The sequence below is a fragment of the Aquibacillus kalidii genome (assembly GCF_014280935.1).
Lineage (GTDB): Bacteria > Bacillota > Bacilli > Bacillales > Amphibacillaceae > Aquibacillus_D > Aquibacillus_D kalidii.
The window spans coordinates 1-115,343 of the sequence record NZ_JACLZI010000011.1 but is presented as its reverse complement, the minus strand read 5'-3'; the positions used below and the strand labels follow the sequence as shown (position 1 = coordinate 115,343).

Sequence of the window (115,343 nt, the reverse complement as noted above, 5' to 3'; positions counted from 1 at the left end):
GTTAGGGCTGGGTGTTTTCAAAGTTAAGGATGGTAAAGAAGCATCTGAGTCTGTCAAGGCTGCAATCAAGAATGGCTATAAAAGTATTGATACTGCTGCTATTTACGAAAATGAAGAAGGCGTAGGACAAGGAATTAAGGAATCTGGCGTTTCTCGTGAGGAACTTTTTATCACTTCCAAGGTTTGGAATAGTGATCAAGGCTATGAATCTACCCTTGCTGCTTTTGAAACAAGTCTTAACAAATTAGGATTAGATTATCTAGATTTATATTTAATTCACTGGCCAACTCCTGCTCAAGGGAAATTTAAAGATACATGGAAAGCATTAGAGAAGTTATATAAAGATGGGAAAGTTCGTGCTATTGGTGTAAGTAACTTTAAGGAACACCATTTAGAGGAACTAATTAAGGATGCAGAGATAAAACCTATGGTAAATCAGGTTGAATTCCATCCTAATTTTGCACAAAAAGAATTAAGAACCTATTGTAAAGAACAAGGAATACAGGTAGAAGCATGGTCTCCATTGAAACAAGGGGAATTGTTAGATGATTCCACTTTAATTAAAATTGGAGAAAAATATGGTAAGTCTCCTGCTCAGGTTATCATTCGTTGGGATCTCCAAAGTGGGGTAATTACAATTCCTAAGTCTACAAAAGAACACCGCATTATCGATAATGCAGATGTATTCGATTTTGAATTAACACAAGAGGATATGGAAGAGATTGATAAATTAGATACTGGTAAGCGAGCTTTCGCTGATCCAGATGAAATGAATAAATACTAACCTTATAATAGGCGCAATAATGCGCCTATTATTTTTATTAAGGCTCTTTTCATAAACCCAGTTCCCTTTATAATACTCAGTTGAGATAAAATCTGCAGTAACTAACTTCTTTATGATTATTATGAGATAAATGTTGGACAGCCGTTCCGGAAATATTCTACGCTTTCCGCGGGCTCGCGCTGAGCCTCCTCGGTCGCAAAGAACGCTCCCTGTGGGGTCTCACCGTCTTCGCTGTTTCCGCAGGAGTCTCCGTATATTTCCTCCACTAGCATAACTTTCATAAAAAAAGAGATGTGTTTTAATTATTTGATTTTAGGTATTAACCAAAACTGACTAGATAACACAAATCTAGCGGAGTATTCTGCCGAAGCGAGTGACGCACCCATCAAATAAGTAAATAATAAAATTACTTATTGGTGATTCTATAGATTTTACGACAAAAGGGAACAATAGTTATGATAAGGGCCTTTGGTAATGAGTGGATTGGTTGAATCCTTTTAGTATTTATTATTTAATTAAATAGATAAGATACGTAAAACTGGGAGGGAGTAACATGGCTTTTGTAATAACGGGTCCTTGTGAGACAGAAAAAGCGGGAGAGTGTGCAACGGTCTGTCCAGTCGACTGTATCGTAGAAGGCGCAGACCAATTTTATATAGATCCGGATGTTTGCATTGATTGTGGCGCTTGTAAATCAGTGTGTCCTGTCGATGCAATTGAAGAAGAATATGATTTAACACCAGAGCAAGAAAAATATTTAGAAAAAGCAGAGGCTTTCTTTGCTAGCTAAAAAAAAACCACTAACTACTGAGGTTAGTGGTTTTTTATTGAATTAATATTGATACTGTTGGGATTGCTATTTAAGGCACCTGTAATAAATAGGTTGTTGGCTCTTTTGGCATATATTCAGATTGATTTTATCTGGTATTATAAACCATAATAACTAAATTCTAAAAGGGGAAAATGGTATGGACTATATTAGCTATTTACGATCAATGGTAGGACATGAACGGGTGATTATGGTAGTTGCTGGTGCGTTAGTACTTAATAACCGAAATGAATTATTGCTGCAATTGCGATCAGATAACAATACATGGGGATTACCCGGTGGATATATGGAAATGGGAGAGTCTATTACTGATACCGCGAAGCGTGAGGTAAGAGAGGAAACGGGACTGGAGCTGGGGGAAGTAGAATTGTTTAGTATCCACTCTGGACCAGGTAACGATAAGACCCTAGAAAGTGGAGATAAAGTAGCACTTGTACAAATTTGGTTTACATGCAGGGAGTTCCAAGGAGATTTAATAAAGCGGAACGAGGAAACATTTGATACAAGATTTTATCCATTAGATCAATTACCTGAAAACATGTTTGCTAGTCATGAACAGGTAATCAAGGACTTTTTGTCAGGTAAGAGCGCTCCTATTATTCGATAATCAACAAATTACATATGGTTCATAGTGAGCAAGAAATGACCGGAAATTACTTTTTGAGAATAGTAGAGTAATAGATGAAGGGAGATTTGGTATGAATGGCATTCAACATCTAAGTAACTGTATCGATTATATTGAAGCTAGATTAGATCAAGAAATTGATGTGGATACACTTGCGACTATTTTTTGTTCGTCGAAGTTTCATTTCTTACGAATGTTCCGAATGATCACTGGTTTTACGGTGGCGGAATACGTTCGTAATCGTAGACTGACGCTATCTGCCGGTGAGATTATTACCCACGATATGAAAATCATTGATGTAGCTTTGAAATACGGTTATGAAACACCAGAGTCATTTTCCAAAGCCTTTCGAAAACTTCACGGCATTAGCCCTACACAAGCCAAACGAAAAGCTACCAATCTAAAAGCCTTCCCACCACTCTCTTTTCAAATAAAAGTAAAGGGTGAAGAAAGTATGGACTACAATATTAAGGAAACGAATTCATTTCAAGTAATCGGTAAGGAGCTACGAGTTACAACTAGAAATGGAGAAAATTTTAGGAGGATCCCACAATTTTGGGATGAGTTTAACAATAGTGAAACAGCTAAAGTTCTAGAAAAGCAGATTGGACTTTTGGGGATGCTCGGTATCTGTATGGAATTTGCCCCAGACCAAGAGGAGTTTACCTATTTCATTGGTGTCGAGAAAGGGGGATATCATTACTCAGATGGCTTGGTTGTTAAAGAGATTCCTAAAACTACTTGGGCTGTGTTTCCTGTCGTTGGTGCTATGCCTGATGCGATTCAAGAAACGACGAAGAGGATTTATTCTGAATGGTTCCCCGCTACAGGTTACAAGCATGCTGGATCGCCGGAGATAGAGGTTTATCCTGATCAGAAGGAAAGCATTCACTCAAGTAATTATCGTACAGAAATATGGATCCCGATAGCAAATTAAAGATAATAGGCTTAAGAGGTACACCTCCTAAGCCTATTAATTAGTTCTTAAAGGATGGTACCAATTCAGTATGTCTTATTCTAGATAAAATCAATACCCCAATAATGGCCCCGGTACAACTACTTACTAAAAAACCTGGCACGAAAGCAACTGCTCCAACGGACTGCCCCATTAGAATATTAGCGTATGGTACAGAAATTAAAGATCCAATAACTCCTGTTCCTATTATTTCACCAGTGGCTGCCATATAATGTTTCTTTGTTAAACGGAAAAGGTAACCAGCTAGTACTGCCCCAATCATGCCTCCTGGAAAGGCTAATAACGTACCAAGTCCAAGCATATTACGTAATAATCCAATAACAAATGCAATAATCATTGCTGGAATTGGTCCGAGGGTAACAGCTGCCATCACATTAACGGCATGCTGTACAGGGTAAGCTTTGGCTATGCCTGTGGGAAACCATAACAGTGAAGCACCTACAGTTCCAATTGCAACAAAAATAGCCATCGTAGTTAATAATCTTGTTCTATTCATTGTACTCTCCCCTTTTTTAGAAATAAAAAAACCAGACCCCATTAAAAATAGGACCTGGTTAGCACCATAAGTATTATTTCTACTTCCCTACGCTGGTATCAACCAGATCAGGTCCTTAAGAGTTAAAAAGCTTATCGCGCTTTTCTCTCAGCCTATGCTAATAGGCACCCCTAGTAGTAAGTCATTAAATTGTATAAAATAAGCTTACCATAGTCTCTGGAACAGTCAACTACTTTTAGGTACGGTACTAATTAGCTAAAAGGAAAAGAAAATATAAATGCATTCATCTTGAATTCGAGATAAATTAAGTTTATTATTACTATAAATTGCATTTAATAAAAATTTAACTAACATTAATTCTGCTTAAGCAGGTTTTATCATTTCACTTGCTTTGGCAAGAACTTAGATATCTCAAAGAAATCAAATGAATTACATTGGAGTTATGAAAGCAACAAATTATAAATAACGAATTATTTATAGTAATTAATTGGAAACACGGAAAAATAGAAGGATGACAAATGAAAAGGAGTTGGATCGGATGGAACTAAAAGGCATTCATCATGTTTCAGCTATTACAGCAATAGCTAAAAATAATTATGATTTTTACACAAGGGTATTAGGAATGCGTCTTGTTAAGAAATCCGTAAACCAAGATGATACGAGTATGTACCATTTATTTTACGCAGATGAGATTGGTAATCCTGGAACGGACTTAACGTTTTTTGAAATTATAAGAGCTGGCCACACTTACGAGGGGAATAATAGTATATCATTAACATCTTTGAGGGTGGCGAATGATGCTGCGTTACAGTATTGGAAAGAACGTTTTGTAGAGCTTAATATTGACCATCAAGAGATTATGGAACAGTTTAACCGTAAAGTACTTTATTTTAGAGACCCAGAAGGTCAACGCTTAATGTTAGTTTCAGATGAAACGAATAATGGAGTAGAAGCAGGTACTCCATGGAATAAGAGTCCTATTCCTCAAGATAAGGGGATAACAGGACTTGGACCAGTTAAATTAACTGTCCCTGATCCAATACCAACAGTAAAAGTTCTAACAGAAACAATGGGATTTAGACATGTCGGTAATTATCCTTCGTTACTAACGGATCAACCTGCAATTGAAGTGTATGAAACAGGTGAAGGTGGAACTGGGGCAGAGATTCATATTGAACATCGAAAAGATCTGCCAAAAGAAAGGCCAGGACGAGGAAGTGTACACCATGTAGCATTTCGGGTTGAAAACCAAGAAGAATTAGTAAAGTGGAAGGAAAGAATTCAAAAGCTCAGAATGCCTAATTCTGGATTAGTAGATCGTTATTATTTTCAGTCCCTTTATTTTAGAGAGCCAAATGGTATTCTCTTTGAATTAGCTACTGATGGACCGGGTTTTGCTACTGATGAAGAAGTTAAGCATTTAGGTGAGACTGTTGCTTTACCGCCATTCTTCGAGGATAGAAGGGAAGAAATTGAGGCGAAACTTAAACCATTAAATACTAAGAGATGACCTAGAAGGTACCTATCTAGTATTAGGTAGTTCCGATACCGTTGAAAAAATCTAAAATAACAACGCTTGGATTTTAATTGTGTCCAAGCGTTGTTTTATATTATGTGAACCTGTGACGTTACGAAAAACATATGGGATACCGACTATTTTAACATTCTCAGTAGAATTATGTTGATTGAACAATGCTGACTAACCACCCCAGTGTAATAAAAGAAAACATACCCGCACTTCACAATACTATTAAGAAGTCTATGCTAATCTTTTTAGAAGTTTTACATATTCACCATATTCATCTTCACCAAGATATAATAAGGTAGTAAATCCCTTCTTTTCATATAGATGTCTGGCGTTTAGGTTATCTGTATCTACACCAAGTGTTATTTCTTCATATCCCAGTTGTTTAGCATAATCAATCAGATAATCAACAATAATGCCACCTATTCCTCGATTACGATACTCTTTTTTCACAATTATACGAGATAGATAAATTCGTTTATTCGGAATAGTATAATCTGGGTCATTGTGATGCAACACTAATGAACCTTCTCCTATAAACTCGCTATTCTCCATGTAAATAAATGTAATTCTATTACCACTTACTATTTCGTCATAAAACATTTTAGCCATTTTCGGTTTCTTTTCAAAATCCCAAATATTACTACACTTATTATAATCTTCGGCGTTTAATTTCTCTATTTGATACGAAGTCATACTATATCCCCTCTCATATTCTCGTCCTGTAAGAACTGTCTATTTAAATTAATAAGAAATGAGTTTAAACATTAGCACAAATTTGGGTTTCTAATTATTGTTATCTTTACCTGAAATTAAAACCTATAATTATTGATAGTAACAATACTAATAAAAATACAGATAATTTAATCATTATAAATTTCTTACTTAAGCCTACTAATTTCTCAAGGTAGTTCGTATATTTAGTAGATAACACCAAACCAAAAAATAGTAGGTAAAATTCAGCTATACTACTAGGTTCCCAAATTGCCTTTACAACACAAAGTAGAATAAGTGTATTACCAAATTCACCTAAAATCATATTTAGATAGAGCTTCTGATTATCTCGCACTTATTTTCCTCCTGATAGTATTAACTTAATTTTAAAAAAGAGGTTCACATAATTCGAGGTTCCATAGAGTATGAAACTGAATGAAAATCCTCTAACAAGGTTTGCCCCATTTTGCCCCAATTATTTATTAACTACAAGTGACCTCTACTCTTGTCTCACGTTACTGTAGATATGATTACTTGTAATTTGATTTTAACATAAAATTCCAATAGCTTTTTTACTGTGAAATTTGTAATCCCCCCATACTTTAGGATTACTCCAATATAATGTTTACAAAAGTTCTCAGACCTCTTAAAACCTTCTTCACCAAGGTGCGGAACTTATAAGGATGATACGTTAACAGTAAAAATTATTATCCGTTTACTTTTTTCCAAACCAAAATGTAGTTAGTTTCGTCTAAGATTATGGAAGAGGTGATACCTAGATGAATGAATTGGAGCAATTAACGATTGTAGATACATGTATGAACGATAAGGAACAAATAATTGATCAATTAATGCAGGCGTATAGCGAGGGCATCCTGTATCTTGTATTTACCTATGTAAAAAATCGAACGACTGCAGAGGATTTAACACAAGAGATATTTATAAAATGCTATGAAAAGTTAGATCAATTTAATCATCAAGCATCCATTAAAACCTGGGTTTACCGAATTGCTAGTAATCATTGTAAAGATTACTTGAGAAGCTGGCATTATCGCAAAATAAAACTCGACGAAAAGATGTGGGACCATATCCCTTCCAAATCAAAACAAGTGGAAGAGGAAATCATTGCAAAAAATCAAGAAACCAGTTTATCTCGTGCAATTATGGCATTACCTATCAAGTATAGAGAAGTCGTTTTTCTCCATTACTATGAAGATTTAACACTAGCAGAGATAAGCAAAGTTACTACGATAAATATCAATACAATAAAAACTAGATTGAAACGCGCCAAGGAATTATTAAAAGATAAGATGCTGAAGGAGGTTTAATTAATGAAAAATCCATTCGATGATTTGAAATGTGCAATGAAAGAAACGATCTTTAAAGACTTTTCCTTTTCAGACGAGCGAAAGGATGCAGTAAAAGAAACAATAAGGGAAAAACATTCTTCACAACAGCTACACTCTTGGAAGGAAAAAACCATTATAGCTGTACTAGAATCGGTTCAACATGAATCCAAACATGGTTATGACATTTCAACTCACCTCTTTCAAAAAAATGATTTTAGCTTTCAAAGCAATGAAGGGCAGCTTTATACACTTTTACATTTACTCGAAAACAAGGGAATTGTCACATCAAAATGGATCAATGAAAAGAAGTATTATTTATTAACGATGAAAGGTATAAAACATTTAGCTAATTCCAAACAAGAAAGCACTAAAAAACAAGTATCTTTAAAACATTTACTCGAGGAGGCGTCTTTATGAGTTCTTTCAAATTTGAAGAATTTTTAAGCAAAGTAACCTCTAAAGTGAAGTCTAAGGAAGCGCATGGTTTGATTAGAAAAGAACTGAGCAATCACTTACAAGAGTTGAGTCAGTCTTTTCAAAAACAATCTACTAAAGAGGTAGCAGAAGAAAAGGCTATAAAAGAAATGGGAAATCCATTCACACTAGGCGAGAACTTAAATAAACTTCATAAACCGAAAATAGATTGGGTTCTAATTGTGTTATTCGGAGTCATTGCCGTTATTAGCTTTCTTCCACTAATAAATGGAGTTTCAGAATTGCCAAACTCTGTAGCAAAACATGCAATATGGTACACACTGGCTATCCTAACGATTATTACCCTTCTGTTCTTTGATTATCGGAGACTAAAGAACTTGTGGATGTTTTTTTATGGGATTGGCTTAATTCTGCACGTATATACTTATTTTTTCGGAATAATAATCAATGGTGCAAAAAATTGGATTTTCATTCCGGGAGCAACCATGTATGTACCCATAATAACTTTATTTTTATTTATCTTCGCTTGGGCAGACATCTTTACTAGGATTAATGAGTTTGCTAGTGGGTTCAAGCAAGTCGAACTGGTGTTTCTTTTTTGGATTCCAATATTGATCTATTTAATGCTTCCAGATTTGATGGTAAGTTTCATTTATGTAATTTGTATAGTCACTATGTTTGCTTTTTCTCCTGTTCAAAAAAAGTTAGCTACAAAGTTAGTTACAGTAAATGTGATACTCGGAGTATGTGTTATTGGTGCAATTATAAATAGCATTCAGGGGACATATATCTATGATAGGTTATCCTTTTTTCTAAATCCAAATGCGTATCCTGATGGAGAAGGATATATATATCACAAAATTAGGGAAGCACTTACCCAAGCAGGCTGGTTTGGCAATGGGATTAATAGTGAGTTACAGTCGCTCCCAAATTCACATACTGATTTCGTTTTTCCTTATCTCGTCTATTCTCTTGGATGGGCGTTTGGAATTATCCTTTGCTTAATTCTTACCGCATTTATTTTGCGTATATCATTAAATGCCTTTAAAACAAAGGATCTGTATGGAAGATTGATAATAATTGGTGGTACAGGATTTTTAACAGTACCTATGATTTATAACATCCTCATGGGATTAGGGCTAGTGCCGGTTATTGGAGTCTCCATGCCGTTTATAAGCTATGGCGGAACTATGCTGATCGTTTCAGCTGCTATACTTGGACTTATTTTAAGTATATACCGTAGAAAAGATTTGGTAGAATCAACGGTAGTAACTAAATAAAACAGTCAATACAATTAAGTAGAGGAATTTACAATTACCTTTTTTAATTATATAGACCTGATATACAGGGTATTAAGAGACCAATTCATATGCGAATTTTGTCTGCTCATTGGTAAGCTATTTTTAAGATATTTCTCCACCGAAACGTCTTACTTAAATGGGTATGGATGGGGTTTCTTTATTTTTCTCCCCATCTTGGGAATGCTATACTTAAGGAAATTACAGTTGAGGGGGATAAATTTTGGTGGATGATGTTAAAGTAGTATTTCTAGATATGGATGGTACGGTATTAAATCACCATAACCGAATAACTGAAAAAACTATTAAAGCTATTGATGCACTTCGGTCCAAGGGAATTAAAGTATGTATTGCAACAGGAAGGTCTATGAAGGAAATAGAAGATGTTGCACCTAACCACCTTTCTGTTGACGGGATCGTAAGTGCTAACGGAATGGTTGCCTCAATTGGGGATCGGACCATTGTTGAAAATTCTTTACCGAATGAATTGATAAATGAGATAGTAGAAAAAGCTAGACAACTAGAAATTTATTACGAAATCCATCCAAATGTAGGATCACGAATTACTTTGAAACAAGATCAAGCATACATACAAGCTATTGTCCAGGATCCAAAGCCTAATAGTGTAGCGTTAAGTGAATGGCTGTCAAGGAAAGCTGCTATCGATAAGGATATAAAGTGGACTTCCTCCGTTGGAATAGAAAAATACTCAAAGATGTATTTCTTTAGCAGAGATAAAGAAAAGATGTTGCAATGGATAAAAGAGTTAGAAAAATTAAAAGAAAAGCAAAGTTTTACTACCTCGACATCATCCAACCATAATGTCGAAGTGATGGTAGCCAACATTAATAAAGCAACTGGAATTGAATATTTATTAAAAGAATTTACATTATCCAAATCAGAGGCTATGGCCATTGGTGATAGTAATAATGATATTCCAATGCTGAAAATGGTAGGATATCCTATTGCTATGAAAAATGGGTCCGATGAAGTTAGACAATTAGTGGATGAGGTAACAGCTTTTTCGTGTGATGAGGATGGTGTTTATCACTATTTAAAAGATAAATTTGAATTAAAGGGAATCGAGTGAGGCTTGCTCACTCGATTTTTTAATCTTATACAATAGTCCTGCTCTTAAATAAAGTAATCTTTATAATAGATAAATGTAAATATAGCGGCTAATAAAGTATAAAAAACAGCTGAAAAGAGGGCCAAATTTGGGTTGAAAGTGTTGTTGCTTTGCTCTTGTTTCATGCCTGTCTGACTTTGGAGTTGTAAATCTAGAGTTCTACTAGTATATCCACCTGATGAACTGAAAAAATAGATAACTACTGTGCCAGCAATACCAACGATGAAGGCAAAATCAATGAATTTTTGATCTAAAAAATATGTGATGCCAAAATTTACGGTGGCAAGGATTGCTAGTGTTAATGTGATGATCGTAACTTTTTTAATAAAGTTTCTTTGCATAAACATCCCTTTCCGGATGAAAATTAGATTTGCTTACTATCTTTGTAATACGTAGATGGGAGTGATTTTGTTTCAAAATTTTCTGTTTAATTGTATGTGAAAAATGATGCATATGATTTCCTATTTACTACGATGCTAGTATAATATAATTGAAAGCGCAAACAACGGATGGATGTAAGTAATAAGAAAAGTAGTTGATTGGCAAGAACACACTATACGTGGAGATGTAACTTCTTACAAAATTCTTCTTTGATTAGCTAATCCATCGCATTACATAATTAGAAAGTACAATCTAGTGGGTATTCTGTCGGAGCACATTATTACAGGCATCTAGAACAGGGAGATAGTCGATTGTCAAATCAGATTCTATGTGTTTATGAAAGGCAATAATAGAAATTAATATGCTCAATTAAGAGAGGAGAAAGATAGTAGATGAAATACAGACAGTTAGGTAAAACGGATATGAAAATAAGTGAACTCAGTTTTGGAACATGGGCGATTGGTGGTGCATGGGGGAAAACAAATGATGAGGAAGCATTAAGAGGTTTAGAAAGAGCAATGGATGCAGGTGTCAATTTTTTTGATACTGCAGATGTTTATGGAGATGGCCACAGTGAAGAATTACTAGCAAAGGCAACAAAGGGTAAGGAGTCTGAGATTTACATTGCAACAAAGTTTTGTCGGGCAGGTGATATTTTTAATCCCGAAACTTATTCCGAGAAGGCAGTAACAGATTATTGTGAGGCGAGTTTAAAACGACTACAACGTGACCAGCTTGATCTTTTGCAAATTCACTGTCCACCATTTGAGATTTTAAAAGACGGTAAAGTGTTCGAAGTATTAGATAAGTTAAAGCAACAAGGTAAAATTCGTCATTATGGTGTAAGTGTGGAAACGGTGGAAGAGGGACTGTTTTGTTTAGAGCAACCTAATGTAGATACACTTCAAGTAATTTTTAATATTTTCCGTCAGAAACCAATTGAGGAATTGTTCCCTAAAGCAAAAGAGAAGAATGTTGGTATTCTTGCACGTGTTCCATTAGCAAGTGGGTTATTAACTGGTAAATTTACAAATGATTATCAATTCGAAGCGGATGATCACCGAAACTTCAACAAAGATGGAGAGGCGTTTAATGTTGGCGAAACTTTCGGTGGACTTGAGTTCACGAAAGGTGTGGAGCTCAGCAACGAGTTGAAATGGATTGCAGATGGACGTGGGAACATGACAAGAGCTAGTCTTAAGTGGATTCTTGAGCATGATGCGATTTCCTCTGTTATTCCTGGGTTTAAAAATGTAAAACAAGTTGAAGATAACCTTGAAACAGTGAATGTAAAGTCATTTTCTGAACAGGAAATGGATAAGATCAAAACCTTCTATGAGGAAGAAGTACGTGACCATATTCGTGGGCCATATTAATAGACTTATTTAAAATAATAAAAGTGTGTGAATTGTATAAATCAGCACCCTTCGATTGTAATAAATCATCGGAGGGTGCTTACTTATTATGTTTAAAATACCTAAGAGCCTATAAGCGAAAGATCTGATCCTGTATTTCCTAGATTGTATGCTACTTGAAATCCTTCACGGGTCGCATCGGCAAGAGAAGCGTGCCCTGCTGCATCTCCTATTACAAACACATTTTCATAGCATTTCTTAAGGTCCGCTTCCAAAGGGTTATAGGGCCCAACTCCCATTGCAAATACAACGTGATCGGCTTCTTTTGTAGTTTGCTCTCCAGAATCCTTTTTCTCAATTCGTACGCAATTCGGTAATATTTCACATAGGTGGTGTTCGGTAAGGATTTCTACATTGTTGTCCTCTAATCGCTTTATTAATCTCAATCTTGTCTCTGGGCTTATTTCACGGCCAGACTTCTTGGGAGCTTCTATCCAAGTTACCTGATTTCCTTGTTCTGCAAGTCGACGAGCAGTACTATGACAAACCATCCCACTTCCTAAGACAATGATTCTACTACGTTGAAATAATTTGCGTTCTGTCTTAATATCTTCATACGTGTGGACGTGTGGAAGATTATTTCCTACTATCTCCGGAACATACGGTTGCCCGCCAGTTGCTAAGATTACAGCATAAGGATCAAGTGCTAGGATTTTTTCTACAGAGGCCACGGTCTGTAATTGTTTATCTATACGTAGACGTTCCATCTCATGAACTAGATAATCAATGTACCAATTCATTTTCCTTTTATAAACTGGATCCGAGACTAAATGCAACTGACCACCTAACCGTGCTTCCTTTTCAAACAAGGTAACCTGATAACCTCTCAAGGCTAGCACCCTTGCTGCTTCCATTCCTCCTGGACCGCCGCCTACTATAACAACATGTCGTTTTTTACCAATTGTTTCCCATTCAGTAAATTCCAACTCGTGTCCTGCTTGAACATTGATGGAGCATTCTACCGTAGTGCTTGAATAGACACAGTGTAAACAGGAAATACACATTCTAATCTCTTTTTCACGTCTCTCGAAAACCTTTTTACTCCACTCCGGATCAGCAATATGTCCACGGCCAATCGCAACAAAGTCAGCTTTATCTTCAGCAAGAATTGATTCCACGAACTTAGGCTCTCTAATATTTCCAACGGCAATCACAGGGATGTTAACTTCGTTTTTGATGGCTTCTGCCAGATAGACGCGCCAGCCTTGTTCAAATAATGGCGATTCTATTATTTTATCGAAAGAGTTATAGTTTCCAGCACTTGCATGAAGCCCATCTACACCGATCATTTCTAAATATTTACTAATTCTTTTACTTAACTGTATAGTTATTCCACCATCATCAAATTCATCGATACTTAAGCGTACAATAATCGGGAAGTCCGTTCCACAGTATAGCTTAATACCTTCTACAATTTCTTTTAAAAAGCGCATTCTATTTTCAAAGCTACCACCATACTGATCTGTTCTTAAATTTGTGCTTGGACTTAAAAATTGATTAATCAAATAGCCATGTGCACCATGAAGCTCTACACCATCTACACCGGCTTGTTTACAACGAAGTGCACCCAAAATAAACTTTTGTATGATTTCTTTTACCTCTGACGTAGTCAATTCCCTTGGTAGTTCACCAACAGCTTTACATACGACAGCACTTGGAGCAACAATTTGCTTCCCTTCAATAAGCGCCGAATTGGACTCTCTTCCAGCGTGGTGTAATTGTACGAATAGTTTTGCGCCGTGTATATGTATCGCTTTTGCTAAACGGCCGAACCCTGACACGAACCTATCTTCATCAATTCTAAGCTGATTTTTTGCTCCTTTTCCATAAGCAAAATCAATGGTCGTGAACTCTGTAATAATTAATCCAGTTCCCCCTTTTGCTCGTTCTTCATAATAACGGATGAGCGAATCCGTTATTGCTCCATCAGAACTAGCCAGATTTGTGCTCATTCCTGGCATGACAATTCTGTTTTTGATTGTTAAACCACCAATTTTGCTTTCTGTAAATATGTGACGAAAGGTCATTAGATTTCCTCCTTTAGATATTGTTCATCATTTCACAAATATGCCTAAAATATAGTACACTAAGATACGAAGGTGGATCACATAACGATAAGCAAAGATAAAATAAGTTTAACTATTACCCTGAAAATAAGAGGGTGGAAAGTTCCATCTACATACATCATAACAAATATTTAGAAAAAAGGTGAAACTGTGGATAGTAAAGGACATTTACATTCGTTAAACAAACAAGTAGATTTTAGTCAGAATCCATTTATTGCAATTTGGGAAGTCACTCGTGCGTGTGAATTGAAATGTGTACATTGCAGAGCAGATGCTCAAACAAAACCACATCCACTTGAACTAAGCCATAAAGAAGGCTTACAGCTGATAGATCAAATATATGAAATGAATAATCCAATGCTCGTGTTTTCTGGTGGTGATTGTATGTTACGGGAGGATCTATTTGAGCTAGCAGAGTATGCAGTTAAAAAAGGGATGCGAGTTTCCATTACTCCAAGTGCAACAAATAATGTGACAAAAGAAAAAATGGAGCTGGCAAAAAAGGTTGGGCTCTCGCGTTGGGCATTTAGTCTTGATGGACCAAGTCCTAAGATACACGACCAATTTAGAGGAACAACAGGTTCCTTCCACTTAACATTAGAAAAGATTAATGAACTGCATGAACTGAGTTTGCCATTACAAATTAATACCGTTATATCTAAGTATAATTATGACCATCTAGAGGAAATGGCGGAGCTTGTCAAGGATCTAAAAGCTGTAATGTGGTATATTTTTTTACTCGTTCCAACTGGTAGAGCACAACGTGATGCATGTATTAGTGCAGTGGAACATGAAAAGGTGTTTAGATGGCTATATGAATTAAATAAGGAAATGCCATATGATATTAAAACAACGGCTGGTCAACATTACAGGAGGGTTGTACTTCAACAAAAGGTACGAGAACATCAATTAGATAAAGACACGATTCGCTATGAGGATACCATTGCTACTGATTATGCATCCAAAGTTGATGGGTTAAAAAGAGCACCTAAAAGTGTTAATGATGGGAATGGATTTATTTTTATTTCTCACATTGGTGACGTGTTACCAAGTGGCCTATTACCGATCAAGGTTGGAAATGTACGTGAGAATGCTTTAAAAGACATATATCGTAACTCTAGTATCCTAAAAGAACTTAGAAACCCTGATTTGTATAAAGGAAAGTGTGGTGTTTGTGAATATCGGACTGTATGTGGTGGCTCAAGATCAAGAGCCTATGCAGTAACTGGTGATTATTTAGAAAGTGATCCATATTGTTTATATATACCCAAAATCATGCGAAATAGCTAGCTTATTCGTTTGTAAATTAAGTTAATTTACTACTGTGTTATAATGGATTAAAATATCCATCTTAAGAAGGAGTAAGTTTTATGCAAAGAGGTAGCTTTCAATGGATGAAATCTTTAAATAAATCCATTATTCTAAATGAAATTCGAAAAAATGGTCCTATTTCACGTGCGCAGCTTGCCAAAGATATTAAGTTAACACCACCAACTGTAGGAAGTATCGTAAAAGAATTAATAGAACAGGGGATAGTGAAGGAAAGCGAACAAGGCACTTCGCAAGGTGGACGAAAGCCAACTATGCTAGTTATTAATAATGAGGAATTTTATATCATTGGTATTGATGCAGGCCCAAGTGATTTGGAATTTATACTATCTGATTTAGCTGGTAATATTGTCACACATGTTATCACAGAGATTGAGTTGGGCATTACAAAAGAAAAATTTCTAAGCGATTTAAAACAAGGAATTACTGAAATATTAAATAAACACAGCACTATAGAAGAAAAAATAATCGGTATTGGTGTTGCTATGCATGGTGTCGTGGATGTCGATACAGGTACTTCTTTATTTGCACCTATCTTAAATCTAAGAGATATTCCGATAAAAGAAGAACTTGAGAAAGAATTCAATTTCACTATAAAAGTTGAAAATGACGCTAGGTCTCTTGCATTAGCAGAATTATGGTTTGGTTTGGATAGTGATGTGAGTAGTATGATTGCTGTCAATATTGGAAGAGGTATTGGAGCAGGGATAATTATTAATGGAAAGCTATACCGCGGTGAAAATAATATTGCCGGTGAAATTGGGCATATGACGATCGATATAAACGGGGAAAAGTGTCAATGTGGAAATAATGGATGCCTTCAGACCGTTGCTTCTGGCCCTGCGATTATCGATAAAGTTAAGTCGGAACTAGCAAAAGGAACGGAAAGTATGATTGGTAGTTTAATTGATAGTGATTTTCCTTTATCTGGTGAACTTGTCCATCGGGCTGCACTTCAAGGTGATGAGTTGGCAATTAAGGTATTACATGATACGGGTCGATTTTTAGGAGTCGGACTTACTAACCTTATTCATGTATTTAACCCTAGCAAGATCATTATCGGTGGTGGTGTCTCGAAGGCTGGTAACTTTATTCTTGACCCATTAAAACAGACGATTGCTGTATCTGCGTTAACATCTGAAACGAAGGGGACGGTAGTTGTTGAGTCAAAATTGGGTGAACACGCTACTGCAAAAGGCGCAGTTGCCTTATTATTAGTAGAACTATTTGATGTGTCAAATGAAGAAATCTAATAAATAAAAAAATCACCCTGGTTTGATTAGCCAGAGTGATTTTGTTGTCTATAAAATTATGAAATATGCTGAGAGTGGATGGTATGCAAGACCTACCTTATCCAATCATGCAACCATACTAGTGAAACTGCCACTACCTACGTACTATACATACTGACTACAGTCGAATTTACAAAATCACGTCGTTCACCGTGATTCTTTATCTGTTCTGTTAGCCCGCGCTCTGTGCTTTTGTTCTAGCCTTATTTAACACCGAAAGCAAAAGTTGTTTTAGTATAATATTTTTCATCTTTATCCAATAAGACAGATGGAAATCCTTGATGGTGTAGAGATGCAGGAGATGCTTGTGTCTCTAAACATACTCCAAGATAACGCTTAGAAGGTCCTTCCTGAAGTTGTAATTGTTCAGGTAGATTGTTAGAAGTGTACATAACCATTCCTGGTTGGTCTGTTTTCACTTTTAGTGTACGTCCACTATGCTCATCAACAACGACAACATTGTTTTCTTGCTGATTATCGAATAAGAAATAATGATCATAGCCATTAGAAGCGTTTAAATTTTGAACATAATCTGAATTAACGCCATCCTTTATTTTGCGCCCACTTTGGAAATCAAAAACGGTTCCTTCAACTGGTAGAATATTACCTGTAGGAATGAGTGCGCTGTCCAACTCGACAAATTTATTTGCATTAAGTGTAACGTTATGGTCAAGAATGTCTGATTTTAAATTCCCACTTAGATTGAAATAGGAATGATTTGTGACAGTTAGTGCTGTTTTTTGATCAGAAGTTCCCTCGTAGGTAATGGAAAATTCGTTGTTATTATTTAATGTATATGTAACGTTCATTTTCAAATTACCAGGATAACCATTTTCTCCATCAGGACTAGTATGAGTAAGTATTACACCTACTTCATCACTACCTTCAAATGGTTCCGCTTCCCATATTGCTTTATGAAAACCAGGGGTGCCACCATGCAAATGATTAGGGCCGTCATTCTCTGGTACTGTATAGCTTTTTCCATCTATTTCAAAACTGGATTCTTGGATTCTTCCGGCAATCCTACCAATTAATGCGCCAAAAAAGGCGGGATTAGATGTGTAGTCTTCATAGTCTTTAAAACCTAGGACAACGTTTTCAAAATTGTTATTTCGATCGGGTGCTAGTATTTTTGTAATAATACCCCCGTAATTTAAACAACTTACTTCCATACCATTATCATTAATTAAAGTGTAAAGTTTGCAATCTTGATCTTTAATGCGTGCTATTTCTGTTTTAATCTGCATAAAAAGTGCCTCCTTTTAGTTACTTGGGTGATAGGTTAGTACACGAGAGTGTCTCTTTGTTGCATGGGAAGATGCTGATTACTATGCTAGCACCTCGTTTCAAGATGCTAGCACAGTTTTTTATTCATTAATAGAGTCAATGAAAGCTTTAAAAGCGTGACGACCTTGATCATCTAATTTGAAAACACCTGCATCTTCAAGAACTTTTGTGAACTTTTTCCCAAGTTCATCCTTCACTATTTTATCAATATTTTCAGGATGAAGCGAGTCTTTATAGTCTGATTTTATTTGATTTACCCATTCTTGGTGGTAATCTGCCACTTTTGTTTTACCATCAAGTAAATAAGCGGCGATATCATCCAATTCTGTTTTTAGCCTTGGAGGCAATACGGCAAGCCCCATTACTTCTATTAGACCAATATTCTCTTTCTTTATATGGTGAACATCTTCATGCGGGTGAAAGATACCGAGTGGGTGTTGATCAGTAGTCCGGTTATTTCTTAGTACTAAATCCATTTCATATTTTCCGTCACGTATTCTTGCTATAGGTGTGATCGTATTATGTGGTGTTTCGTCAGAATATGCAATAATATCCACGCTCTTATCACTATAGTTTTTCCAATTATCTAAAATAAACGTAGCAGCATCTATAATAGATTGTCGGTTTTTGCTATTTAAACGAATCACAGACATTGGCCATTTTACAATAGAGGCATCCACATCTAAGAAGTTGTTTAGACTAAACTCAAAGGCATTATCTGCTTTAGCCATCGCAAATTCATATCTACCACCTTGATAGTGATCGTGGCTTAGGATACTTCCTCCAACGATAGGTAAATCTGCATTGGATCCAATAAAATAATGTGGAAATTGATCTGTGAATGCAGTTAGTCGTTCAAATGAACCTCGATCTACTTTCATATCGCGGTGTTCTTCTGCAAAGAGAATACTGTGTTCATTATAATAAACATAAGGCGAATATTGTAAAAACCACTTTTCTCCTTCCAGCGGTACCTCAATTACCCTGTGATTTGAGCGTGCTGGGTGTCCTACACGGCCAATGTAGCCTTCGTTCTCTAAACAAAGAAGGCATTTCGGGTAATTAATCGTTTGTTTCATTTCGCGCTCTCGTTTAATTTGTTCAGGGTCTTTTTCGGGTTTAGATAAGTTAATCGTTATATCTAAAGGACCAAATGGTGTTTCTGTTTTGTAGTGAATATTTTTTTTGATTTGTTTCATTTGAATATAATTACTATTTTTACTTAATTCATAAAAGTAATCGGTAGCATCTTCCGGTGATGCTTTGTATCTTCTATAAAATTCCCGGTTTATTTCAGATGGTTTGGAGATAAAGCAATTCATAATTTTGGAAGAAAGGATATCCTTTGCATCCATTGCATTTTCAATGACACAGTTTTGAACAGCATAGTCTACTAGTAACTCTAGTAAATCAGGCATCGTTTTCTCAGTAGGGGCTACTGGTTTATCATCGTAAGTGTTTAAACTTAGTAAACCTAATACCTGATTACGAACATAAATAGAATCATTGTCTTCAATGAGTTCTGCTTGAATTCCCTTATCCACTATTTGTGAAATATATGAATAGATTTCCATAGTCACTTACACGTCCTCTCCGTACCCTTCTGGATGTGCTTGATGCCAATTCCATGCATCTTCTATGATTTTATTAATGGAAGTTTTAGTCGGGTTCCATCCTAAGATATTTTTAGCTTTATCAGATGATGCGATGAGTGTACTCGGATCACCTGCGCGGCGTTCACCAACTTTAGCAGGAATCTCTTTTCCTGTTACTGCTCTTGCTGTATCAATGATTTGTTTGACAGAGAAACCTTGGCTACTTCCTAAATTAAACACGTTGCTTTCCCCACCATCTTTTAAGTAGGAGAGAGCAAGTAGGTGTGCACTTATTAAGTCCTCTACATGGATGTAATCTCGAATACAGGTTCCATCTTCTGTGTTATAGTCTTCCCCGAAGATCGTAATGTGTTCTCTCTGACCTAAAGCAACTTGAAGAACAATCGGAATTAAGTGTGTTTCAGGATGATGGTCTTCGCCAACTTCTCCAGTTTCTCTAGCCCCAGCAACATTAAAATAGCGTAACGATACATAATTTATGCCATAAGCTTTTTCGCACCACTTCATCATTTTCTCCATCGTTAATTTTGTTTCTCCATACGTATTTGTAGGAAGTGTCGGCATATCCTCGGTTATAGGTACAGCCTGTGGCTCACCGTAAGTTGCTGCAGTTGACGAAAATACGATATTTTTAATACCGAATTCTTTCATTGCTTGTAACAATACTTGAGTACCGTAGACGTTATTATCAAAGTATTTAATTGGATCGATCATAGATTCACCTACTAGTGAATTGGCAGCAAAGTGGATAACAGAGTCGATTTCTTCATGTTCGAAAACTTCTCTTAAAAAGTTAATATCTTTGATATCCCCTTGATAAAAACTTGCATCAGGATGAACAGCACCTCGATGACCCGTTTGCAAATTATCAATGACAACCACTTCTTGATTATTATCAATTAACTGGTAGACAGCATGCGACCCGATATATCCTGCTCCTCCTAAAACTAAAACGCTCATTTACAGCACTCCTTTATAGTTTAATTCTTTTGCTCCATCACCTATAGTGGCTACGTAGAAAGTAGCGTCATAGCCAACTTTATTACGGTAGGTGTTATTTACATCTTTTTTAAAATCCTCTACATGATTTTGATCAACAATGGCAATTGCGCACCCGCCGAATCCGGCACCTGTCATTCTAGCTCCAAGTACCCCTTCTTGATCCCAAGCTGCCTCTACAATTGTGTCTAGCTCTAGCCCAGTTACTTCATAATCGTGTTGAAGTGATAAGTGAGATTGATTCATTAGTTCACCAAAATGTTTTAAATTTCCTTGTTTTAAACTTTCCAATGCTTCTAATGTACGATGATTTTCATAAACAGCATGTTTTGCACGCTTTTGCTTTATAGGGTCCTTGATAAGCTGCTTGAATTGTTCGAATTGTTCAGGCTCTAAATCTCCTAAACTCGTAATATCTAATTCTGTCTGTAAATCCTTTAACGCACTTTCACATTCGCTTCTTCTTTCATTATACTTTGACCCAGCTAATTCACGTCGTTTATTCGTGTTAATTATTATAATAACATGAGATTGTAAATTTAAGGGAGCGTAGCTATAGTCTAATGTTTGGCAATCTAATAGAAGGGCGTGATCTTGCTTACCTTTTCCGATCGCAAACTGATCCATAATTCCGCTATTGACTCCAATATAATTATTTTCAACCATTTGCCCTAGTTGAACCATCCGGATGCGATCAATAGATAAGTCATAAAGGCCTTCCAACATAACCCCTGTCACTAGTTCAATCGATGCTGATGAGGATAACCCGGCACCATTAGGAATGTTGCCGTAGAACAGTACATCAAATCCTACCGGGAAAGAATATCCTTCTTTTTCAAAGTGGTTAACCATACCTTTAGGGTAATTGGCCCAGTCATGTTCCGTTTGGTAGTTTAAGTCGGCTAAATCACATTCGATTATTCCAACATCAGATAAGTTCTTGGAATAGAAGCGCACTTTTTGGTCATTACGTTTTACTGCTAATGCATACGTTCCGTAAGAGATTGCCGCCGGGAAAACGTGACCACCGTTATAGTCTGTATGTTCTCCTATTAAATTAATTCTTCCTGGTGCAAAGAAAAGTCTAGGTTGTTCAGATGTATGAAAAATGTGTTGAAAATCTTGTATCAATATAGATAATTCCACGATTTTTTCCTCCTTATTTGATACCGTTAATATACTTAATTAAATTAATTTACTAACTATATTTTAAGACAAAACCAATAAATATTCAATCAAATAAATGTAAATTTTTAATTTTATCAACAAGTTTTAAATTACCCCGCAATATTTTTTTCTAAAAAATAACACTTCCATCAGGTAAGAGAAGAACCCCTGATGGAAGTATTATGGTTAATCTTATTTGTGTAAAAGTAACTTTTCCCTAATTTCCTTAGCTGCTTCTACCATCACTCTAAGAGCAGCTATTGTTTCCTCTTCTTTTCTTGTTTTTAAACCACAGTCAGGGTTTATCCAAAATTGATTTGCAGAAATAATGTTTAATGCACTTTCTATATTTTCCTTAAGTTCGTGGATACTTGGAATTCTTGGACTATGAATATCATATACACCGAGACCAATTTCTTTATCGTAGGTATTGTCTTTAAACGTGTTTAGTAATTGACCATGGCTTCTAGAAGTTTCAATGGATATAACATCTGCATCAAGTTGATCAATTGCCTCGAAAATATCGTGGAAGTTCGAATAGCACATATGGGTGTGAATTTGTGTATCGGCTAAGGCAGACGAGTTTGTAAGTCTAAAGGCATAGATTGCGGAATCTAGGTATTCCTTCCATTGATTGCGATCCAACGGTAACCCTTCCCTTAATGCCGGCTCATCGACCTGGATAATTTTAATACCGCTCAACTCTAATGCCTCTATTTCATGTTTTAACGCCAAAGCGATTTGGTTTAAGACAGTGCTCCTTGTAACATTATCAGGAACAAACGACCAATTAAGAATGGTAGTCGGCCCTGTTAACATTCCTTTAACAGTTTTCTTGGTAAGAGATTGCGCATATAAAGTTTCTTTTACCGTCATGGGCTGATTAAAGGAAACATCTCCAACAATTAATGGGGGCTTCACACATCTTGAGCCATACGATTGCACCCATCCGTATTGTGTAACAGTAAATCCATTTAACTTTTCCCCAAAGTATTCGACCATGTCGGTCCGTTCAAATTCACCGTGTACGAGTACATCTAGTTCAAGCTCTTCTTGGATTTTAATCCATTTCTCAATCGATTCTTGAATATAATTTTCATACTCATGGGCTGAAATTTCGCCTTTACGATAACTTTTACGTATCTGCTTAAGTAACGATGTTTGTGGTAGGCTCCCTATAGTTGTGGTAGGAAGCAATGGCAGTTGTAAACGTTCTTTTTGGAATTCAATTCTTGCTTCGAATGGTAGGGACCGATCGGCATCGTCTGCAGTTAGTGTATTAACACGGTCTTGCACTTGTCTATTGGTTCGATATTTGGATTGATTTAAATGATGCAATGATTGTGTACTAGCATTTATATCTTCTCTAATCGTTTCTATCCCATCCTGAAGTCCTTTGGTTATAGTTGTAATTTCCTCTAACTTTTCGTCAGCAAAAGATAGTCCTGCCTTAATTACAGGATCTAATTCTGTTTCTGGTTTTTTCGTTACAGGAACATGCAGTAAAGATGTGGATGGCTGAATGATAATGGTGTTAACAGCAACCAGTTGATCAATGCTTTTCAACAGCTGCAAGCACTGATCTAAATCAGCACGCCAAATATTACGGCCATTAATGACGCCAGCTGCAAGCACTTTGTTACTTGGAAAACCATGAGTCTTGATTAAAGAAATCGCATCCCCGTGGACAAAGTCAAGGCCAATCCCATCTACAGGCAAATTCACTACGCGTTCATACTCTGGTAAACGTCCAAAATAGGTTTGCAATAGAATATTTAGAGTTGAAACAGATTCACTAATCTCTTGATAGGCTTGATCAGCAAAATCAAGGATTTCCTCTGATAAGTTTGTGCCAAAGATAGGTTCATCAATTTGAATCCATGACGCACCTTCCTTTTCTAATTCCTGCAAAACTTGGATGTAAAGTGGAAGGAACGATTGTAAAAGCTTACCAAAGTCCTTATCTTCATATCCTTTTGCCAACTTTAGATACGTGATAGGTCCCAAGATTACTGGCTTTCCATCAATGCCTAATTTCTCCTTCGCCTCTTTATAAAGTTCCAATGGACGGTTTGAGGTTAATACAGGTTTTACACCCTGTAATTCAGGGACAATATAATGATAATTAGTGTTAAACCACTTTGTGATTTCAGAAGCAACCGCATCTTTTGTTCCTCTTGCAATGGCAAAATAAGTATCCAAATCCACCTTGCCACCTTTGTAAGCAAACCTTTTTGGGACTACGCCGAACATTGCTGATGTATCAAGAACGTGATCGTATAATGAAAAATCTCCGATCGGAATTAACTCAATACCATGCTTCTTTTGCTTTTCTAGGTTGTTTAATCTAATGGACTCCGTTTGTTTTAATAGATCCTCCTTAGAAATTGTTTGATTCCAATACTGTTCTAGTGCTTGCTTCCATTCTCTGCTTTCACCTATTCTAGGGTATCCTAGATTCGAACTAATGTAATTTGGCAAACTGTTTCTCCTCCTTCGTTCATTTTGAAAATTTTCTCTTAACTAATTATTTGATCTGAATAACTTGCTAATTGTCTTGTGGTGTATGTACAGCGAAGTGGCAACGTTGGTGGGTTAATATTCTTGGTGGGATTAAGGTTGAAATCATCTTAGTTTAAAAAATATTACCATCCCCATTCTTTTTCGTGTTTTCATTTTTCGTTTATTTGCTAATAAAAATCACCTCTTTCAAAGCAAACAAAAAAGGTCTTCATCGTAAAGATGAAGACCCTTTATATATAAGGATTTTCCTCATCTTTCAAGCAGATATACTACTTGCTGGAATTAGCACCTTGTCTTTTTATAGACGGTTGCTGAGGTGTCATCGGGCCAGTCCCTCGACCTCTCTAGATAAGAGAATTTCATTTAGTATTTATTTTGTTATCATATTACATGTTAGTGTGAGAGGTTACAATAGGTATTTCATATTATTTTTAAAACATGCATAGTAATTAAGGGAATGATTTATGAGGAGATTGTCTTACTATCTATTTCCTTTCCTTGACAGTAGCAGAAAGATTGGTATGATTAATTTAAATGATAATCATTATCAATTAAGATGAGGAGCGAAGAAAATGAATTTATCCCAATTAATCAAAGAGAGAAGATCCGTTCAACTTTTTGAAGACCGTCCTGTTTCAGTGGAATTATTAAAAGAATTAATAGATACAGCAATTTGGGTCCCAAATCATAAAATGACACAGCCTTGGAGGTTTGTTATTGTTCAGGGTGAATCCAAAAAGAAAATTGCAGAAATCAATAGACAACTAGGTGAGAAAGGTAATAGTTTAGAAGAAAAACGAGCCAATGGAGAAAAGGCGTATAAAAAGATTAATGATGTCCCAGTGCATCTTATGGTGCTTATGGAAGAGAATCCAAACCAGAAGCTAAGAGAAGAAGATTATGCGGCAACAAGTTGTATTATCCAGAATTTAAGTTTACTTGCGTGGGAACAAGGGATTGGAATGATTTGGAAAACAGGTGCGATAACCTTTAATCCGGAATTTAGAGAGGTCATCGGAGCGAGACCAGGAGAAAAGGTCGTTGGAATGCTACAGATGGGCTATCCACAAAAAGTACCAAAGGAAAGGCCGAGGGCAGGAGCAAATGAAAAAGTAACGGAGCTAAACTAAAACAATTTATACAAAATGAAACTAGACTCAGGCGAGGAGAGTCTAGTTTTTTTAGCGAAAAAAAGAGTCTACCTTAAATAAAGTAGACACAAAAAAAAGGGGCTATCATTTGTGAGAAAAGCAATCTTTCATGCATTGCTCAACTTGGAACAACTTTAACTATATCACTAGAATGAAAAGCTAGTGTTAATAGATAGTAAAGTTCATGTAAATATTAGGTTATCTTTCTTAATATAGTGTACATTTAGTAATCTCAGTTACTTGAATCTTAGATAGATTCTCCAATAGATTTAACCAACTTAAATGTATAAATCGATTAAAATAGTGAAAAAATTGAAAGTAACTTATTTTAAGGAGGTAATCTTTTGGCTGATAACAAAAATAAAAATGTTACTAACGGACAAGATGATAGCCGTGAAACGCTGACAACGCGCCAGGGCCATCCTGTGACGGATAACCAAAACATCCGTACAATTGGTGATCGTGGTCCGGCAACACTTGAGAACTATCATTTTATTGAAAAGATTTCCCATTTTGATCGGGAAGAAGTACCCGAGCGTGTGGTACACGCACGTGGTTCAGGAGCATTTGGGTATTTTGAAACTTACGGAAAAGTGGGCAATGAACCAGTAGAGAAATACACGCGTGCAAAAGTATTTTCTGGTGCAGGGAAAAAGACTCCACTAATGGTTCGTTTCTCTACGGTAGCAGGTGCAAAGGATGCTCCAGAAACAGACCGTGACCCTCGTGGCTTTGCAGTGAAGATGTACACAGAGGATGGAAACTGGGATCTAGTAGGGAATAATCTAAAAATCTTCTTTATCCGTGATGCAATGAAGTTTCCTGATATGATTCACGCTTTTAAAGCAGATCCAGCTTCAAACGTTCCAAACCCAGAGCGGATGTTTGATTTTGTTTCCCGTACACCTGAGGCAACACATATGATCACATTCCTTTTTTCTCCATGGGGTATTCCAGCTACATACCGTCATATGCAAGGTTCTGGTGTAAATACTTATAAATGGGTGAATGCAGAAGGTAAGGCTGTATTGGTGAAATACCACTGGGAACCAAAGCAAGGAATTCGAAATTTAACACAAGAAGAGGCTAGCCAAATTCAAGCAAAGAATGTAAGTCATGCCACACAGGATCTATATGAGTCCATTGAACGAGGAGAATATCCAGAATGGGAGCTTTTTGTTCAAATTATGGAGGATGGGTACCATGAAGAGTTAGACTTTGATCCTCTTGATGATACAAAACTATGGCCAGAGGATAAGTTTCCATGGTTACCTGTAGGTAAAATGGTACTGGATCGAAACCCTGTAGATTTCCATGCTGAGATTGAGCAAGCTGCCTTTGGTACCGGGGTTCTTGTTGATGGAATGGATTTTTCAGATGATAAGATGTTACAAGGCCGTACCTTCTCATACTCCGATACGCAACGTTACCGCGTAGGAGCAAACTATTTAAAAGTACCTGTTAACGCGCCAAAAGCACCTGTTCGTTCCAATCAAGAACGTGGACAAATGGATGTTCGTGATCCTAAAGAATCTGGTGAAAATCCGCATATTAACTATGAACCATCGATGCTAGGTGGCTTTAAAGAAGCTAGTACAGAAGGGCGTACGCCACACCAACCAACGTATAACGCTGCTGCAATGAGTGCTCCAATTGATCGACCGAATAACTACGGTCAAGCTGGCGACACCTACAGAAGCTTTGAAGATTGGGAGCGGGATGAATTAATTAATAACCTATCCGATGCACTCTCTATATGTGATAAAAAAATTCAAGATGCTATGATTGAACACTTTACACAAGCAGATAAGGACTATGGTCGCCGTGTGAAGGAAGGCATCGAAATGAAAATGAAAGAAATGAAGGAAATGAAAGACATGGAACTAGGTAAAGTTCCTGGTCGTAAGTCAGGCGAATCAAGATACGGCCAAGGCTCCCTAGCTGCGAATGAAGCAGCAGAAGGTGCTGCTAATAAGGGGCACGAAGCAGATCCTTATTAATAAACAAACAAAGCCTACGGATCATGAGACCAGTTTCTGATTAGGCCAACAGACTACTCTAAAGAGCATTCTCGTTTGAGAATGCTCTATTTATTATTGTTAGATGATGTGCTCTTTGACGTCGTGAAAAAGTTTAGTTTCTCTGAATTCGCTTTGTAAGAGGTGCTCTAACGTCGTGAAAAAGATCAGCTTTTCTGAATTCGCTTTGTAAGAGGTGCTCTTACGTCGTAAAAAAGGTCAGCTTATCCGTTTTCGCAATGTAAGAGTTACTCCTACTTTGCGAAAGAGATCAGTTTAACCAAATTCGCTTACTTAAAGATTCCTTTACGTCGCGAAAAGACCTGTTTTTCTATTTTCGCATCATAAGAAATTCACTTATGACAGGTTTTATCTCAAATATAGTTATTCAGGGTTATGATTAGGAATTAGTTGAAGGCTATGAATCTTATTTGATATAGCTCCACTTCACCCTAGTCTGCAGATTAATCGAATATTACATTTTTAACTTTTAAAAGTAACAACTTCAATATAAAAAACCATTATTTTACAAATCTATCAACTAGCATTCTAGTCCTTCCCTACTATTTTAAATAAAGTTAAAAAAATAGGTATAAATCTAGCGTTTCTTTCCCACAATGACAAATATGACAGTCTAGCAAAAGTAAGTTAGCTGTGTGTAACAAATACTTAAATAGATTGTAACCGCAACGAGCTTACTAATATGTTAGGATATTGCCTGTCAAAAATAAAGGAGGGAAACACAGATGAAAAAAGTAGTTGTATCGTTGGCTTTTGGTCTGTTTCTAACAGGAATGGCCGCGGTACCAACATCTGCAGAAGAGTACCAAGTGGTAAGAGGGGATAGCCTTTGGGAAATCGCCCAAGAGTATGAGACGACAGTAACGGATTTACAGGAAAAGAACGAGTTAACTTCAGATCTTATTTATCCAGAGCAAATCTTGCAAATAGATAAAGAGGAGAACTATATAGTAGAAAAAGGAGATACGCTAAGCGAAATTGGCGTTGAGCACGAAGTAAGTGTAAAGGAACTCAAAGATTGGAATTCACTTACAACCGATTTAATTATAATAGGACAAGAGCTAATCATTAAAACTAGTAATACACAATCAACTGAAGTTAAAGCAGCATCAACTTCAACCCCCTCAACAAAAGAAAGATCTGAGCCTGTTAGTAGTGCACCATCTGCTAGTGAATCTCAAAGGACCTTAACAATGGTCGCTACTGCTTACACAGCTGAATGTACTGGGTGCTCTGGTATAACGGCGACAGGAATTAATTTAAACGAGGACCGAGATAAAAAAGTTATCGCTGTTGATCCTGATGTTATCCCACTCGGAACGAAGGTTCATGTAGAAGGGTATGGACAAGCTATTGCTGGAGATACTGGTGGAGCAATCAAAGGGAACCGAATCGATATACATGTCCCTACAAAAGATATTGCGTATGAATGGGGAGTTAGAGAGGTAGAAGTAAAAATTTTAGACTAACTCCAAATTAGAAACATAGAAAAAATCGAGGAATCATACCCTCGATTTTTTTAATTTAATTATTGGTTTAGGTTATATTTCTCGTTTATAAATAATTACTCTTCAACTTCAATAGAATCAACGCCGTTTGTGTCTGACGCATTTACGTATCCTACTACACCAAACGTTGTTATTAATAGAAGAAACAATGCTACTAACCATTTCCTCATAATCCTTGCCTCCTGTTTGTAAATCTATTAATTATTGTATATGATAATCACTAACTTTGATATAGCAATTATTACCTAAAATCAATCTTTGTTTATCTAATTATTATGACGGAATTTCTATAAAATGCGTCTATCCATCTCAATCGTTGCGGTATTTTGAGGAAGAAGAAATTACCCGCACTAATCTGCTTCAATCGTTGCGGTATTTTGAGGAAGAAGAAATTACCCGCACAATTGCAACGCATTTTATCTCTACTACAAAGAAAAAAAGCTCTAACTGCGATAGTTTTAATAAAGGAGGATGCCAAAATGGAGCAACAGGCACAGGAAGCAGAAGTATTAGCTGTTGAATCAATTGGATATGGTTCTAGAGTTTGTGTCGATTTAATTGATCAACTTGATCCAACAGAAGGTGTACTAGTAGGAAATACGGGTTATGGCTATCTTCAGGTACTATCAGAGAACCGTATAACTGAAACATATCCAGCTAGACCTTTTCGAATAAATTGTGGTGCGATTCATCAATATTTAAACATTGGTGAAAACAAAACAACTTATTTAGCTGAGATTCGTCCGGGACAAGCGATACCTGTTCTTAAGGATGGGGAAGTACGGAAAGTATCGATTGGTAGGGTTAAGATCGAAAAACGTAAGTTCCTACGGATAGTATGTAAGGTGAATGAAGTAGAGATTTCTGCTTGCCTCCAAGAATCGAATAGTGTTCATCTATTAGGTGCAGATGGAGAGGCAAAATCAGTTATTGATTTAAAAAAAGGTGATCGTGTGGTATGTTATCTAGACCAACCTGGACGTCATTTAGGAGAAAAAATAGAAGAAGAGATATCTGAATTTTAAATGTCTACATATGATCGATGACATAATTTGCTTATCACCTTCTCAAGTAAGTAGGCTTCTATAGTTGTGAAAATATAGGTTCTATCTTTAAGAAGCCTGGTAATAGTAATTATGAATTTAACTCAGTTGGAAACAATAGGCTTATAAAGTCTAAGGTGGAAAGAAGTGATTGCATTGAAACAGTTTACAAACTTAGGAGTTAGTGAACATCTTAGTAATATTTTAAAAAATAATGGAATTCAGGAACCAACTCCAATTCAAGAAAAAGCGATACCTGTTTTATTAAAAAAGAAAGATGTAGTTGGTCAAGCGCAGACAGGGACTGGAAAAACCTTAGCCTTTCTGTTACCGATTTTAGAAATGATCAACCCTGAACAGAAAGAAGTACAAGCGTTAGTTCTTTCCCCAACACGTGAATTAGCCTTACAAATATCGTCTGAGCTAAATAAACTAGCAAAAGAGGTTGAGGGGATTAATACGCTAGCTGTGTATGGTGGACAAGATATTCAGGCGCAGTTAAATAAATTAAAAAATAGTGTCCACATTGTTGTCGCAACACCAGGAAGATTACTTGATCATATTAGAAGAGAAACAATCGATCTTTCCTCAGTTTCCATGTTTGTTCTTGATGAAGCAGACCAGATGCTTCATATGGGATTTCTGCCTGAAGTAGAGTCCGTTATGGAGCAGTTACAAGAGGAAAGGCAGACGATGTTGTTTTCAGCAACGATGCCTACAGAAGTTAGGAAGCTCGTTAAACAATATACAAAGAACGCAGAAAATATTAAGGTAGAAGGTAGTAGAATTACATTAGATGAAATTACACAGATGGTAATTGAAACAACAGATCGCGAAAAACAGGCTAAGCTAATGACTGTGCTCGATCAATTCCGTCCTTTTTTAGCCATTATATTTTGCCGTACAAAACGAAGAGCGATGAAGTTAAATGCTGCCCTCCAAGGATTTGGTTATTTATCAGATGAATTGCATGGTGATTTATCTCAAGCAAAACGGGAAAAGGTTATGAAGCGATTTCGCGAAATGAAAATACAATACTTAGTGGCAACAGATGTTGCAGCTCGTGGGCTTGATGTGGAAGGGGTAACGCATGTTATCAATTACGATATCCCGGAAGACGTGGAAAGCTACATTCACCGAATCGGAAGAACGGGTCGTGCTGGCGGACAAGGGATTGCCATTACATTTGCTGCACCAAAAGATAGCCAATATTTGAAGATGATTGAGAAGGGCATTAAAGGGCAGTTAAAAAGAAAACAAGTAGAAGCAAAGGATTTAGGAGATGACAACAGATAATATCTATTTTCCAAATACAACTATCATGCTTAAACCTGGTGATGTTCTATACTCTTCTAAAGGGTGGTCAACCTTTTTAGTTGGTCATGTTGGAATGGTAGGTCCGGATTTACGGATTTACCATTCTCATCCACGGGGTGCATTTGCAGATTCTATTGCAGGCTATTTATCTCGCCATAAATTTGGTGGGAAAATGGTCGTTTTTCGACCTAAAAAAGGAGCGGTAGAAGCTGCAGAGTGGGTAAGTAAGCAAATAATAAACGTTAGGAAATATGTATTTCATCCTAATTTAGATAATATTGACTTTAATTATTGCTCAAAATTTATCTGGCAAGCCTTTTGGTTTACGCTTGAAGCTGACATTACAGGGATAAATCTATCCAAACGCAAAGTGAAATGGATTTTTCCATATAAGTTAAAGCGCTCCACACATTTTGACAAAATAGCTTATGTTAGGCTTTAGCTGCTATCTTTTAATTGTCCAAGGGAAATAACAAGAGTTATAAGATAAATCAGGTAAAAGTTAGAAAATTTGAACAATGCATTGACAAATACATCGAGCCATATTAAGATTATAATCAATATAAAACGTGATGGCGTTGAAGAAGAGTAGTAACTTATTTTAGCACAAAAGAGAGCTGGTGGTTGGTGTGAACCAGTGTGGTAGATAAGGGAATGGACTTCTGAGCCCCAAACCGAACATCTTCTGATCAGTAGGCTTTGGCGAATGGTCTCAACGTTAAAAGAGACAGCATCTGTAAAAGGATGTGTAAAGTGAGCTTATTTTTAAGCTAATAAAGGTGGTACCACGGGTTTCCTCGTCCTTTTTAAGGATGTAGGGGCTTTTTTTTATTACCCAAAATTAATAATTCACATGATAAATCGCTGAGTAAGAGTAGTAAGCTACTGAACTGCTTTATAGAGAGCCGGAACAGGTGGAACCCGGTAGGCTAGGTAGACTGAATGGACTTACGAGAGTTTTCCTGAAAAAGAGTACGGAAAACCGGGAATCCCACGTTAAGGGTGAGAGCGGAAGGATACTTTTGATCCTTCAAATAGTGGTGGCACCGCGGTCGATACCGTCCCCTATGAAACAGAAAAACTGTTTTCATAGGGGACTTTTTTATAGCCAAAAATAAAACATAAAGGAGTTACTAAGATGAGTCCTATATCCTATAAAAGTAGCCAATTAAACGGAGATACATTTACCCCTATTTCAGTATTTAAGAGAATACAAGGGAAGAAGAAATTTTTACTTGAAAGCTCAGCTAACCATGGAGAGAAAGGGAGATTTTCCTTCATCGGAATGAACCCTTATAAAGAAATCATTGGAGATAAAGAGCAAACGATCGTTAAGGACCTTAAAGACGGCACTACAAAGGTTGAAGAAGGTAAGCCGCTTGACGTAGTGAAGCGTCACATTCCAAATCAGGAGCTACCACTTCCTTTTGCATTTTATGGAGGGGCGATCGGTTACATTAGTTATGATACTATCCGCCAGTATGAATATATTGGAGCTGAGCTAGATGATGAAATTGAAATGCCTGATATTCACTTGATGTTCTACCAAGACGTCGTGGTATTTGATCATGTGAAGCAAACCGTTACAGTTATTACGATTAATTTGGATGGCGAGAGAACGGAACTAGATCTGGAAGAGAATATTAGAGAGATTGAGAAGCAAATTGGTACACCAGAATCATCTAAGCCAGAGTCGCCAATCGATGTAAGTTTTGAACCTTCCATTGATAAGCGGACATTTATGGGAATGGTTGACAAAGCAAAAGAACATATCGTCAATGGTGATATTTTTCAAGTTGTATTATCACAACGGATGAAAGCGAGCTTCGACGCAGATCCATTTACTTTTTATCGTAAATTACGTATTGCAAACCCATCACCATATATGTATTTTATCGACTTTGAAGGCTATATAGTACTAGGGGCATCGCCAGAAAGCTTAATAAAAACCAACGGAAAACAAGTGGTAACTAATCCGATTGCAGGCACAAGGCCACGCGGTAAGACAGTAGAAGAGGATAAAACATTTGCTGAAGAGTTATTGTCTGATGAAAAAGAACTTGCCGAGCATAAGATGCTTGTTGATTTAAGTAGAAATGACTTGGGCCGTGTATGTGAAATTGGAAGTATATCTATACCAAAATATATGAATATTGAACGTTATCAACATGTTATGCACATTGTCTCAGAAGTGCAGGGAACGTTAACACCCGCTTATAGCGGTATTGATGCATTAGTATCCACTTTACCAGCCGGTACAGTGTCTGGAGCACCGAAAATAAGAGCCATGCAAATTATAAATGATTTAGAAAATAAAAAACGTGGAGTCTATGCAGGGGCAGTTGGCTATATCAACATGGACGGGGATGTTGATTTGGCTCTAGCTATACGAACGATGGTTATTAAAGGAAAGAACGCCTATGTTCAAGCAGGAGCGGGTGTTGTATATGACTCCAATCCTGCATCAGAATACCAAGAAACGTTAAACAAAGCGAAATCATTATTGGAGGTAAATAAACATGATCTTGTTAATAGATAACTATGATTCGTTTACGTATAACTTATATCAATATGTTTCTGAATTAGGTAAAGAGGTAAAAGTTGTTCGTAATGACAAAATTACGATAGAGGAGATTCGTTTATTAAAACCGGAAGCAATTATTTTATCTCCTGGACCTGGTTCACCAGAGGATGCAGGAATTTGTATGGCTGTTGTAAAACAATTGGCAAGTGAATTCCCGATCTTAGGAATCTGTTTAGGACACCAAGCTATTGGTGCTGCATATGGTGGCAAAGTTACACATGCCAAACAAGTAAAACACGGAAAGACTTCCATGATTCGACATCAAAATGATGAGATATTTAGTTATCTTGAACAACCACTAGAAATCATGCGATATCACTCGTTAATTATAAGCAAAGACCATGTACCATCTGAGTTAATCGTGACAGCAACGTCAATGGATGATAATGAAATTATGGCGATCAAACATAGTTATTTACCTGTCTATGGATTACAATTTCACCCTGAATCAATTGGAACGAGTAAGGGAAAACGGATTTTAGACAACTTCTTTAAAGCAATAAGAAAGGAGAAAGTACTATGAGACAATTTCTAAATAAAATTACTAGCAACCAATCATTAAGCTTAGAGGAGATGGAAGTTGCGACGAGACAAATGTTCTCGGAAGAAACTACTGATACGGAAATAGGTGCCTTTTTAACTGGTTTAAAACTTAAGGGAGAAACAGCAGATGAAATCACTGGGTTAGTTAATGTTATTCGTGAAAAGTCATTAACACTGCCGAAAGAGCTAACTGGTGTGATGGACAATTGCGGGACAGGTGGTGACGGCTCGCAAAGCTTTAATATTAGTACAACATCTGCTTTCGTGATTGCGGGGACTGGTATTACTGTGGCGAAGCACGGGAATCGTAGTATATCAAGTAAAACAGGTAGTGCAGATGTATTAGAAAATCTAGGTGTGTCTCTTACCCTTAATCCAGAGCAAACCCATGAAGTTCTGAAAGAGAACGGAATCTCTTTCTTATTTGCTCCGAATGTTCATCCAGCATTGAAACGAGTGATGAAGGTACGAAGAGATTTAGGTGTTCCGACTATCTTTAATCTGATTGGTCCATTGACAAACCCTGTTGCGCTAACTACACAGTTACTCGGAATATACAGACGAGATATGTTAGATCAAATGGCTAGTGTTTTACACAAATTAGGAAGAAAGCGTGCCATTATATTGAACGGTGCAGGTCATATGGATGAAGCATCACTTGCTGGAGAAAATCATCTTGTCTTAATTGAAAAAGGCGAACTAATGCAGTTTACCCTACATCCTGAAGAAGTAGGGTTGCCAGTTTATGATAATGAAGCGATTAAAGGTGGAGACTCCAAAGAAAATGCTGCTATTCTCCGCAACGTGTTAAAAGGTGAGAAAGGTGCACATCGAGATACAGTACTGTTAAACGCCGGGCTTGGAATTTTCGCAAATGGAAAAGCAGCGACAGTACAAGAGGGTGTCCACCTAGCGAAAGAAAGTATTGATTCAGGTGCAGCACTTGCCAAATTAAACTATTTAATAGAATATAGCAGTAAAGTGAAACAAGGGGTGTAATATGACAATCTTAGACGATATTTTACTAGAAAAAGCCAAGGAAGTTGCGCATTTGAAAATTAGTTATACACCAGGGAAAAATAGTGTTGATAACTTAAGTGTATCTTTGTATGAAACATTTATGCAATCGGAACGGATGAATATCATCGCTGAGATTAAACGTGCTTCACCATCAAAAGGAATTATTAATGAAGGAGTCGATCCTGTTGAACAGGCGAAACAATATGAAAACTACGGGGCAGGAACAATATCTGTTTTAACTGATCAACCTTTTTTTAAAGGAACAATGGAGGATTTACAAGCGGTTCGAGAAGCAGTAGGTCTGCCAATTTTGAATAAAGATTTTATTGTTGACGAAATACAAATTGATCGCGCTAAAGATTATGGTGCAAATGTCATATTATTAATTGCTGCTGCGCTGCCAAAAGAGAGGCTAGCAGAATTATATAAGTATGCAACAGACTACAACCTGGAAGTGCTGTTTGAGGTTCATAATGAAGAGGAAATGGCAATCGCAAAGGAAATAGGTGCAAACATCATCGGGATTAATAATCGAAATTTAAAAACCTTCGAAGTTGACTTAGCGATTACAGAAAAATTAGCTACTATGGTAGATACCGATAAAACGTTGCTTATAAGTGAAAGTGGATTTAAGACAACAGAAGACGTGGAGCGTATTAAAAAGTCGGGTGTACGAGGGATCTTGGTGGGTGAAACAATGATGCGTTCTTCCAATTTACAAGAGACTTTTGATCAATTAAGACTGGAGCTGTAAACATGCAAGTCAAAATATGTGGAATTACAAGCGTTGAAGCTGCAAAGCAGGCCGTTGCCTCCGGAGCCGATTATATCGGATTTGTTTTCGCTAAAAGTAAAAGGAAAATAGATAAAGATAAAGCAGCAGAGATTGCTAGCCATATTCCTACCACTATAAAAAAAGTTGGCGTGTTTGTTAATGAGGAATTGGAGACCATTCGAGATATAGCGAGTACTGTTGGATTGGATTACGTCCAGCTTCATGGTGATGAGTCTCCGGCATTTTGTAAGCAAATTGGTTATCCTATAATCAAAGCTTTTCAAATAAAAGAAAAAGGCGACCTTGAAAAGTTAACCGAATACTCTTGTGATTATTTCTTGTTAGATAGCCCAGCAGGTAAGTATCGTGGTGGAAACGGAGAGGCATTTGATTGGAGCCTCGCAAAGGGATTAACTGATTTAAAAGGAAAGGTAATTTTAGCTGGCGGGTTACATGTTGGCAACGTTCGACAAGCTATTGCAGAAGTAGGACCAGTTGGAATTGATGTATCTAGTGGTGTAGAAACAGATGGTATTAAAGATTTGCAAAAAATAGCAGCCTTTATAGAAGAGGCAAAGCAAGTGGAGAAAGGTGATTAGATGTCAGTATATCAGCAACCCAATCAGGATGGACACTTTGGTTCTTTTGGTGGAAGATTTGTTCCAGAAACATTAATGCCAGCAGTTCTTGAGTTAGAAGCGGCATATAAAGAGGCAATGGCTGATCCAGCCTTTGTAGACGAGTTAAATTATTACTTAAAGCAATATGTAGGAAGAGAGACACCACTTTACTATGCAGAGCGTTTCTCTGAATTACTTGGTGGACCAAAAATTTATTTAAAAAGAGAAGACTTAAACCATACTGGTGCACACAAAATTAATAATGCAATTGGTCAGGCCTTATTAACCGTCCGCATGGGTAAAAAGAAGGTAGTAGCAGAAACAGGGGCAGGCCAACACGGTGTTGCGACGGCTACTGTCTGTGCATTACTAGGTCTAGATTGTGTCATTTTTATGGGGAAAGAAGATATTCGTCGTCAAAAACTAAATGTTTTCAGAATGGAGCTGTTAGGTGCTCGTGTGGAAAGTGTTGAACAAGGAAGTGGAACATTAAAGGATGCAGTTAATGAGGCTCTTCGCTACTGGGTAAGTAATGTAGAGGATACTCATTACATTATCGGTTCCGTCGTTGGACCACACCCATTCCCACAAATTGTTCGTGATTTCCAGGCATGTATTGGGGAAGAAACGAAAAAACAAATTTTAGCGGAGGAAGGCAAGCTTCCAGAGGCTGTTGTTGCTTGTATTGGTGGTGGTAGTAACTCGATGGGAATGTTCTATCCGTTTGTAAATGACAAAGAAGTAAAGTTGTACGGGGTAGAGGCAGGGGGTGCTGGTGTAGAAACTGGTAAACATGCTGTAACGTTGAACCATGGCAAAGTTGGTATTTTACATGGAACGATGACTTACCTATTACAGGATGAAAATGGTCAAATTCAAGAAGCTCATTCTATATCAGCAGGATTGGATTATCCTGGAGTTGGACCAGAGCATAGTCATTTCAAAGAAATTGACCGCGTTATATATGATTCCATTACAGATGATGAAGCATTGGAAGGGCTGCAGGTTTTATCAAAATCTGAAGGTATTATTCCAGCGCTTGAAAGCTCCCACGCTATAGCGTATGCGATGAAACTCGCTAAGAAAATGAACAAAGAGGAAACTATGGTGATTTGTCTATCTGGCCGTGGTGATAAAGACGTAGAAACAGTCAGAGAAGCACTTGGAGGTGAAGCAAATGGGTAAGAAAAAAATGGATCAAGCTTTTAAGCGTGTCTTAGAAAATGGTGATAAGGCATTTGTTCCTTATATCATGGCAGGTGACGGTGGATTAGAAAACTTGGATGAGCAGCTACATTTTTTAGAAGAGAGTGGTGCGACAGTAGTTGAATTAGGAATTCCGTTTTCAGATCCAGTCGCTGATGGACCTGTCATTCAAGAAGCTGGATTGCGTGCGCTTCAAAATAATGTTAGCTTACGATCGGTATTAGATAAATTAGCTGAAACAAAGGAGTCTAGAAATATTCCAATTGTGTTAATGACATACATTAATCCAATTTATGCATATGGTGTAAAGGAATTTGCACAGGCTTGTGATCGAGCTGGTGTTGACGGGCTAATTATTCCAGACCTTCCTTTAGAAGAGGAGACCATTATCGTAGGTGACATTCGTGAATACGATATTGCATTAATTCGTCTTGCTGCCTTAACTAGTACAAAGGAAAGATTAGCAGAGATTGCTAAAAGAACAGAAGGATTTCTATATGCAGTGACTGTTACTGGTACAACAGGAGTTAGAAGTTCATTTAAGGAAAATTTAGCACAGCACTTACAAGACTTACAAAAAACATCAAATGCACCTGTTCTAGCTGGTTTTGGAGTGTCAACTCCGGAGCATGTAGAGGAATTAACGAAAAGCTGTGATGGGGTAGTTGTCGGAAGCCGTATTGTTGATCTATTACATAAAGGTGATCGCGATACGATACGGGAACTAATTCAATCTGCTAGGCCGTCACAGAAAACAAAGCTTTAAGGCTTGTATATTAACTGTGATGTAGCTAAGGGACCAATCACATGATTGGTCCTATTTTATTTCTGGTTGGAAGAAAACCAGTTCCTTTTTCTGCGTGCGATATAATGCTATCAAAGCATGCCATGTTATCTAGAGTTTTACCTATCACATTTCCCTCAGGAGTCAACTACCCTCCGCTCGACCAACGACTGGACCGGAATATACTACCTTTTTCCGTTTGCTGTACAAAGCGGGAGTGGATGAACTGGATAACATTACGATCCATCGGTAGAGGTTATATCACAGGCAATTAGATGAAAGGAGTCGTTAGAAATTTAAAGCACTAGATTGATGTGGCTTCTTTTATTTGCTTTAAATGGTGTTGATCATGAGAAACAAACATATTAATGAAGCTTTCAGGAGTGAGTGTTTTGTTCCATCTCTTAACTTTAAAGGTGACAGTAGGCTCTAAATTTTGTATTTCACTAATGAGCTTCTCTCTTACGGTGACAAACTCTTCTAATATGTCTAGTGTTTTGTATGTTTCATAATAACGAACTGCCTTATCATTAAATTCGTCATCATCAGGGAATGGAGGTAATTCATTTTCATTTGTCATTTGAGGGACCAACTCATTTAGAATAAATTTATCCCAATATATGATATGTGCAATGATTTCTCTTATTGACCATTTCCCATCTGCAAGTGGTTTCTCTAGTACAGCAGTTGGTAGAGACTTTAAATGATTTATTTGCTTGATTGTATCTGCGAATTGAACGATTGAATTAGACATTATGTACCTCCTATTTTTATCAGTATTACCATTATAATGGAGTGCTATTAGAATAGCACTTCTGAGTTATATTTTTTTCGACATAGCATAGCTTTTACCAAGGGGGGATTGAAATGATTGTTATTATTCCTTTAGCTATTCTCTTGATAGGACTGGTTATGTTTCTTGTTCGGAAAAATAGGGATCAAGCATTAGAGAGCTTTTCTTTTCAACAATTTGCGGAGGGGAAAACGGAAGGTTCTGGGAGTGGGTTAGATAGTTGGAAAGAGAATGTAAAGGGTGGGATTAACGAACTAAATGATTGGTTTGAAACAGGCGGTACAGATGGAGGTGATGATGGAGGCGACCTATAAAAAAAGAGTGCAACCACGAGGATCACACTCTAGTTCAATATTATACTGTTACAGCTTCTTTTACGTTTGTTCCACTAGCTTGATTAGCCATTGCTTGCATAGCTACCTGGTTAATAAAGTTCACAGGTTTATTGTAATGTGGCTGGAAGAAGAAGTCAGTTAATGCTAATTGTTCAATAGTCATATTGTTAGCTATCCCTACACTAATGGTATTGATTGCTTGCGTAAAGTCCTGATCAGATATAATTTGAGCTCCTACAATACGATGCGTATCCAACTCATAGACTAACTTCATTTTAATTACCTCATTATCAGGCATAAATTCAGGTCGGTAATTGTCTTCTATATACGCACTACCCACAGTCATACCGTTTAACATTGCTGCACTTTCAGTTAGTCCAGTGGATGCGATGTTATGGTTATATATTTTTAAACCTGATGTTCCTTGAGTACCTGGGTGTGCTAATACAGGTTTAACTAGGTTATGTGCTACTAATGTTCCCATTCTTACAGCATTTGTAGCTAAAGGAATGTAAGCGGGTTGTTTTGTGGCATTATAATTTACTGCACAGCAATCACCTGCTGCATACACGTCTGTTACACTTGTTTGCATAAATTCATCAACAATGATGGCTCCATTTCCTAACATATCAACTTGGTCTTTGAATAACTGCGTGTTCGGTCTGAAGCCGATACACATGACAACAAGATCAGCTTTATATTCACCTTTATCAGTAACAACTGTTTCTACTTTCTTTTCACCTGTAAATTTAGAAACTGTTTGACTAAGTGCCAAACTAATTCCCTTTTGCTCAAATGTTTGTTGTACCGGTGCTGTGAAAGCATTATCCAAATAACGGTTTAAAATTCTTTCTTCACTATCTATTAATGTTACATTCTTCCCATTTTCCTGAAATGCTTCAACAAGCTCTACACCGATATAACCTGCACCAACTACCACTACATTTTTTACTTCTTCTGATCGTTTAATTATCTCATTTGCATGCGCAAAGTTCTTACATAATAGTACATTTTCTAAATCAGAACCTGGAATAGGTGGTGTTACAGGCCAAGAACCAGAAGTGATAATTAGTTTGTCATAGTTATATGTTGTTGTAACATTTGACTTCATGTCTCTTGCTGTCAATTGCTTTTGATTAATATTACAATCTGTAACCTCGTGCTCCATATGCATGCGGACACCTTGTTTTTCAAACTGATCAACTGATGCATAGAAAAGACCGTTAGCATCATTCACCACGCCACCTACGTATAGGGCGATTCCACAAGATAAGAAAGATACATTATTATTTTTTTCAAAAACATCAATCTCCGCATTTGGGTAAAGGTTTAAAATATTTGAAATGGCTGCTGTTCCTGCATGTGTACATCCGATTACTGCTACTTTCATTTTTATCATCCTCCGTAAGCTCATTATTTCACATATATAGTGAATTAATTCACATAATTTGTTTGTAAACTTAATATACCATTATGTTTATTATTTCACAAGTATAATGTGATTACTTTCACATAAATGTCACAAGTGCATGATAGCTATAGTTAGTTGAACGGTATTGTGTTTAATAAAGTGGAAAAGAGTAAATAGAGTGAATCCGCGACGTAAAAGGACTTCTATCAAAAAGAATAAGGGAAAAGAACAAACGACCTTAGATGAACCTAGACAAAAAAACCGCAGTGTAAAAAATCCACTGCGGCAAAGTATAGATTAAGCGTACATTTCTGATATTTCTTTTTGAAGCTTTTTATCAGCTACGTATTCATCGTAGCTCATTTCTTTATCGATAATACCTTTAGGAGTAATTTCAATTAAACGATTCGCAATACTGTTTACAAACTGTTGGTCATGAGAGGTAAACAGGATGGAGCCTTTAAATTTAATTAATCCATCGTTTAAAGATGTGATCGATTCTAGGTCTAGGTGGTTAGTTGGCTCATCTAGTAATAATACGTTTGCGTTACTAAGCATCATCTTAGATAACATACAACGAACCTTTTCTCCACCGGATAGAACATTAGCCTTTTTCAATGCTTGCTCTCCAGAAAATAGCATTCTGCCTAGGAAACCACGTAGGAACGTTTCTGTTTGGTCTTCAGGAGAATATTGACGTAACCAATCCACTAGTGATAAATCGCCATTTTCAAAATACTTGGAGTTATCTTTAGGGAAATAAGATTGTGATGTAGTAACTCCCCATGAGAAAGTACCCTCATCAGGTTCTATTTCACCCATAAGGATTCGCATCAATGTTGTTTTAGCTAGTTCATCTCTACCTACGAGTGCGATCTTGTCATTTGGGTTCATAATTAAACTAACATTGTCTAAAACCTTCTGTCCATCGATGGTCTTTGATATACCTTCGACACGTAACAGATCATTCCCGATCTCACGTCCAGGAGTGAATGCTACATATGGGTATTTACGAGATGATGGTTTTATGTCATCTAATGTAATATTATCAAGCATTTTTTTACGTGATGTAGCTTGTTTTGATTTCGATGCATTCGCACTAAAGCGCGCAACAAAGTTTTGTAGTTCTTTAATCTTTTCTTCTTTTTTCTTATTTTGATCTTGTGCCATTTTCAAAGCTAGTTGACTAGACTCATACCAGAAGTCATAGTTACCAACATATAATTCAATTTTTCCATAATCGACATCCGCGATATGTGTACATACTTTATTTAAGAAGTGACGGTCATGTGAAACAACAATAACTGTGTTCTCAAAATTAATCAGAAATTCTTCTAACCATTGAATTGCATAGATATCTAAGTGGTTAGTCGGCTCATCCAGTAAAAGAATGTCAGGGTTACCAAACAAGGCTTGAGCTAATAAAACTTTAACTTTCTCTCCACCATTAAGATCAGCCATTTTCTTTGAATGAAGGCCTTCATCAATACCAAGTCCTTTTAATAGGACAGCTGCATCTGATTCTGCTTCCCAACCGTTAAGTTCAGCAAACTCGCCTTCCAGTTCCGCTGCTCTCATACCATCTTCTTCTGTGAAGTCACCCTTCATGTAAATAGCATCCTTCTCTTGCATGATTTGAAAAAGACGCTCGTGTCCCATGATGACTGTCTGCAATACTTCTTGCTCTTCATAAGCATAGTGATCCTGTTTTAGTACAGCAAGGCGCTCATCTTTACCAAGAGATACATTTCCTGATTGGGCTTCGATTTCCCCAGAAAGTATCTTAAGGAAAGTGGATTTACCAGCCCCATTTGCCCCAATTAGTCCGTAACAGTTACCAGGTGTAAACTTTATATTAACATCTTCAAACAATTTCTTATCGCCATATCGTAAACTAACATTAGTTGCTTGTAACATATATAAATTATTCCTCCAAAAAAAAGACTTGAGTCTAGCCTAGTTTAAGCAATTTAGCCTTGTAAGTCAATGAAAGCGGGTATTTTAGGAACTATTACTATTGTTCGACAGTATTTTTGTGATGTTAATAATTATCATGGCTTAAAATAGGCGTGAAAATCAAAATTCTAGTCGTTTACTTTATTAGACTCAAACTATTATTTTGCTTTACCTATTAAAGCTTCAAATAACGCTAACATTTGTGAATTACTTTCAGTCATCATTTCAGGATGCCATTGGACACCAATTACAAAGCTACTGTCGTCGTCTTTCTCGATCGCTTCTACGACACGATCTTTAGCCCGTGCGGTTACTTTAAAACCATGTGCGATATCCTTAACAGCTTGATGATGAAAAGAATTAATCATCGTGACCTTATCCTCAAAAATGGTGTATAGAAATGAATCTGGTTCAATCGAAACAGAATGAGAAGGATAAGACGGACCAGAATATTGGTCGTGTTTTATATAGGATCCATCTATATAAGATAAATCTTGATAAAGTGTCCCACCAAAAACAACATTTAGAATTTGCATTCCTCGGCATATAGCTAAAATAGGTTTATTTGCTTCAACTGCTGCTTTTATTAATTGTTCGTCAAACGCATCTCTCTCCGGGTTAATCTCACCCTGAAGAATATGTGGTTCCACACCATACATTAAAGGGTTCACATCGTCCCCACCAGAAATAATGATTCCATCTAAAGCAGCTACCTGTTGTTTAATACTATCAACATCTTTCATTACAGGTAAGATAAAAGGAACCCCTCCTGCCCTTTCGGTTGATCTAACATAATCCTCATAAACATATGCTCGTTTACTCCCTGGAAAGCGCCCTCCTTCATCTATTTGTGTACTTCCTGAAATGCCTATAATTGGTCTGCTCATCATTAATCCCCCGAACTTACAGTTAGTGTCTAATCTTTCAAGCAGTGATAATTATTTTTCTATAATAGTGAATAAATAGCGAAATCACAATTATTAATCATAATTTATGAAAAATGATACAACCTAATAATGGTTTTAATTTGATTTCAGGAGGTTCTTTTTATGTTAAAGTCAGTCGATGTAGGATTAATGGCAAATCACCAAATGGCCCATAAGGCAGTTATAAGTCGCCTTGAATTATATCTTGGTAATTTGGAGAACCCACAACTAAGTACGATAATAACGCAACAAATTCAAATGATGAAAAATCACATGCAAGTAATGAACCAACTACTTGAGCCTAATCAAATTCAAGTGACGCTGCCTCCACTCCCACCAGGTATGCCTAAACTTAATGTTAATGTTGCACAAATGTCTATGGAAGAGAAGGATATAGCAATGGATGCCCATTTTACAGCTAGTTCCATGGCAAAAGAGAACTTCAATTCATCTGAAAATATGAAGGATAAACAAGTGAAGCAGCTACATTCACAAATGGGAATCCAACAATCAACCATTGCAGAAAAGTATGAATCCTTTATGGTGCAAATGGGGTGGATGAGTGCGCCTGAAGCAACTATTGCAGAACAAAAGGCTGCGATGATGCCTGTTAATCCAGTTCAGAATCAAGCATTTATGAATCAACAGCAAATGAACCAGCAGCAATCTAACCCTAACCAAATCAATTAATAGTGAACAGAGGATTATTTCCTCTGTTCTTTCAATCATTAAATCTAATTTAGGGAAGTGATCAATTGGCTGAACAAAGTTTAACAATGGATGAGCTTAGTGTAATTGTAACGGCGATTTTATGTGGAACAATTGCGAGAGCGTGGATACTTAAGGAAGATTACCGCCAGTACCCGAGTTATCCTAATGGATTCTTAATTCATATTATTATTGGATTTGTTGCAGCATCTCTTGGAGCAGTAGCTATCCCTGCTTTAATGACTAAGAATTTTATTGCCGTAACTTTTTTAACGTTAGCATTACAGCAATTTAGAGATGTTCGAAAAATGGAAAAGGAAAGTCTCTCCGACTTAGAGAACACGGAATATACGTATCGTGGAGAAGCGTATATTGACGGTATTGCTAAAACATTTGAATCACGTAATTATCTAGCATTTATTACAGCATTTACGGTTTCCTTAACCATAACGATCTTATCGATTAGTCAGTGGGTAGATATTGCAATTGGTATTGTTGTAGGATTTGTTGCATTGTATTGCCTGAAACAATTTACCAAAGGAAAGACAATAGGTGATATTGCGGATGTGGAAGAAGGCAAGGTAGAAATAAGAGATTCTAGTCTTTATGTAGATGATATTTATGTTAGCAACTTATTAGGTACCGAAAACTCAGAAAAGATGTTTCGAGAGGAAGGAATGGCTGTTGTTATTTATCCAAAGGAAGATCATTTTCGTATTAATTTAGATAACTTTGGACAGCGACAGGCAGCGCTTTTTGAAGCTACTCGGGCATTAGGGAATAAACGGTTTCATTTTACACGAAAGGAATATGAAAAAGGAAGAGTCGTGATTGCCTTAATCCCTATTAAACAGGAAATTGATTCCCTAATTGAAGTCGTGAAAAAGTGCCCGTTAATTGAAAGTGCAAAAAAGTCACATAGTGTAATGAATACAAATCTAAAGGGGGAAAAGTAATGGGTAGAGAGTCATCGATGAAGCCTGATTATCAAATACTTGCTTATATTACAATGGATAAGAATCGATTACTAGCAAGCTCGTGCCTTTCTCTTTATGCAGAAACAGAACAAGATTCGAAAGAAATGACAGTAGATATCGCCAAAGCATTGAAAGCGGACGTGGTCAAAATGACAAACGGTGATTATCTTGTCGTTCGTGTCTAAAACAAGAAGGGCCGCCAATGTTTTAATAAACAATTTTGGCAGCTCTTTTTTTATGTCTAGCTCCGGGCGTTTCTCCAATAAGCTTAAGACAACCACGCCGAGGCTTGTCCTAAGCTTGTCTTGGGGTGAGCAAGGCTGCTAGCACTTTTCTTAATGATGTAAAGCGTGTTCGATCGTCTGTTTTAGCATATTAATCACATGTTCATCATCATGAGAATAGTATAAGGTTGTTCCTTCTCTACGATATTTGACCAATCGAAGGTTTTTCAAAAATCGAAGTTGGTGTGAAACCGTTGATTGCCTTAACTTTAAACATTCAGCAATCTCATTAACAGAGAATTCTTTTGTGAATAGTAAATGGAGAATACGAATTCGAGTTGGATCACTTAATGCTTTAAACGATTGTGATACGACAAATAGAGTTTCCTCATCGAGATCTTTATATGTTTGTTCGTTTATATTGTTTTCATTTGTGAACTTATCCACTTTTAATCACCTCATTTTGAAAGGACAATATTATTAGTTATCGTTATGTTATAGAGATACTGTCCTATTTGTCAATCAATCATGTTAAGTGGATGGATGGTAAGAGCTTAAAAGGCGAATTCATTTAAAATTAAATGATTGTATTTTTAAAGTTTTTGTATAATTCCTTAACAGATGATTATATATATGATAATATACTCATATATTAAAATACAAGGGAGGCGTTCTCTTGGGACATGACCACGGTCACGATCATACACACGGTGCCAATAAAAAAGCACTTTTCATTAGTTTTATTATTACAACAGGATATATGCTCATTGAAGCAGTTGGAGGATTTCTAACCAATAGTCTTGCTTTACTATCAGATGCAGGTCACATGCTCAGTGATTCTGTTGCCTTAGGCGTTGGGTTAGTTGCCTTTATACTTGGAGAAAAAGCAGCAAGTTACAGTAAAACATACGGATATAAACGCTTCGAGATTTTAGCAGCATTATTTAACGGGGTCACATTAGTAGTAATAGCAGGGTATATTTTTTATGAGGCATTTCAGCGGTTTATCGATCCACCAGCAGTTGCTTCAACAGGAATGTTAATTATAGGTATAATAGGTTTATTAGTCAATGTCATCGTTGCCTGGATTTTACTTAGAGGAGATACAGAGGAAAATTTAAATGTAAGAGCTGCTTTTCTACATGTAATCGGAGATATGTTAGGCTCAGTCGGGGCCATTTTAGCAGCATTACTTATTATGTTTTTTGGCTGGGGATGGGCAGATCCTCTTGCTAGTGTAGTTGTAGCAATTCTTGTGTTAATTAGTGGATGGCGTGTTACGAAGGATTCTGTGCATGTGCTCATGGAAGGTACTCCGCGCAACGTAGAATTCGATGAGATTGTTACATGCATAGAGAGTACAGATGGGATTATAAGCATTCACGATTTACATGTGTGGAGCATAACAAGTGGACAAAATGCGCTGTCCTGTCATGCAGTAGTCAAAGAAACCTTGACCATGAAGGAAAGCCAAGCGCTTTTAAGGAAAATTGAGCACCAATTGGAGCACAAAGGAATTGGGCATGTTACGATCCAATTAGAAAGTGATGAACATCCACATGATGATTCCATTATGTGCCAATTAGAAGAGCAAGCAACACACTCTCACCACCATCAACACTAAAAGACTTTAAAAAAGCTGCTGTATAATCAGCAGCTTTTACAATTATATGCTCTGTATAGATTTAATTCCTTGTTAGGCAGTTACAATTACTTCATCATGATCGGTATGTTTCGAATCATCGGCCAATACAAGCTTCGTTTGGAGTCGATAAGAGACATGTGCGCATGTTGGTGGTAATTCTTTTGGTAATTGATAGGTGAAGCAGATTTCCGTTTTCTCATTTGCTTCGATCGATCTAGACATTAGTAAAGTTTTAACAGGCTCGATTACTTCTGGTTTTTTTCCAGGACAAACTCTAATAAAGTCGCACTCTAATCGTTTAGCTTTTTGTAAAACCCAGCCGCCCTTTAGAAAAAACTTACCTGATAGTTGTTCTCCAGCTTTAAGCTCGGACGTATTTAGCACAAGATCTACTTTTGGTGCAGCGAATTTGATGAAACTTAGCAATTTTGATACCAATTAGGGACCTCCTAAAATTGTTGTAAACCCTTATCACAGTTGAAATTATTTGCTCACATTATGATCTAGTCTGTATAACTTCTTTACGAATGAAGAGCAAGAGAGGTTTCCTTTACATACTTTATTTATCAAAATAATAATAATCTATCAGTTAAAAACCCTAACTTCAAATAATTATAGATTCCTCTTTCAAAAGAACGATTTACATTGCATTTAATATTTCAATTTAATAGTGGACAATTTTCTTATGAAAACTGTAAGAATACTATAATACATCCCATTATATTTTTTCAAGATGATTTTTGTAAATTTCATGTCAAATGAATGAACAAGGAATGCCTTTCTACTAGGAAAGTGTGCTACAGTAAGATGTATGAGTGAATTTTTTACACAAATTAACTAATAATTACCTAATTATAGCCATCATATTTCTTCATGATTTATAATAGAAGTACGCTTTGTAAATTTTTGATTACAATTTAGTGATTAAGAGGAGGGAGACGTATGGATCCTTTAGACATAGTGAGTAATTTACATAAAGTTAAGCCAGTTTACCAACCAGTTATTAGTGCTATTAGGCATAATGTAATCGGATACGAAGTGCTTGGTCGTTACGATGACGGAGAAAAGTTGATAAGCCTTGGGGACTTTTTCCTTGATACCGATGTACCCGAGGAATTTAAAGTGGAGGTTGATCAACACATTTTGGAAATCGCTATTAATGATTTTTTGGAATCACAAAGGACTGGGCTATTGTTTATAAACCGTAATGCAAAGCAATTAATGGTTAATGACGGCGAGGATTTATTAAATATGCTTATCTTATATGAGGAAAAAGGTTTCCCTATGGACAGGATTGTGCTAGAGGTTACGGAGCATGATTTTGATGAAGACTTTGAAGCGCTCAATCATTTACTTCTTTATTATAAAACCTATGGAATACAAATTGCCGTTGACCGAGTTGGTGCAAAGAGTTCCAATATTGACCGAATTCGTCAGCTTGAACCACATATTTTAAAAATAGATACAAGGACCATTCGCAACCATAACTCAGATGGTTTTCAAGATATCATGTACTCCCTCTCCATGCTAGCACGAAGAATCGGTGCGGCTATGTTATTCGAATATATTGAAGATGATTTCCAGCTATATTTTGCATGGAAATATGGAGGGCGTTACTATCAAGGTTATTACCTCGCTAAGCCGGAGTTAACTATACAAGCGGAGCATAAACTAACAGTTAATATAGGGGAAAAAGTTTCTGAATATATTCAACGTGAGAAATCGTTAATAGAGCAACGCTTGGTTCACGTTTTAAACTGGGAAGAGCGGATTAAGGCAATGCTTCCACAATGGTCTGGTAATAAGAAAGTGGATTCCTTTATCGAACTGGTGACAGCCAACTTTAATAAAGAAAGTTTCCGTATGTATATATGTGATAGTAATGGTCAACAAATATCATCCAACTTTCGAAAACAAGAAGAGGATTGGGTTGTGGAACCTGATAAGAAAGGTTCAAACTGGGCATTCCGTCCCTATTTCCTTGAAAATATGATTAACATGAAAACATGGAATAGGGGTACGTTATCAGATATTTATTCTGATATTGATACGAGAGAAATGATCCGTACGTTTAGTTTTCCGTTATCAGATCAGTACTTCCTGTTTATTGATATCCGCTATTCCTATATATATGAAAATGAATCATTGTTAATTTAATTTAGTGGTGCGTGCTTTCATGAGTACGTGCCATTTTCGTTATTATGAAGAAAATGTGATAAAGTGATAGAAGCAAACCTTCGAAAGGGATGGAATAATATGAGTAAAACGGTAGTATTAGCTGAAAAGCCTTCTGTAGGTAGAGATATTGCAAGAGTTCTAAACTGCAGTAAAAAAGGCAATGGCTATTTTGAAGGATCAAAATACATTGTTACCTGGGCGCTAGGTCACCTCGTGACGTTAGCTGACCCTGAGGTATATGACGATAAATATAAAACATGGAAGCTAGAAGAGTTACCAATGCTTCCACCAAACTTAAAGCTAGTTGTAATGAAAAAAACAGGGAAACAATTTAGTGCTGTTAAAACCCAACTAACAAGAAAAGATGTATCTGAAATTGTCATTGCTACTGACGCAGGGCGTGAAGGGGAACTAGTTGCAAGGTGGATTATCGAAAAGGCTAGGGTAAATAAGCCAATTAAAAGACTGTGGATTTCCTCCGTTACCGACAAAGCTATTAAAGATGGATTTAATCAACTAAAGCCTGGTAAACAATTCGAAAACCTATATGCGTCAGCAGTAGCTAGATCTGAAGCGGATTGGTATGTAGGCTTAAATGCGACACGTGCTTTAACGACAAAATTCAATGCCCAACTGTCTAGTGGACGAGTCCAAACACCGACATTAGCTATGATTGCAGCAAGGGAAGAAGAAATCCGAGGATTTAAACCAAAAGACTATTATGGTTTGAAAGCCGATACGAATAGGGGATTCTCTTTAACATGGAAAAGTGCCAGTAATGATACACGAATTTTCTCTAAAGAGGTAGCCGAAAAGATTTTTGCTAAAGTGAAGGATAAGGACGCAGTGGTAGCATCTGTTGATAAAAAGTTCAAGAAAAGCTTTGCTCCACAGCTTTATGACTTAACCGAATTACAGAGAGATGCGAACCGTATTTTCGGTTATTCTGGAAAACAAACGTTATCAATCATGCAGAAGTTATATGAACAGCATAAGGTCTTAACGTACCCTAGAACAGACTCTAGATATATTTCTACAGATATTGTACCAACATTGAAGGATCGTCTTCGTGCGTGTGGAGTCGACCAATATGCGAAAGTAGCTGGAAAACTAGTGAAAACGGATATCAAAGTGAACAAGTCCTTTGTCGATGATAAAAAAGTCTCCGATCACCACGCCATTATCCCGACGGAACAAGCTGTTATTTTATCCGACCTTAATGATAAAGAACGAAAAATTTACGACTTAGTTATTAAACGGTTTTTAGCAGTATTGTCACCAGCTTTTGAGTATGAGCAAACAACGGTGGCTGTCGATATTGGTGGAGAAACATTTACAGCAAAAGGGAAAGTAATTAAGAAGCAAGGATGGAAAGAAGTCTACAATAATCGATACGATGATGATGACTCAGAAGAGAAGGATCAGACCTTACCGGGACTATCAAAGGGAGAGTCACTATCAGGAATTAATGTGAAGCTAACCAATGGGCAGACAAAGCCTCCAGAACGATTCACCGAGGGTGCTTTACTACAAGCAATGGAAAATCCAACCCGATATTTAACTAGTGAGGACAAAGATTTAGCGAAAACGTTGAATCAAACAGGCGGATTAGGTACTGTTGCAACGCGTGCGGATATTATTGAAAAATTATTTAACAGTGCATATATGGATAAACGCGGCAAGCATATTTTTATTACCTCAAAGGGAAAACAGCTGCTGGATCTAGTGCCGGCTGATTTGAAGTCACCATCCTTAACAGCAGAGTGGGAACAAAAGTTATCTGCGATTGCGGAGGGTAAGCTGAAAAAAGATATTTTTATTAAGGAAATGAAAGGTTATGCAAAAGCAGTTGTTCAAGAGATTAAAGGCACTGATGTTAAATTTAAGCATGACAACGTTACCGGAACAAAATGCCCTAGCTGTGGTAAGTTAATGCTCGAGATCAACAACAAAAATGGTAAAATGCTTGTCTGCCAAGATCGTTCTTGTGGAGAAAAGAAAAACATTGCCAAGAAAACAAATGCGCGTTGTCCGAACTGTCATAAGAAGCTTGATTTACGTGGTGAAGGGGAAGGGCAAATGTTCACCTGTAGCTGTGGTCACCGTGAAAAATTATCAACCTTCAACAAACGCAAAAAAAATCAAAATAATAGTAAAGCAACAAAACGCGATGTTAATAAGTATTTGAAGAAGCAAAATGAAGAATTCACTAACCCAGCATTAGCAGAAGCGTTAGCAAAACTGAAGAAATAATCAATTTTAGGGTGTCCAAATTGGAATTGGCACCCTATTTATTTTGGTTTATAGTAAGGGTAAGAAAGGAAGTGGGCTATGATTAGAAAAATGCGTTCAAAACCAAAAGAACTTGAATTGCTTGGGTGCTTGGATAGTAGATCTGAATTAATGGATAAAGACGCACAATCTTATTTAAATAGTTTGCAAGGATTTGATGGGGAGTGTGAATTTGATAAGTTATTGTCTGAAGCGTTAGATGGTAAGTGCAGTATCGTGTTAAACGACCTCCTATTAGAGCATAATGGTACGATGTTTCAGATTGATTCCCTAGTAATAACGCCACAAAAAATTATAGTGTTTGAAGTGAAAAACTACAAAGGAGACTTTTATGCCCAAGGAGAGCAATGGTTTTCAAAATCTGGCACCGAAATCAAGAACCCCCTCCACCAGCTAAGAAGATGTGAAGCAATGCTCCGTCAATTACTCCAATCTCTCCGAATCAACCTTCTGATAGAATCTCATTTAATTTTTATTAACCCCGAATTTTATCTATACCAAGCTCCAATAGACCCACCAATTGTATTCTATCCACAAATTTCACGTTATTTAAAACAATTAAATAACGGTTTAATCGGAAACGTGATTAGTGCCAAGCAAGAGAAGTTAGCTTCCAAACTATTGTCATTACACATAGAGGAATCTCCTTTCACTCGCTTACCAGATTATGAGTATTCCGAGGTGCGGAAGGGGATTTTATGCCCGGAATGTCATAATGGATTAACCGCTTTTCCGAGGCTAAAATTATTATGTGAGAAATGTGGACATGTCGAAAGAATTGATGCAGGTATAATTCGCAGTGTACGAGAATTTCAAATTCTTTTCCCTAAGCGTAAGATAACGACAAATAGCATCTTTGAATGGTGTGATGTGGTAGAGTCTAAGTTAACAATACGGAGAGTATTGCAAAAAGAAATGAAACAGCAAGGACAAGGTCAACATTGTTATTATATTTAAGGAATGTTGCTTAACTAATGACAAAAGAGCAGTTAACGAAGCGAAAAAGAATTAAAAGAAAAAACTCGCGACGTAAGAGGGCGGTTAACGAAGTGAAAAAAAATTAAAAGAGAAAACTCGCGATGTAAGGGGGCAGTTAACGAAGTGAAAAAGAATTAAAAGGGAAAACTCGCGATGTAAGAGGGCAGTTAACGAAGCGAAAAAAATTAAAAGAGAAAACTCGCGATGTAAGAGGGCAGTTAACGAAGCGAAAAAGAATTAAAAGGGAAAACTCGCGATGTAAGGGAGCAGTTAACGAAGCGAAAAAAAATTAAAAGAGAAAACTCGCGATGTAAGGGGGCAGTTAACGAAGTGAAAAAGAATTAAAAGAGAAAACTCGCGACGTAAGAGGGCAGTTAACCAAATGAAAAAGAAGAGCTGCTTAAATGCTTGTGAAAATCATTTTCCAAAAATCCACTTCTTGCCAGATTCCAACCTATATACTATATTAAGAACAACAATCAATTTTCAAGTCGTTGGCTAAGTACAATCTAAAATCGTACTGTTGCTAGCAGATAGTAAAGAGAATGGCTCTCTTGGGGGGAATAGGATGGGCACAAGGAAAGTATATCTTCTCTTTTCAGATACAGGCACATTACTTACTCGTGCAATAAATATTTGCACGAATTCTACTTTAAATCACGCATCGATTGCATTGGATGAGGGGTTACAGGAAGTGTATAGCTTCGGTAGAAAGAGTCCACGCAATCCTTTCATTGGTGGTTTTGTTAAAGAGGATCTTCGTATACCTTTTTTTAATAAAGCTAAGTGTGCAGTTTATAGTTTTTCAGTATCTGATCTAGAGTTTAATAAAATACGTAAGATTATTTATGAGATGGAAGCTAATAAAAGTGAATATAGATATAATGTATTGGGATTATTCGGAGTGTTTATCAACAAAGAGCTGGAAAGAAAAAATGCCTTTTTCTGCTCCCAATTTATCGCAACGATTCTTTCAGACTGTGGTATTTATGAAAATAAAAAACCTCACTGTTTAACGAAGCCCCAGGATTTAAGGCAATGGTATCAACTTAAACTAATCTATCAAGGGGATCTATCATCTTATCTTACTTCAGCAGAATCAGCCTCAACCATTATCACAGAAAAGCAACTTAACTTGGTCTAACAAACCAAGTTTTTTTTATTGTTTAGAAAATCTGTGAAATGTGGATAACATGCAAAATCAGCCTCATCCACCCTAGTTGCCAGCGACTAGCGAGACCTTCCCTCGCCTCAGTACGATAACAATTCTACGCTCAGTCGAATTTCTGGAATCACTTCGTTCACTGTGTTGCCTTTATCTCCTATGGCCCAGTCCAATGTTTCCGGTTGGACGAGTAACCGCACGCTACTTGGAGTAATCAACGCAGAAACAAGTGTTTTACTTGTTTCGAGTCCCAGTCCTGCGTCGCTAACCGTCGCTCTGCGCTAATGTTCTTGCATAAAAGTACCTTTCCTCACTCAAAGTTAGGCGCTAAGCCTCAAGTCCTAGTCACAAATATAGCTCAAGCCCGTTATCCAGACCAAGGGTTCAGGATATGATAGAAACATGAAAGAAAGGAGGGAATAAAACATGAAAACATTTTTACTAGTAGTACTAGGAATCATCGCGGCGATTATCACCTTGGCAAACCTAGGACCAATGATTATGTTAGCTGTAAGCATTTGTATCGCTTACTACGCAACAAAAAAGTTCATCTTGGCATACTCCGTTTCGGGGAAGGTACTATGGGGATTAGTCATACTAATAAGCTTAGCGATTTCGTTCTCTAACATCCCAGCTTTAATCGGCGTCGCCTCCTTTGTGGTGCTTTACTATACTTATAAAAAATGGAAACAAGACAAGAAAGATAGATACATGGAAGATGAGTTATTCGCAACAGATAAATTTTAATAATAAAAGGAGATTAAACAAATGGCAAACTTATTTACAAGAATTAAAGACACGGTAGCGGCTGATTTTCATGAATTATTAGATCAAAAGGAACAAAGGAACCCAATTTCACACGTTAACCAGTACGTGAGGGAATGTGAGCAAGAGGTTCGTCGTATGAAGCATTTAGTTGAAAAACAATATGTTATTAAGCAAGAAATTTCCAAGGAATTAAATCAAGCAAAAATGATGCTGGAAAAAAGAACGCGTCAGGCTAACCTGGCAATAGAAGCCAATGAAACAGAGTTGCATGAACAAGCCTCTCAGGAACAACAATTATTTGAAGCACGTGTTAGTCGTCTAAACGAAATCAATGATAAAACAATTAAGGAACTAGAAGCGCTTGAAGCTAAATATGTGCAAATGAAGCATAAATTGAAGGATCTTTATGTTAAACGTATGGAGCTGAAAAACCGGGAAAATATCGCTAGAGCGCATAAAGGGATGAATAAGGTGCTTCACGCGGATATCGCGTCAAAGAGTGCGGCAAAATTTAGTGAGCTAGAAAGCTACATTGAACGAATTGAAAATCAAGTGCAATCAGACTACAGACTCCACACACTTGATGCAAGGTTTGCTGAATTGGAAAAAAGTGTTTCTACTTCGAAATAGATTCATGGTAAGCTATTAGGGACTAGAGGCAGTTGACCTCTAGTCCTAATAAACACTGAATGTAAAGAGGAGAAGCCTATGTTAAATAGTAATAAGATGAACATCGTAGATATATTGTTAATGGCAACTATTATTCTATTTTTAGTGGAAGTGATCTTCCTTGATACAGCTCTTCTCTTTTTAATAGCGCTATGTGGAGCTGGTCTATTTTTTGGCAAACGTTCCTATTACCGACCGCGGGGCAAATTCATGTTTTGGATTAGCATTGTTGCTCTATTTATCATGTTAATCAACACAATTGCTTTCCGGTTTTTAATTATGACAGCAGTAATCTACTTTTGTTATAAGTGGTATCGCTCCAAGCAAGAACCAACATTCTATCAGCCACAGTTTTCAGAAAATAGTAGCGATGAAGGTGTCATTCACCAGGATATTTTGTTTTCAAATAAATGGTTTGGGCAACAGCGAACAAGAAAACGGGCTTATGAATGGCGTGATGTTAATATCCAATCTGGAATAGGAGATATTGTGGTCGATCTAAACTACACCGTGATTCCTAAAGATGATCCTGTAATGGTGATTCGTAATTTAGTTGGGAATGTACAAATTCTTGTCCCTTATGATGTGGAAGTGAGTGTGCATCATTCAGTCGTTTTCGGTTCAATCCAAATTCTAAATTATTTGGAAGCGAATGTATGGAATAAGGTCCTACACATGGAAACACCTAATTATAGTACATCCAAACAAAAAGTACGTATTTTCACCTCGATGCTCGTTGGGAAGGTAGAGGTGAAAAGAGGATGAGTTCTGTCATCACAAGATCGATTACCTTTAGTATTATCATCAGCTTTCTATTTTCCATAACACTGTTAGCAATCGTGTTTTTAGCGTTTCCTTTCGACTACTGGAGTGAATTATGGGAAAGAACAGTGTTGGAGCTTCCGTTTATTTTAGTAGTACCTATTTTAAATATTTTAATAGGAGTGTTGGTTGGGCTGATTATAGCGGTTACTTGGAGCAAACGCATCTCCCTTTTAGAAGAAGCAGTCGAGAGTGTTCAGCAAGCAAACACTACCCCTATCACCGAAAAACTTTCCTCCTTTGAGGAGTTGTCTCCCATTACTGAAAAACTACATCAAGTTCAAACATATATTCTAGATCAGAAAAAGAGAACGCAGAAACTAATTAATGAGCGAGTCGAGGATCAAGAGCAACAGATTGAAAAGGTAATTTCCGAAGAGCGAAATAGGTTAGCAAGGGAGCTACATGACTCCGTTAGTCAAGAATTGTTCGCAGCATCTATGATGGTTTCGGCAGTAAATGAAGCATATGCAGATACTGATCAACTTTTTAATAGGCAGCTAAGACAAATTGAAGCAATGATTCAGCAAGCACAGCTTGAAATGAGAGCTTTGCTCCTTCATTTAAGGCCAATTGCTTTAAAAGATAAATCGTTAAAAGATGGAATGGAACAGCTGTTGGAGGAACTAAAGATGAAGGTTCCGATTGAAGTAACCTGGGAAATGGAAAATGTAAAGATGAGTAAAGGAGTAGAGGATCACCTTTTCAGAATTTTACAGGAGTCCGTTTCCAATACATTAAGGCATTCTAAAGCACATGCACTCGATGTTCTTCTCATAGAAAGAGACCACTTTGTCATACTGCGGGTTGTTGATGATGGGGTAGGATTTCAAGTTGATGAAGACCAGGCAAGCTCATATGGTTTGATGAATATGAGAGAACGAGCAGCAGAAATAGGTGCAGATTTTAGAATGATAAGTATTCCGAATAAAGGTACCAGATTAGAAGTTCGCGTTCCAATTATTGAAACAGAAGGTGATGAAAACCGTGATTAGGGTACTGTTTGTTGATGATCATGAAATGGTAAGAATCGGAGTAAGTGCTTTTCTATCCACACAAGCGGATATTGAAGTAGTTGCTGAAGCGGAAAACGGAAAAAAGGCAGTGGAGCTTGCGCTAGAAATGCGCCCGGATATTATTCTGATGGACCTGGTGATGGACGAAATGGATGGTATTGAAGCGACGAAGCAAATAGTGGAAGCCTGGCCAGAAGCTAAGATTTTAATTGTGACCAGTTTTATTGACGATGATAAGGTATATCCTGCATTGGAGGCTGGAGCAACTAGTTATATATTAAAAACTTCCAAGGCTAGTGTAATTGCAAATGCGATTCGGGATACGTACAATGGTGAATCTGTTTTCGAAGCGGAAGTTACCAGTAAAGTGTTAACGAAAATGCGGAAAAAACGCGATCTGGCTCTTCATGAATCTCTCACGACACGAGAGATGGAAATATTGTTGCTAATCGCACAAGGGAAAACAAACCAAGAAATTGCTGACGAATTGTTTATTGCGTTAAAAACAACAAAGGTTCATGTAAGTAATATTTTAAGCAAATTAGAGGTGCAAGACAGAACACAGGCCGCTATCTATGCTTACAAAAATTCTCTAATTGAAAATTAAAAAAGGAGGATAGTCGAATGAATAAAAAGGCATTTATAAGAGAGCTAGATTACCATATAAGAAAAATACCGAAAATAGATCGAGTTGAAATTTTGCATGAAGTGGAAGAGCATTTTGTACTTGGTGACTTAGATGGTAAAACCGAGAATGAAGTGGCTATGGAATTAGGCGGCCCGAAGGTAATGGCCCGGGATGTGTTGCTAGACTACCAAGCAACACACCCACAAACAGAAAGACCTAGGGCATCTCATTCAGATACGAATATTGCACGGGCAATAATTGCAGGGTGTGCCTTGTTTCTCTTTAACCTAATATTTGTATTAGGTCCAGCGGTAGGAATTATAGGAGTTTATATCTCATTTTTTGCAGTAGGTGTTTCGTTGTCATTATCACCAATTGCTTGGGTTGGTTCGATCGTCTTCGGTACCGTAACCAATATGGTGGCAGAGTTCTTTGTTGTTCTTACTCTATGTAGCTTAGGAGTTCTTCTTACCATTGCAATGGTCTATGTAGGTAAGTACTTATTTAAAGGCTTTGCAGCATATTTTAAATTCAACGCTCGAATCATAAAGGGGTGATTCTATGAAAAAGGTAGCATTAAGTGCGTTTATATGTTTGATTATAGGCGTGATCGGTTCCGTCATCTATGGTAAACAATTAATTACGGTTACTAAAGGGGAAAAGGTTACCGAAACGAAGGAAATAGATGCAAAGGATATTGAAAATATAATAGTCAATGTAGATGTAGCGGATCTCCATGTATTACCTAGTGACGGGGATAAGATCACAGTGAAGTTGAATACGACGAAACAACCAATAGATGACATGGAATTCGAAGTTAAAGAGAACGACAAGGTATTAAATGTTACGTTAAAAACACAAAAAGAAAGCAACTTTGGGTTTAACTTTTCACTTGGTTCTTTTATAAATACGGGTTCAGTTGATCTTTATCTTTCCCTTCCAGAAAAAGTGTATGAACAAATCGAGGTCACTTCTGATGTGGGAGATATTCAAATAGGAAATGTAAACGTATCTGATTTGTACACAACCTCTGATGTTGGTGATACTGAGCTTGATCAAGTCACAAGTGAAAACGCTAAGCTAATTTCTAACGTGGGAGATGTGGAGGTTACACAAGGTCAAGGAGCTTATCACGTTGAAACAGATACGGGTGAGATTGAGCTTAATCTACTGAAACTTTCAAAAGATACCTATTTAAAGTCTGATATAGGTGACGTACTTGTTTCTATTATTGAAAAGCCAAAGGATATGGTACTGGACTTAAAGAGTGATATAGGAGATGTGGAAGTATCTAATTTCGAAGGTGTAGGTAGATCGACTGGTAATGACCTATATGTTGAATTGGGAAACAATGGACCAAAGCTTCAAGTAGTAACGGACATTGGTGAGATAGATGTAAAATAAGGGAAAGGGTGTATCGTTATATCGATACACCCTTTCGAGCTTATAACCCTAAAGTCTTATTCGGTACCTTTATTCTAAAAGAGATATTGTCGTTCTTCAAATCAAATTGCTGTACCTTAACCTTAAAGTTACTTTTTACTTCCATTTGGGTAACTGCTATATAAATGTTTTCTTTTTTTGGATTGATAACTACCCATTCTGGAGTAGGTAATTTTTTCTTTATATATTCTAGAACCTTTTGTTTCGGTAAGTTTAACAAGCCTAGGGACATCTCGGTCGGATTTAAAATGATATCTCCATTTTCTTGTACAACTGGGTCTAATGTTATCGAGATAGGAACATCGGTTTGAAACGCCTCGATCGACCCCATTAAATGGACATCGTCATCAAAGTCAACCGTGTATTTATTATCCTTATCCTTTAGAAATTTATCTACATAGCCGTTGACTAACTCATTTAAATTCTGCTTACTTGAATGAATCGTAAATTCAGCACCGACTTCTTCTTCGATAAACTCTTTATCTGGCATATCAGATCTAGAAACAGGCCAAAGAAGTACAGCAATAAATAGTAAAAGTAAAAATCCATTAATCCCTAATAAAGTGAAAAACCATACCTTCCATGTTAGTTTTTTTCGTTGCTGTTCTTCCATCATTAGTCACCTTCTTAACTATTATTCCGCTTCTTCTTCAATGGATGACTTTAAGTATTCCAATACCCGTTGTGCTATTAGTTTGTATCCACTTGTATTAGGGTGGAAGTTATCATCTGATAATAGCTCCTGATTGGAATTAGAAAATAGATCCTTTGTAGGAATATAATGAACGTTATCATATTCCTCGGCCACCTTCTTGCTCGTGTCATTCCAGTTATCAATGATTAAACCTAATTGCTCAATTTCAGTGAAATATCTCTCAAATGGATTGTAAAAACCAATAAAGTAAATTTCGGTGTCAGGATTAATTGAATTAATTTTATCAAAAATGTCATGAAGCCGAGTAATGTAGTCTTCACGCTCAGTCTGAAACTGTTCTAGACGTAGGTCCGTAAAATTATTTTTGACTACTTTCATAATGTCATTAGCACCAATGGTAATGAGTACGATATCTGCTTTTTGTATTGATTCAGAAATCTCTTCTTTGTCTAACCGCTTTAATAATTGGTCCGTCCTATTGCCTCGTTTACCAAAGTTTTCTATTGTGATATCTTGTTCAACGTTTTCAAATGTATTGTTTAAAATTCCAACGTAACCTCCGTGGTCTGTCTCATCTCCAACACCTTGTGTCAAAGAATCACCTATCGCAACTATATCAAGGTCTTGATTTACGAACAAACCAATTGCGCCTTCTAACGCCTGTTTCACTTTGTCCTTAATTTCTTCTCTTAATGGTTTGTCACTATCGACAGTCTCTTCTTGTTGTTCCTCATCAGCGACGTTTGTATCAGAATTAAGATTTTCCTCAATCTGTTCTTTTAGTATGGAGGATGGAGTTTTTTCTGTACTAGTATCATTTGATATTGGAAGAAAAATATAAATAAGGAAACCAACCAGGAGCAGACCAGCAATAATGAACATTGCTTTTTTAACCTGCACGTCTACACCACACCTGCCATTTGTTATAATATCATTATATACTTCCCTAAACTATTTACCATAAAACGTCTTGGATAAGTTCAATCCATTTTACCACCTTAAGAAGTTATCGTACAACGGAAATTTAGGGTAATTTAGAAGTCTTCTCCACCCATCATGAAAAGAGGTAAAAGCGCACTTATCAAAAAAGATAAGTACGCTTTTTTTTTACATATATACATATAGTTCATGTTTTGGTGCTATTGATAACCACTGTGGTCATCTTAGCTATAAACAACATCTTGCGTTTCAGAACTGCTTCGTAGGCGATTTGCTTCATCAAACGGATTTAAATTTTCAATAACAGTAATTTGGTATGCATTCGCTTTTTCCTTAAGGTCTGAATAATCCTTTGAAGATTGGAACCAGATAAGCTTCGTCTGATTTTCATCCAAGTTCGCAACCTGTTCAGGGTCTAGCACATATAAGATATCTACTTCGCTTGGTATTGCTGAAATCGCTGGGTAAGCTTTTTCATTTAGAATCTCGTCTTCTGTTGTACTAATTGGCGCTAGCTTATAACCGAGTTTTTGCAACTTCTCCAATGCTTGGTAATCTTGATCAATAGGGTTGTTAACAAGGCCAACAACAGCAATTGTTTTCTGTCTAAGTTGCCCATTCTCTCTTGCGAACGGAGAGCTAAGCGCCCATTTAATCGCTTGTTCCTGCGTTATTTTTATTGTGGGTTCTGTATTAGTAGCTTTGGCAATCGCTTGATCCAAGTCTTTGATAATGTCTGATGCATTTTCCAATCCGATAGATAAACGAATTAATTCTTCTGTTACCCCACTTAGCTTTAGTTCTTCTTTAGAAAGCTGTTGATGCGTAGTGGAGGCTGGATGGATAATTAGTGATTTTGCATCACCAACATTGGCAACGTGAGACCAAAGCGTAATATTATCGATAATGTTTCTACCAGCTTCACGTCCGCCTTTAATGCCGAATACAACAATCGAACCATCACTATTTTGTAAGTATTTCTTCGCCAATTTATGTGCTGGATGCTCTTCTAGCCCAGGATAAGATACCCATTCTACTTGGGGATGGTTTTGTAAGTAACTTACTACAGCTTTCGTATTTTCACTGTGACGTTCAATTCTTAAATTTAGTGTTTCTAAGCCTTGTAGTAGGTTAAATGCATTTTGTGGACTTAAGCATGCACCAATATCACGCAATAATTGAACACGTAATTTCGTTGCAAATGCAGCAGGACCAACATCGGTTCCATAATGGATACCATGATAACTATGATCTGGTTCTGTAAAACCAGGGAACTTCTCATTATTCCAATTGAAACGGCCGCCATCGACAACAATACCTCCAATTGAGGTTCCGTGCCCACCGATCCACTTAGTGGCGGAATGGATAACAATGTCAGCACCCCAAGTAATTGGCTTGCACACATAAGGACTGGCAAACGTACTATCAATGATTAATGGAATTTCATTTTCATGTGCAATATCTGCTACTGCTTCAACATCAAAAACATTTAAGCTAGGGTTCGTGATGATTTCCCCATAGAGTGCTTTTGTTTTTGGTGTAATCGCTTTGCGGTAATTTTCTGGATCGGTACCATCAACAAACGTAACTTTAATCCCGTATTTAGGTAGTGTAGTAGAAAATAGATTATATGTACCACCGTAAAGATTACTATCTGCAATAATTTCATCACCTGAGCCGGCTAAATTCAAGATGGATAAAGTAATAGCGGCCATTCCTGAGGAAGTAGCTACAGCGGCAACACCATCTTCTAGTTGTGCTACCCTTTGTTCAAATGCATCGACTGTAGGGTTCATGATTCTAGAATAAATATTTCCAGGCTCTGCTAAAGCGAAAAGATTTTGTGCATGCTCCGTATCTCTAAATACGTAAGAAGTAGTTTGATAGATTGGAACTGCGCGAGAACCTGTAGTTGGATCTGGTTGTTGTCCGCCGTGAAGTAGTGTTGTTTCGATACCTTGGAAATCAAAAGATTTTGTCATATGTAAAGCCTCCTAAATATTTTTTAAACAAAATTCCTCTAATATGAGTGCAATGGGAGTTCTTAGATGAGAAGGTATTGCAAGTGGAAGGATAAAGCAAAAAAGCCCCCTTCCTTAGAGAAGAGGGCTTTAAAAGACAGTTCCTCCTCTTATCTATCAGGTTTATACCTGTAGGAATTGGCACCATTTCAAAATAATTCTTGACGGTTGCCGGGCTTCATAGGGCCTAGTCCCTCTGCCACTCTGGATAAGAGATATTCGTTTAATCGTTCTAGTTTGGATTATAGTGTAACCGTTTCTTTTAGTCAACTATTTACTGGCAATTATCTTACCTTATAGCTAGTTGTAAATTTTTTGTTATAGCTTTAACAATTAAGGCTAATGCACATATCCTAAAAAGAAAAGAACTTTAAGGAGGGGAAAGAATGGAGGAAAATTCTAAGTACTCTAAGAAGAAAAATTCAAATTCCCAAGATACGGGTGCAGATTTAATGCGCAAAATGGATGAATTCTTCCATAGTAAACCAACTAAAAATTTCCTTAATACAATTGATTCTTTCTTTCAAAATACGCCTGCCGCTAATCGGATTCCAGTTGATGTCTATGAAACAGATGAAGAGTGGGTAGTGAAGGTTGACTTACCTGGTTTAAAGAAGGAAGATATAGCCATTGATGTTGTGGGTGATCGTGTAAAAATACAAATTAGCGATGATAGTGATATGAAGAAATATGATGAAAATTACAACTTCTATCACCGTGAGCGACGTTATCGCCATTCAGAAAGAACGGTTCAATTGCCATATGCTGTAGACAAACGAACGGCTAAAGCGAGGTACGTAAATGGTGTTTTAAAAATTCATGGTCCTAAAAAACCAAGAGCTGATTATCAGCTAGATATAGAATAAGCTAATAGGTAATCCTATTAGCTTAACTTACGGTTTCCTCTTGCTAGTTTTTGTTCAAATCGATTGAACCATTTCGTTCTAGAGACCGTATATATTCCTAGAGCGGTCCAGATACAAATAAATGCAATTAAATGTGCATGTGTAAACACTTCATGATAAAGAAACACACCTAAAATTAACATTAAAGTTGGTGCAAAATACTGTAGGAATCCAACCATAGATAACGGAATTCGCTTTGCCCCACTTGCAAATAAGAGTAAAGGAACAGCAGTTGCAATCCCTGATCCTAATAATAAAACAGTAGTAGCTGACCATAAGTGTTCAAACTGGAAGGTACTCGCGTTTACTTGTGTAGTTAAAAGAAAAATAAATGCAAATGGACAGACAATCATCGTTTCAATAGTTAGTCCGAACATGGAGTTTATGTCTACTGTTTTCTTTAATAAGCCATATAATCCAAACGATAAGGCTAAAACGATAGAAATCCATGGAAATACACCAAAGTTAAAGGTTAGATAGATAACCCCGATACCTGCTAGAATAAAAGAAAACACCTGCCAACGAGTTAATTTTTCCTTTAGAACTAGCATTCCTAAAAGGATACTTATTAATGGATTAATATAGTAACCAAGACTTGCCTGAATAACATGATCTGAATTAACAGCCCAAATAAAAATAAGCCAATTTATACTAATTACAAGACTTGCCATTGATATTCCAATTAGTTTCTTTTTATCATGCCAAATCTGTACACATTCTTTTACAAAAGAACGCCAGCTACGTGTAATTAAAAGTAAAAATACCATAAACACAAAAGACCAAACAATACGATGAGCAAGTATGGCACCAGCTGATACATTGTCAAAAGCTTTCCAATAAATCGGAAGAAATCCCCACAAAATATAGGATAGAGCAGCATAAATAATTCCGATTTTAAATTCCTTATTGTCCATACTATAACCTCATTTACCCCTTAATAATATGATTAAGTTTAGAAGTGTACGTAGGAAAATGCAAGCTATTAGCAACGAAAAAGTGTAAAGGTATAGAAAGAACTATTACCCTTACACTTATTCTTGGGAAATTATCCGTTAATTTCTCGTTTAACCTTTTCTATATCCGTATTACTAAACTGCTTTGTATTGTGTCCACCAGTAGTTCGTGCAATATATTCTTTCGCTTCATTATAAGACATCCCAGACTGTTCATTTTGTCGTTTGATTTCCTCTGGATTTGTACGATCTTTAAAGTTCACTTTGATAAAACCTCCTTTGTATATATTGTGATCATATTCGGTATAACTTACACGGGTATAAAGGAAAATAGACAATACTCCAAATAAAACAGATAGAATGAATTGTGCTATATTAGGAGGGGGGAATTTATAATAGGAGGCAGAATTAGTGACCATCTTTTCTTATGTTTTAGGCTCTATTTTATTTTTTAATATATTATTGGCCCTTGCGATTGTTTTCTTAGAGCGGAAAAATGCCACAGCGACGTGGGCATGGCTAATGGTTCTGTTGTTTATTCCAGTTGTCGGCTTTATTATATATTTAATTTTTGGACGTAAGTTGAGTAACAAAAAGATTTTTACCTGGGATACAAAAAGTAAATTGGGAGTAAAAAAGGCAGTTCAATTTCAGTTAAGATCTCTTGATAATGGGACGTTGAAAATAAAAGAAAAAAACCTTTATCCATATCAGGATTTGTTTTATTTACACCTAAGAAACGATGATGCCATTCTTACACAGGATAATGATGTGGAGGTATTCACAGATGGTGAGAAAAAGTTTCATGCGTTGATTAACGATATGGAGCAAGCTACTGATCATATCCATTTATTATATTACATTATCCGTCATGATCAATTAGGTCAGCGTGTTGCTGATACACTTATAAAGAAGGCAAAAGAGGGTGTTAAAGTACGTGTTCTATACGACGACATGGGTTCAAGGCGATTAAGTCGTAAACTCATTAAACGAATTCGTAACGCTGGCGCAGAAGTCGAGGCGTTTTTCCCACCGCTAATACCTAAAGTTAATCTAAAGATAAATTACCGTAATCATCGTAAGCTTGCAATCATTGATGGGAAAATTGGGTATATTGGGGGCTTTAATATAGGGGATGAGTACCTTGGTTTTAATCAACGATTCGGCTACTGGCGTGATACCCATTTAAAAATAATGGGTAGTGCTGTCATGCAAATGCAAACGAGGTTTATCTTGGATTGGAATCAAGCATCTCGTCATGATATTGTTTATGAAGACCGCTACTATAATTCTAAGCCTGCTGGTGATGTTGGTATTCAGATTGTTTCGAGTGGACCTGATTCAGAATGGGAGCAAATTAAGCATGGGTACATAAAGATGATTATGACGGCAAAAGAGTATGTGTATATTCAAACGCCGTACTTTATTCCTGATGATAGCTTGCTGGACGCGTTACGAATTGCGGCATTGTCTGGTGTCGATGTGCGAATTATGATTCCGAATAAACCAGATCACCCTTTTGTCTATTGGGCAACTTATTCTTATATAGGGGAACTACTTAAAGCAGGTGCGTCAGTCTATATTTATCAAAATGGATTCCTGCATGCTAAAACAATTGTCGTTGACGGCAATATTGCTTCAGTAGGGACGGCGAATATCGATGTACGTAGCTTCCGTTTAAATTTTGAGGTGAATGCATTTTTATATAATGAAGGTCTCGCTAGTCAGCTCGTTAATGAATTTACGAGGGACATCATGTATTCTTCCCAATTGACACTTAAACTCTACCAGCAAAGGTCTCTTTGGATCCGATTTAAGGAGTCTATTTCACGGCTAATTTCACCAATTCTGTAAGGATGGGTTACTTTAATTAAGAAAGGAAGATATGGATGGAACCAAAACCTTGTGTGGCATCATTGACGGTTAAAAATTCACACGTTTTGCCACCAGATACGAACAGTTACGGTACGCTATTTGGAGGTAAATTAATGGCACATATTGATGATGTGGCGGCCATAGCTGCTACAAGGCATGCCCGAAGGCCAGTAGTGACAGCCTCTACTGATTCTGTAGACTTCCTTTATCCTGTTAAGGAAGGGGACACAATTTGTCTGGAGGCTTTTGTGACGTGGACGCATCAAACGTCCATGGAGGTTTTTGTCAAAGCTGTTACCGAAAATTTAGTGAGTGGGGATCGGAAAATTTGTGCAACAGCTTTTATTACAATGGTCGCATTGGATGAGAATAAGCGACCTACTGAAGTGCCAGGAGTATATCCTGAATCAGAAGATGAAAAGTGGCTTCATAAGGATGCCGCCCGTCGTGCCGAAATAAGACGTGAGCGGAGAAAGAACTCCAAACAAATGGCAAGCTCTTTTGGGACCTCTTTTCCATGGAATGAAACAAGCCGCTTTGGCGATGACCCATCGAAATAAACTATTAAAAACAAGCTGTGCATGTGGGTCTAGATTTGTATGGCTTGTTTGTTTTCATTTATAAAGTCAGTTCAATATGCAAATGCATCTAGAATAAACAGATAATTTTCCATAGGATAAAAAAAGCGCAACGAATCCCTTAAATATTAAAACCGCCCATAATAAATAAGAGCGGCTGTTTATTGGTTCATATTAAAGTGAATTTGAAAACTATAAAGAATAAAGAAATGATTATTCCTTCTCCTTGTCTACTTCCACTTCTTCATGAGTAACCCAGTTCTCTGACCAAGATTGAATTTCTTTTATAACAGGTTCTAAAGCTTTCCCTTTATCAGTTAATTTATATTCAATTCTAACTGGAAATTCTGAGTAAATGTTTCTTTCTATTATTTCTTCTTGTTCTAGCATTTTTAATCGTTCTGATAATAATCTACCGCTAATTGGAAGCTCTGATTCCATCTCTGAGAAGCGTTTAGATCCATCCAGTAATTCAAATAATATTAAACCTACCCATCTTTTACTAAAAAGCTCCATCGCTTTTTCAAATCGTGGACATAGTTCTTTCATAGCGAATCACCCCTATACCCTATACTATAATCTATATGAAGAATATTACAAAACTTACTTGACACCACGGAATTACTTATATAAACTAACTTACTAAAAGTAACTGAATATCTATTATATCATAATGGCAGGTGATAGTAAATATGGCCCATTCTTTCCATATAAAACAGATTGATTTAGTTATTACCAATTTGCATAAATCAATTGAATTTTACACAAATGTTTTGGGATTTCAGCTATTAAGTAAAACAGCCTCTGAAGCAAGATTAGGTATTGCGGATAACACAGAACTAATCCATCTTTATGAAAATAAAGAGGCTTGCAGACAAGGTAAGCAAGAAACTGGTATATACCACTTTGCTATTCTACTTCCAGAGCGTAAATACTTGGCATCGTTCCTGAAACACGTGATGGCTAGTGGCTATCCTTTAGTAGGTGCATCTGATCATTTATTTAGTGAAGCGATTTATTTTCAGGACCCGGACAATATCGGGATAGAAGTTTATGCGGATAGACCAAGGGAGACGTGGCAGTATGAAAATGGTCAACTTCAGGCTGCTACACTTCCATTAAATGCAGAGGATTTATTGAATGCCACCAATGAGAAGTGGAAAGGGTTCCCTGCCAAAACGATAATTGGTCATTTGCACTTTCATGTATCATCTACCAAACTTGCTAGAATTTTTTATGTCGATAAATTAGGTTTAGATCCGATGATCGAGATGGGGGATCAAGTACTATTCGTTGCAGGTGGAGGATATCATCACCACATAGGTTTAAATACATGGAATGGAACTAGTGCTGTGGTACCTAAACATCCTGTGGTAGGGTTGAAAAAAGTCTTTGTTGAAATAACTGAATCAGACTGGCTACAAATACGAGCAAGACAAATAATAGATGAACAGACAGATGAAGCGGTAGATCCGTTTGGAGTCATCTATCAAATAAGCAGAAGAAAACCATAGGAATTAACACAATTCCTATGGTTTTTATGTAAGAAAGTATCATCTGCATGGAAAAAGTTTTCAAGATGGTTCTGCTTGCTTTATACTTGACTATGAGATGTTTTAAATGAAGGGTGAAATATATGAGTTTATTATCTGTAGAAGGTCTATATAAATCGTACGGTGAAAAGGTATTGTTTAACTCCATATCTTTTACAATAGAAGAAAGAGAACGGATCGGATTAATTGGAGTAAACGGAACTGGTAAATCGACAATGCTTAAAGTATTGGCTGGGATCGAGTCAAAGGAACAAGGAACGATAAAGCATGCCAATGATTTTCATGTTGAGTATTTAAACCAAGACCCTGAGCTTGATTTGGATTTAACAGTATTAGAGCAAATCTATTTTGGTGATTCTGATATTATGGTTGCGATGCGTAACCATGAACAAACTATTCTAGATCTAGAAAAGCAACCGGAAAATGAAAAGCTTCAAAATAGATTGTTGAAAGCTCAGCAACAAATGGATGAACTAAATGCTTGGGATGCTATAACGACAGCGAAAACTATTCTTTCTAAACTAGGAATAACTGTATTTGATAAGCAGGTTGGCCAACTATCTGGTGGGCAAAAAAAACGCGTTGCAATAGCACGAGCTTTAATTCAACCAGCAGACTTACTTATTTTAGATGAGCCTACCAACCATTTAGACAATGAAACAATTGAATGGCTAGAAATCTTTTTGCCGCAATACAAAGGCTCTATTATTCTTGTTACACATGATCGTTATTTTCTTAACCGTATAACGAATCGTATCTATGAATTAGATAAAGGGAATTTGTATGCCTACGACGGTAATTATGAAATGTTTTTAGAGAAAAAGGCAGAACGGGAAGAACAAGAAATTCAAAGAGAGCAAAAGCACCGTAACACACTTCGTCGAGAGTTGGAGTGGTTAAAGCGCGGTGCCAAAGCACGTACAACTAAACAAAAGGCAAGAATACAACGTGTGGAAGGGATGAAAGAGGAAACCTTTGACACAAATCAATCAGATCTTAGTTTTCAAATTGGTTCTACTAGATTAGGGAAAAAAGTATTGGAAATAGAGGACATTAGTAAATCCTATCAAGGTACATCACTAATTAACGGCTTTAATCTATTGGTAGTACCTGGTGATAGACTTGGCATAATTGGTCCGAACGGTAGTGGGAAAACTACTCTCCTTAATATGATTGCGGGGCGTGTAGAGCCTGACTCTGGATCTATTGAAGTTGGCCCTACTGTGAAAATTGGCTATTATACACAGGATCATTTGGAAATGGATGAGAATCTGCGAGTGATTGATTACATTAGAGAAGAAGCTGAAGTTGTCCATACTGTTAAAGGGGAAGTCATTACGGCAGAACAAATGCTTGAGCGTTTCTTATTTCCTCGATCTCAACAATGGACCTATATAAGGAGACTTTCGGGCGGCGAACGAAGACGTTTATATTTGTTACGTGTTTTAATGGCCGAACCAAATGTCTTGTTCCTAGACGAGCCTACCAATGATCTAGATACCCAGACATTAGGGGTGTTGGAGGATTACTTAGATCATTTTCCAGGTGTAGTTATTACTGTATCCCATGATCGCTATTTCTTAGATCGAGTAATTGATCAAGTGATTGCTTTTGAGGGTGACGGTAAGATTGAACAATTTTTTGGGAATTACACGGAATATATGGAGCAAGCTAAAGAGAAGCAACAAGAAGAACAAAAAACGGTTAAACAAGCGGAGAAACCTCGTTCTAGACGTAAAAAGCTTTCTTACAAGGACCAGAAAGATTGGGATGAGATAGAAGATCGAATTACTGATCTAGAATTGAAAATAGAATCAGTTAAACAAGAAATAGTGGACGCAGGTAGTGATTTGGATAAAGTACAAAGGTCCTACGAGAATCAACAGAAACTAGAAACAGAGCTTGAAACAGCAATGGACCGTTGGACAGAACTATCCATGCTCGTCGAAGAAATAGAAAACCAAGCCTAACACCATTCGACAAAAACCGGGTGGTGACAGGCACCTATGGTATAATAATTTGGAATACATAATTTTGGAGGGATAGTCATGGCTGATAAACAGATGCAAGAGAAATATGCTGAGTTAGCGCTAAGAACTGGGGTTAATCTTCAAAAAGGGCAGGCGTTGATGATTAATTCATCTATCGAAGGTGCTGAATTTACAAGAATAGTTGTAAAGAAGGCCTATGAACTAGGAGCGAAGAATGTACTTGTAAACTGGGCAGACGATGAATTAACGCTAATGAAGTATCAGTACGCGCCAGAGGAAGTTTTAACAAATGTTCCACAATGGCAAATAGATAAGCAACTAGATTTTGCTAAAGATGGAGCTGCACTTCTTGCGATTCGCTCAACTAATCCAGATCTACTTAAAGATATTGATGCAAGTAAAGTTGCTAAAGCAACTAAAGCTAGTGCAGAAGCAATGAAGGAATTCCGTAAATACACAATGAATGACCGAATTCCTTGGTCAATTATTTCTATTCCAACAGGTGATTGGTCACAAAAAATCTTCCCTGGTAAATCTGTAGAGGAAGCTAAAGAAGCTTTATGGGAACAGATCTTTACGATTGTACGTGTTGATAAGGAAGATCCTGTTGCTGCATGGGATGAACATAACCTAACATTAAGAAAAGCTCGAGAATTTCTTAACAAGAGAAAATATAAAAAATTAGTATTTAAAGCACCGGGTACAGATATTTCATTTGAATTACCTGAGGGACATATTTGGAAGGGTGGATCGGCTAAGTTAGCTGGGACAGATTTAGATTTTAATCCTAATATGCCTACTGAAGAAGTGTTTACAATGCCGCATAAATATGGTGTTAATGGCACAGTAGCAAGCACGAAGCCACTTATATATGGTGGGAATATGATTGATAATTTTAGCCTTACTTTTAAAGATGGAAAAGTAGTTGATTTCCAAGCAGAAAAGGGATATGACACGTTGAAGCATTTACTTGAAACAGATGAAGGTGCTAGTCGACTTGGAGAACTTGCTTTAGTTCCTCATGAATCACCTATTTCACAGTCAGGGTTAATTTTCTACAATACTCTTTATGATGAGAATGCTTCTTGCCACATTGCATTAGGGAAAGCATACCCAACGAACCTTGAAGGTGGTTCGGCAATGAATGAAGAAGAGTTAGATAAACATGGTGTAAATGATAGCTTAACACACGTGGACTTCATGATTGGATCTGCTGATTTAGACATCGATGGCGTAACAGCTGATGGAAAATCAGAAGCGGTGTTCCGTAAGGGTACTTGGACATTAGACTTTAACGCATAATAGAAAATGCACTAGGACGCCTCCTCAGGCTCTTAGTGCATTTTTTTGTTTTTCTACTTTTCTCATGCCTTATGGCTTAAAATTATGAAGCAGTTGAGACAAATCCGTAGTAACTATATTTAAATTTTTCACTCTTTAATTAGTCGAAGGTAAATGCGACACTGCGGTAAAATACTCGCTTTCCGTGGGGAACGATTCACCCTCCTCTTTCGCAAAAGTGCATAAACCTGCGTCTTCTAGTAACATTTCGAAGTGGGTTTCCTCGATGCAAGGAAACAAAGAAGATTACTCGGTGTAGTTAGGAAATGGATTTGAAATACCAATTAGTACGGTTCCACCTAACATTTTTGTTAATAGAAAAAGGTCTTTGTTAGATAAAAGCCACTGATTCATAAGAATAACTGCCTTTCAGTTTGGACTCACTTATCTCAAAGATCAATGTATGAGACTATGCATCTTTTCTGAGTTTTTTTGGTAATCCAAAACTTGGATTGTGTTTTTTGATAGTTTCCAAGTGTTTTTGGATAAAGAAATACTTGTGTATGAAAATAGAAAAATAAGCTGTTATTAAAGAAAGTAGGGATAAACTTATTATTATCGAAATCTCTACTATATTATTAATAGCTTTAAGAGACATAACAAACTGTGCCAATACATAACCAGAGCTTGATGCAATAATAATTGGGTTTGTATTTATAGCTAAAGAACCTTTCTTCTGACCTTTTGCAAGGCGACCGGAATACAACATTTTTAAATGAAATAGTTGGAAAAATAGGAGCAAACCAATCCATAACAGGACTCCAATTACAAAATAGAAGGATCCTTGTACACCAATGTGAATATACAATAGCTTTTGAATGACAATAAAATAGACATATGTGTTTACAATTGCTAAAATACCAAAGTATAAATAGTAGGATTTTTCATGTTTATAAGGAGCCAAAATGTATATAATTCCCCATAGGTGTACAAAAATAATTGGGATTATTGAAAACCAGAAAAATATTGGTGAAAATGGTTCGCTAATGATAGGTATTACCCCCAGGATATCTACCCCTATTAATAGAAAGGCAATAACATTATGCCTATTAATATTAGGAGGTTGGAAATTATTTATGTATGATAATATTAGTTTCTGATCTGTCTTTTTATTCAAAGTGGTACCTCCAAATTCAGAAATTAGAGCTTTTTGTATGAATCCAATTATTATAAGAAGGATTGGGAGGATAAATTATTATTTAGTCAAACCATGATCCTATCTTATCAATAACTTTGGTCGTTCCTTTTTTTATTGCGTCCCCAATAGAATCGCCTTTTCCATTAGGCGGATTTAAGAAAGGGGCTTATTCTGGGACTAATGCTACTAATTATCCAAAACTCTATAAATATGTTGATCCTGCAACTAATCTGAAGCAATCTTTTAAATGGGCTGGTAACAAACTTGGCTTGGATTAGATCATTTTCTAACTATGAGTGGACGAAGGTTGCGTTATAAGGTAATGATGAAATTGACTCACTTGGAAAATATTTCTACTCTAAGGTTAGCCAATGGAGAATCTAATTGGTATCATACATATTTCCTCATTTGAACAGTTATCGTATAGGTTAAAAGTCTTATAGGCTAATAGAAAGATGTATGAGGTATCGTTGTTGGGTAGTTGTGCTTATTACGTTGAATTTTGAGTGGTTGGTAAGAAAATAGCGTTACGCTCGACGGGTTGACTTGATAAGGTTATTCATTTATCATTATTTTTGAAAACGTTTTCTTTGTATGTGTCTTATAGTAACAGGAGTGTACTCCAATTTTTTTGTATGGAAATGCAAGCGGTTGCACCAAAAGGAGTGGTATGTATTTTTTTAAAAACCTATAAAGCGTTGTTTTCTGTAACTCTAGTATTTGGTTTGTTATTATCAATATTTTGGACCACCTCATCTAATGAGGTGAAGGCTGCAACCACTAATGGAACGATGATGCAGTATTTTGAATGGTACTTGCCAAGCGATGGTAATCACTGGAACCGAATGGCAGGTGATGCATCCCATTTAGCAGAACTTGGTATCTCAGCAGTTTGGATGCCACCACCTTACAAGGGAACATCCCAAAACGATGTTGGATACGGTGTTTATGATCACTACGACTTGGGTGAATTTAACCAAAAAGGTACAGTAAGAACGAAATACGGAACAAAATCACAATTGGAATCAGCCATTAATTCTCTTCATAGCAAAGGAATTGATGTTTATGGGGACGTAGTGATGAATCATAAGGCTGGTGCCGACTATACCGAAGCTGTGACAGCTGTAGAAGTTGATGCAACTAACCGAAATAGTGAAATATCAGGAGAATACGAGATCGATGCTTGGACTGGGTTCGATTTTACTGGACGGAATAACAAGTATTCTAGTTTTAAATGGCATTGGTATCATTTTGATGGTACTGACTGGGATGAACGAAGCCATTTGAAAAATGTATTTAAATTCAGAGGAACGGGAAAATCCTGGGATTGGGAAGTGGATTCAGAAAACGGAAACTATGATTATTTAATGTATGCGGATATTGATTATAATCATCCAGATGTAGTTAATGAGATGAAAAACTGGGGAACTTGGTATGCGAACGAGCTTAATTTAGACGGTTTCAGACTAGATGCAGTAAAACATATAAAATATGATTTTCTAGAAAATTGGGTTAATAATGTTAGAAATAATACAGGTAAAGAAATGTTTACTGTTGCAGAATACTGGAAAAATGATTTATCTTCCCTTGAGAATTACTTAGAAAAAGTGAATTATAATCAGTCTCTATTTGATGTACCGCTACATTATAATTTTTACAATGCATCTACTAATGGTGGTAACTATGATATGAGAAATATTTTGGACGGAACATTGGTTTCAACACATCCGTCAAAAGCAGTTACAATTGTTGAAAATCACGATTCTCAGCCAGGTCAGGCTCTTGAATCTACTGTACAATCTTGGTTTAAACCTGCTGCTTATGCTTTTATACTGACAAGGAATCAAGGATATCCTACCGTTTTTTATGGGGACTATTATGGAACTAGTGGGGGCTCATCAAATGAAATTCCGTCTCTTCAAAGTGATTTAGATCCTATTTTAAAGGCAAGAAAAGATTATGCTTATGGAACTCAGCATGATTATATTGACCATTGGAATGTAATTGGATGGACTCGTGAAGGGGATTATAGCCATTCTAATTCAGGATTAGCTACAATTATGACGGACGGTAGTGGTGGCTATAAATGGATGGATGTAGGTAAACGAAATGCCGGAGAAACCTGGTATGACATAACCGGTAATAGAGGAGATACTGTCACGATAAACCAAGATGGTTTCGGCAAATTCTATGTGAACGGTGGTTCTGTATCGATCTATGTGCAACAATAAAATGAGTTAACAATATGAATTAATATAAAGCATAGTGATTTCAATAATCGCTGTGCTTTTTCAAATGAGTATACTTAGTGTTTACAAATGTATAAATTCTGTTTATTTTGATTTACATTATATTTAATAGAAACAAGAGTGTGGAAACCTTGTCAATTGAGGAATTATCCTAGTGTTTTTATTTATTATTCCTATTCCGTCTATCTTATATATCCCTTAAGGGAAAACTCACTTAGCTATTATAAGTTTTTTGGTTTTTCATACAAAGATAGGTTGGCAAAAGTTACTAGTACCTTCTGCTAACCTATGATAAGTTCATTTTATTATCTTTACTAGCTTTAGTAGTAGAGTTTTTCTGATTCAAACCAAAATAATTAACAAGCAGCATGTAAAATGGATAAAAAATTAGTGTTCCCATAACAAGTAATCCTATTCCAGGATTGGGGATTTCTCCAGGGTCGGTAATAGGAAAGGTTAAGGTAAATAGAATTACAAATAGAATGAAATAAGGTATCCAAAACAGCAAACTCCAATAAGTGGATTTACGGTTAGCCATCCACCTTTTTATTAGAAACAAAACGAGGGCAGTTATTATAGACATAACAAGCAAATTAATGATAGCGATAGTTACAATAACCGTTTTTAAAGACAAACCTGAAAGCCTACTAAGGCGATATACATTGACCATCATCTCTAAAACCACAAAAGGTAAAAGGCCATATAAAGCTCCTATTAAATTTAGCCTAATCCAAAATTTCATATCATTGCTCCTTTAAAGTATCAGTGATGAATTCACTTAATCTTACAATATTTTCCTGATAAATACTATCTTATCTTGATCAAGATAGCGTAAAAATCTGAAAATAGTAAATAAAAACCACCCAACGAATATGTTAGGTGGATCACATGATCACAATATACCGTTTTTGACCAAAACAGCACGAATAAGTGGGTAAGAATAGTGTTCTGGCAAACTCTCTTTCAGTAATTTTAGCTTTGGTTCTTCTATCTGTTCTCTTGCCTCTAATACTTGACGTTCCTCTTCACTATTAAAAAATAATTCCCACTGCAATTCCATGCCTTGCTTATAGGCTTGAAATAAATGATTGGTCACTGTTTGCTCTGTAACTTCTCTGTCGATTGCTATTTCGGAGATTTCCTTCCCCTCTATGAACAGTTGATAGCTAACGAGATAGCTTGGCTGTGACTCGGATTCTTTCTTTTTAGTTAATGGTGTTACTTCTTCTCTTGTTGGAGCGCTATAAGTTTCTACTTCATGAACCTCTGTCCATTCATTTATCAGCTTCACAAAGTATTCCCCGTATTGGTCATACTTTCTTATTCCTACTCCCTTGATGTTTAGCATAGCATCTCTCGTTTTAGGATAGTACCTGCACATATCCTTTAAAGTGGCATCCGAAAAGACAACATACGGTGGAACGCGCTGTTCGTCAGCAAGTTGTTTTCTTAATTGACGTAATTCACTAAATAAACTTTCATTATAAGTTTCATCAACTACTTGGGTAACAGATGAAAGTTGCATCCAAACTTGCTTGATTCCTTTTAATACGGCTTCCGCATTTTTGTTTAAACTTAGCGTAGGAAAACGCTGGTCACCTGTAGATAGAATGTCTTCTGCCACTAAAAAGTGGATAAAATTAGTTATTTCTTTTTCCGTATAGGCTGACATCAACCCATAGGTAGAGAGTTTTTCAAAGTTAAAATCTTTTACTTTCTTATCCTTTGATCCCTTTAATACCTTTGCTGTTAAGCCAGCTCCAAATCGTTCACCCATTCTCTTCACACAGGAAAGAACCATCTGAGCTTCTTTTGTCATGTCCTGCTTTTCCCCAGTACTTTGACAATTTGTACATCTGCCACAGTCTGAGGGATTGGAGTGATCATTGAAATAGTCAAGGATATAGGTTTGCAAACAATTATTAGTATGACAATAGTTCACCATTGCTTGTAACTTTTTATATTCACTTGTTTTGTTTTCTTCATTCATCGGCGATTGATCAATAAGAAACTTCTGGAGTTGAATATCCTGTCCGGAGAACAATAATATACAATCACTAGGTTCACCGTCCCGTCCCGCACGGCCTGCTTCTTGGTAGTAGGACTCAATGTTCATTGGCAGAGCATAATGAATGACATAACGAACGTTAGATTTATCAATACCCATTCCGAATGCATTCGTTGCTACGATTAAGGAAGCCTCATCTTGGATAAAAGCATTTTGTGACTGCTTTCGTTCTAACTCCGACATTCCAGCATGGTATTTTGCTGTCGAGAATCCTTTGTTTGTTAAAATTTGATGGATCGAATCAACTTGTTTGCGTGTTGTGGCATAAATGATTCCTGATTCATGCTTATGTTCTTTAGCGTAGTGAAGGATAAAGTCTTGTTTATCTCTTCCCTTCATCAAGTGAAAGGATAAGTTTTCTCTCGCAAATCCAGTATTGACCACCTTATTGTTATCTACGGAAAGTAATTGTCCGATATCACTAATAACTTCTTGTGTGGCAGTCGCAGTTAAACCAATAACAACCGGTAAATTGGGAATGGTGTTTAAAATAGGTACGACAGAACGATAGCTAGGTCTGAAATCATGTCCCCATTGTGAGATACAATGCGCTTCATCAAAAGCGATTAGCGATAGCTTAATGTGGCTTATTGTTTCAATAAAAGAAGGGGATTCAAACCGTTCGGGTGCTACGTAAACAAATTTATACTCGCCTAGACTTAAGGCGTTCATTCTTTCACGCTGTTCAGTGGATGAAATGGAACTATTAATATAGGTAGCGGAGATTCCCAAAGCAACAAGGGAATCAACCTGATCCTTCATTAAAGATATAAGTGGCGATACAACAATTGTTGTTCCATCTAGAACTAAACCAGGTATTTGATAACATAGTGATTTTCCCCCACCAGTTGGCATAATAGCTAGTGAGTTAGTTTGACTGAAAATTTGTTCTATAATAGCTTCTTGTCCTGGGCGAAAGGAGTCATAACCATAATATTCTTTTAATAATTGACGGGCAGTATCTAGCATATAAATGTCATCCTTTTTATAATCAGAATTTACACATGAAAGGCGAGGTTTTATGGGTTTTAAATCAGCCTTTGAAAAGATCAATAATAGAAATTAACGTTGCAATAATATCAAACTTACCTCTAAAATAAGAGTAAAACAATTGACTCTTGGCAAATATTTCTCTACTATTTCTATCCTAACATGTTTTGTTAAAAAGAAAATCGGAAACGATATCCAATATGGATATAAAATTAAAGGAGTCTTGCAAAATGAAAGCAATAGTAATTGACCAATACGGAGGGAAAGATCTTTTAACAGAAAGAGAAATTTCAGTCCCAGCAATAAATGAAAACCAAGTTTTAGTAGAGCTACATGCTACTTCTATTAATCCTATTGACTGGAAATTAAGAGAAGGGTATTTAAAACAAGCGCTGCCATTTGAATTTCCTATCGTCTTAGGATGGGATCTAGCTGGAGTTGTAAAGGCTATTGGAGATAAGGTCCAATCTTTTAAAATTGGGGATGAAGTGTATGCGCGTCCAGCGACAACCAGAATGGGAACGTATGCAGAGTTCGCCGCTGTCGATGAGGAGTTACTAGCCACAAAGCCAAACAATCTCAGCTTTGAGGAAGCAGCAAGTGTACCGTTGGCAGGACTTACTGCATGGCAGTGCTTAGTTGACTTTGGCAATATTCAAAAAGGGGACAAGGTACTAGTACATGCAGGTGCAGGTGGTGTTGGGACATTTGCTATTCAAATTGCGAAATACTATGGCGCTTATGTTGCTACGACTGTAAGTGGTAAAAATATAGAACTGGCGGAGCGTTTAGGTGCGGATCTTGTCATAAACTATCAGGAACAGGATTTTTCTACCTTGTTAGAGGACTATGACCTAGTAGTAGATACATTAGGAGGAGTAATACAGGAAAAAAGCTTTTCTATCCTGAAAAAAGGTGGAAAGCTTGCTTCTATTGTACAAAATCCAAGTGAAGAAATCCAACAAAAATATGAAGAAATAGATTCAAAACTAATCTGGTTAAATCCTAACGGGAAACAACTTGGGGAATTAGGAGCCTTAATAGAGGATGGTTATGTACAACCTATAGTAGGGACTGTATTTCCATTTAGTGAGCAGGGATTAAAGGATGCCCATGAATTAAGTGAAACACATCATGCCAAAGGTAAAATAGTCATTTCTATTAAGGAATAAAAGAACAAAAAAATAGACAGCTGCTCATGCATGCTGTCTATTCCCATATTCCATTACCCTACCGATTATTCCACCAATTAAAGTAGGAATTACCCAACCTAAACCAATAGAATGGAAAGGCATGGATTCGAGCACTGGTGTAATAAATGAAAGAGTTAAACCGAAACTCATTAACCCCTCAAATATGCTAATAAAGGCTGTAAATAAGACAGCGAATCGAACTACCATTGGTGGCTGGTTTATTAACGTTAGGACAATTAAAGTCATGGCCACTGGATAAATCATCACGAGGATAGGAATGGAAATCGCAATAATTTGATTCAGACCTAGGTTAGTAATCAAAAAACTTACGATCGTAACGATTGCTATTACTCCCCGATAACTAAGTGGTGTTTTTCTAGAGAAAAACTGGCCACATGCTACTGCAAGTCCAATTGATGTTGTGAAACAAGCAAGAACAACGATCACACCTAGTAAAATTCTTCCGTTATTACCGAGAATAAGCTCAGCAGCAACAGAAAGAACTTGTCCTCCATTCGTGTAAGTTCCAGTTGATGCCATTTTTACACCAATCCAACCAATCATACTATAAACAATTACTAGCCCACTTCCAGCTACTAGTCCTGCCTTTAGAGTTGATTTAATCATCTCCTTAGGGTCTTGAATGCCCATTTGTTTAAAAGAAGTGATTACGATGATTCCAAATGCAATGGCTCCAATGGCGTCCATTGTGGCATAGCCTTCGATAAAGCCTGTGAAAAAAGCATTCTGTTCATATTTGGCACTAGGAGCTTGCCAAGGGGAATCAAGTAGTAGAAAGCCTCCAATTCCAAGTGAAATTATTGCTAAAAGTAGAAATGGTGTTAACCATTGCCCAATTCGGTCTACTAACTTTGAAGGATTTAAACTAAAAATAAATACTAACAAGAAAAAAATGATAGAAAAAAATAATAAACGTATCGACTGTACAGCATCTTCTTTAAAAAAAGGAACAATTCCAATCTCGTATGCAACATTTGCTGCTCGAGGAATACCGAAAAATGGTCCAATAGCTAAATAAATAACGGATGAAAAAATTAGTCCAAACTTAGGATGAATGGCATCACCCAGGTCTTTCGATTGGTTACTAGATATTGTAATCGCTACAATTGCTAAAATAGGCAAACCGACACCGGTTAAAAGAAAGCCGCTTATTGCACTCCAGTAGGAAGTACCCGCTTCGATTCCAAGTGTAGGTGGATAGATCAAATTACCAGCGCCAAAGAATAATGCAAAGAGCATAAAACCAATAAAAAATGTTTGTTTATTCATGATGTTCCTCCAATATAGTCAGCCAATTTTTACTATTTAGAAAGTAAAAAAACAGGTCAATACTACCAATCAATAGTGCATTTGTCAATGAATTTTGTCACAAAATAGAGTTTAATCATTATATATAAAAGGAATGTAGAATAAACAAACCGTTTTACTTTAGAAAATACCCCGGTTAGAATAAGGTCTATATCTTTAATATCTTACCTATATGTATATATACACGTTAATATACAAAAAAGTAAAAAAGAAGGGGGAGCTATGGTGCATTCCTTGTTATTAGAATTTATGATTATTGGTATTTTAGGAGTAGGTTCACAATGGCTTTCCTGGCGTCTTCGATTGCCAGCAATAGTCGTTATGTCTATTGCTGGTCTTCTTGCAGGACCGATATTTGGGATTATTAATCCAGAGCAGGACTTTGGTGATTTATATAGACCGTTTATTTCAGTAGCAGTAGCTATTATTCTATTTGAAGGTAGCCTTAATTTAGATTTTAAGGAAGTAAGAGGGCTTGGAAAACCAGTCTTTCGCATTGTAACCTGGGGTGCATTAATCAGTTGGTTGCTTGGTTCTCTAACTGCACATTATGTAGCAGGTTTATCTTGGGCAGTTTCCTTTATTATTGGTGGAATATTCATCGTGACAGGACCAACTGTGATTCTTCCGCTTTTAAGGCAATCCAAGCTGAAACCTAGGCCTGCTAAGATTTTAAAATGGGAAGGAATCATTGTTGACCCATTTGGTGCTTTATTGGCTGTGGTAGCTTTTGAAATCATTTCCTTTATCTCTGGTGTTGAGCAACCCACTTCCTTATTATTTTTCTTATTAGCGGCTATTTTTGCTGTCATCTTAGGTGCCATCTTTGGTAAAGGGATAGGTTGGGTATTTGAATCTGGGCATATCCCAGAATTTCTTAAGTCACCAGTTGTTGTTATTGCGGTGATTGCATGTTTTACTATTGCGGATGAAATTGCTCATGAGACAGGCTTGTTGGCAGTAACTGCAATGGGAATGACGCTTGCAAATATGGGGATATCATCCATCAGGGATATGCGCCACTTTAAAGAAAATATTTCTGTTTTACTAATTTCAACTATCTTTGTTATGTTAACAGCATCCTTAACTAGGGATACATTAATGGATGTTTTTGACCCCAACATAATTGGATATGTTTTATTAATGTTATTTATCGTTCGACCTTTATCGATCTTTTTATCCACCTGGCGAACAGATTTAACAAATGCAGAAAAGCTATTAGTTGGATGGATAGCGCCACGAGGAATTGTTGCATTAACGGTAGCTAGCTATTTCGGCTCAGTTTTAGCGGAAGAAGGGTTTCCAGATGCGACTATAATTACATCCTTAACCTTTGCCTTAGTGTTCTCTACTGTATGCGCACATGGATTTTCTATTGGTTGGTTAGCGAAAAAATTAAAGCTTTCGTCAGAAGGAAACCCTGGGGCTATTATCGTCGGGAGTAATCAATTCTCTGTTACCTTAGCAGCTATATTTAAGGAGCTTGATATACCTGCTATTATTACAGATTCATCTTGGTCAAGATTACAAAAAGCTAGAAAAGCTGGAGCAAATTTTCATCATGGTGAGATTTTGTCAGAGCAAACCGAATATTCCTTAGATATGACTCCATATGATTTCTTGATCAGCACTACAGAATCTGACTCATACAATGCTTTAGTAAGTACAACCTTTGTTCCGACATTTGGAAGAAATAACGTTTATCGGCTTTCGATTCAAAACCGGAGCGGAGACAACATGGATAATATTACGCGCACAATTGGTGGTAGAGTTTTATTTACAGAAAAAATGGGGCTAGAAGATCTAATTCAAAAGATTAATAGTGGATATGTGTTCCGAAAAACAACGATCACTGCTCAATACGATTACGATCAATATTTGCGAGATCGAGATAAATATGCGATATTGCTCTTTATCCTAAAAGCATCGAAAAGGCTGGAGTTTTATACAGAGGAAATGAATATCAAACCGGAGTCTGGTGATGTAGTTGTAAGCCTCACACCACCAAGTAAGGAATTTAACAAAATTCAAAAGAAACTACTCGAACAACGTAAAGAGCCGAATAAAAATAACTAGTAAGTAATCGTGCGTTAAACTAGTATCTGAATAAAAGGCTCTTTAGATATATTTTATTGCTTTCAGAATGACGCAGTTGAGATTAAACCTGGTAACTTATTACGCTTTAATTAAATGAGTGTTAAGTGCGACGCTGTAGATTTGTTGACGTAAAAGGAATTCTAACGTCGTGAAATAAAAGGAAAGTTAAGAACTCGCTTCGTTAGAGGACTCCTTACATCGCGAAATTAGAAAAACCATAAGAATTCGCTTCGTTAGAGGACTCCTTACGTCGAGAAATTAGAAAAACTATAAGAACTCGCTTCGTTAGAGGGCTCCTTACATCGCGAAATTAGAAAAACCATAAGAATTCGCTTCGTTAGAGGACTCCTTACGTCGCGAAATTAGAAAAACCATAAGAACTCGCTTCGTTAGAGGGCTCCTTACATCGCGAAATTAGAAAAACTATAAGAACTCGCTTCGTTAGAGGGCTCCTTACATCGCGAAACTAGAAAAACCATAAGAATTCGCTTCGTTAGAGGGCTCCTTACATCGCGAAATTAGAAAAACCATAAGAATTCGCTTCGTTAGAGGGCTCCTTACATCGCGAAATTAGAAAAACTATAAGAATTCGCTTCGTTAGATCGTCTATCCTATTTCTTACTGCAGGGTCTATAGAATTTTCACAAAAGCAACAATAGATGTAAAAAGTGCCTAAAAAAAAAGACGCAATGGTTGGATTAAATTGTAACCGTTGCGTCTTCTTTATTTTATTTAGAGTTAGATAAAGTCGAAGTATGGGATGTCCTACCATTTCCATTCTTTAAGTAATTAAGGCTTGTCCACCAATAGACTAGTAAACTAAGCCTACATTTGTTTACGAAGATCTGCTATTTCATTCTCAATCTGCTCTAGTTGTTTTTCTGCATTAGCCGTGTTGCCGCCTACAGAATCTAACTTTTCTAAGTCAGCAGAAATTCTCACATAATCTGATTTTAATTCTTCAATTTTGTCCTCGATATCCTTTTTAGACATAAATATTCCTCCAGTATTGCTTTTTAAGCAACCTTTAATTACTATAAATGTTAATTTATCTAAATAAGGAAATCAAGGAGGAGCTACCGTGAAAGTATATCAAGAATATGACAGTGCTATATATCTAAGACTTATCGAACCATTGTTATTAAAAAAAGAAGCATGTAATAACTTACCGCTTGGCCTATTAAATCGCATAGTAACTGAAAAGACGGATGCCAATCTATGGCTTGTAACGAATCAAGGGGAAGTAGTTTATGCATTTATGCAAACACCTCCACATAATGTAATCCTCCCGGACGTCGATGGAATAGATACGCAGATCGTGGATCAAGTAGTTGAATTTCTATTTGATCAGAAGGTAGCTGTACCAGGTGTATTAGGAAGAGATAGTTTAGCTAAACACTTTGCTGAGTCTTGGGCTAAAAAAGTGAACGTGAACTTTGAACTTGAAATGGAGCAATTAATTTACCAACTTGATCAAGTGAATCCTTATAAACAGCTAAGTGGAAAGTTAGAAAAAGCTGAACATAAACATGCATCCTTGATAAAGCAGTGGTTAATTGCATTCGGGGAACAAGCGCTAGAACCACTCTCAACGGAAGAAGCTAGTAATATGTCTCAGAGATTTATTAAAAAGGAATCTGTCTACTTGTGGGTAGAACAAGGGGAACCTGTTTCAATGGTGAATCAATCGCGTAAGTCAAAAAGTGGGGCATCAATAAATGCGGTATTCACGCCAGATCAACATAAGCGAAAGGGCTATGCAACGGCAGCTGTTGCGGCACTTTCACAGAAGCTTCTAGATGAAGGCAATAAGTTCTGTACGCTTTACACAGACCTTTCCAATCCAACATCAAACAGTATTTATCAAAAAATAGGCTACAATATGGTAGGGAGTTCATGTATGTATATTTTTAAATAGATTAATGCCAAAGCACTTTTTTCAGAAGTTTTTTCTGTGAAAGTGCTTTTTAATTTGAGATATATTCTTCCAATAAAAAAAGGATAACTACACGCATTAATATTTAGTTCGTCTCATACGATAAAACAACCTTGTAGAAGTCAAGAAAGAAGCATATTTTGAGGATGTAAAAAGAAACGAGAGGATTTTGGCTTATATATAACGATGCGACTCACATTTTTTATTAAGGCTAAAATTTGTACATTAATTCCAATTTATAGCTATATAACATGTTTGTACATGCTGAAACATTTTTGTAACATTATAATAGTCTGATAAGTTTAGACGGTTTTTCATCCTGAAAGGGGAGGAACAAACGAAGTGAATTTTTTTAGAGCAATAGATAAATTCATCATGAAGTTAGAAGAGTTTATACTAAGCTTTTCTGTAATTGTTATTTCAGTAATGGTCGTAGGTAATGTTATTGCACGAGAAATATTTAACTCTAGTGCTTTCTTTTTCTACTTAGAGGTCAGTAAGTTTGCTATTGTAATTGCAACATTTATGGGTATAGCCTACGCTGCAAGAAAAGGAAGACATATTAGTATGTCAGCTTTTTATGATTTTGCCCCAAAAAAGGGACGTAAAGTTATGATGATAATAATCAATGGTGTTACGGCGATTGTTATGTTTGTACTTGCGTATTATTCCTACAACTACGTAATGTCAGAGTTTAAAACAGGCTCTGTTACACCTGCCCTACAAATTCCACAATATTTAATGGTTGTCTTTATTCCAATTGGCTTCTTGATGGGTGGTATTCAATTCGTACGTAATACGTGGATCAATATTAGATCTAAAGACAAAGTATATATTGGAATTGATGCTATTGACTACAATGATAAAGAGAAACGTGACGTAGAAGATCAAATTCAGGTCTAAAGTAAGTTTACGATGAGTACTATAAAGAACGGCTATTACAAATAAGAAAGGAATACATTATGTTACTAACTTTAATGGCGATAATGATTGTGTTGCTACTGTTAAATTTCCCGATGATGATTCCATTGATAGTAGCGCCAATAGCTGTTGCGTTAATTTTCTTTCCATTTGTAAATACGGATTTACTTATGGATCAATTGTTAACAGGTATTGAGTCACCAGTGTTATTATGTGTACCATTATTCATATTTGCTGCAGATATTATGACATCAGGACGTACTTCTAATAGATTATTAGATTTTATAGGAGCATTTGTTGGTCACCTTCGTGGTGGTTATGCTGTTACTACAGCAGCGGCATGTACATTGTTTGGTGCTATTTCAGGCTCTACACAAGCAACAGTTGTTGCAATAGGGCGTCCAATGCGTGAAAGGTTGCTTAAAGTCGGTTATAAAGATTCAAGCGCTATTGCTCTTATTATTAACTCCAGTGACGTCGCATTGCTCGTTCCACCTAGTATTGGAATGATTATCTATGCTTTAGCTGCAGGGTCTGGAGTTTCTGTTGGGGACCTATTTATAGCAGGGATCATTCCTGGATTAATTGTCTTTTTAAGCTTCTCCATTTACAGCTACTTTTATGCAAAGATTAAAAAGATTCCATTGGCAGACAAAGTGAACTGGAAAGAAAGATTTAAGTTTACTAGGAAGGCACTTCTACCTTTGGGCTTCCCGATTCTTGTAATTGGAGGTATATATACAGGTACTTTTACACCAGTTGAGGCTGCAGGGATTTCGGTATTATATGCATTCATTTTAGAAGTAATTATTTATAAATCTATTCATTTAAAAGAACTGCCTAAAATTGCTTTATCTACTGGGTTGGTTACATCAGCAGTATTTATATTAGTTGCTGGCGGACAGGTATTTACTTGGGTTCTGGGTTTTGCAAGAATACCACAGCAAATTACAGAAGCGGTATTGGGAAATGATCCAAGTGCTTTATATGTATTAATAATGGTAAGTATTTTTTTCTTTATTGGATGTATGTTCGTAGATCCGATTGTCGTTATTCTAATCTTAACACCGATTTTCGTACCAGCTGCAACTGCAGCAGATGTAAGTTTAATCCACCTTGGAATTATTATTACTTTCCAAGCAGCATTGGGTTCAGCTACACCACCATTTGGTGTTGATATATTTACAGCCAGTGCGGTCTTTAATAAATCTTATTTAGATGTTATTAAGGGGACGCCACCATTCATTATTATGTTATTACTCATAGGAGTGTTGTTGGTACTTTTCCCACAACTTTCCTTAATGTTACTGTAAACAGGTTTTAAGCTGATTCGGCTTTGTTTATATAAATACGTTGCACATACAAAGTTGAGTCCTTAATATAAGTACCAAAAAATTACTAGGGGGTAATTATTATTTTTAACAAAAAATTTCTATTTGCGTTAATCTCGGTAGTCACACTTAGCTTCTTATTAGTAGCATGTGGTGGAGGAGATGACGAAACAGATCAAAGTCAAGGCGAAGATACATCAAAAGAATCAGAGGGTACGGAAGGTTCAGAAGGTGATGCGAACGCAGACATTGAGGAACAAACTTGGAGATTTATTACAGAAGAAACGAAAGGTCAAGTGCAATATGAATATGCAGCAGAATTTGCTAAAAGAATTAGTGAAAAAACAGATGGTAAAATAACAGTTGAACCATATGAATATGGTGGGCTTGGTAGTGAAGTTGACCAAGTTAAATCTCTACAACAAGGTGCTGTTCAATTAGCAGTTATGTCACCTGGTTTTACAGGGAATATGGTAAAAGAAGGACAACTTTTCGCACTACACTTCTTATTCCCAGATAGTGTAGAAACAACACAAGAAATCTTAAACACTAGTGAAGCATTAAATACTGATCTAAGAGCAAGATATGAAGAGCACCAAATATCTCCACTTGCATTCTGGACTGAAGGTGCGATGCAATGGACTAGTAATGTAGGTATTGATGAACCAGCTGACTTCGAAGGTCTTAAAATGAGAGTTCAAGAATCTCCGCTTATGATGGAATCTTATAAAGCGTATGGTGCAAGTCCACAAGCGCTTAGCTGGAGTGAGTTGTACACTGGTTTAGACCGTGGTACTGTTGAAGGTCAAGAAAACCCAATTTTCTTTATCTATGACGCAGCATTCCATGAAGTTCAAGATACAATGACTATCTCTAACCACAATAACTATGTTGCCATGACAACAGTTAATACAGATTGGTATAACGGATTACCGGAAAATGTAAAAACTATTGTTGATGATACTGTAGAAGAAATGCAAGCTTGGGTATTCGAAGAACAAAAAACACAAAACGAAAAATTATTAGAAGAAATGAAAAATGACACAGAACACCCAACTGAAATCATTGAACTAACTGAAGAGCAACGTGCAGCATTTAGGGAAAAAGCAGTTCCTCTACAAGATTACTATATAGAAAATGTATCTGAAGTAGATGGCGAAATCCTTAACAAGCTTAAAGAAGAAATTAAAGCTGCGACTGAATAATTAAACTATAATCCTCGGGCATTTATGTCCGGGGATTTTTTTGTGTATATGACCTGGTTAATGTTTAATCGTGATGGATTAGCTATATGAGGTTGATGGAATAGAGTGGAAAAAAGAGGTAGCAAAAAATTGTAATGAAACCAACATAGTATCCTAATATAAGAAAGGACCCCTTATCTCAAGGAGTCCTTCTATTAATTAATTATTATAGTTAAATGATATTCTGTTCATTCTGTGGTTGATCTTTCTTCCATTCTTGGTAAAAGTGGGCGGTAATCGTTTTAAGAACTGCATAGGCAGGAATGATAAATAGTAAGCCGAGGAAGCCTGCAATACCTCCTGCTGCAAGAACTAACGTAATAACCGTTAGTGGGTGTAATTTTAGTACTCGCCCCATTACATTAGGTGAAATAAAATTACTTTCTATTTGTTGTGCTATTACCATGACAACAAGTGCCCACACTGCCGTCATCGGTTCTTGGAAAAAGGCTACCAAGACCGCTGGTATTGCTGATAAGAAAGGTCCGAGAAACGGAATGAAATTCATGATTAATCCAAACAATGCTAGTGTCATGGAATATTCTAAACCAATGATACGATAACCTATATATAGCATAACCCCAACGCAAATACTAACGATAAATTGTCCTTGGATGAAGGAAGCTAGTGTATGATTTATACTTGTTGTTAATTTTTTGAAACTATTAGCTTTAGGCTCACTAAGGAACTGACTAATAAATGGGACAAATTTATCACCGTCTTTAAGCATAAAAAATAGAAAAAACGGGATAAGGAAAAAGGAAAATACAAATCCAAATATTTGTCCGATAAACTCAATCAGAAACCCAGTAATGTTTTCTACATATGTATCAAGGTTATTGGTAAACTCTTGAATGTAGTCTAATACCTGTTCTGGTAAGAATGTTTGACTATCTTGCCATAGGTTAACAACAGTTTTAGACTGCTTAACCATATTCGGAATGTTATTAATAAATTTATTAAATTGTGTTTCAACAATAGGAGCAATGTAATTAACTAATAAGAACCCGACGAGAAGTATAAGAAGAAATACAATAATAATTCCAGCTATTCTAGGAATTTTATGTTTTTCTAGATAATTAACAATTGGATTTGTCACATAAAAGATAAATCCCGCACCGATAATGGGGACAGCGATAGCAGCAATGTATGCTCCTACTGGTACGAAAATAAAATTTGTGATTGATATTAAGTATATTAAGATAAAAATTAATATAGCTGTTACTAAGCTTTTAAACCATCTAGTTTGAAACAACACGAACACAACCTTCATTCTATTATTTACTAAATTATACAATTAATTGATAGATTTATCATCATTAATTCTATTAATAGCATATCCTTTAAGAGAAAGATATAAACATAGGTTATGTTATTTCAAACTTTAGGAAGCATGATAGAATAAGGGAAGGTAATATGTTAATATTTTCTTATTAATAAATGTTTCTAAAGGAGGAGCAATATGGCTTGGAAAGATACATATCAGAAATGGACTTCTTTCACTTCACTAGATGATAAATTGAAAAAACAGTTAGAAGAAGTGGCTAAATCAGAGAAAGAACTAGAGGATGCGTTTTATAAAGATCTTTCGTTTGGGACTGGTGGCATGCGAGGTATGCTCGGACCTGGAACAAATCGAATGAATATTTATACGATTCGTAAGGCTGTAGAGGGATTAGCTAATTACATAGGTGAAACACATTCTAATGCGAAAGCTAGAGGTGTAGCGGTTGCTTATGACTCTAGACATATGTCAAAGGAATTTGCTGTAGAAACTGCAAAGGTATTGGGTGCACATGGGATAAAAACATATGTATTTGAATCACTACGACCAACACCTGTACTGTCGTTCGCTGTTCGTCATTTAAATGCAGTCGCAGGTGTTATGATTACTGCTAGTCATAACCCTCCCGAATACAATGGGTTTAAGGTATATAACGAAGATGGTGGTCAACTTCCATTGGATGAAGCAGGAGCTGTTATTTCAAAAGTTAATCAGGTAGAGAATGAATTAACAATACCTGTTAAACAGCAGTCAGATGTGGAATCAAACGGCTTATTAGAATGGATTGGGGAAGATGTGGATCAAGCCTATTTAAAAGAATTGAAGACAATTTCTAAGCTATCTCCGACTGATGTCAAGGGAAATGGTCCATTACAAATCGTGTTTACACCATTACATGGAACATCACACGATTTAGTACTAAAAGGATTAGATCAATTAGGGTTTGAAAATGTACATGTCGTAGCTGAACAAGCACAACCAGATCCAGAGTTTTCAACAGTTACCTCACCAAATCCTGAAGAGCACCAAGCCTTTTCAATGGCTATCGAGCAAGGAAAAGAACGTGATGCAGATATCTTGATTGGTACGGACCCTGATGCTGACCGTTTAGGTGTTGCTGTTAAGGATGGACACGGTTCTTATCAGGTTCTAACAGGTAATCAACTTGGTACACTATTACTTGATTACACGCTATCCCATCTCACGGAAGAAGAGAGAAAAAATGGCTATTTAATTAAAACGATCGTGACAACAGAAATGGGTAGAACTGTTGCTAAAAGCTATGGTGTAAATACCATTGATACGTTAACTGGATTTAAATTTATCGGGGAAAAGATCAAAGAGTTTGAATCAAACGATAATCAGTTTTTATTCGGTTATGAGGAAAGCTATGGTTATTTGTTAGCTAGTTTCGTAAGAGATAAAGATGCCTTACAAGCGGCTATGGCTGCCTGTGAAATGGCAAGCTTTTGGAAAGCAAAAGGAAAAACACTGTTAGAAGCTTTGCATACACTATATGAGAAGCACGGCTACTATTTAGAAGGCATGAATTCCTTAACGTTAAAAGGAAAAGACGGTGCTGAACAAATTGCTGCTATCATGAATGATATTAGAGAAAATCCATTTTCAACAATTGGCGGTCTTGATGTCGTAAGTATTGAAGATTACCAATTACAGGAGCGTCATCTAGTTAAGACGGATACTAAAGAAGCAATACAGTTACCACAAGAAAATGTTGTGAAATACCTATTAGCTAAAGATAGCTGGGTTTGCTTACGACCATCTGGTACAGAACCTAAAATTAAATGCTATTTTGGTGTATCAAGCACCACATATGAAGAAAGTGATAACCTTTTAGAAGCGCTGAAGCAAGAAATGGATAAAAGGATGACCGCTGTAACCGAAGGCTGACTACACAAATGAACAAATCGAGTTAAAATTGCATATTGATTTAAAGAAAAGGGGAGAATATTAACCGTACCAGTAGGTGGTAAACTCCCTTTTTCTAAATTGTTTGACAGAAGGCAATTGTATCTATAATATAATAGCTATACATAAAGGGGAGTAGCTGTACAATTAAAGTCGTCATTTCGAGAGGAAACTCTCCGGCTTAATTGGCAACTCACGTTGTTAGCGAGACCTTTACCCACCAGTGGTAAAGGTCTCATTTTTTATGGACTTTGCCACTAGTGGGATTTATAAATTAGTTTGGAGGAGTGAAGAATTTGGATGCACAGCTATTGTTAGAATATGGTTGGGTACTACTTGTATTAATTGCATTAGAAGGACTTTTATCTGCAGATAATGCATTGGTACTAGCAATTATGGCTAAACACTTACCAGAGGAACAACAAAAGAAAGCATTAAATATTGGGCTTATGATGGCCTTTGCTTTCCGTGTAGGTTCGTTATTCATTATTTCATTTTTATTTCACGTATGGGAAGTACAGGCGCTTGGGGCAGCTTACTTACTATTCATTGCGATCAAGCACTTAGCCAAGAAGGACGAAGGCGAAAAACAAGTGAAAGTGAAGAGTTATCGGGCAACAATAGCATCTATCGCTTTTGCTGATATCGCTTTTGCAATTGATTCTATCTTGGCAGCTGTTGCATTAGTAATTGCCTTACCAGAAACGGGTTTAGGCCACTTTGGAGGAATGGATGCAGCTAAATTTATCGTCATCGTTCTGGCAGCCATTGCAGGTCTAATTGTTATCCGATTTGCAGCAGCTTTCTTCGTAAAACTGTTGAATGAGCGTCCGAGCTTGGAAAAAGCAGCTTTCGTAATTGTAGGGTGGGTTGGTATTAAGTTGCTAATGAACGTACTAGGTCACGAAGATGTTCATTTAATCCCACACGAGTTTCCTCATTCTGTAACATGGAAGCTTATCTTCTACACTGTTTTAGTAGCCATTGTTCTAATCGGCTGGTTCATGTCAGGTAAGAAGAGTGAAGAAAAAGATAACCAACCATCTAGTTAATAGACAAATTTAAGGTAGAAGGGATCCCTTCTACCTTTTTTACACTTATAGCGTAAAGGAAGAGGAGAAACCATGACATTACATCATTTTCATTTAAAAGCAGACTGGCCAGGTGGGCGCAATAATGTTGGCCGTATAGAGGCGGAAAATTTAAAGACGAAGATATCTATCCCAAAAGAAATGGATGGGCCTGGAACAGGCACCAATCCAGATGAAATGTTACTTGGGGCTGCTGCAACTTGTTATATTATTACGCTGGCGGCAATGATTGAGCGTGCGGAACTACCACTTCATTTCATGGAACTTAGCTCAGAAGGGGTAGTTGACGTCACAAATGGTATCTTTACCTATCAAAAAATTATCCATAGGCCCACGATTATATTAGAAAAAGACGCAACCGAAAAACAGCTTCAAAAAGCAATTAGACTTACCGAAAAAGCGGAAGACTCCTGTATGATTTCCAGGGCAATAAGGGGGAATGTGCAGATTGATCTGGAACATGATGTTTTTATACAAAAATAAATTGGACTTTCAATATGTGAATAATAAAATTTCGAGGGACTTTTGAATAAGAAGTAGGATTGATAATGGGATTAGAGCGAAAAGGAACCATACACCAATAAAATAATCGGTGTGTGGTTCCCGTTGGTTATTCTAATTCTACTCTTTGCCTGTATTAATTTTATAGTTCGGTAAAATTAGAAGTTCTACTCTTCTATTCTTTGCTCTATTAGAATCCGTATCATTTGGTGCTATTGGTTTGTATTCACCGTACCCCATTGCACTGAATTTCTGTGGATCTAATTCAGAGTTGGTTAATACTAATCGCATAAAATTGACGGCTCGCATTACACTTAAGTCCCAATTGGATTTGTATTGACTATTCTGAATTGGTTGATTATCAGTATGGCCACTTACGATAATTTGATGGGGAGGTTCTGTATAAAGGATGTCAGACATCTCTTTAGCAATTTCCTTCCCATCCCCTTTTACTACCGCACTACCTGAGTCGAAAAACACATCATTCAAAATGGCAACCATTAAACCTTCATCTGTTAATCTCGTACCGAGTACAGCGGATAGGTTGTTTTCATCAATATAATTATTAATCTCTTGCTGTAACTGTTCTAACTGATTTAATTCCTGTTCACTTTTTGTAGCATCATTTTCACTAATTTCTACAGGCTCTTCCATCTCTTCATCGTTTTGCATATCAGTAATCGACTCTTTAGGACTTTCTACAGGACTACTCCTATGCTCCATGATTCCTTCGCCACCTGCAGCAAACTCACTTTTCATAACTTGTGAGAGAGCTTGATACTTTTGCGCGTCAATATCACTCATTGCGAAAAGAACGATGAATAAAGCGAGTAACAAGGTCAACATATCAGCGTATGGGATTAACCATGATTCATCAACATGATGCTCATCATGCTGTTTCTTTTTGCGGCTCATTATCTCCATCATCCTTTCTAAGCTTCTTCAATTCTGACGCAGAAAGGTAGGAACTCAATTTGTCCTTAAGTACCATCGGAGACTCCCCATTAGCTATGGATAAAAGACCCTCGATCATAATATGCTTTTCTTGCATTTCGTTTTTTGACTTTTCTTTTAATTTATTTGCAAAAGGATGCCACAACACATAACCTGTAAAAATACCAAATAAGGTTGCAATAAAAGCTGCAGAAATCGCGTGGCCAAGTGCATCAATATCATCCATATGACCAAGTGCAGCAACTAATCCAACAACTGCCCCTAATACACCTAGTGTGGGAGCGTAGGTACCTGCTTGAGTGAATACAGCAGCACCCTTCTGGTGACGTTGTTCCATGGCATCTATTTTCTCATCTAGTACATCCCTAATAAAATCGGGTGTCTGACCATCTACCACAAGCTGAACGCCTGAACGAATGAACGGGTCATCGATTTCATCTACTTTAGCTTCTAGAGCTAATACACCCTCTTTTCTAGTTAGCTCAGCCCATTCAGTAAAACGATCAATGATAGAAGGGATATCACTACCTTTTTCTTCCCTAAACAATATCTTGAAAAGTGTTGGTACCTTTTTAATAGTACTTGCTGGAAAAGCAATCAAGACAGAAGCTGCGGTACCCATGAAGATAATTAATAGGGCAGCAGGATTAAATAATGCTATAAGACTAACCCCTTTTAATACCATCCCAACTCCAATTGCAATAACACCGACGACAAGACCAATAACGGATGTTTTATCCATATTTCCACTTCTTTCTATGTCTATTTTCCTAACTTTATAGGTTATTTTGTCTCTTTAAAGAGAATTTTGTATTATTTTGTATAAATAGTATAACAGATTAATAGGATTTCAATAGGTATTAAATTAAATTTTATTATTGGTATAATTAGTAATATCGCAGCTTATCGATTATTATAGATGTGAATTCTTTTCATTGTAAAAAAGATGTGAAATAATAGTAGAAAAGGTAGGAGGGAACATATCAATGACAGTAAGCATGGAAACGTTACAGAAATATGCTAAACTCGCTATTCAAACAGGGGTCAACCTTCAAAAAGGACAAGGACTATTAATTAATGCTCCAATTGAAGCAGTAGAGTTTGTTCGTATAATTGCTAAAGAGGCATATGAAACGGGTGCCAAAAATGTACATATTGAATGGAATGATGGAGATTTAACTTTTGAAAAAATGAAGCATGCAACAATGGAGGTTCTGGAAAATTTTCCGAAGTGGAGAGCTGATGGTTTAACCGAAATGGCTAAAGATGACTATGCTGTATTAACTGTGTACGGCGAAAACCCTGATTTACTAAAAGGGATCGAGGCTGAGAGGATTTCAGCAGTAAATAAAGCAGGTGCGATTGCGCTTAGTGAATACCGAGATTATATGATGAATGACAAAATTCGTTGGTCCATTGTAGGGTATCCAACATCTGGTTGGGCTGAAAAAGTATTCCCGGACGTATCCCCTGAAGCAGCAAAAGATAAGTTATGGGATCAGATTATCAGTATTGCACGTGTAGATCAGCAAAATCCAATGGATGCATGGGATAAACACAACGAAACATTAAAACAAGCACGTGAGTTTCTAAATAAGAAGCAATATAAAAAGTTGATATACAAAGCAGAAGGAACAGACCTAACAATTGAGTTACCTGAACATCATATTTGGCACGGAGGTGCAGCAACTTCTGCAAAAGGAGTGCGATTCAATCCGAATATGCCAACTGAAGAGGTATTCACAATGCCACATAAATACGGAGTTAATGGAACTGTTTCTAGCACAAAACCACTTAGTTACGGTGGAAATTTAATTGACAACTTTACCCTAACATTTAAGGATGGAAAAGTTGTTGATTTTTCAGCTGAGCAAGGTGAAGAAGCGTTAAAGCATATGCTAGATACAGATGAAGATGGGGCGAGAAGACTAGGGGAAGTCGCGCTTGTTCCACACGAATCACCGATCTCCCAATCTGGAATCATCTTCTACAATACATTATTTGATGAAAATGCATCTTGTCATTTGGCTTTAGGTAAAGCTTATCCTACCAATATAAAAGATGGCTCAAATATGGACACGGAAGAAATGGATAAACACGGTGTTAATGACAGCTTAATTCACGAAGACTTCATGATTGGTTCAGCAGAACTTAATATTGATGGTGAAACTAAAGATGGCAAGTTAGAACCTATATTCCGAAATGGCACATGGGCTATTCCATTTGAATAAATGATAGAAAAAGCAACAGTGAGGTGCTCCTCCTGTTGCTTTTTTACTTTTTGTAGGGATTAATATGCTGACCGTGATAACCAAGATAAACCAAATGCGTCGAACGGAACAGGGAATGCGTCAACCTACGAGGTAAATGCGTCGAATGGGAGAACAAATGCGTCACCCCCACGCAGCAAATGCGCCGAACAGGAGAATAAATGCGTCAATCCATAGGAATGCGTCGAACGGAAGAACAAATGCGTCACCCCCCCGGGTCAAATGCGCCGAACAGAGCAGGGAATGCGTCACCCCACGCAGCAAATGCGTCGAATAGGAGAACAAATGCGTCAATCGGCAAATATGCGCCGAACAGAGCAGGGAATGCGTCCCCCCACGAGGTAAATGCGCCGAACAGGAGAACAAATGCGTCAATAGGCAAATATGCGCCGAACAGAGCAGGGAATGCGTCCCCCCACGCAGCAAATGCGCCGAACAGGAGAATAAATGCGTCAATCCATAGGAATGCGTCGAACGGAAGAACAAATGCTTCACCCCCCGGGTCAAATGCGCCGAACAGAGCAGGGAATGCGTCCCCCCACGCAGCAAATGCGTCGAATAGGAGAATAAATGCGTCAATCGGCAAATATGCGCCGAACAGAACACTGAATGCGTCTCACCTAATAAAACATTTTTAAAATCCTATCCCCTAATAAACTGCTTTACCATCTCAAGAGATTGTCGGTCTCTTGCCTGGTGATAACTAATAAAAGGACACCCATTTTGCTGGACACGTTTCACAACATTGTGAATAGTAAAATTGGCTGGATCAAGATTTTGAGTAATCTCTTCCCAATACAATGGAGTAGAAACGGTTGCAGCATCCGTTTTCCGAGGGGAATAGGGAGCGATTAATGTTTTGTCTTTCCCGTGTTGAATATAATCTAAATATAAGCGGTTATTTCTATTTTTCTTTAACCTTTCTGTTGTAAATAAATCTCCGTGTTTCTTCTCTAATAAAAGGGCTAAGGCTTGTGTGAATGTTGCAGTTTCATCATAAGTTAAGCTGTTCTCAGGGATGGGGATGTAAACTTGTAACCCTTTATTTCCTGAAGTTTTTACAAATGAAGTTAATTGAAGCTGGTCAAGCAACTGTTTAAGTAAAGTTGCAGCAAATATCGCCAAATCAAATTCATTGATGCTTGGTGGATCAAGATCGAATACTATTTCTATTGGTGTGTTTTTCCCCATTAGTTGAAAAGGGACATGATATTCAATAGCCCCATGATTGCCAAACCAAACAAGTGCATCTACGGAACTACAGTCTAGCAACGTTTCACCACCTGACTTCATTCCTGCTACATAGTCTGGAGCGTAATCAGGCATGTGCTTCTGATAAAAAAATTCTCCGTCAATTCCATCAGGGCAACGAATCAAAGTTAACGCTCTATTTTTTACATGTGGCAACATATAAGGCGAAATTTGTCTTAAATAATTAAGCAAATCCCCTTTTATTACATGCGGTTTGTCCCAAAATATCTTATCTTGTTTTGTAAGCTCAATGGATGTTGGAAACATAGATAACGCTTCTCTAACCTTTGAAAGAGTGCAATCCACAGGCTTAAGATCAAAACGGAATTGCTTAAACTGCGGCTCCCTTAACTCTCCTTCTTCCACTCCTAAACAATTTACGTCTACACAAACGCCTGGAGGCACAGTGAAAATAGTTCCTTGCTTAGTTCCATTAGAGTGGAGGAACTGTTTGATTGTTGCCAGTTCATCTCCTTCTAATCCATGTTTGAATTTACCGAGAATAATAGGTGCTTCATGATCAAACACGGATATTTCAAAATAACCATTGTCTTGATCAAAGGCGGTAATAAACCCAGATAATGTCCGCCAGTTTTTAATTTTAAACCAGTCACCATGACTTTTTCCTTCCGTGTAATTGCTATCCACGCGTTTGGCGATTACACCCTCACCTAAATGTTGATCAAGTAGATTCCAAAGTAGATTGGGGTCTGAATGGGAAGCTACGTAACCGATTCTTTCTTCCCAATCAACCTCGTTTTCATATGTAATAGCTAATAGCTCCATGACCTTCTTTAAATCTGATTTTCGATTCTGGAATTTATTTTTGTAAAGGGATTTTCCGTTTAATTGTAATAGGTCAAAGGCCATAAAATGAGCAGGTCTTTCTCTTGCTGCTTGAGTTATTTTATCCACAGACTTAAACCTTCCCCTTTGCTGTAATAGGGAGAAGTTCGCTTGGTACTTTGTATTTAAGATGACAATCTCACCATCTAATTTCAATGGTAACAAAGATGCTACTTTTTCTTTTTTGTTTTGACAATATTCAATGATCTCGGGAAAATTTGCGCTCAAATCCTTCCCATTTCTACTTATGAGTTGGACACGATCCTTATTTATCGTTAAGGTCGCACGAAATCCATCGTACTTTATTTCATAAATCCACTGTTCTCCAGATGGAATGTCTTCACTTGGTTTTGGTTGCATTAATGCCATATCAACACCTCAGCTTTAGTTTTACTCCTACTGAAACTTATTATTCTTTTCATAAAACATAAAACAAAGGATTCTGCACAATCTAACTAAAAAGGAGGTTCAACTAACATGCATACAATGTGGAAAGGAACCATCAGTTTTGGCCTTGTTAATATACCTGTTAAGCTGCATGCAGCTACTGAAAATAAAGATGTAAAACTTAGACAGCTTCATAAAGAGTGTCAATCACCAATAAAATACGAGAAAATTTGCCCGGTGTGTGAAGTTGAAGTTAAGAATGATGATATTGTCAAAGCGTATGAATATGCTAAAAATAAATTTGTAATGTTAACGGAAGAAGAGTTAAATGAATTGCAAGAGCTGCAAACCGATAAAGCAGTGGAGATTGTGGACTTTGTGCAATTAGAAGAAATTGATCCTGTTTACTTTGAAAAAAGTTACTATCTTTCTCCAAACGAAGGTGGAGGAAAAGCTTATTCCCTTCTCCGTGCTGCGCTTCAAGAGACGGGCAAAATTGGTGTCGCAAAAATGATTATCCGATCTAAAGAACAAATGGCAGTTATTCGAGTGTACGATAATACCCTTGTCGTGGAAACCATTCATTATCCTGACGAAGTGCGAAATGTGCAAGATGTACCCAATGTACCGGAGCAAACGGAAATCCCACCAAAAGAGCTAGATACAGCGAAGATGCTCATTGACCAATTAACAGCGGAGTTTGACCCTGAAAAATATCAAGATGAGTATCGTCAATCCTTGTTGGATCTAATTGAAGAAAAGAAAAATCAAGATCAAACTACAACAGCTAAAGAGAAGCCTGTTGCGACAAATGTAACAAACTTGATGGAGGCGTTGGAAGCATCACTTGATCGAGCAAAACAAACGAAGCCTGCTACCGAAAAGCCAAAACAGAAAACTACAACTGCTGAAAAAGATGCTGCACCACAAGAAAAGACTACAGCTAAGAAGAAAGCAACGGAAAAGAAACTCACTAAACCTAAGGTTGCGGCCCCCAAAAAGAAAGCTACAAGGAAAAAAGCATAAATGCTATGATCCGAGAAATGTTCTGACAATGATCAGAGCATTTTTTTATTGGATTGCTTTATCTATATAATGCCTCTTCCTGTAGTAGCTGATTTTACAGTTAAAACGACTGAGGAAAATTAGTAAAACAATTAGGTTTTAGTAAACAGCCTAGTGAGTAATGATAAAAAAACTCTACTTATTTCGTATCATATAGGTACGTTCATAAGTAAAGATAGTTATGAATATATCAATGGAATCTCTATAGGAATAGGTACTAGTACCTATTCCTATAGAGATTCCAAACTGTTAAAATTTTGATTTCAATTGAAACAATGCTTTTACAATTTGTTTACAAACCATATAAATGGTTCACCATTGATCGAATGCTTTATACACATGGTATTATAACTACAACTTAGAGGATGATTTATATGAAAAGGGAAGCTTTCTTTGATAATGCGAAGCTCTTTTTAATTTTTTTAGTAGTATTTGGTCATGTTATTCAACCAGTCACGGGGCAATATTACATTAGTGAAGTTTTATATAAATGGATTTATTTATTCCATATGCCAGCTTTTATATTTGTCAGTGGTTTTTTTGCAAGAGGTAGCGCATCTACCGGTTATTTACGGAAGCTAGCCAAAAAATTATTGGGTCCATACCTATTCTTTCAATTACTATACACGGGTTACTATTATCTAATTGGCAAGCCTGAATGGGAATCAAGTCTTTATGATCCACAATGGGCGCTTTGGTTTTTGGTAAGCTTATTTAGTTGGCATTTATTATTGATTGGTTTTAAAAAGATGCCACCTTTATTTGGAATCATTCTATCCGTTGAGTTAGGGATTATCATTGGCTATGTGGACATGATTGATCATACGTTTAGTTTATCGAGAACATTTGTCTTTTTCCCATTCTTCTTAATAGGCTATTGGTGTACGAAGAAGAATATAGCCCAGTTAAAGCAGAAATTCATAAGATTAGCTAGTATCTTTATTCTTTTAACATCATTCATATTTCTACTGTTTATGCCCGATTTATCTATTTCCTGGTTACTAGGATCTCATTCCTATCAGTCAATGGGAGCTGCAGAGCTAGGAGGATTGATACGGTTTGCTATTTACCTTATATCAATATTAATGATTGTCAGTGTACTGGCTTGGATTCCTGAAAAGCAATATTCATTTACAAATTTGGGCCAAAAAACTATATATGTTTACCTACTACACGGCTTATTCATCCAGTATTTTAGGGTTCATGATTTGATTGAGGTTAACACATTTTTGGATGGGATAGGGTTAGTTGTGATAACAGCTACTATTGTGTGGTTTTTATCTAGTAAACTAGTGGTTGCGTTGACGGAACCATTAATAGAATGGGAGATTTCTATCCTTCAATCTTTTTTCTTAAAACAGCGAAGGAAAAGAAAAAGCATGAAAGAATCAAATGTACATTAAGGCTGTTTTTAATCAGTATGTATGGGGATACCCCGTGCATTCTGGTTGAAAAATTTAGTACTGGGAAGCGTCTGACGGAATTTTAAACCTTAGTTCATTTTTTTAAAGCTAATTTATTAGCGCATAGTCTATCATAGTCTATCTGCCTCAAGTAAAAAAAATTCTAAAAATAGGTTTAGGTAATTTGTATTTAGGGAAAAGGGTATGCGTTAATCAGACTTCTATATCTTTTATACTATTCCAACCAATATTTATAGTTGAATAGTAAAGGTTAATTGGGATGGGAGGAATAGGTAACACGCTAGGTGGGTAACTTTAAATATATTACATAAATTTGGTAAGCACTTGATAATGAACATATTTAACTGTAAAATATAACAATATAAGTAAAACGTTTTTGTTACATAGATAACGGTAAGCGCTTTCAATAAGGAGGGTTATATATAATGAATCACTTCTCTTGTTTTGTAGATAGTGTTGAAAAGGAGTTGAGTCGAAAGCTTTCCGAAAAGGAACGAGAATTTCTGGCATGGCTATATCAACAGCATAAAGAAGAGAAAAAGCTGAAAGCAAATTGATGGAATAGTTAAAATGTCCGGTATTAACCACATCATACATAATGATTACATAACAAAAGCTCAAAACTTTATGACAGGTTCTGAGTTTTTTTGATTTATAAGTACGACCGCTAAAATGTCTAATTGTATTACCTTAACTTTACCCTTTCCTACCTATTACATAATTCCATCCACAAAATTGTAGAATAAAAACAAATAAAGTAATGGCGCCTAATTTGATATAGTACCAGAATCCCGTGCCTAGTAAATCTAATGGCGTATTGGCTGTAGGCTTATTTGCTAGAAATAAGTAGTTTGCATCCAATAAAGGGTTTAAGAAATAGCCAGTAACCAATGCATATAACACCAGTAATCCATATGAACCTACTAAAGCTTGCACGTGTAACTTTTTGCCATGTATGATCATGACAAATAGACTAGACCAGGATATAGCCATGTGGTGGATAAAAAATTTAGAAAAACGGTAATGGTGATAGTCATAAGGTAACTCTGGTGTTACCAATGCCATAAAGGCTGGGACTAATCCAAAGAAAAAACATATGTACGAAAGGTGTGTATTCTTAGTTGCTAAAGCTACCATTGCTATTAGCGAAGCAATACCACAAAGATGGAGTGGTAAATAGCCACTAGGATTCCATAGGCCATTGACTATCGACCAAGTTTGATAGGAAGTTTCAGACATTAGTAAAAAGCTAAATAACGTCCACTGGATATAAGGAAGTAAGGGGGAGAATTTATCTTTGTATTTTAGTATGGTTAAAAGAAATAGTACTCCAACAAAGTAAAGGATTAGCATTGTAAAGTGACTAGAAGAGAAAATTTCGAAATATTGCGTGGAATCTTTTGCAAACCATTTATCCATTAATCTCCGCTCCATTCTAGTTTTAAATAAGTATGATGGGATATGACTTTTAGCTTAATGATGTTTCGTGTAGAATATAGTAATTGAAATGATAAATTATATGTTATAACAATTCAAGATTTCAATAGTGAAGAAAATGGCCTCAACTAACTAAGGAGGTCAGAAGAATTGCAAATCAATAAAAAGGAGTGGAATTTGTGCAGCGAGAAAATTGGGCATCAAGATTAGGATTTATGCTAGCAGCGATGGGATCAGCTGTTGGATTAGGAAATATATGGCGTTTCTCTTATGTTGCAGGGGAAAATGGTGGAGGAGCATTCTTGATCATCTACTTAGCTAGTATTTTAATTATTGGTATTCCATTACTGTTAACAGAAGTTAGTATTGGAAGAAAAGCACAAAGTGATGTTGTGGGCTCTTATCAAACACTAGCGCCCAAACAGCCGTGGTTTTTAGCAGGTTTCCTTGGTGTTGGTAGTGCGTTTTTAATTTTAAGTTTTTATAGTGTAGTTGCTGGGTGGGCGCTTTATTATCTATGGGAGTATATAACTGGTTCCCTATCGATTGAACCCACTGAGGGATATGGAGCAGCTTTTGAAACATTTATTAGCACAACATATCAGCCTTTATTCTGGCATGGGTTATTTATGTTTATCACAATCTTTGTTGTATTAGCTGGTGTGAAGCAAGGAATTGAACTTGCTAATAAAATCTTTATGCCGATACTAGCTATATTATTATTAATTTTGGCTGGATATAGTTTAACGTTAGATGGCGCAATGGAAGGAGTGAGGTTCCTTTTTACCCCGGATTGGTCTGTTCTTAGTGATCCATCTGTTTACATTGCGGCATTAGGCCAGGCATTTTTCTCCTTAAGCCTAGGCGTCGGTACAATGATGACTTATGGAAGTTATTTATCTAAAGAACATCGTTTGCCAAGTGCAACGGTAGGCATTGGGATCATGGACACGCTTTTCGCAGTGATTTCGGGTATCGTTATTTTTCCCGCTGTCTTCGCTTTCAATATTGAGCCGAGTTCAGGTCCACCATTGGTCTTTATTACGCTACCTGATATTTTTAGTCAGATGCCATTCGGTGGATTAGTAGGAATTCTATTCTTTCTAGCATTGAGTCTAGCAGCTATCTCTTCTTCTATATCAATATTGGAAGTACCAGTGGCCTATTTAGTTAGAGTGACGAAATGGAGTAGAAAAAAAGCATCTGTACTATCTGGCTTAATTATGTTTATCTTAGGTATTGCAGTATCTTTAGGAATGGGTAAGTGGAAGGATATTACTCCAATAGGGAAGCGAAATATTATGGACTCAATGGATTATATTGCATCCAATATTTTCTTGCCAATTGGTGGGCTTGTGATGGCAGCTTTTGCTGGATGGTACTTTACGAAGAAACAGGCTTTGGATGCGACTGATCTAAAGGATTCACCACTCGGGAATTTTTGGCTATTTATTATAAGGTTTGTAGCTCCAATCATTATTATCGTTATCTTCATAAATGGTATTTTCTTTAGCTAGAAAGGAGGAATTCTATTGGCTATTAGTAACCAAACAATACTAAGCAAAATGAATAAAGAACTACAACAGGCCATGGTTAGTAAGGACAGTAAACACTCATTTCGTGAGCACATCCATGCAATCCGCCTGATGTGTGATTTACTATTAGATGATGAGTCGGATTCAAAAATGGAGTCAGTGTCGCAAACTGCTAGTGAAGAATTGGAATTGCGAAAGATGATGGGAGACCTAAGTTCATCTCTAGCGAAACCTACAGTGGATAAGCCTCGTTCAAATGATAAAATAGATCATGATGATGCTAACGGTAGTTCTATATTTGAATTTTAGTAGTTAAAGGGAGAGGCGAAAATGAAAATCTTTTTATTATTAGGTATTCTCAATGGATTTTTAGCAGTTGCACTTGGTGCTTTTGGTGCACACGGTTTAGAAGGGAAATTATCGGAGAAGGCTTTATCCACTTGGGAGAAGGCAGTTAACTATCAGATGTTTCATACCATGGCCCTGCTCGTCACTGGATTATTGCTATCTAAGTTTCAAGGGACTCAGTTTGTGACGGCAGGTTGGTTCTTCTTTGTTGGAATTCTATTGTTCTCGGGTAGTTTATACATCTATTCTACAACAGCGATAAAAATGTTTGCTATGATTACCCCTTTAGGTGGAGTTGCTTTTTTAATTGGTTGGGTATTGTTAGGATATGCAGTAATAAAGTTTACCTAAAGTATATATAGCACACAAAGATAACAATTAGTACGGATCTAATTATCTGTTGAGCGAAAGGGAGTACTCGTTTTTTCTTCCATTCGACCAACCCTTCACAACCAAGACTAAGAGCAAGTGTTATACACCCTAGTAGAGCCAGGAACGTACTTTGATTTATAAGTGCAATGGCACCTAGTATTAAGGTGATGATCATTGTGAAATATTGTAATTGAACATATGCTTGAAACGGGTGACGCATGGATTATCCTCCTTTCTGAAAAAAGCACTTCGATTACAAGCTGGTACTTGAAAATCAAATCCTAGTTAAAATCTAAATAGTAAAAATCAAAACCCTTGCTGCGTGAAAGCGGCAAGGGTCTTTTTAATACCTAAGTTACCTTGGTGGGTAGGCGGATATTGGTGCTGCCCCATATGGATACTCGTAATTTAGTTCCTCATCAAATGTAATGTAATCTAAGTAAACCATTAGTAATAAGTATCTTCTATTTGTTTCAGGATCACTTAAGATGATGTGGTCTCTTCCTGCTGCTTCAATAATTCCCTTAAACACCTTTGCGTTCCAACGATCGTTATTTTCAAACGTCATGTAAACAGTTGCTAGTTTGCCTTTATTAAGACGTAGGATGTTTTCGATATAGGATTCTTCTACTGGTAGCATTCCTGGAACATTTGGTTGTGGTACTTGTGGAATCGGAGTTCCTAGTTGATACCCGTAAGGAACCTGCTGTGGTGTTTGGCCGTAACCATAGCCTGGATTATACCCTGGATATCCTTGCCCTTGAGCGATAGACGCCCCTGGTACTGCCTGTGCTCCTGGATTGTACGCAGGATAATATCCTTCAGGCGTTTGTCTGTTTTCTTCATTGCTCATGTAAACCTCTCCCTTCAAGATGTGAAACTTAAAACTTTTTTAAGGCTTTATGGTGTATGGAAAGAAGCTTCCGTAAGCAGATGCCTCCAAACCATTAACCTAACTAATAAACATTTGGACAATCCGACTCTGATGGTGCAAAGAAACAGTGAGCTTTATATCTCCCTGTATTCCACTGATCAAACCATTGTGCTGGACAACTGCCTTCTGGTCTAAAAAACCATAGCGATGCGCTTGCAGGATGATACTTTTTTCCGTTTATCACCTTTCTAGCCAGATCAATGTCTTGCTGACGAGCTCGTTGATAGAAATAGCCTTTGACTGTAGCCTCAAATCCACCTGGTTTCTGATAAACCATGTCCCTGACGTTACGGATATCTTTGAAATCAGAGCAATCACCACGAACCCGGTTAACACCTGTGTTCCCAACCATTAACATTCCAAGTTGGCCGTCGCCTTCTGCTTCAGCCCTCATAAGACGTGCAAGTAGCTTCACATCTTCCTCCGTATGTTGTATTACAGCCATGATGTCACCTCTCTCTTCGAAGCAAGACAGCTTTTAGTGAATGTCGTACTGAGATAAGCACACATTCTCTAATACCTATAGGTATGCAACCATAACAAAAGAATGACTATATTTTTGAAAAAGATAGGGGATTAATTGTAGAGGAAACATTGATCTATTTCGTGAAGTGGTGGACAGGATTGGGTTAATAAGGGGAATCCTTCAAAATCAGGTAGACGAAAATAAAGTTCCTCACATATTTTTCCGGAGTGAAGTAGTTGAGATAAAATGCGTAGCAACTAACTTTTTACAATCCCTTTCCACAAAGAAAATCGCAACTTATTGAAGCAGATTAGTGCGGTTAATTCGTTCTGCCTTTAAATACCGCAACGATTGAGATGGATTAGTGCGGTTAATTTCTTCTACCTCAAAATACCGCAACGATTGAAATGGATAGAATAATTTTTGCAACGTATTTTATAGATATGATGACCAAATCATAAATAGCTACGAAAAAATCAAACAAAAAACAGATCCAAATATAATTTGAATCTGTTACATGTATATTAATTAACTTGTAAATAAGAAGAGAGACCTTCTGTTGTTAACAGGTTCCCTACATAAAATGGCCCAAACTCACCATATCTAGCACTAACTACGTCAAAGCGCATTTCATACACGAGTTTTTTGATATCTAATGCATCATGTGCGAATAAAGTAACGCTCCATTCCCAGTCATCAAATCCCATTGAACCTGTAATGATTTGACGGATCTTACCAGCATATTTTCGGCCTGTCATACCGTGCTCATACATCAATTTTTTACGATCATCCATAGGTAGCATATACCAGTTATCGTCACCCTCGCGACGCTTGTCCATCGGGTAAAAACAGATATGTTCCCATTTCGGAAGTCTAGGCTTTAGACGTGCACGAACTCCTGGATTATCTTCAGGGTTTTCGCCTTCTTTTGCCATGTATTTAGAAAGCTCTACTATCGATACATAAGAATAGGTAGGAATAGTGAATTCAGCTATTTTGGATTTATTTAGTTCTAGCTCTACTTCACTTAATTCTTCCATAGTAGGACGAAGAAACATAAAGATTAAATCCGCCTTTTGTCCCACAATCGAATAAAAAGCATTACTACCTTGTCTATCTTCTTCGATCTTATCCCATTTTGTTAGTAAATTTTCTAGCTCTGCAACTGCTTCATCTCGTTCTTCCTGAGTTGCGCGTTTCCAGGAGCTCCAATCTATTTTTCGTAAATCGTGTAAACAATACCAACCATCCATGGTTTCAACTGCTTCTGGCATGTAATATCTCTCCTTCATCGTAACTTCTATTTTTAATATAACATAATTAGGGAATGATAATCATTAAGGATGCAAGCAGTACGTAATCGGAATGCAAAATGCTATAACGCTTGTCGCTCTAACAGCCAATCTGATTTACCAACGATTGCTGTCCGTAAATTGTCACGTTTTTGACAAGAATAGAATAAAAAATTGCCAAAAAAGCGTATTCATTTTTCGTTACACTTTCATTCATACACAAAAAAGCGTATCATATATAACAGAAATGATTTTGGAGGGTTTAAACATGAGTGATTTATTTGAAAAGTTAAAAGGAAGTTTAAAAGAAAACGGGAGAAGAATCGTATTCCCTGAAGGATTAGACGAAAGAATTTTAACAGCTGCTAGTCAATTAGGTGCAGAAGGAATTTTAGTACCTGTACTAGTTGGAAAACAAGAGGAAGTAGAACAGAAGGCGAAAGAAATTGGCGTCGATATTACCAATACTGAAATTCTTGATCCTACTAATTATGCAGAGTTCGATGAAATGGTAGCAAGCTTTGTAGAGCGTCGTAAGGGAAAAGCAACGGAAGATGATGCCCGTAAGGCTTTACTTGATGAAAACTATTTTGGAACCATGCTTGTTTATATGAATAAAGCAGATGGATTGGTTAGTGGTGCAGCTCACTCAACTGCAGAAACAGTTCGACCTGCCCTTCAAATTATTAAAACAAAACCTGGAATTAAGAAAACATCTGGTGTATTCATTATGGTGCGTGAGGATGAAAAATATGTATTTGCTGACTGTGCAATCAATATTGCTCCTGATAGCCAGGATCTAGCAGAAATTGCCATAGCAAGTGCAGAGACAGCGCATTTATTTAATATAGAGCCGAGAGTGGCAATGTTAAGCTTCTCAACAAAAGGTTCAGCAAAATCTGATGAAACAGAAAAAGTAGCGAATGCAGTAGCTATTGCTAAAGAAAAACAGCCTAACCTTGTATTAGATGGGGAATTCCAATTTGATGCTGCTTTTGTTCCATCTGTAGCAGAGAAAAAGGCTCCAGACTCTGTTATCAAAGGTGATGCAAATGTATTTGTGTTTCCAGGATTAGAAGCAGGAAACATTGGTTATAAAATAGCACAACGTCTTGGTAACTTTGATGCTGTCGGTCCAATTTTACAAGGATTAAATAAGCCTGTTAACGATTTATCTCGCGGTTGTAACTCTGATGATGTCTATAAGCTAGCTATCATAACAGCAGCGCAATCTTTATAAGTAATGAGTAAGAGCTCGAGGTCTATTGGACTTCGAGCTCATTTTTAGGTGCTAAATGTTTTATGACAAAATGATTTAATAATTAGTTTTATTTTTATTAACAAAAGTAGTGATACTTCCAAAAACACTAATAGAAAGTAGGAAATACAATAATATATTAGGTAGGGAATTGGTCGGAACGATTTCAACTAAATGCAAGACAACGAGTAAAACAACTCCTAAGTAAAGAATGTTGAATAGCATATTATTTGTTTTATATTGTATTGCTTTACCACGCTCGTCTTTCCCTTCATAACTTGATTGAAACCTAATCACATACATTTGACTGATAAATACCATTACAATAAATAAACCTTCCAACCAAAACATAGTGGTTATTCCTCCTTGTAATCAAATACTTCCGTTAACGGCTTTTCAAAAGCACTGGCGATTTTGAAGGCGAGAATTAAGGAAGGATTATACTTATTTTTTTCTAGAGTAGCAATGGTCTGACGGCTGACGCCCACCCTTGTTGCAAGCTGCTCCTGGGTCCATCCCTTCTCTGCCCGATAGATGACTAACTTGTTAGATAGCACTTTTACCACCTCACATTAAATTGTAATATATTTCGTACAATTTGTAAACAATTTCTTACAAATAATCACATTTAACATTTGCCTCCATAAGTTATATTGGTAAAAAATTATGGTATCAGATATGATTAATCTAACAAATGCTAGAAGGGAATATCGTGTATGGCAGATCTTTTCTCGATAGAATCCGTTATCCTTCATCGACTTAATATGAAGCTAAAAGCACCATTTACAACTAGCCTAGATCATTTTCAGAACAAAGACTTTTATATTATTGAAGTAATCGACCAAGATGGAAATCAAGGCTTTGGAGAAACTGTTGCTTTCCCCACCCCTTGGTACACGGAAGAAACAACAGAAACAGTATTCCACATGATGGACAGCTTTTTAATTCCACTTTTACAAAAAAAACAACTCTCCCATCCGGATCAAGTTGCTGAGTTATTTATGCCGATACGAAGAAACAATATGGCGAAGGCGGGTTTAGAAGGAGCGATTTGGGATCTTTATGCAAAAAGACAAGCTATCCCATTAGCAGATGCAATAGGGGGAGACAATAAAAAGCCTGTTGAAGTAGGGGTTGCTGTTGGTATACAAGAAAGTCTGTCTGATTTGTTGAAAGTGGTTGAGCAGCATGTAACAGAAGGGTATAAGCGAATTAAGTTGAAAATTAAGCCAGGTAAGGATTTGACGATATTAAAGGAAGTTCGCAAACAGTTTCCTGACATTCCCCTCATGGCTGACGCTAACTCAGCTTATTCTCTCAAAGACTTAGATCATCTAAAGCGATTTGATGAATTAGGTTTGCAGATGATCGAGCAGCCATTAGGTCATAATGATTTTTTAGATCATGCCATGTTACAAAGACAAATAGAAACACCGATTTGTTTAGATGAAAGTATTCATACATTATCCGATGTGAAAACGGCTATTGCATTGGGGAGCTGTAAAATCATCACTATTAAACTAGGTAGGGTTGGTGGTTATACAGTTGCGAAAAAAATTCATGACTACTGTAGAGAACATGATGTACCTGTTTGGTGCGGCGGTATGCTTGAAGCTGGGATAGGACGTGCCCATAGTATAGCTCTTGCCACATTGCCACAGTTTATTTTACCGGGAGATACCTCGGCATCATCTAGATACTGGGAAAAAGATATCATTACGCCTGAAGTAACGATGCATAATGGATTAGTTCAGCTTCCAGACCTTGCGGGAATCGGCTTTGAAATAGATTGGCAAGCATTGGAATCCTATCGCATTCAGAAAATAGAGTATAAGTAGAATAATTTTGCCTTTTCAACAGGGTATGCGCCATTTTGACCAAGGAATGCGTCAAATAAAATGAGATATGCGTTACTTAATAAAAGAAATGCGTTTAATATGCTATATATGTGTCAGTCAAATGTGGAAATGCGTCAGACCTAACAACCACAATATCCAACTATAAAAAGGCACTAGGCGATCAACACATCATCATGTGAGATCGCCTAGTGCTTTGTCATTACGATCAATCATTTGTTCCATTCGTTTTTGGAAATCAACTAATTCGTCTTCGTTTAGATCATCGATACGTACGTCATTAGCTAAATTATTAATAGCAGTGACAATTCTGTCTTTAACATCAGCAACAGTCAAATCACGTTTTAATAGCTGCGATAAGGATTGCATCGTATCTGGTTCTATGATGGGATAATCAAATTTACCTTTTTCTCCTTGTAAGCCTAGACGATAGAACTCTTTTACAAGGCTAGCTCTTTCGGCACCATCACCTTCAACACATAAATATATTTGTACTGCTGAACCATTTTTCACTCGTCTTTGTGAAATTCCTGCAAACTTTTTGCCATTTATACTTAAATCATAATCACCAGGACAATAGGAACCTACAACTTCAAAAGCATCAATGGAGTCAGTAAGATCATTAAATATATGCTTGATAAACTGAACCATTGCATCATAACCATCGTGAATGCCAACATGCTTGGCGTTGGGTAAGATGAGCGACATATTCAGTACACCTTCATCTAAAACTACAGCTAAACCTCCAGAGTTTCGGACTACTGTTCGATAGTCTTGAGAATGTAACCAGTCTATCGCGGGCTTTACATATGGTAATCTTGCATCTGGAATTCCTAGAACGATTGTTGGATCGTGTACCCAAAAGCGAACCGTTGTGGGTGACATCCTATTCCCAACTGAAATAGCTAAGGCATCATCTACAGCAAACGAAGCCATAGCAGTTGGTAGTGCAGATGGTTCGCCGTGATCTATAAAGCGGATTGTTGAATTAGTAAAATACTGCTGCCAATCAGTCATTTTATTTGCTCCTTTATCATCTATCTCCCTCTTAAAGAGCGGAAAATAGAAGTCAAACTAGGCCAACGCCTTACTAAGGGCTGGGCTAGTGAAATTTTATTTAAATAAACCTATCCTATTATAGCAGATTGCGAAAAATCTGATTAGTAAATCATAGGTAGGATAGGGTATAACTTTTTTAAAAAAATAAAAATGCTTTTCCCTAGTGAGGACAGGGATTTAGACAAATTACCTAAGATTTCATGTGCGTTTTTTTAACAAAAACCATTTTTGTTCGCAGTAAACTATTATATAATGGTAGAACATTACGAATCTAAATAGACCCGAAACTACTATCTGATTACACAAGAAACAGGAGATCGAATAGGCAGAGAAAGGATCAACTAATGGCATACAAAGACGAAAAATTAGACGAAGAAAAGGTATTTAAAGATCCTGTACATAGGTATGTTCATGTGAGGGACCAGGTTATTTGGGATCTAATTGGTACGCCAGAATTTCAAAGGTTACGTAGGGTAAGGCAGCTAGGAACTACTTATCTTACTTTTCACGGAGCAGAGCATAGTAGATTTAACCACTCCTTAGGTGTTTATGAGATAGTTAGAAGAATTCTCTTGAACTTTGAAGGTCGGCCAGATTGGAATAACGATGAAAGGTTGCTTTGTTTATGTGCAGCGCTTCTTCATGATTTAGGACATGGACCATTTTCGCATTCCTTTGAAAAGGTATTTAAATTAGACCATGAGGATTTCACCAAGAAGATTATCCTTGGAGATACTCATGTGAATGAAATTCTAAAGCGTGTAGACTTAGAATTTCCACAAAAGGTTGCTGATGTCATAAATAAGACCTATGAAGACAAGCTTGTCGTAAGCCTGATTTCCAGTCAAATTGATGCAGATCGAATGGATTACTTGCAGCGCGATGCCTATTTTACAGGGGTAAGCTATGGCCATTTTGATATGGAACGAATACTGCGTGTCATGCGACCAGTGGAAGATCAAGTAGTTATTAAAGAATCGGGTATGCATGCTGTTGAAGACTATATTATGAGTCGTTATCAAATGTATTGGCAAGTATATTTTCACCCTGTAACAAGGAGTGCGGAGGTAATTTTATCTAAAATATTACATCGTGCCAAACATTTGTATGAACAAAATTACAAGTTTGATTTTGAACCAACACACTTTATCTCCTTTTTTGAAGGAGACGTTAATTTAGAAGATTATCTTCGTCTTGATGAATCAGTCGTCTTATTTTACTTTCAAATGTGGGCGGATGAAAAGGATTCAATTATTAGTGACCTCTGTGTAAGATTCACAAATAGACAGCTGTTTAAATATGTGGAATTTAATCCGAATTTACAAATGAAGGAATGGATGGAGCTATACAGTTTATTCCGTGATGTTGGTATGGATCCGGAGTATTACTTGGTTGTCGACTCCTCGTCTGATTTACCGTATGACTTCTACCGTCCTGGTGAAGAAGAGGAGCGCTTACCGATTCACCTTCTTATGCCGAACCAAGATTTAAGAGAGCTTTCTAGGGAATCGGATATAGTTGAAGCAATATCAGGAAAAAAACGAACCGACCATAAGCTTTATTTCCCATTAGATTTTGTTGAAGCATTGCCAGATGATTCAGAGGCCAAGGCAAGGATACTTGAAATCCTAAATAGCTAGTCTCTCTTTTAAAATGATAGTTTTAGGGTCAATAAAATAGGATATAAAAGCAGTTTTCTAACAGTAGATAGGAGATGTTTGTTTTGTTAGCAAATCATGCAAAATTAATGAAATTTTTCTCTGCATCGGAAGAGGTAGTAGGTAGAAAAAAACTACAAAAGATGATTTATATATTAAAGAAGTGTGGCGTTCCGTATGATGAAAAATATGAATTTCATTTCTATGGACCATATTCTGAGGAATTAACGCTACGTATTGAGGAGCTTTGTAACTTAGGCTTTATCTCGGAAGTAAAGGAAGATAAAAGTAATTATTATCAATACCGTTACGGGATGACACAACAAGGTGAAGAATTTTTGAATCACTCCCAGGTTGAGCTTCCGCCAATCGAAGATAAAATAGAGAAAATGAAAGAAAAGAGTTCACGTTTCTTAGAACTAGTCTCTACGATGCTCTATTTTGATGACTTAACAAAGGCTGAAATAGAAGAAAAAATTCAGGTTGTAAAAAAGAAATCAAACTACACAAGTAAAGACTTAGAAGAAGCGTGGCAGTTTATCGAACAAATACAGCACTAATATTTTATTACATGGTTTCTAGAAGTTATCAGCTTGTAGAAACCTTTTTATATGAAGGTACTTTTTCACTTAACTAGAGTACAGAAGGACAATAAAAAAAGAGCAAATCCACTTTGCTCTCTCTATGTTCATATTTAGTTTTTAGTCAATCAGTCTTTTCCCGCCTACACCATACAACTTTTTATCGATTTCTTCTACAAAAACAACAACTTTATCTTGAGATGCACCTGTAGTTTCAACTACCGCCTCCGTTACTTTCTCAATCAAAGCCTTTTTTTGTTCATCTGTACGACCTTCTAACATTTTTACTGTTACATATGGCATATAAATCCACTCCTTTTTTTAAAAAACTCTTTTCGTAACTATTGTTTCTTTTGTCACATTATCTATAGAATCACCAGTAATTGAGACGTTGATTTCCGCTCCGGGCAGTTGCTTTCCGTGGGCAACGCCTCAGCCTCCTCGGTCGCAAAGAACGCTCCCTGTGGGGTCTTCAGCT

At 36.8% G+C, this 115,343-nt stretch carries 110 protein-coding genes, 3 riboswitches and 2 other annotated features (1 of these 115 running past the window's edge); of the genes, 69 read left to right on the top strand and 41 right to left on the bottom strand.

What is annotated here, in order from left to right; all coding sequences use genetic code 11:
• From H7K77_RS01710 to H7K77_RS01695, 4 genes are all read left to right on the top strand, one after another.
• Window positions 1–784 carry the 3' portion of an aldo/keto reductase gene (locus H7K77_RS01710; RefSeq protein WP_186575985.1) on the top strand. 56 nt of this gene lie to the left of the window's left edge, so only the last 784 of its 840 coding nucleotides appear in the window; the start codon falls outside the window, past its left edge; its stop codon occupies window positions 782–784.
• Window positions 785–1,337: 553 nt separating this feature from the next.
• Window positions 1,338–1,574 carry a DUF362 domain-containing protein gene (locus H7K77_RS01705; protein ID WP_186575984.1) on the top strand — a complete coding sequence of 79 codons (237 nt, stop codon included), beginning with the start codon at window positions 1,338–1,340 and terminating at the stop codon, window positions 1,572–1,574.
• A 178-nt stretch (window positions 1,575–1,752) separates the two neighbouring features.
• The gene (locus H7K77_RS01700; RefSeq protein ID WP_186575983.1) at window positions 1,753–2,220 is read left to right on the top strand and encodes an NUDIX hydrolase; all 468 of its coding nucleotides are present in this window, start codon (window positions 1,753–1,755) and stop codon (window positions 2,218–2,220) included.
• Between the two features lie 91 nt (window positions 2,221–2,311).
• A complete protein-coding gene (locus H7K77_RS01695; RefSeq protein WP_186575982.1) occupies window positions 2,312–3,175 on the top strand; it encodes an AraC family transcriptional regulator in 864 nt (287 codons plus the stop codon).
• A 40-nt stretch (window positions 3,176–3,215) separates the two neighbouring features.
• Here H7K77_RS01695 and thiW read toward each other — a convergent pair whose 3' ends face one another.
• Entirely contained in the window at window positions 3,216–3,710 is a 495-nt protein-coding gene (thiW, locus tag H7K77_RS01690) for an energy coupling factor transporter S component ThiW (RefSeq protein WP_186575981.1), read from the bottom strand.
• Window positions 3,711–3,777: 67 nt separating this feature from the next.
• A riboswitch (TPP riboswitch) is annotated at window positions 3,778–3,892 on the bottom strand.
• A 356-nt stretch (window positions 3,893–4,248) separates the two neighbouring features.
• Between thiW and H7K77_RS01685 the strand changes: the two genes are divergently transcribed.
• A complete protein-coding gene (locus H7K77_RS01685) occupies window positions 4,249–5,220 on the top strand; it encodes a ring-cleaving dioxygenase (protein WP_186575980.1) in 972 nt (323 codons plus the stop codon).
• A gap of 249 nt (window positions 5,221–5,469) precedes the next feature.
• Here the strand turns inward: H7K77_RS01685 and H7K77_RS01680 are convergent, their stop codons facing one another.
• Window positions 5,470–5,931 carry a GNAT family N-acetyltransferase gene (locus tag H7K77_RS01680; RefSeq protein ID WP_186575979.1) on the bottom strand — a complete coding sequence of 154 codons (462 nt, stop codon included), beginning with the start codon at window positions 5,929–5,931 and terminating at the stop codon, window positions 5,470–5,472.
• A 106-nt stretch (window positions 5,932–6,037) separates the two neighbouring features.
• Window positions 6,038–6,304 (bottom strand): hypothetical protein, encoded by a 267-nt coding sequence (locus H7K77_RS01675; RefSeq protein WP_186575978.1) that lies wholly within the window; start codon window positions 6,302–6,304, stop codon window positions 6,038–6,040.
• Window positions 6,305–6,728: 424 nt separating this feature from the next.
• On the opposite strand from H7K77_RS01675, the gene H7K77_RS01670 reads away from it, so the two are divergent.
• The 4 genes from H7K77_RS01670 (at window position 6,729) to H7K77_RS01655 (ending at window position 10,121) form a co-directional block, all read left to right on the top strand.
• Window positions 6,729–7,277 (top strand): sigma-70 family RNA polymerase sigma factor, encoded by a 549-nt coding sequence (locus H7K77_RS01670; protein WP_186575977.1) that lies wholly within the window; start codon window positions 6,729–6,731, stop codon window positions 7,275–7,277.
• Between the two features lie 3 nt (window positions 7,278–7,280).
• Window positions 7,281–7,715 (top strand): PadR family transcriptional regulator, encoded by a 435-nt coding sequence (locus H7K77_RS01665; RefSeq protein ID WP_186575976.1) that lies wholly within the window; start codon window positions 7,281–7,283, stop codon window positions 7,713–7,715.
• On the top strand, window positions 7,712–9,013 hold the full coding sequence (locus H7K77_RS01660; RefSeq protein WP_186575975.1) for an FtsW/RodA/SpoVE family cell cycle protein: 1,302 nt from the start codon (window positions 7,712–7,714) through the stop codon (window positions 9,011–9,013). The genes H7K77_RS01665 and H7K77_RS01660 overlap by 4 nt, the downstream gene beginning before the upstream one ends.
• A gap of 244 nt (window positions 9,014–9,257) precedes the next feature.
• The gene (locus H7K77_RS01655; protein WP_328700996.1) at window positions 9,258–10,121 is read left to right on the top strand and encodes a Cof-type HAD-IIB family hydrolase; all 864 of its coding nucleotides are present in this window, start codon (window positions 9,258–9,260) and stop codon (window positions 10,119–10,121) included.
• A gap of 44 nt (window positions 10,122–10,165) precedes the next feature.
• On the opposite strand, the gene H7K77_RS01650 is transcribed toward H7K77_RS01655, so the two are convergent.
• Window positions 10,166–10,501, bottom strand: a complete 336-nt coding sequence (locus tag H7K77_RS01650) for a hypothetical protein (RefSeq protein ID WP_186575973.1) — start codon at window positions 10,499–10,501, stop codon at window positions 10,166–10,168.
• Between the two features lie 432 nt (window positions 10,502–10,933).
• Here H7K77_RS01650 and H7K77_RS01645 point away from each other — a divergent pair, with 432 nt between their 5' ends.
• Complete coding sequence (locus H7K77_RS01645; RefSeq protein ID WP_186575972.1) at window positions 10,934–11,917, top strand: aldo/keto reductase; 984 nt, start codon at window positions 10,934–10,936, stop codon at window positions 11,915–11,917.
• Between the two features lie 101 nt (window positions 11,918–12,018).
• On the opposite strand, the gene H7K77_RS01640 is transcribed toward H7K77_RS01645, so the two are convergent.
• Entirely contained in the window at window positions 12,019–13,983 is a 1,965-nt protein-coding gene (locus tag H7K77_RS01640; protein ID WP_186575971.1) for an oxidoreductase, read from the bottom strand.
• Between the two features lie 189 nt (window positions 13,984–14,172).
• Between H7K77_RS01640 and H7K77_RS01635 the strand changes: the two genes are divergently transcribed.
• Window positions 14,173–15,312 carry a TIGR04053 family radical SAM/SPASM domain-containing protein gene (locus H7K77_RS01635; RefSeq protein WP_186575970.1) on the top strand — a complete coding sequence of 380 codons (1,140 nt, stop codon included), beginning with the start codon at window positions 14,173–14,175 and terminating at the stop codon, window positions 15,310–15,312.
• Window positions 15,313–15,392: 80 nt separating this feature from the next.
• On the top strand, window positions 15,393–16,604 hold the full coding sequence (locus tag H7K77_RS01630; protein ID WP_186575969.1) for an ROK family transcriptional regulator: 1,212 nt from the start codon (window positions 15,393–15,395) through the stop codon (window positions 16,602–16,604).
• 242 nt (window positions 16,605–16,846) lie between these two features.
• On the opposite strand, the gene H7K77_RS01625 is transcribed toward H7K77_RS01630, so the two are convergent.
• The 5 genes from H7K77_RS01625 to metE form a co-directional block, all read right to left on the bottom strand.
• On the bottom strand, window positions 16,847–17,890 hold the full coding sequence (locus tag H7K77_RS01625) for an aldose epimerase family protein (protein WP_186575968.1): 1,044 nt from the start codon (window positions 17,888–17,890) through the stop codon (window positions 16,847–16,849).
• 120 nt (window positions 17,891–18,010) lie between these two features.
• Complete coding sequence (gene galT / locus H7K77_RS01620) at window positions 18,011–19,504, bottom strand: UDP-glucose--hexose-1-phosphate uridylyltransferase (protein WP_186575996.1); 1,494 nt, start codon at window positions 19,502–19,504, stop codon at window positions 18,011–18,013.
• Between the two features lie 6 nt (window positions 19,505–19,510).
• Window positions 19,511–20,506: a UDP-glucose 4-epimerase GalE gene (gene galE, locus H7K77_RS01615; protein WP_186575967.1), complete on the bottom strand. Its 996-nt coding sequence runs from the start codon at window positions 20,504–20,506 to the stop codon at window positions 19,511–19,513.
• Window positions 20,507–21,691 (bottom strand): galactokinase, encoded by a 1,185-nt coding sequence (locus tag H7K77_RS01610; protein WP_186575966.1) that lies wholly within the window; start codon window positions 21,689–21,691, stop codon window positions 20,507–20,509. It lies immediately after the preceding gene.
• A gap of 213 nt (window positions 21,692–21,904) precedes the next feature.
• A complete protein-coding gene (gene metE, locus H7K77_RS01605; RefSeq protein ID WP_186575965.1) occupies window positions 21,905–24,193 on the bottom strand; it encodes a 5-methyltetrahydropteroyltriglutamate--homocysteine S-methyltransferase in 2,289 nt (762 codons plus the stop codon).
• 288 nt (window positions 24,194–24,481) lie between these two features.
• Window positions 24,482–24,590: riboswitch (SAM riboswitch) on the bottom strand.
• A gap of 217 nt (window positions 24,591–24,807) precedes the next feature.
• Here metE and H7K77_RS01600 point away from each other — a divergent pair.
• From H7K77_RS01600 to trpA, 13 genes are all read left to right on the top strand, one after another.
• On the top strand, window positions 24,808–25,365 hold the full coding sequence (locus H7K77_RS01600) for a nitroreductase family protein (RefSeq protein WP_186575964.1): 558 nt from the start codon (window positions 24,808–24,810) through the stop codon (window positions 25,363–25,365).
• A 365-nt stretch (window positions 25,366–25,730) separates the two neighbouring features.
• Window positions 25,731–27,386: a catalase gene (locus H7K77_RS01595; protein WP_186575963.1), complete on the top strand. Its 1,656-nt coding sequence runs from the start codon at window positions 25,731–25,733 to the stop codon at window positions 27,384–27,386.
• 764 nt (window positions 27,387–28,150) lie between these two features.
• Entirely contained in the window at window positions 28,151–28,894 is a 744-nt protein-coding gene (locus tag H7K77_RS01590; protein WP_186575962.1) for a LysM peptidoglycan-binding and 3D domain-containing protein, read from the top strand.
• Window positions 28,895–29,259: 365 nt separating this feature from the next.
• Window positions 29,260–29,958, top strand: coding sequence for a 3-dehydroquinate synthase II (locus H7K77_RS01585; RefSeq protein ID WP_328700994.1), 699 nt, complete (start codon window positions 29,260–29,262; stop codon window positions 29,956–29,958).
• A 174-nt stretch (window positions 29,959–30,132) separates the two neighbouring features.
• On the top strand, window positions 30,133–31,272 hold the full coding sequence (locus tag H7K77_RS01580) for a DEAD/DEAH box helicase (protein ID WP_186575995.1): 1,140 nt from the start codon (window positions 30,133–30,135) through the stop codon (window positions 31,270–31,272).
• The gene (locus H7K77_RS01575; protein ID WP_186575960.1) at window positions 31,259–31,735 is read left to right on the top strand and encodes a hypothetical protein; all 477 of its coding nucleotides are present in this window, start codon (window positions 31,259–31,261) and stop codon (window positions 31,733–31,735) included. Before H7K77_RS01580 ends, H7K77_RS01575 begins: the two co-directional genes overlap by 14 nt.
• 127 nt (window positions 31,736–31,862) lie before the next feature.
• Window positions 31,863–32,101, top strand: a binding site (T-box leader).
• 47 nt (window positions 32,102–32,148) lie between these two features.
• Window positions 32,149–32,362, top strand: a binding site (T-box leader).
• A gap of 69 nt (window positions 32,363–32,431) precedes the next feature.
• The gene (gene trpE / locus H7K77_RS01570) at window positions 32,432–33,832 is read left to right on the top strand and encodes an anthranilate synthase component I (protein ID WP_186575959.1); all 1,401 of its coding nucleotides are present in this window, start codon (window positions 32,432–32,434) and stop codon (window positions 33,830–33,832) included.
• Window positions 33,813–34,400, top strand: coding sequence for an anthranilate synthase component II (locus tag H7K77_RS01565; RefSeq protein WP_186575958.1), 588 nt, complete (start codon window positions 33,813–33,815; stop codon window positions 34,398–34,400). Before trpE ends, H7K77_RS01565 begins: the two co-directional genes overlap by 20 nt.
• Complete coding sequence (gene trpD / locus H7K77_RS01560) at window positions 34,397–35,419, top strand: anthranilate phosphoribosyltransferase (RefSeq protein ID WP_186575957.1); 1,023 nt, start codon at window positions 34,397–34,399, stop codon at window positions 35,417–35,419. Before H7K77_RS01565 ends, trpD begins: the two co-directional genes overlap by 4 nt.
• 1 nt (window position 35,420) lies before the next feature.
• A complete protein-coding gene (gene trpC / locus H7K77_RS01555) occupies window positions 35,421–36,194 on the top strand; it encodes an indole-3-glycerol phosphate synthase TrpC (protein WP_186575956.1) in 774 nt (257 codons plus the stop codon).
• A gap of 2 nt (window positions 36,195–36,196) precedes the next feature.
• A complete protein-coding gene (locus tag H7K77_RS01550) occupies window positions 36,197–36,814 on the top strand; it encodes a phosphoribosylanthranilate isomerase (RefSeq protein ID WP_186575955.1) in 618 nt (205 codons plus the stop codon).
• Window positions 36,815–38,020: a tryptophan synthase subunit beta gene (gene trpB, locus H7K77_RS01545; protein WP_186575954.1), complete on the top strand. Its 1,206-nt coding sequence runs from the start codon at window positions 36,815–36,817 to the stop codon at window positions 38,018–38,020.
• Complete coding sequence (gene trpA / locus H7K77_RS01540) at window positions 38,013–38,807, top strand: tryptophan synthase subunit alpha (protein WP_186575953.1); 795 nt, start codon at window positions 38,013–38,015, stop codon at window positions 38,805–38,807. The genes trpB and trpA overlap by 8 nt, the downstream gene beginning before the upstream one ends.
• Before the next feature lie 322 nt (window positions 38,808–39,129).
• On the opposite strand, the gene H7K77_RS01535 is transcribed toward trpA, so the two are convergent.
• Window positions 39,130–39,579, bottom strand: a complete 450-nt coding sequence (locus tag H7K77_RS01535) for a DinB family protein (protein ID WP_186575952.1) — start codon at window positions 39,577–39,579, stop codon at window positions 39,130–39,132.
• 113 nt (window positions 39,580–39,692) lie between these two features.
• Between H7K77_RS01535 and H7K77_RS01530 the strand changes: the two genes are divergently transcribed.
• Window positions 39,693–39,932 (top strand): hypothetical protein, encoded by a 240-nt coding sequence (locus tag H7K77_RS01530; RefSeq protein WP_186575951.1) that lies wholly within the window; start codon window positions 39,693–39,695, stop codon window positions 39,930–39,932.
• A gap of 40 nt (window positions 39,933–39,972) precedes the next feature.
• Here H7K77_RS01530 and H7K77_RS01525 read toward each other — a convergent pair whose 3' ends face one another.
• The 3 genes from H7K77_RS01525 to H7K77_RS01515 all read right to left on the bottom strand — a co-directional run bounded on the left by H7K77_RS01525 (window position 39,973) and on the right by H7K77_RS01515 (window position 44,207).
• Window positions 39,973–41,343, bottom strand: a complete 1,371-nt coding sequence (locus H7K77_RS01525; protein WP_186575950.1) for an FAD-dependent oxidoreductase — start codon at window positions 41,341–41,343, stop codon at window positions 39,973–39,975.
• Between the two features lie 318 nt (window positions 41,344–41,661).
• On the bottom strand, window positions 41,662–43,281 hold the full coding sequence (locus H7K77_RS01520) for an ABC-F family ATP-binding cassette domain-containing protein (protein ID WP_186575949.1): 1,620 nt from the start codon (window positions 43,279–43,281) through the stop codon (window positions 41,662–41,664).
• A gap of 197 nt (window positions 43,282–43,478) precedes the next feature.
• Complete coding sequence (locus H7K77_RS01515; protein ID WP_186575948.1) at window positions 43,479–44,207, bottom strand: gamma-glutamyl-gamma-aminobutyrate hydrolase family protein; 729 nt, start codon at window positions 44,205–44,207, stop codon at window positions 43,479–43,481.
• Window positions 44,208–44,369: 162 nt separating this feature from the next.
• On the opposite strand from H7K77_RS01515, the gene H7K77_RS01510 reads away from it, so the two are divergent.
• The 3 genes from H7K77_RS01510 (at window position 44,370) to H7K77_RS01500 (ending at window position 46,116) form a co-directional block, all read left to right on the top strand.
• Entirely contained in the window at window positions 44,370–44,936 is a 567-nt protein-coding gene (locus H7K77_RS01510) for a hypothetical protein (protein ID WP_186575947.1), read from the top strand.
• 86 nt (window positions 44,937–45,022) lie between these two features.
• On the top strand, window positions 45,023–45,910 hold the full coding sequence (locus H7K77_RS01505; RefSeq protein WP_186575994.1) for a YIEGIA family protein: 888 nt from the start codon (window positions 45,023–45,025) through the stop codon (window positions 45,908–45,910).
• Window positions 45,910–46,116 (top strand): capping complex subunit for YIEGIA, encoded by a 207-nt coding sequence (locus tag H7K77_RS01500; protein WP_186575946.1) that lies wholly within the window; start codon window positions 45,910–45,912, stop codon window positions 46,114–46,116. The genes H7K77_RS01505 and H7K77_RS01500 overlap by 1 nt, the downstream gene beginning before the upstream one ends.
• A gap of 150 nt (window positions 46,117–46,266) precedes the next feature.
• On the opposite strand, the gene H7K77_RS01495 is transcribed toward H7K77_RS01500, so the two are convergent.
• Window positions 46,267–46,602, bottom strand: a complete 336-nt coding sequence (locus H7K77_RS01495; RefSeq protein WP_328700991.1) for an ArsR/SmtB family transcription factor — start codon at window positions 46,600–46,602, stop codon at window positions 46,267–46,269.
• A 229-nt stretch (window positions 46,603–46,831) separates the two neighbouring features.
• Between H7K77_RS01495 and H7K77_RS01490 the strand changes: the two genes are divergently transcribed.
• Window positions 46,832–47,779, top strand: a complete 948-nt coding sequence (locus H7K77_RS01490) for a cation diffusion facilitator family transporter (protein WP_186575945.1) — start codon at window positions 46,832–46,834, stop codon at window positions 47,777–47,779.
• A gap of 72 nt (window positions 47,780–47,851) precedes the next feature.
• Here H7K77_RS01490 and H7K77_RS01485 read toward each other — a convergent pair whose 3' ends face one another.
• Window positions 47,852–48,238: a sporulation protein gene (locus tag H7K77_RS01485; protein ID WP_186575944.1), complete on the bottom strand. Its 387-nt coding sequence runs from the start codon at window positions 48,236–48,238 to the stop codon at window positions 47,852–47,854.
• Window positions 48,239–48,742: 504 nt separating this feature from the next.
• Here H7K77_RS01485 and H7K77_RS01480 point away from each other — a divergent pair.
• The 11 genes from H7K77_RS01480 (at window position 48,743) to H7K77_RS01430 (ending at window position 59,720) form a co-directional block, all read left to right on the top strand.
• On the top strand, window positions 48,743–49,957 hold the full coding sequence (locus tag H7K77_RS01480; protein ID WP_186575943.1) for an EAL domain-containing protein: 1,215 nt from the start codon (window positions 48,743–48,745) through the stop codon (window positions 49,955–49,957).
• Between the two features lie 99 nt (window positions 49,958–50,056).
• Window positions 50,057–52,231 (top strand): DNA topoisomerase III, encoded by a 2,175-nt coding sequence (locus H7K77_RS01475; RefSeq protein ID WP_186575942.1) that lies wholly within the window; start codon window positions 50,057–50,059, stop codon window positions 52,229–52,231.
• A gap of 78 nt (window positions 52,232–52,309) precedes the next feature.
• Window positions 52,310–53,227: a nuclease-related domain-containing protein gene (locus tag H7K77_RS01470; protein ID WP_186575941.1), complete on the top strand. Its 918-nt coding sequence runs from the start codon at window positions 52,310–52,312 to the stop codon at window positions 53,225–53,227.
• Window positions 53,228–53,816: 589 nt separating this feature from the next.
• The gene (locus tag H7K77_RS01465; protein ID WP_186575940.1) at window positions 53,817–54,392 is read left to right on the top strand and encodes a hypothetical protein; all 576 of its coding nucleotides are present in this window, start codon (window positions 53,817–53,819) and stop codon (window positions 54,390–54,392) included.
• A gap of 447 nt (window positions 54,393–54,839) precedes the next feature.
• Window positions 54,840–55,160: a lmo0954 family membrane protein gene (locus tag H7K77_RS01460; protein WP_186575939.1), complete on the top strand. Its 321-nt coding sequence runs from the start codon at window positions 54,840–54,842 to the stop codon at window positions 55,158–55,160.
• Between the two features lie 21 nt (window positions 55,161–55,181).
• The gene (locus H7K77_RS01455) at window positions 55,182–55,811 is read left to right on the top strand and encodes a PspA/IM30 family protein (protein ID WP_186575938.1); all 630 of its coding nucleotides are present in this window, start codon (window positions 55,182–55,184) and stop codon (window positions 55,809–55,811) included.
• 78 nt (window positions 55,812–55,889) lie between these two features.
• Window positions 55,890–56,615 carry a cell wall-active antibiotics response protein LiaF gene (liaF, locus tag H7K77_RS01450; protein ID WP_186575937.1) on the top strand — a complete coding sequence of 242 codons (726 nt, stop codon included), beginning with the start codon at window positions 55,890–55,892 and terminating at the stop codon, window positions 56,613–56,615.
• Entirely contained in the window at window positions 56,612–57,667 is a 1,056-nt protein-coding gene (locus tag H7K77_RS01445) for a sensor histidine kinase (RefSeq protein ID WP_186575936.1), read from the top strand. The genes liaF and H7K77_RS01445 overlap by 4 nt, the downstream gene beginning before the upstream one ends.
• Entirely contained in the window at window positions 57,660–58,295 is a 636-nt protein-coding gene (locus tag H7K77_RS01440) for a response regulator (RefSeq protein WP_186575935.1), read from the top strand. The genes H7K77_RS01445 and H7K77_RS01440 overlap by 8 nt, the downstream gene beginning before the upstream one ends.
• A 17-nt stretch (window positions 58,296–58,312) precedes the next feature.
• On the top strand, window positions 58,313–58,873 hold the full coding sequence (locus tag H7K77_RS01435; RefSeq protein WP_186575934.1) for a DUF1700 domain-containing protein: 561 nt from the start codon (window positions 58,313–58,315) through the stop codon (window positions 58,871–58,873).
• A gap of 4 nt (window positions 58,874–58,877) precedes the next feature.
• Window positions 58,878–59,720 (top strand): DUF4097 family beta strand repeat-containing protein, encoded by an 843-nt coding sequence (locus tag H7K77_RS01430; RefSeq protein WP_186575933.1) that lies wholly within the window; start codon window positions 58,878–58,880, stop codon window positions 59,718–59,720.
• 40 nt (window positions 59,721–59,760) lie between these two features.
• Here the strand turns inward: H7K77_RS01430 and H7K77_RS01425 are convergent, their stop codons facing one another.
• The 3 genes from H7K77_RS01425 to H7K77_RS01415 form a co-directional block, all read right to left on the bottom strand.
• Window positions 59,761–60,375 carry a YpmS family protein gene (locus H7K77_RS01425; RefSeq protein ID WP_235988796.1) on the bottom strand — a complete coding sequence of 205 codons (615 nt, stop codon included), beginning with the start codon at window positions 60,373–60,375 and terminating at the stop codon, window positions 59,761–59,763.
• A gap of 18 nt (window positions 60,376–60,393) precedes the next feature.
• Window positions 60,394–61,314 carry an SGNH/GDSL hydrolase family protein gene (locus H7K77_RS01420; protein ID WP_328700990.1) on the bottom strand — a complete coding sequence of 307 codons (921 nt, stop codon included), beginning with the start codon at window positions 61,312–61,314 and terminating at the stop codon, window positions 60,394–60,396.
• 263 nt (window positions 61,315–61,577) lie between these two features.
• Window positions 61,578–63,335 carry a PLP-dependent aspartate aminotransferase family protein gene (locus tag H7K77_RS01415; protein ID WP_186575932.1) on the bottom strand — a complete coding sequence of 586 codons (1,758 nt, stop codon included), beginning with the start codon at window positions 63,333–63,335 and terminating at the stop codon, window positions 61,578–61,580.
• 146 nt (window positions 63,336–63,481) lie between these two features.
• Window positions 63,482–63,589, bottom strand: a riboswitch (SAM riboswitch).
• Between the two features lie 171 nt (window positions 63,590–63,760).
• Here H7K77_RS01415 and H7K77_RS01410 point away from each other — a divergent pair.
• On the top strand, window positions 63,761–64,240 hold the full coding sequence (locus tag H7K77_RS01410) for an Hsp20/alpha crystallin family protein (protein ID WP_186575931.1): 480 nt from the start codon (window positions 63,761–63,763) through the stop codon (window positions 64,238–64,240).
• A gap of 17 nt (window positions 64,241–64,257) precedes the next feature.
• On the opposite strand, the gene rarD is transcribed toward H7K77_RS01410, so the two are convergent.
• Both rarD and H7K77_RS01400 read right to left on the bottom strand, forming a co-directional pair.
• Entirely contained in the window at window positions 64,258–65,193 is a 936-nt protein-coding gene (rarD, locus tag H7K77_RS01405) for an EamA family transporter RarD (RefSeq protein WP_186575930.1), read from the bottom strand.
• 131 nt (window positions 65,194–65,324) lie between these two features.
• Window positions 65,325–65,495, bottom strand: a complete 171-nt coding sequence (locus tag H7K77_RS01400; RefSeq protein WP_186575929.1) for a gamma-type small acid-soluble spore protein — start codon at window positions 65,493–65,495, stop codon at window positions 65,325–65,327.
• 148 nt (window positions 65,496–65,643) lie between these two features.
• Between H7K77_RS01400 and cls the strand changes: the two genes are divergently transcribed.
• Together cls and H7K77_RS01390 are read left to right on the top strand one after the other, a co-directional pair.
• Window positions 65,644–67,086 (top strand): cardiolipin synthase, encoded by a 1,443-nt coding sequence (gene cls / locus H7K77_RS01395; protein WP_186575928.1) that lies wholly within the window; start codon window positions 65,644–65,646, stop codon window positions 67,084–67,086.
• 35 nt (window positions 67,087–67,121) lie between these two features.
• The gene (locus H7K77_RS01390) at window positions 67,122–67,667 is read left to right on the top strand and encodes an acyl-CoA thioesterase (RefSeq protein ID WP_186575927.1); all 546 of its coding nucleotides are present in this window, start codon (window positions 67,122–67,124) and stop codon (window positions 67,665–67,667) included.
• A 231-nt stretch (window positions 67,668–67,898) separates the two neighbouring features.
• Here H7K77_RS01390 and H7K77_RS01385 read toward each other — a convergent pair whose 3' ends face one another.
• Window positions 67,899–68,234, bottom strand: coding sequence for a winged helix-turn-helix transcriptional regulator (locus H7K77_RS01385; protein ID WP_186575926.1), 336 nt, complete (start codon window positions 68,232–68,234; stop codon window positions 67,899–67,901).
• 143 nt (window positions 68,235–68,377) lie between these two features.
• Between H7K77_RS01385 and H7K77_RS01380 the strand changes: the two genes are divergently transcribed.
• The 3 genes from H7K77_RS01380 to H7K77_RS01370 all read left to right on the top strand — a co-directional run bounded on the left by H7K77_RS01380 (window position 68,378) and on the right by H7K77_RS01370 (window position 72,531).
• Window positions 68,378–69,199, top strand: coding sequence for a VOC family protein (locus tag H7K77_RS01380; RefSeq protein WP_186575925.1), 822 nt, complete (start codon window positions 68,378–68,380; stop codon window positions 69,197–69,199).
• A 122-nt stretch (window positions 69,200–69,321) separates the two neighbouring features.
• A complete protein-coding gene (locus tag H7K77_RS01375) occupies window positions 69,322–71,208 on the top strand; it encodes an ABC-F family ATP-binding cassette domain-containing protein (protein WP_186575924.1) in 1,887 nt (628 codons plus the stop codon).
• Window positions 71,209–71,286: 78 nt separating this feature from the next.
• Complete coding sequence (locus H7K77_RS01370) at window positions 71,287–72,531, top strand: aminopeptidase (protein ID WP_186575923.1); 1,245 nt, start codon at window positions 71,287–71,289, stop codon at window positions 72,529–72,531.
• A 448-nt stretch (window positions 72,532–72,979) separates the two neighbouring features.
• On the opposite strand, the gene H7K77_RS01365 is transcribed toward H7K77_RS01370, so the two are convergent.
• The gene (locus H7K77_RS01365) at window positions 72,980–73,687 is read right to left on the bottom strand and encodes a hypothetical protein (protein WP_186575922.1); all 708 of its coding nucleotides are present in this window, start codon (window positions 73,685–73,687) and stop codon (window positions 72,980–72,982) included.
• Window positions 73,688–74,349: 662 nt separating this feature from the next.
• On the opposite strand from H7K77_RS01365, the gene amyS reads away from it, so the two are divergent.
• On the top strand, window positions 74,350–75,939 hold the full coding sequence (amyS, locus tag H7K77_RS01360) for an alpha-amylase (protein WP_186575990.1): 1,590 nt from the start codon (window positions 74,350–74,352) through the stop codon (window positions 75,937–75,939).
• A 304-nt stretch (window positions 75,940–76,243) separates the two neighbouring features.
• Here amyS and H7K77_RS01355 read toward each other — a convergent pair whose 3' ends face one another.
• Both H7K77_RS01355 and recQ read right to left on the bottom strand, forming a co-directional pair.
• On the bottom strand, window positions 76,244–76,699 hold the full coding sequence (locus H7K77_RS01355; RefSeq protein ID WP_186575921.1) for a hypothetical protein: 456 nt from the start codon (window positions 76,697–76,699) through the stop codon (window positions 76,244–76,246).
• A 150-nt stretch (window positions 76,700–76,849) separates the two neighbouring features.
• A complete protein-coding gene (recQ, locus tag H7K77_RS01350) occupies window positions 76,850–78,994 on the bottom strand; it encodes a DNA helicase RecQ (protein WP_186575920.1) in 2,145 nt (714 codons plus the stop codon).
• A 251-nt stretch (window positions 78,995–79,245) separates the two neighbouring features.
• Between recQ and H7K77_RS01345 the strand changes: the two genes are divergently transcribed.
• Window positions 79,246–80,187 carry an NADP-dependent oxidoreductase gene (locus tag H7K77_RS01345; protein ID WP_186575919.1) on the top strand — a complete coding sequence of 314 codons (942 nt, stop codon included), beginning with the start codon at window positions 79,246–79,248 and terminating at the stop codon, window positions 80,185–80,187.
• 24 nt (window positions 80,188–80,211) lie between these two features.
• Here H7K77_RS01345 and brnQ read toward each other — a convergent pair whose 3' ends face one another.
• The gene (brnQ, locus tag H7K77_RS01340) at window positions 80,212–81,498 is read right to left on the bottom strand and encodes a branched-chain amino acid transport system II carrier protein (RefSeq protein ID WP_186575918.1); all 1,287 of its coding nucleotides are present in this window, start codon (window positions 81,496–81,498) and stop codon (window positions 80,212–80,214) included.
• Window positions 81,499–81,759: 261 nt separating this feature from the next.
• On the opposite strand from brnQ, the gene H7K77_RS01335 reads away from it, so the two are divergent.
• Window positions 81,760–83,613: a cation:proton antiporter gene (locus H7K77_RS01335; RefSeq protein ID WP_186575917.1), complete on the top strand. Its 1,854-nt coding sequence runs from the start codon at window positions 81,760–81,762 to the stop codon at window positions 83,611–83,613.
• 846 nt (window positions 83,614–84,459) lie between these two features.
• Here the strand turns inward: H7K77_RS01335 and H7K77_RS01330 are convergent.
• Window positions 84,460–84,627 (bottom strand): SE1832 family protein, encoded by a 168-nt coding sequence (locus tag H7K77_RS01330; RefSeq protein ID WP_186575916.1) that lies wholly within the window; start codon window positions 84,625–84,627, stop codon window positions 84,460–84,462.
• Between the two features lie 88 nt (window positions 84,628–84,715).
• Between H7K77_RS01330 and H7K77_RS21655 the strand changes: the two genes are divergently transcribed.
• The 4 genes from H7K77_RS21655 to H7K77_RS01310 all read left to right on the top strand — a co-directional run bounded on the left by H7K77_RS21655 (window position 84,716) and on the right by H7K77_RS01310 (window position 89,027).
• Window positions 84,716–85,552 (top strand): GNAT family N-acetyltransferase, encoded by an 837-nt coding sequence (locus tag H7K77_RS21655; protein ID WP_186575915.1) that lies wholly within the window; start codon window positions 84,716–84,718, stop codon window positions 85,550–85,552.
• 360 nt (window positions 85,553–85,912) lie between these two features.
• A complete protein-coding gene (locus H7K77_RS01320; RefSeq protein WP_186575914.1) occupies window positions 85,913–86,473 on the top strand; it encodes a TRAP transporter small permease in 561 nt (186 codons plus the stop codon).
• A 59-nt stretch (window positions 86,474–86,532) separates the two neighbouring features.
• Window positions 86,533–87,804, top strand: coding sequence for a TRAP transporter large permease (locus H7K77_RS01315; protein WP_186575913.1), 1,272 nt, complete (start codon window positions 86,533–86,535; stop codon window positions 87,802–87,804).
• 95 nt (window positions 87,805–87,899) lie between these two features.
• Window positions 87,900–89,027, top strand: coding sequence for a DctP family TRAP transporter solute-binding subunit (locus H7K77_RS01310; RefSeq protein ID WP_186575989.1), 1,128 nt, complete (start codon window positions 87,900–87,902; stop codon window positions 89,025–89,027).
• A gap of 211 nt (window positions 89,028–89,238) precedes the next feature.
• Here the strand turns inward: H7K77_RS01310 and H7K77_RS01305 are convergent, their stop codons facing one another.
• Window positions 89,239–90,339: an AI-2E family transporter gene (locus H7K77_RS01305; RefSeq protein WP_235988795.1), complete on the bottom strand. Its 1,101-nt coding sequence runs from the start codon at window positions 90,337–90,339 to the stop codon at window positions 89,239–89,241.
• Window positions 90,340–90,528: 189 nt separating this feature from the next.
• On the opposite strand from H7K77_RS01305, the gene H7K77_RS01300 reads away from it, so the two are divergent.
• The 3 genes from H7K77_RS01300 (at window position 90,529) to H7K77_RS01290 (ending at window position 93,854) form a co-directional block, all read left to right on the top strand.
• On the top strand, window positions 90,529–92,262 hold the full coding sequence (locus H7K77_RS01300) for a phospho-sugar mutase (protein WP_186575911.1): 1,734 nt from the start codon (window positions 90,529–90,531) through the stop codon (window positions 92,260–92,262).
• Window positions 92,263–92,576: 314 nt separating this feature from the next.
• On the top strand, window positions 92,577–93,332 hold the full coding sequence (locus H7K77_RS01295) for a TerC family protein (protein ID WP_186575910.1): 756 nt from the start codon (window positions 92,577–92,579) through the stop codon (window positions 93,330–93,332).
• Window positions 93,333–93,404: 72 nt separating this feature from the next.
• A complete protein-coding gene (locus H7K77_RS01290) occupies window positions 93,405–93,854 on the top strand; it encodes an OsmC family protein (protein WP_186575909.1) in 450 nt (149 codons plus the stop codon).
• Between the two features lie 138 nt (window positions 93,855–93,992).
• Here the strand turns inward: H7K77_RS01290 and motB are convergent, their stop codons facing one another.
• Together motB and motA are read right to left on the bottom strand one after the other, a co-directional pair.
• On the bottom strand, window positions 93,993–94,787 hold the full coding sequence (gene motB, locus H7K77_RS01285; RefSeq protein ID WP_186575908.1) for a flagellar motor protein MotB: 795 nt from the start codon (window positions 94,785–94,787) through the stop codon (window positions 93,993–93,995).
• Complete coding sequence (motA, locus tag H7K77_RS01280) at window positions 94,762–95,568, bottom strand: flagellar motor stator protein MotA (protein ID WP_186575907.1); 807 nt, start codon at window positions 95,566–95,568, stop codon at window positions 94,762–94,764. The genes motB and motA overlap by 26 nt, the downstream gene beginning before the upstream one ends.
• Window positions 95,569–95,812: 244 nt before the next feature.
• On the opposite strand from motA, the gene H7K77_RS01275 reads away from it, so the two are divergent.
• Window positions 95,813–97,057, top strand: coding sequence for an aminopeptidase (locus H7K77_RS01275; protein WP_186575906.1), 1,245 nt, complete (start codon window positions 95,813–95,815; stop codon window positions 97,055–97,057).
• Window positions 97,058–97,543: 486 nt separating this feature from the next.
• Window positions 97,544–97,666 (top strand): hypothetical protein, encoded by a 123-nt coding sequence (locus H7K77_RS21455; protein ID WP_268911880.1) that lies wholly within the window; start codon window positions 97,544–97,546, stop codon window positions 97,664–97,666.
• 72 nt (window positions 97,667–97,738) lie between these two features.
• Here H7K77_RS21455 and H7K77_RS01270 read toward each other — a convergent pair whose 3' ends face one another.
• Window positions 97,739–99,553: a DNA ligase D gene (locus H7K77_RS01270; protein WP_235988794.1), complete on the bottom strand. Its 1,815-nt coding sequence runs from the start codon at window positions 99,551–99,553 to the stop codon at window positions 97,739–97,741.
• A 117-nt stretch (window positions 99,554–99,670) separates the two neighbouring features.
• Here H7K77_RS01270 and ku point away from each other — a divergent pair, with 117 nt between their 5' ends.
• From ku to H7K77_RS21450, 3 genes are all read left to right on the top strand, one after another.
• Window positions 99,671–100,606, top strand: coding sequence for a non-homologous end joining protein Ku (gene ku, locus H7K77_RS01265; protein WP_186575904.1), 936 nt, complete (start codon window positions 99,671–99,673; stop codon window positions 100,604–100,606).
• 413 nt (window positions 100,607–101,019) lie between these two features.
• Window positions 101,020–102,048 carry an acyltransferase family protein gene (locus H7K77_RS01260; RefSeq protein ID WP_186575903.1) on the top strand — a complete coding sequence of 343 codons (1,029 nt, stop codon included), beginning with the start codon at window positions 101,020–101,022 and terminating at the stop codon, window positions 102,046–102,048.
• Between the two features lie 446 nt (window positions 102,049–102,494).
• Window positions 102,495–102,626 (top strand): hypothetical protein, encoded by a 132-nt coding sequence (locus tag H7K77_RS21450; RefSeq protein ID WP_268911879.1) that lies wholly within the window; start codon window positions 102,495–102,497, stop codon window positions 102,624–102,626.
• A gap of 139 nt (window positions 102,627–102,765) precedes the next feature.
• Here the strand turns inward: H7K77_RS21450 and H7K77_RS01255 are convergent, their stop codons facing one another.
• Window positions 102,766–103,488, bottom strand: coding sequence for a YwaF family protein (locus H7K77_RS01255; protein WP_186575902.1), 723 nt, complete (start codon window positions 103,486–103,488; stop codon window positions 102,766–102,768).
• A 197-nt stretch (window positions 103,489–103,685) separates the two neighbouring features.
• On the opposite strand from H7K77_RS01255, the gene H7K77_RS01250 reads away from it, so the two are divergent.
• From H7K77_RS01250 to H7K77_RS01240, 3 genes are read left to right on the top strand one after another with little or no spacing between them, the layout of a single operon-like run.
• Window positions 103,686–105,023: a sodium-dependent transporter gene (locus tag H7K77_RS01250; protein ID WP_186575901.1), complete on the top strand. Its 1,338-nt coding sequence runs from the start codon at window positions 103,686–103,688 to the stop codon at window positions 105,021–105,023.
• A gap of 15 nt (window positions 105,024–105,038) precedes the next feature.
• Window positions 105,039–105,350, top strand: a complete 312-nt coding sequence (locus H7K77_RS01245) for a YwdI family protein (RefSeq protein WP_186575900.1) — start codon at window positions 105,039–105,041, stop codon at window positions 105,348–105,350.
• 21 nt (window positions 105,351–105,371) lie between these two features.
• Window positions 105,372–105,740, top strand: a complete 369-nt coding sequence (locus H7K77_RS01240; protein WP_186575899.1) for a DUF423 domain-containing protein — start codon at window positions 105,372–105,374, stop codon at window positions 105,738–105,740.
• Here the strand turns inward: H7K77_RS01240 and H7K77_RS01235 are convergent.
• The 5 genes from H7K77_RS01235 to hemQ form a co-directional block, all read right to left on the bottom strand.
• On the bottom strand, window positions 105,733–105,981 hold the full coding sequence (locus tag H7K77_RS01235) for a hypothetical protein (protein WP_186575898.1): 249 nt from the start codon (window positions 105,979–105,981) through the stop codon (window positions 105,733–105,735). The genes H7K77_RS01240 and H7K77_RS01235 overlap by 8 nt on opposite strands.
• A gap of 135 nt (window positions 105,982–106,116) precedes the next feature.
• The gene (gerQ, locus tag H7K77_RS01230; RefSeq protein ID WP_186575897.1) at window positions 106,117–106,614 is read right to left on the bottom strand and encodes a spore coat protein GerQ; all 498 of its coding nucleotides are present in this window, start codon (window positions 106,612–106,614) and stop codon (window positions 106,117–106,119) included.
• A gap of 103 nt (window positions 106,615–106,717) precedes the next feature.
• Window positions 106,718–107,140 (bottom strand): cell wall hydrolase, encoded by a 423-nt coding sequence (locus H7K77_RS01225; RefSeq protein WP_186575896.1) that lies wholly within the window; start codon window positions 107,138–107,140, stop codon window positions 106,718–106,720.
• A 318-nt stretch (window positions 107,141–107,458) separates the two neighbouring features.
• Window positions 107,459–107,590, bottom strand: coding sequence for a hypothetical protein (locus H7K77_RS21445; protein WP_268911878.1), 132 nt, complete (start codon window positions 107,588–107,590; stop codon window positions 107,459–107,461).
• Between the two features lie 95 nt (window positions 107,591–107,685).
• A complete protein-coding gene (hemQ, locus tag H7K77_RS01220; protein WP_186575895.1) occupies window positions 107,686–108,435 on the bottom strand; it encodes a hydrogen peroxide-dependent heme synthase in 750 nt (249 codons plus the stop codon).
• A gap of 286 nt (window positions 108,436–108,721) precedes the next feature.
• On the opposite strand from hemQ, the gene pta reads away from it, so the two are divergent.
• Window positions 108,722–109,693 (top strand): phosphate acetyltransferase, encoded by a 972-nt coding sequence (gene pta, locus H7K77_RS01215; protein ID WP_186575894.1) that lies wholly within the window; start codon window positions 108,722–108,724, stop codon window positions 109,691–109,693.
• A gap of 75 nt (window positions 109,694–109,768) precedes the next feature.
• On the opposite strand, the gene H7K77_RS01210 is transcribed toward pta, so the two are convergent.
• Window positions 109,769–110,062: a hypothetical protein gene (locus tag H7K77_RS01210; protein WP_186575893.1), complete on the bottom strand. Its 294-nt coding sequence runs from the start codon at window positions 110,060–110,062 to the stop codon at window positions 109,769–109,771.
• A 5-nt stretch (window positions 110,063–110,067) separates the two neighbouring features.
• Window positions 110,068–110,268: a helix-turn-helix transcriptional regulator gene (locus tag H7K77_RS01205; RefSeq protein WP_186575892.1), complete on the bottom strand. Its 201-nt coding sequence runs from the start codon at window positions 110,266–110,268 to the stop codon at window positions 110,068–110,070.
• Between the two features lie 159 nt (window positions 110,269–110,427).
• On the opposite strand from H7K77_RS01205, the gene menC reads away from it, so the two are divergent.
• Entirely contained in the window at window positions 110,428–111,549 is a 1,122-nt protein-coding gene (gene menC, locus H7K77_RS01200; protein WP_186575891.1) for an o-succinylbenzoate synthase, read from the top strand.
• A gap of 192 nt (window positions 111,550–111,741) precedes the next feature.
• Here the strand turns inward: menC and H7K77_RS01195 are convergent, their stop codons facing one another.
• On the bottom strand, window positions 111,742–112,584 hold the full coding sequence (locus H7K77_RS01195; RefSeq protein WP_186575890.1) for a lipoate--protein ligase family protein: 843 nt from the start codon (window positions 112,582–112,584) through the stop codon (window positions 111,742–111,744).
• Window positions 112,585–112,970: 386 nt separating this feature from the next.
• Between H7K77_RS01195 and H7K77_RS01190 the strand changes: the two genes are divergently transcribed.
• Together H7K77_RS01190 and H7K77_RS01185 are read left to right on the top strand one after the other, a co-directional pair.
• A complete protein-coding gene (locus H7K77_RS01190) occupies window positions 112,971–114,266 on the top strand; it encodes an HD domain-containing protein (protein ID WP_186575889.1) in 1,296 nt (431 codons plus the stop codon).
• 83 nt (window positions 114,267–114,349) lie between these two features.
• Window positions 114,350–114,844, top strand: coding sequence for a YwgA family protein (locus H7K77_RS01185; protein ID WP_186575888.1), 495 nt, complete (start codon window positions 114,350–114,352; stop codon window positions 114,842–114,844).
• A gap of 141 nt (window positions 114,845–114,985) precedes the next feature.
• On the opposite strand, the gene H7K77_RS01180 is transcribed toward H7K77_RS01185, so the two are convergent.
• Complete coding sequence (locus tag H7K77_RS01180; protein ID WP_186575887.1) at window positions 114,986–115,168, bottom strand: 2-hydroxymuconate tautomerase; 183 nt, start codon at window positions 115,166–115,168, stop codon at window positions 114,986–114,988.
• Between the last annotated feature and the right edge of the window lie 175 nt (window positions 115,169–115,343).

Bases quoted from the DNA above. Each gene is read 5' to 3' on its own strand.
- H7K77_RS01705 (WP_186575984.1), top strand. From the start codon at position 1,338: ATGGCTTTTGTAATAACGGGTCCTTGTGAGACAGAAAAAGCGGGAGAG.
- H7K77_RS01700 (WP_186575983.1), top strand. From the start codon at position 1,753: ATGGACTATATTAGCTATTTACGATCAATGGTAGGACATGAACGGGTG.
- H7K77_RS01695 (WP_186575982.1), top strand. From the start codon at position 2,312: ATGAATGGCATTCAACATCTAAGTAACTGTATCGATTATATTGAAGCT.
- thiW (WP_186575981.1), bottom strand. From the start codon at position 3,710: ATGAATAGAACAAGATTATTAACTACGATGGCTATTTTTGTTGCAATT.
- H7K77_RS01685 (WP_186575980.1), top strand. From the start codon at position 4,249: ATGGAACTAAAAGGCATTCATCATGTTTCAGCTATTACAGCAATAGCT.
- H7K77_RS01680 (WP_186575979.1), bottom strand. From the start codon at position 5,931: ATGACTTCGTATCAAATAGAGAAATTAAACGCCGAAGATTATAATAAG.
- H7K77_RS01670 (WP_186575977.1), top strand. From the start codon at position 6,729: ATGAATGAATTGGAGCAATTAACGATTGTAGATACATGTATGAACGAT.
- H7K77_RS01665 (WP_186575976.1), top strand. From the start codon at position 7,281: ATGAAAAATCCATTCGATGATTTGAAATGTGCAATGAAAGAAACGATC.
- H7K77_RS01660 (WP_186575975.1), top strand. From the start codon at position 7,712: ATGAGTTCTTTCAAATTTGAAGAATTTTTAAGCAAAGTAACCTCTAAA.
- H7K77_RS01650 (WP_186575973.1), bottom strand. From the start codon at position 10,501: ATGCAAAGAAACTTTATTAAAAAAGTTACGATCATCACATTAACACTA.
- H7K77_RS01645 (WP_186575972.1), top strand. From the start codon at position 10,934: ATGAAATACAGACAGTTAGGTAAAACGGATATGAAAATAAGTGAACTC.
- H7K77_RS01640 (WP_186575971.1), bottom strand. From the start codon at position 13,983: ATGACCTTTCGTCACATATTTACAGAAAGCAAAATTGGTGGTTTAACA.
- H7K77_RS01630 (WP_186575969.1), top strand. From the start codon at position 15,393: ATGCAAAGAGGTAGCTTTCAATGGATGAAATCTTTAAATAAATCCATT.
- H7K77_RS01625 (WP_186575968.1), bottom strand. From the start codon at position 17,890: ATGCAGATTAAAACAGAAATAGCACGCATTAAAGATCAAGATTGCAAA.
- galT (WP_186575996.1), bottom strand. From the start codon at position 19,504: ATGGAAATCTATTCATATATTTCACAAATAGTGGATAAGGGAATTCAA.
- galE (WP_186575967.1), bottom strand. From the start codon at position 20,506: ATGAGCGTTTTAGTTTTAGGAGGAGCAGGATATATCGGGTCGCATGCT.
- H7K77_RS01600 (WP_186575964.1), top strand. From the start codon at position 24,808: ATGAATTTATCCCAATTAATCAAAGAGAGAAGATCCGTTCAACTTTTT.
- H7K77_RS01590 (WP_186575962.1), top strand. From the start codon at position 28,151: ATGAAAAAAGTAGTTGTATCGTTGGCTTTTGGTCTGTTTCTAACAGGA.
- H7K77_RS01575 (WP_186575960.1), top strand. From the start codon at position 31,259: ATGACAACAGATAATATCTATTTTCCAAATACAACTATCATGCTTAAA.
- trpE (WP_186575959.1), top strand. From the start codon at position 32,432: ATGAGTCCTATATCCTATAAAAGTAGCCAATTAAACGGAGATACATTT.
- H7K77_RS01565 (WP_186575958.1), top strand. From the start codon at position 33,813: ATGATCTTGTTAATAGATAACTATGATTCGTTTACGTATAACTTATAT.
- trpD (WP_186575957.1), top strand. From the start codon at position 34,397: ATGAGACAATTTCTAAATAAAATTACTAGCAACCAATCATTAAGCTTA.
- trpC (WP_186575956.1), top strand. From the start codon at position 35,421: ATGACAATCTTAGACGATATTTTACTAGAAAAAGCCAAGGAAGTTGCG.
- H7K77_RS01550 (WP_186575955.1), top strand. From the start codon at position 36,197: ATGCAAGTCAAAATATGTGGAATTACAAGCGTTGAAGCTGCAAAGCAG.
- trpB (WP_186575954.1), top strand. From the start codon at position 36,815: ATGTCAGTATATCAGCAACCCAATCAGGATGGACACTTTGGTTCTTTT.
- trpA (WP_186575953.1), top strand. From the start codon at position 38,013: ATGGGTAAGAAAAAAATGGATCAAGCTTTTAAGCGTGTCTTAGAAAAT.
- H7K77_RS01535 (WP_186575952.1), bottom strand. From the start codon at position 39,579: ATGTCTAATTCAATCGTTCAATTCGCAGATACAATCAAGCAAATAAAT.
- H7K77_RS01530 (WP_186575951.1), top strand. From the start codon at position 39,693: ATGATTGTTATTATTCCTTTAGCTATTCTCTTGATAGGACTGGTTATG.
- H7K77_RS01525 (WP_186575950.1), bottom strand. From the start codon at position 41,343: ATGAAAGTAGCAGTAATCGGATGTACACATGCAGGAACAGCAGCCATT.
- H7K77_RS01520 (WP_186575949.1), bottom strand. From the start codon at position 43,281: ATGTTACAAGCAACTAATGTTAGTTTACGATATGGCGATAAGAAATTG.
- H7K77_RS01515 (WP_186575948.1), bottom strand. From the start codon at position 44,207: ATGAGCAGACCAATTATAGGCATTTCAGGAAGTACACAAATAGATGAA.
- H7K77_RS01510 (WP_186575947.1), top strand. From the start codon at position 44,370: ATGTTAAAGTCAGTCGATGTAGGATTAATGGCAAATCACCAAATGGCC.
- H7K77_RS01505 (WP_186575994.1), top strand. From the start codon at position 45,023: ATGGATGAGCTTAGTGTAATTGTAACGGCGATTTTATGTGGAACAATT.
- H7K77_RS01500 (WP_186575946.1), top strand. From the start codon at position 45,910: ATGGGTAGAGAGTCATCGATGAAGCCTGATTATCAAATACTTGCTTAT.
- H7K77_RS01480 (WP_186575943.1), top strand. From the start codon at position 48,743: ATGGATCCTTTAGACATAGTGAGTAATTTACATAAAGTTAAGCCAGTT.
- H7K77_RS01475 (WP_186575942.1), top strand. From the start codon at position 50,057: ATGAGTAAAACGGTAGTATTAGCTGAAAAGCCTTCTGTAGGTAGAGAT.
- H7K77_RS01470 (WP_186575941.1), top strand. From the start codon at position 52,310: ATGATTAGAAAAATGCGTTCAAAACCAAAAGAACTTGAATTGCTTGGG.
- H7K77_RS01465 (WP_186575940.1), top strand. From the start codon at position 53,817: ATGGGCACAAGGAAAGTATATCTTCTCTTTTCAGATACAGGCACATTA.
- H7K77_RS01460 (WP_186575939.1), top strand. From the start codon at position 54,840: ATGAAAACATTTTTACTAGTAGTACTAGGAATCATCGCGGCGATTATC.
- H7K77_RS01455 (WP_186575938.1), top strand. From the start codon at position 55,182: ATGGCAAACTTATTTACAAGAATTAAAGACACGGTAGCGGCTGATTTT.
- liaF (WP_186575937.1), top strand. From the start codon at position 55,890: ATGTTAAATAGTAATAAGATGAACATCGTAGATATATTGTTAATGGCA.
- H7K77_RS01445 (WP_186575936.1), top strand. From the start codon at position 56,612: ATGAGTTCTGTCATCACAAGATCGATTACCTTTAGTATTATCATCAGC.
- H7K77_RS01435 (WP_186575934.1), top strand. From the start codon at position 58,313: ATGAATAAAAAGGCATTTATAAGAGAGCTAGATTACCATATAAGAAAA.
- H7K77_RS01430 (WP_186575933.1), top strand. From the start codon at position 58,878: ATGAAAAAGGTAGCATTAAGTGCGTTTATATGTTTGATTATAGGCGTG.
- H7K77_RS01425 (WP_235988796.1), bottom strand. From the start codon at position 60,375: ATGATGGAAGAACAGCAACGAAAAAAACTAACATGGAAGGTATGGTTT.
- H7K77_RS01415 (WP_186575932.1), bottom strand. From the start codon at position 63,335: ATGACAAAATCTTTTGATTTCCAAGGTATCGAAACAACACTACTTCAC.
- H7K77_RS01410 (WP_186575931.1), top strand. From the start codon at position 63,761: ATGGAGGAAAATTCTAAGTACTCTAAGAAGAAAAATTCAAATTCCCAA.
- rarD (WP_186575930.1), bottom strand. From the start codon at position 65,193: ATGGACAATAAGGAATTTAAAATCGGAATTATTTATGCTGCTCTATCC.
- H7K77_RS01390 (WP_186575927.1), top strand. From the start codon at position 67,122: ATGGAACCAAAACCTTGTGTGGCATCATTGACGGTTAAAAATTCACAC.
- H7K77_RS01385 (WP_186575926.1), bottom strand. From the start codon at position 68,234: ATGAAAGAACTATGTCCACGATTTGAAAAAGCGATGGAGCTTTTTAGT.
- H7K77_RS01380 (WP_186575925.1), top strand. From the start codon at position 68,378: ATGGCCCATTCTTTCCATATAAAACAGATTGATTTAGTTATTACCAAT.
- H7K77_RS01375 (WP_186575924.1), top strand. From the start codon at position 69,322: ATGAGTTTATTATCTGTAGAAGGTCTATATAAATCGTACGGTGAAAAG.
- H7K77_RS01370 (WP_186575923.1), top strand. From the start codon at position 71,287: ATGGCTGATAAACAGATGCAAGAGAAATATGCTGAGTTAGCGCTAAGA.
- amyS (WP_186575990.1), top strand. From the start codon at position 74,350: ATGCAAGCGGTTGCACCAAAAGGAGTGGTATGTATTTTTTTAAAAACC.
- H7K77_RS01355 (WP_186575921.1), bottom strand. From the start codon at position 76,699: ATGAAATTTTGGATTAGGCTAAATTTAATAGGAGCTTTATATGGCCTT.
- recQ (WP_186575920.1), bottom strand. From the start codon at position 78,994: ATGCTAGATACTGCCCGTCAATTATTAAAAGAATATTATGGTTATGAC.
- H7K77_RS01345 (WP_186575919.1), top strand. From the start codon at position 79,246: ATGAAAGCAATAGTAATTGACCAATACGGAGGGAAAGATCTTTTAACA.
- brnQ (WP_186575918.1), bottom strand. From the start codon at position 81,498: ATGAATAAACAAACATTTTTTATTGGTTTTATGCTCTTTGCATTATTC.
- H7K77_RS01335 (WP_186575917.1), top strand. From the start codon at position 81,760: ATGGTGCATTCCTTGTTATTAGAATTTATGATTATTGGTATTTTAGGA.
- H7K77_RS01330 (WP_186575916.1), bottom strand. From the start codon at position 84,627: ATGTCTAAAAAGGATATCGAGGACAAAATTGAAGAATTAAAATCAGAT.
- H7K77_RS01315 (WP_186575913.1), top strand. From the start codon at position 86,533: ATGTTACTAACTTTAATGGCGATAATGATTGTGTTGCTACTGTTAAAT.
- H7K77_RS01305 (WP_235988795.1), bottom strand. From the start codon at position 90,339: ATGAAGGTTGTGTTCGTGTTGTTTCAAACTAGATGGTTTAAAAGCTTA.
- H7K77_RS01300 (WP_186575911.1), top strand. From the start codon at position 90,529: ATGGCTTGGAAAGATACATATCAGAAATGGACTTCTTTCACTTCACTA.
- H7K77_RS01290 (WP_186575909.1), top strand. From the start codon at position 93,405: ATGACATTACATCATTTTCATTTAAAAGCAGACTGGCCAGGTGGGCGC.
- motB (WP_186575908.1), bottom strand. From the start codon at position 94,787: ATGAGCCGCAAAAAGAAACAGCATGATGAGCATCATGTTGATGAATCA.
- motA (WP_186575907.1), bottom strand. From the start codon at position 95,568: ATGGATAAAACATCCGTTATTGGTCTTGTCGTCGGTGTTATTGCAATT.
- H7K77_RS01275 (WP_186575906.1), top strand. From the start codon at position 95,813: ATGACAGTAAGCATGGAAACGTTACAGAAATATGCTAAACTCGCTATT.
- H7K77_RS21455 (WP_268911880.1), top strand. From the start codon at position 97,544: ATGCGTCAATCCATAGGAATGCGTCGAACGGAAGAACAAATGCTTCAC.
- H7K77_RS01270 (WP_235988794.1), bottom strand. From the start codon at position 99,553: ATGCAACCAAAACCAAGTGAAGACATTCCATCTGGAGAACAGTGGATT.
- ku (WP_186575904.1), top strand. From the start codon at position 99,671: ATGCATACAATGTGGAAAGGAACCATCAGTTTTGGCCTTGTTAATATA.
- H7K77_RS01260 (WP_186575903.1), top strand. From the start codon at position 101,020: ATGAAAAGGGAAGCTTTCTTTGATAATGCGAAGCTCTTTTTAATTTTT.
- H7K77_RS21450 (WP_268911879.1), top strand. From the start codon at position 102,495: ATGAATCACTTCTCTTGTTTTGTAGATAGTGTTGAAAAGGAGTTGAGT.
- H7K77_RS01255 (WP_186575902.1), bottom strand. From the start codon at position 103,488: ATGGATAAATGGTTTGCAAAAGATTCCACGCAATATTTCGAAATTTTC.
- H7K77_RS01240 (WP_186575899.1), top strand. From the start codon at position 105,372: ATGAAAATCTTTTTATTATTAGGTATTCTCAATGGATTTTTAGCAGTT.
- H7K77_RS01235 (WP_186575898.1), bottom strand. From the start codon at position 105,981: ATGCGTCACCCGTTTCAAGCATATGTTCAATTACAATATTTCACAATG.
- gerQ (WP_186575897.1), bottom strand. From the start codon at position 106,614: ATGAGCAATGAAGAAAACAGACAAACGCCTGAAGGATATTATCCTGCG.
- H7K77_RS01225 (WP_186575896.1), bottom strand. From the start codon at position 107,140: ATGGCTGTAATACAACATACGGAGGAAGATGTGAAGCTACTTGCACGT.
- hemQ (WP_186575895.1), bottom strand. From the start codon at position 108,435: ATGCCAGAAGCAGTTGAAACCATGGATGGTTGGTATTGTTTACACGAT.
- pta (WP_186575894.1), top strand. From the start codon at position 108,722: ATGAGTGATTTATTTGAAAAGTTAAAAGGAAGTTTAAAAGAAAACGGG.
- H7K77_RS01210 (WP_186575893.1), bottom strand. From the start codon at position 110,062: ATGTTTTGGTTGGAAGGTTTATTTATTGTAATGGTATTTATCAGTCAA.
- menC (WP_186575891.1), top strand. From the start codon at position 110,428: ATGGCAGATCTTTTCTCGATAGAATCCGTTATCCTTCATCGACTTAAT.
- H7K77_RS01195 (WP_186575890.1), bottom strand. From the start codon at position 112,584: ATGACTGATTGGCAGCAGTATTTTACTAATTCAACAATCCGCTTTATA.
- H7K77_RS01190 (WP_186575889.1), top strand. From the start codon at position 112,971: ATGGCATACAAAGACGAAAAATTAGACGAAGAAAAGGTATTTAAAGAT.
- H7K77_RS01180 (WP_186575887.1), bottom strand. From the start codon at position 115,168: ATGCCATATGTAACAGTAAAAATGTTAGAAGGTCGTACAGATGAACAA.